This is a genomic window from Rhodococcus sp. MS16, assembly GCF_013277795.1.
In the GTDB taxonomy this organism is placed as follows: domain Bacteria; phylum Actinomycetota; class Actinomycetes; order Mycobacteriales; family Mycobacteriaceae; genus Rhodococcus_F; species Rhodococcus_F globerula.
In genome coordinates, this window is record NZ_VBTM01000001.1 from 343,723 (window position 1) to 457,122 (window position 113,400).

At 61.4% G+C, this 113,400-nt stretch carries 116 protein-coding genes and 1 pseudogene (1 of these 117 only partly in view); 75 read left to right on the plus strand and 42 right to left on the minus strand.

The features are described from left to right. Window positions 1–22: 22 nt before the first annotated feature. Genes pdxS through FEZ60_RS01620 form a run of 3 tightly spaced genes read left to right on the plus strand, consistent with a single transcriptional unit; the run spans window position 23 to window position 1,911 of the window. A complete protein-coding gene (gene pdxS, locus FEZ60_RS01610; protein ID WP_033234706.1) occupies window positions 23–931 on the plus strand; it encodes a pyridoxal 5'-phosphate synthase lyase subunit PdxS in 909 nt (302 codons plus the stop codon). Window positions 932–958: 27 nt separating this feature from the next. Then, window positions 959–1,606, plus strand: coding sequence for an AzlC family ABC transporter permease (locus tag FEZ60_RS01615; RefSeq protein ID WP_346343314.1), 648 nt, complete (start codon window positions 959–961; stop codon window positions 1,604–1,606). Continuing rightward, entirely contained in the window at window positions 1,603–1,911 is a 309-nt protein-coding gene (locus FEZ60_RS01620; RefSeq protein WP_141485916.1) for an AzlD domain-containing protein, read from the plus strand. Before FEZ60_RS01615 ends, FEZ60_RS01620 begins: the two co-directional genes overlap by 4 nt. Before the next feature lie 36 nt (window positions 1,912–1,947). Here FEZ60_RS01620 and FEZ60_RS01625 read toward each other — a convergent pair whose 3' ends face one another. The 3 genes from FEZ60_RS01625 to FEZ60_RS01635 all read right to left on the minus strand — a co-directional run bounded on the left by FEZ60_RS01625 (window position 1,948) and on the right by FEZ60_RS01635 (window position 2,731). Continuing rightward, a complete protein-coding gene (locus tag FEZ60_RS01625) occupies window positions 1,948–2,136 on the minus strand; it encodes a hypothetical protein (RefSeq protein ID WP_045067969.1) in 189 nt (62 codons plus the stop codon). 124 nt (window positions 2,137–2,260) lie between these two features. Then, on the minus strand, window positions 2,261–2,401 hold the full coding sequence (locus FEZ60_RS01630; RefSeq protein ID WP_172935384.1) for a hypothetical protein: 141 nt from the start codon (window positions 2,399–2,401) through the stop codon (window positions 2,261–2,263). 60 nt (window positions 2,402–2,461) lie between these two features. Then, window positions 2,462–2,731 (minus strand): Rho termination factor N-terminal domain-containing protein, encoded by a 270-nt coding sequence (locus tag FEZ60_RS01635; RefSeq protein ID WP_045067483.1) that lies wholly within the window; start codon window positions 2,729–2,731, stop codon window positions 2,462–2,464. 307 nt (window positions 2,732–3,038) lie between these two features. Here FEZ60_RS01635 and FEZ60_RS32315 point away from each other — a divergent pair, with 307 nt between their 5' ends. Then, window positions 3,039–3,341 (plus strand): uracil-DNA glycosylase family protein, encoded by a 303-nt coding sequence (locus tag FEZ60_RS32315; RefSeq protein WP_242484406.1) that lies wholly within the window; start codon window positions 3,039–3,041, stop codon window positions 3,339–3,341. Window positions 3,342–3,349: 8 nt separating this feature from the next. Here the strand turns inward: FEZ60_RS32315 and FEZ60_RS01645 are convergent, their stop codons facing one another. Then, the gene (locus FEZ60_RS01645) at window positions 3,350–4,288 is read right to left on the minus strand and encodes a LysR family transcriptional regulator (RefSeq protein WP_172935386.1); all 939 of its coding nucleotides are present in this window, start codon (window positions 4,286–4,288) and stop codon (window positions 3,350–3,352) included. Window positions 4,289–4,407: 119 nt separating this feature from the next. Here FEZ60_RS01645 and FEZ60_RS01650 point away from each other — a divergent pair, with 119 nt between their 5' ends. The 5 genes from FEZ60_RS01650 (at window position 4,408) to FEZ60_RS01670 (ending at window position 9,730) form a co-directional block, all read left to right on the plus strand. Further along, the gene (locus tag FEZ60_RS01650; protein WP_172935387.1) at window positions 4,408–5,655 is read left to right on the plus strand and encodes an MFS transporter; all 1,248 of its coding nucleotides are present in this window, start codon (window positions 4,408–4,410) and stop codon (window positions 5,653–5,655) included. 250 nt (window positions 5,656–5,905) lie between these two features. Then, entirely contained in the window at window positions 5,906–6,772 is an 867-nt protein-coding gene (locus tag FEZ60_RS01655; RefSeq protein ID WP_172935388.1) for an amidohydrolase family protein, read from the plus strand. Window positions 6,773–6,821: 49 nt separating this feature from the next. Continuing rightward, entirely contained in the window at window positions 6,822–7,406 is a 585-nt protein-coding gene (locus FEZ60_RS01660; RefSeq protein ID WP_172935616.1) for a TetR family transcriptional regulator, read from the plus strand. A gap of 323 nt (window positions 7,407–7,729) precedes the next feature. Then, window positions 7,730–8,578: an SDR family oxidoreductase gene (locus FEZ60_RS01665; protein ID WP_172935389.1), complete on the plus strand. Its 849-nt coding sequence runs from the start codon at window positions 7,730–7,732 to the stop codon at window positions 8,576–8,578. 63 nt (window positions 8,579–8,641) lie between these two features. Beyond that, on the plus strand, window positions 8,642–9,730 hold the full coding sequence (locus tag FEZ60_RS01670; protein ID WP_242484361.1) for an alpha/beta hydrolase: 1,089 nt from the start codon (window positions 8,642–8,644) through the stop codon (window positions 9,728–9,730). A 38-nt stretch (window positions 9,731–9,768) separates the two neighbouring features. Here the strand turns inward: FEZ60_RS01670 and FEZ60_RS01675 are convergent, their stop codons facing one another. Further along, entirely contained in the window at window positions 9,769–11,391 is a 1,623-nt protein-coding gene (locus FEZ60_RS01675; protein ID WP_172935390.1) for an NAD(P)/FAD-dependent oxidoreductase, read from the minus strand. 113 nt (window positions 11,392–11,504) lie between these two features. Here FEZ60_RS01675 and FEZ60_RS01680 point away from each other — a divergent pair, with 113 nt between their 5' ends. From FEZ60_RS01680 to FEZ60_RS01730, 11 genes are all read left to right on the plus strand, one after another. Next, entirely contained in the window at window positions 11,505–12,122 is a 618-nt protein-coding gene (locus FEZ60_RS01680) for a TetR family transcriptional regulator (protein WP_172935391.1), read from the plus strand. Between the two features lie 100 nt (window positions 12,123–12,222). Continuing rightward, window positions 12,223–13,200, plus strand: coding sequence for an alpha/beta hydrolase (locus FEZ60_RS01685; protein WP_202025576.1), 978 nt, complete (start codon window positions 12,223–12,225; stop codon window positions 13,198–13,200). After that, window positions 13,193–14,926, plus strand: coding sequence for an amidohydrolase family protein (locus FEZ60_RS01690; RefSeq protein ID WP_172935392.1), 1,734 nt, complete (start codon window positions 13,193–13,195; stop codon window positions 14,924–14,926). The genes FEZ60_RS01685 and FEZ60_RS01690 overlap by 8 nt, the downstream gene beginning before the upstream one ends. Before the next feature lie 40 nt (window positions 14,927–14,966). Further along, entirely contained in the window at window positions 14,967–16,580 is a 1,614-nt protein-coding gene (locus FEZ60_RS01695; protein WP_172935393.1) for an ABC transporter substrate-binding protein, read from the plus strand. Between the two features lie 112 nt (window positions 16,581–16,692). Then, a complete protein-coding gene (locus FEZ60_RS01700) occupies window positions 16,693–17,676 on the plus strand; it encodes a DUF2332 family protein (protein ID WP_172935394.1) in 984 nt (327 codons plus the stop codon). Window positions 17,677–17,744: 68 nt separating this feature from the next. Then, the gene (locus FEZ60_RS01705) at window positions 17,745–18,986 is read left to right on the plus strand and encodes an MFS transporter (protein WP_172935395.1); all 1,242 of its coding nucleotides are present in this window, start codon (window positions 17,745–17,747) and stop codon (window positions 18,984–18,986) included. Beyond that, window positions 18,983–20,194 carry an LLM class flavin-dependent oxidoreductase gene (locus FEZ60_RS01710; protein ID WP_172935396.1) on the plus strand — a complete coding sequence of 404 codons (1,212 nt, stop codon included), beginning with the start codon at window positions 18,983–18,985 and terminating at the stop codon, window positions 20,192–20,194. Before FEZ60_RS01705 ends, FEZ60_RS01710 begins: the two co-directional genes overlap by 4 nt. Continuing rightward, window positions 20,191–20,571 carry a MerR family transcriptional regulator gene (locus FEZ60_RS01715; RefSeq protein ID WP_095886150.1) on the plus strand — a complete coding sequence of 127 codons (381 nt, stop codon included), beginning with the start codon at window positions 20,191–20,193 and terminating at the stop codon, window positions 20,569–20,571. The genes FEZ60_RS01710 and FEZ60_RS01715 overlap by 4 nt, the downstream gene beginning before the upstream one ends. A gap of 87 nt (window positions 20,572–20,658) precedes the next feature. Continuing rightward, window positions 20,659–21,084, plus strand: coding sequence for a hypothetical protein (locus FEZ60_RS01720; protein ID WP_033234969.1), 426 nt, complete (start codon window positions 20,659–20,661; stop codon window positions 21,082–21,084). A 134-nt stretch (window positions 21,085–21,218) separates the two neighbouring features. Further along, a complete protein-coding gene (locus FEZ60_RS01725; RefSeq protein WP_172935397.1) occupies window positions 21,219–22,424 on the plus strand; it encodes a DUF2254 family protein in 1,206 nt (401 codons plus the stop codon). Window positions 22,425–22,766: 342 nt separating this feature from the next. Then, a complete protein-coding gene (locus FEZ60_RS01730; protein ID WP_172935398.1) occupies window positions 22,767–24,137 on the plus strand; it encodes a cytochrome P450 in 1,371 nt (456 codons plus the stop codon). 6 nt (window positions 24,138–24,143) lie between these two features. Here the strand turns inward: FEZ60_RS01730 and adhP are convergent, their stop codons facing one another. After that, window positions 24,144–25,184, minus strand: a complete 1,041-nt coding sequence (adhP, locus tag FEZ60_RS01735) for an alcohol dehydrogenase AdhP (protein WP_172935399.1) — start codon at window positions 25,182–25,184, stop codon at window positions 24,144–24,146. Window positions 25,185–25,513: 329 nt separating this feature from the next. On the opposite strand from adhP, the gene FEZ60_RS01740 reads away from it, so the two are divergent. The 7 genes from FEZ60_RS01740 to FEZ60_RS01770 all read left to right on the plus strand — a co-directional run bounded on the left by FEZ60_RS01740 (window position 25,514) and on the right by FEZ60_RS01770 (window position 32,688). Continuing rightward, window positions 25,514–26,308, plus strand: a complete 795-nt coding sequence (locus FEZ60_RS01740) for an SDR family NAD(P)-dependent oxidoreductase (protein ID WP_172935400.1) — start codon at window positions 25,514–25,516, stop codon at window positions 26,306–26,308. A gap of 52 nt (window positions 26,309–26,360) precedes the next feature. After that, window positions 26,361–27,278 (plus strand): tyrosine-protein phosphatase, encoded by a 918-nt coding sequence (locus tag FEZ60_RS01745; protein ID WP_172935401.1) that lies wholly within the window; start codon window positions 26,361–26,363, stop codon window positions 27,276–27,278. A gap of 146 nt (window positions 27,279–27,424) precedes the next feature. Beyond that, entirely contained in the window at window positions 27,425–28,009 is a 585-nt protein-coding gene (locus FEZ60_RS01750) for a biotin transporter BioY (protein ID WP_172935402.1), read from the plus strand. Then, window positions 28,006–29,112: a synthetase gene (locus FEZ60_RS33040; protein WP_172935403.1), complete on the plus strand. Its 1,107-nt coding sequence runs from the start codon at window positions 28,006–28,008 to the stop codon at window positions 29,110–29,112. The genes FEZ60_RS01750 and FEZ60_RS33040 overlap by 4 nt, the downstream gene beginning before the upstream one ends. Next, the gene (locus FEZ60_RS01760; RefSeq protein ID WP_172935404.1) at window positions 29,109–30,236 is read left to right on the plus strand and encodes a thiolase family protein; all 1,128 of its coding nucleotides are present in this window, start codon (window positions 29,109–29,111) and stop codon (window positions 30,234–30,236) included. Before FEZ60_RS33040 ends, FEZ60_RS01760 begins: the two co-directional genes overlap by 4 nt. 10 nt (window positions 30,237–30,246) lie before the next feature. Further along, window positions 30,247–31,629, plus strand: coding sequence for an AMP-binding protein (locus tag FEZ60_RS01765; protein ID WP_172935405.1), 1,383 nt, complete (start codon window positions 30,247–30,249; stop codon window positions 31,627–31,629). A 237-nt stretch (window positions 31,630–31,866) separates the two neighbouring features. Then, window positions 31,867–32,688, plus strand: a complete 822-nt coding sequence (locus FEZ60_RS01770) for an alpha/beta hydrolase (RefSeq protein WP_172935406.1) — start codon at window positions 31,867–31,869, stop codon at window positions 32,686–32,688. Between the two features lie 121 nt (window positions 32,689–32,809). On the opposite strand, the gene FEZ60_RS01775 is transcribed toward FEZ60_RS01770, so the two are convergent. Beyond that, window positions 32,810–34,396, minus strand: a complete 1,587-nt coding sequence (locus tag FEZ60_RS01775) for a lipid II flippase MurJ (RefSeq protein WP_172935407.1) — start codon at window positions 34,394–34,396, stop codon at window positions 32,810–32,812. Between the two features lie 82 nt (window positions 34,397–34,478). On the opposite strand from FEZ60_RS01775, the gene FEZ60_RS01780 reads away from it, so the two are divergent. After that, complete coding sequence (locus FEZ60_RS01780; RefSeq protein WP_239654721.1) at window positions 34,479–34,850, plus strand: hypothetical protein; 372 nt, start codon at window positions 34,479–34,481, stop codon at window positions 34,848–34,850. Window positions 34,851–34,943: 93 nt separating this feature from the next. Here FEZ60_RS01780 and FEZ60_RS01785 read toward each other — a convergent pair whose 3' ends face one another. From FEZ60_RS01785 to FEZ60_RS01795, 3 genes are read right to left on the minus strand one after another with little or no spacing between them, the layout of a single operon-like run. After that, entirely contained in the window at window positions 34,944–35,633 is a 690-nt protein-coding gene (locus tag FEZ60_RS01785; RefSeq protein ID WP_202025579.1) for a TetR/AcrR family transcriptional regulator, read from the minus strand. Continuing rightward, on the minus strand, window positions 35,633–36,451 hold the full coding sequence (locus tag FEZ60_RS01790; RefSeq protein ID WP_172935409.1) for a Fic family protein: 819 nt from the start codon (window positions 36,449–36,451) through the stop codon (window positions 35,633–35,635). The genes FEZ60_RS01785 and FEZ60_RS01790 overlap by 1 nt, the downstream gene beginning before the upstream one ends. Then, window positions 36,448–37,842 carry a putative nucleotidyltransferase substrate binding domain-containing protein gene (locus tag FEZ60_RS01795; protein ID WP_242484362.1) on the minus strand — a complete coding sequence of 465 codons (1,395 nt, stop codon included), beginning with the start codon at window positions 37,840–37,842 and terminating at the stop codon, window positions 36,448–36,450. Before FEZ60_RS01795 ends, FEZ60_RS01790 begins: the two co-directional genes overlap by 4 nt. A gap of 198 nt (window positions 37,843–38,040) precedes the next feature. Between FEZ60_RS01795 and FEZ60_RS01800 the strand changes: the two genes are divergently transcribed. Genes FEZ60_RS01800 through atzF form a run of 5 tightly spaced genes read left to right on the plus strand, consistent with a single transcriptional unit; the run spans window position 38,041 to window position 44,798 of the window. Further along, entirely contained in the window at window positions 38,041–39,564 is a 1,524-nt protein-coding gene (locus tag FEZ60_RS01800; protein ID WP_172935410.1) for an amino acid permease, read from the plus strand. Continuing rightward, window positions 39,561–40,466 carry an urea amidolyase associated protein UAAP1 gene (locus FEZ60_RS01805; RefSeq protein WP_346343315.1) on the plus strand — a complete coding sequence of 302 codons (906 nt, stop codon included), beginning with the start codon at window positions 39,561–39,563 and terminating at the stop codon, window positions 40,464–40,466. Before FEZ60_RS01800 ends, FEZ60_RS01805 begins: the two co-directional genes overlap by 4 nt. Beyond that, window positions 40,463–41,116, plus strand: coding sequence for an urea amidolyase associated protein UAAP2 (locus FEZ60_RS01810; RefSeq protein ID WP_172935412.1), 654 nt, complete (start codon window positions 40,463–40,465; stop codon window positions 41,114–41,116). The genes FEZ60_RS01805 and FEZ60_RS01810 overlap by 4 nt, the downstream gene beginning before the upstream one ends. Continuing rightward, window positions 41,113–43,125, plus strand: coding sequence for a 5-oxoprolinase/urea amidolyase family protein (locus tag FEZ60_RS01815; RefSeq protein ID WP_172935413.1), 2,013 nt, complete (start codon window positions 41,113–41,115; stop codon window positions 43,123–43,125). The genes FEZ60_RS01810 and FEZ60_RS01815 overlap by 4 nt, the downstream gene beginning before the upstream one ends. Then, window positions 43,122–44,798 carry an allophanate hydrolase gene (atzF, locus tag FEZ60_RS01820; protein ID WP_172935414.1) on the plus strand — a complete coding sequence of 559 codons (1,677 nt, stop codon included), beginning with the start codon at window positions 43,122–43,124 and terminating at the stop codon, window positions 44,796–44,798. Before FEZ60_RS01815 ends, atzF begins: the two co-directional genes overlap by 4 nt. A 28-nt stretch (window positions 44,799–44,826) precedes the next feature. On the opposite strand, the gene FEZ60_RS01825 is transcribed toward atzF, so the two are convergent. After that, on the minus strand, window positions 44,827–45,255 hold the full coding sequence (locus FEZ60_RS01825; RefSeq protein ID WP_172935415.1) for a pyridoxamine 5'-phosphate oxidase family protein: 429 nt from the start codon (window positions 45,253–45,255) through the stop codon (window positions 44,827–44,829). A gap of 57 nt (window positions 45,256–45,312) precedes the next feature. Beyond that, a complete protein-coding gene (locus FEZ60_RS01830; protein WP_172935416.1) occupies window positions 45,313–46,611 on the minus strand; it encodes a serine hydrolase domain-containing protein in 1,299 nt (432 codons plus the stop codon). Window positions 46,612–46,786: 175 nt separating this feature from the next. On the opposite strand from FEZ60_RS01830, the gene FEZ60_RS01835 reads away from it, so the two are divergent. After that, window positions 46,787–47,608, plus strand: coding sequence for an acyl-CoA thioesterase II (locus tag FEZ60_RS01835; RefSeq protein WP_033234679.1), 822 nt, complete (start codon window positions 46,787–46,789; stop codon window positions 47,606–47,608). Here the strand turns inward: FEZ60_RS01835 and FEZ60_RS01840 are convergent. Continuing rightward, window positions 47,602–48,213: a hypothetical protein gene (locus tag FEZ60_RS01840; RefSeq protein WP_346343316.1), complete on the minus strand. Its 612-nt coding sequence runs from the start codon at window positions 48,211–48,213 to the stop codon at window positions 47,602–47,604. The two genes, FEZ60_RS01835 and FEZ60_RS01840, sit on opposite strands and share 7 nt — an antisense overlap. A gap of 89 nt (window positions 48,214–48,302) precedes the next feature. Between FEZ60_RS01840 and FEZ60_RS01845 the strand changes: the two genes are divergently transcribed. Then, window positions 48,303–49,175, plus strand: a complete 873-nt coding sequence (locus FEZ60_RS01845; protein ID WP_033234959.1) for an acyl-CoA thioesterase II — start codon at window positions 48,303–48,305, stop codon at window positions 49,173–49,175. Next, a complete protein-coding gene (gene pdxT / locus FEZ60_RS01850) occupies window positions 49,172–49,777 on the plus strand; it encodes a pyridoxal 5'-phosphate synthase glutaminase subunit PdxT (protein WP_033234677.1) in 606 nt (201 codons plus the stop codon). Before FEZ60_RS01845 ends, pdxT begins: the two co-directional genes overlap by 4 nt. Here pdxT and FEZ60_RS01855 read toward each other — a convergent pair. Next, a complete protein-coding gene (locus FEZ60_RS01855) occupies window positions 49,774–50,709 on the minus strand; it encodes a hypothetical protein (protein ID WP_172935417.1) in 936 nt (311 codons plus the stop codon). The two genes, pdxT and FEZ60_RS01855, sit on opposite strands and share 4 nt — an antisense overlap. Further along, entirely contained in the window at window positions 50,706–51,062 is a 357-nt protein-coding gene (locus tag FEZ60_RS01860) for a GntR family transcriptional regulator (RefSeq protein ID WP_033234675.1), read from the minus strand. The genes FEZ60_RS01855 and FEZ60_RS01860 overlap by 4 nt, the downstream gene beginning before the upstream one ends. A gap of 146 nt (window positions 51,063–51,208) precedes the next feature. Here FEZ60_RS01860 and FEZ60_RS01865 point away from each other — a divergent pair, with 146 nt between their 5' ends. The 10 genes from FEZ60_RS01865 (at window position 51,209) to FEZ60_RS01910 (ending at window position 62,766) form a co-directional block, all read left to right on the plus strand. After that, window positions 51,209–51,964, plus strand: a complete 756-nt coding sequence (locus FEZ60_RS01865) for a YebC/PmpR family DNA-binding transcriptional regulator (RefSeq protein WP_045067518.1) — start codon at window positions 51,209–51,211, stop codon at window positions 51,962–51,964. Between the two features lie 146 nt (window positions 51,965–52,110). Continuing rightward, window positions 52,111–52,683 carry a crossover junction endodeoxyribonuclease RuvC gene (gene ruvC / locus FEZ60_RS01870; protein WP_033234673.1) on the plus strand — a complete coding sequence of 191 codons (573 nt, stop codon included), beginning with the start codon at window positions 52,111–52,113 and terminating at the stop codon, window positions 52,681–52,683. After that, entirely contained in the window at window positions 52,680–53,276 is a 597-nt protein-coding gene (ruvA, locus tag FEZ60_RS01875) for a Holliday junction branch migration protein RuvA (RefSeq protein WP_033234672.1), read from the plus strand. The genes ruvC and ruvA overlap by 4 nt, the downstream gene beginning before the upstream one ends. Continuing rightward, entirely contained in the window at window positions 53,273–54,370 is a 1,098-nt protein-coding gene (gene ruvB, locus FEZ60_RS01880; protein WP_033234671.1) for a Holliday junction branch migration DNA helicase RuvB, read from the plus strand. The genes ruvA and ruvB overlap by 4 nt, the downstream gene beginning before the upstream one ends. Before the next feature lie 138 nt (window positions 54,371–54,508). Further along, entirely contained in the window at window positions 54,509–54,856 is a 348-nt protein-coding gene (gene yajC, locus FEZ60_RS01885; RefSeq protein ID WP_045067521.1) for a preprotein translocase subunit YajC, read from the plus strand. A gap of 128 nt (window positions 54,857–54,984) precedes the next feature. Beyond that, window positions 54,985–56,715, plus strand: a complete 1,731-nt coding sequence (gene secD / locus FEZ60_RS01890; protein ID WP_045067522.1) for a protein translocase subunit SecD — start codon at window positions 54,985–54,987, stop codon at window positions 56,713–56,715. Next, entirely contained in the window at window positions 56,712–57,932 is a 1,221-nt protein-coding gene (gene secF / locus FEZ60_RS01895; protein WP_045067523.1) for a protein translocase subunit SecF, read from the plus strand. The genes secD and secF overlap by 4 nt, the downstream gene beginning before the upstream one ends. 2 nt (window positions 57,933–57,934) lie before the next feature. Next, window positions 57,935–59,668: an ABC transporter substrate-binding protein gene (locus FEZ60_RS01900; RefSeq protein ID WP_172935418.1), complete on the plus strand. Its 1,734-nt coding sequence runs from the start codon at window positions 57,935–57,937 to the stop codon at window positions 59,666–59,668. Window positions 59,669–59,703: 35 nt separating this feature from the next. Further along, a complete protein-coding gene (locus FEZ60_RS01905) occupies window positions 59,704–60,255 on the plus strand; it encodes an adenine phosphoribosyltransferase (RefSeq protein ID WP_045067526.1) in 552 nt (183 codons plus the stop codon). Window positions 60,256–60,351: 96 nt separating this feature from the next. Continuing rightward, window positions 60,352–62,766 (plus strand): RelA/SpoT family protein, encoded by a 2,415-nt coding sequence (locus FEZ60_RS01910; protein ID WP_033234665.1) that lies wholly within the window; start codon window positions 60,352–60,354, stop codon window positions 62,764–62,766. A gap of 52 nt (window positions 62,767–62,818) precedes the next feature. Here FEZ60_RS01910 and FEZ60_RS01915 read toward each other — a convergent pair whose 3' ends face one another. The 4 genes from FEZ60_RS01915 to FEZ60_RS01930 form a co-directional block, all read right to left on the minus strand. Beyond that, window positions 62,819–63,394, minus strand: coding sequence for a hypothetical protein (locus FEZ60_RS01915; RefSeq protein WP_172935419.1), 576 nt, complete (start codon window positions 63,392–63,394; stop codon window positions 62,819–62,821). A gap of 16 nt (window positions 63,395–63,410) precedes the next feature. Further along, window positions 63,411–63,914, minus strand: a complete 504-nt coding sequence (locus FEZ60_RS01920) for a flavodoxin domain-containing protein (RefSeq protein WP_172935420.1) — start codon at window positions 63,912–63,914, stop codon at window positions 63,411–63,413. A 90-nt stretch (window positions 63,915–64,004) separates the two neighbouring features. Next, window positions 64,005–64,805, minus strand: coding sequence for a peptidylprolyl isomerase (locus tag FEZ60_RS01925; RefSeq protein ID WP_045067528.1), 801 nt, complete (start codon window positions 64,803–64,805; stop codon window positions 64,005–64,007). Further along, window positions 64,805–65,677, minus strand: coding sequence for a peptidylprolyl isomerase (locus tag FEZ60_RS01930; RefSeq protein ID WP_045067529.1), 873 nt, complete (start codon window positions 65,675–65,677; stop codon window positions 64,805–64,807). The genes FEZ60_RS01925 and FEZ60_RS01930 overlap by 1 nt, the downstream gene beginning before the upstream one ends. A gap of 166 nt (window positions 65,678–65,843) precedes the next feature. On the opposite strand from FEZ60_RS01930, the gene FEZ60_RS01935 reads away from it, so the two are divergent. From FEZ60_RS01935 to FEZ60_RS01965, 7 genes are all read left to right on the plus strand, one after another. Beyond that, window positions 65,844–66,524: an MBL fold metallo-hydrolase gene (locus FEZ60_RS01935; RefSeq protein WP_045067530.1), complete on the plus strand. Its 681-nt coding sequence runs from the start codon at window positions 65,844–65,846 to the stop codon at window positions 66,522–66,524. A 16-nt stretch (window positions 66,525–66,540) separates the two neighbouring features. After that, window positions 66,541–67,812, plus strand: a complete 1,272-nt coding sequence (hisS, locus tag FEZ60_RS01940) for a histidine--tRNA ligase (RefSeq protein WP_095886170.1) — start codon at window positions 66,541–66,543, stop codon at window positions 67,810–67,812. Continuing rightward, complete coding sequence (locus tag FEZ60_RS01945) at window positions 67,802–68,431, plus strand: hypothetical protein (protein ID WP_045067991.1); 630 nt, start codon at window positions 67,802–67,804, stop codon at window positions 68,429–68,431. The genes hisS and FEZ60_RS01945 overlap by 11 nt, the downstream gene beginning before the upstream one ends. 53 nt (window positions 68,432–68,484) lie before the next feature. After that, window positions 68,485–69,474, plus strand: coding sequence for a malate dehydrogenase (locus FEZ60_RS01950; RefSeq protein ID WP_172935421.1), 990 nt, complete (start codon window positions 68,485–68,487; stop codon window positions 69,472–69,474). 230 nt (window positions 69,475–69,704) lie between these two features. After that, window positions 69,705–70,409, plus strand: a complete 705-nt coding sequence (locus FEZ60_RS01955) for a TetR/AcrR family transcriptional regulator C-terminal domain-containing protein (protein WP_172935422.1) — start codon at window positions 69,705–69,707, stop codon at window positions 70,407–70,409. 25 nt (window positions 70,410–70,434) lie between these two features. After that, window positions 70,435–71,601, plus strand: a complete 1,167-nt coding sequence (locus FEZ60_RS01960) for an NAD(P)/FAD-dependent oxidoreductase (RefSeq protein WP_172935423.1) — start codon at window positions 70,435–70,437, stop codon at window positions 71,599–71,601. Window positions 71,602–71,783: 182 nt separating this feature from the next. Continuing rightward, a complete protein-coding gene (locus FEZ60_RS01965; protein ID WP_172935424.1) occupies window positions 71,784–73,154 on the plus strand; it encodes an HNH endonuclease signature motif containing protein in 1,371 nt (456 codons plus the stop codon). Window positions 73,155–73,242: 88 nt separating this feature from the next. Here FEZ60_RS01965 and FEZ60_RS01970 read toward each other — a convergent pair whose 3' ends face one another. The 3 genes from FEZ60_RS01970 to FEZ60_RS01980 all read right to left on the minus strand — a co-directional run bounded on the left by FEZ60_RS01970 (window position 73,243) and on the right by FEZ60_RS01980 (window position 76,574). Beyond that, the gene (locus FEZ60_RS01970) at window positions 73,243–74,706 is read right to left on the minus strand and encodes an amino acid permease (protein WP_346343317.1); all 1,464 of its coding nucleotides are present in this window, start codon (window positions 74,704–74,706) and stop codon (window positions 73,243–73,245) included. 173 nt (window positions 74,707–74,879) lie between these two features. Then, window positions 74,880–75,893, minus strand: a complete 1,014-nt coding sequence (locus tag FEZ60_RS01975) for a HEAT repeat domain-containing protein (RefSeq protein ID WP_172935425.1) — start codon at window positions 75,891–75,893, stop codon at window positions 74,880–74,882. 15 nt (window positions 75,894–75,908) lie between these two features. Beyond that, window positions 75,909–76,574 (minus strand): HEAT repeat domain-containing protein, encoded by a 666-nt coding sequence (locus FEZ60_RS01980; protein WP_172935426.1) that lies wholly within the window; start codon window positions 76,572–76,574, stop codon window positions 75,909–75,911. Window positions 76,575–76,887: 313 nt separating this feature from the next. Between FEZ60_RS01980 and FEZ60_RS32820 the strand changes: the two genes are divergently transcribed. Together FEZ60_RS32820 and FEZ60_RS01985 are read left to right on the plus strand one after the other, a co-directional pair. Beyond that, complete coding sequence (locus FEZ60_RS32820; RefSeq protein ID WP_255285222.1) at window positions 76,888–77,016, plus strand: hypothetical protein; 129 nt, start codon at window positions 76,888–76,890, stop codon at window positions 77,014–77,016. Between the two features lie 680 nt (window positions 77,017–77,696). Beyond that, complete coding sequence (locus tag FEZ60_RS01985) at window positions 77,697–78,008, plus strand: MerR family transcriptional regulator (RefSeq protein WP_033234653.1); 312 nt, start codon at window positions 77,697–77,699, stop codon at window positions 78,006–78,008. Between the two features lie 328 nt (window positions 78,009–78,336). On the opposite strand, the gene FEZ60_RS01990 is transcribed toward FEZ60_RS01985, so the two are convergent. From FEZ60_RS01990 to FEZ60_RS02010, 5 genes are all read right to left on the minus strand, one after another. Continuing rightward, window positions 78,337–79,524, minus strand: coding sequence for an alcohol dehydrogenase catalytic domain-containing protein (locus FEZ60_RS01990; RefSeq protein ID WP_172935427.1), 1,188 nt, complete (start codon window positions 79,522–79,524; stop codon window positions 78,337–78,339). A gap of 263 nt (window positions 79,525–79,787) precedes the next feature. Next, window positions 79,788–81,923 (minus strand): catalase, encoded by a 2,136-nt coding sequence (locus FEZ60_RS01995; protein ID WP_172935621.1) that lies wholly within the window; start codon window positions 81,921–81,923, stop codon window positions 79,788–79,790. A gap of 362 nt (window positions 81,924–82,285) precedes the next feature. After that, window positions 82,286–82,468, minus strand: coding sequence for a hypothetical protein (locus FEZ60_RS02000; protein ID WP_172935281.1), 183 nt, complete (start codon window positions 82,466–82,468; stop codon window positions 82,286–82,288). Between the two features lie 138 nt (window positions 82,469–82,606). Continuing rightward, window positions 82,607–82,876: a DUF4235 domain-containing protein gene (locus FEZ60_RS02005; protein ID WP_033236141.1), complete on the minus strand. Its 270-nt coding sequence runs from the start codon at window positions 82,874–82,876 to the stop codon at window positions 82,607–82,609. A gap of 437 nt (window positions 82,877–83,313) precedes the next feature. Beyond that, a complete protein-coding gene (locus FEZ60_RS02010; protein ID WP_172935428.1) occupies window positions 83,314–83,457 on the minus strand; it encodes a hypothetical protein in 144 nt (47 codons plus the stop codon). Between the two features lie 969 nt (window positions 83,458–84,426). On the opposite strand from FEZ60_RS02010, the gene FEZ60_RS02015 reads away from it, so the two are divergent. Then, a complete protein-coding gene (locus FEZ60_RS02015; protein WP_172935429.1) occupies window positions 84,427–85,161 on the plus strand; it encodes a GAF and ANTAR domain-containing protein in 735 nt (244 codons plus the stop codon). Window positions 85,162–85,504: 343 nt separating this feature from the next. On the opposite strand, the gene FEZ60_RS02020 is transcribed toward FEZ60_RS02015, so the two are convergent. Further along, the gene (locus tag FEZ60_RS02020; protein WP_033236145.1) at window positions 85,505–85,795 is read right to left on the minus strand and encodes a MerR family transcriptional regulator; all 291 of its coding nucleotides are present in this window, start codon (window positions 85,793–85,795) and stop codon (window positions 85,505–85,507) included. A gap of 291 nt (window positions 85,796–86,086) precedes the next feature. On the opposite strand from FEZ60_RS02020, the gene FEZ60_RS02025 reads away from it, so the two are divergent. Further along, entirely contained in the window at window positions 86,087–86,233 is a 147-nt protein-coding gene (locus FEZ60_RS02025; RefSeq protein ID WP_155276695.1) for a hypothetical protein, read from the plus strand. Between the two features lie 451 nt (window positions 86,234–86,684). Here the strand turns inward: FEZ60_RS02025 and FEZ60_RS02030 are convergent, their stop codons facing one another. Next, window positions 86,685–87,125 (minus strand): hypothetical protein, encoded by a 441-nt coding sequence (locus FEZ60_RS02030; RefSeq protein WP_242484363.1) that lies wholly within the window; start codon window positions 87,123–87,125, stop codon window positions 86,685–86,687. A gap of 245 nt (window positions 87,126–87,370) precedes the next feature. Here FEZ60_RS02030 and FEZ60_RS02035 point away from each other — a divergent pair, with 245 nt between their 5' ends. After that, window positions 87,371–87,595: a hypothetical protein gene (locus tag FEZ60_RS02035; protein ID WP_172935430.1), complete on the plus strand. Its 225-nt coding sequence runs from the start codon at window positions 87,371–87,373 to the stop codon at window positions 87,593–87,595. Between the two features lie 196 nt (window positions 87,596–87,791). Here FEZ60_RS02035 and FEZ60_RS02040 read toward each other — a convergent pair whose 3' ends face one another. Further along, on the minus strand, window positions 87,792–88,211 hold the full coding sequence (locus FEZ60_RS02040) for a hypothetical protein (RefSeq protein WP_172935431.1): 420 nt from the start codon (window positions 88,209–88,211) through the stop codon (window positions 87,792–87,794). A 247-nt stretch (window positions 88,212–88,458) separates the two neighbouring features. Between FEZ60_RS02040 and FEZ60_RS02045 the strand changes: the two genes are divergently transcribed. Further along, on the plus strand, window positions 88,459–88,674 hold the full coding sequence (locus FEZ60_RS02045) for a hypothetical protein (RefSeq protein WP_172935432.1): 216 nt from the start codon (window positions 88,459–88,461) through the stop codon (window positions 88,672–88,674). Between the two features lie 53 nt (window positions 88,675–88,727). Here FEZ60_RS02045 and FEZ60_RS02050 read toward each other — a convergent pair whose 3' ends face one another. The 4 genes from FEZ60_RS02050 to FEZ60_RS02060 form a co-directional block, all read right to left on the minus strand. Then, window positions 88,728–89,468: a thioesterase family protein gene (locus tag FEZ60_RS02050; protein WP_172935433.1), complete on the minus strand. Its 741-nt coding sequence runs from the start codon at window positions 89,466–89,468 to the stop codon at window positions 88,728–88,730. A gap of 524 nt (window positions 89,469–89,992) precedes the next feature. Next, window positions 89,993–90,127: a hypothetical protein gene (locus FEZ60_RS32825; protein ID WP_255285223.1), complete on the minus strand. Its 135-nt coding sequence runs from the start codon at window positions 90,125–90,127 to the stop codon at window positions 89,993–89,995. 158 nt (window positions 90,128–90,285) lie between these two features. Next, window positions 90,286–91,632 carry a hypothetical protein gene (locus FEZ60_RS02055; protein WP_202025581.1) on the minus strand — a complete coding sequence of 449 codons (1,347 nt, stop codon included), beginning with the start codon at window positions 91,630–91,632 and terminating at the stop codon, window positions 90,286–90,288. Beyond that, entirely contained in the window at window positions 91,629–91,958 is a 330-nt protein-coding gene (locus tag FEZ60_RS02060) for a type VII secretion target (RefSeq protein WP_051730690.1), read from the minus strand. Before FEZ60_RS02060 ends, FEZ60_RS02055 begins: the two co-directional genes overlap by 4 nt. A gap of 100 nt (window positions 91,959–92,058) precedes the next feature. Between FEZ60_RS02060 and otsB the strand changes: the two genes are divergently transcribed. Next, window positions 92,059–92,853, plus strand: coding sequence for a trehalose-phosphatase (otsB, locus tag FEZ60_RS02065; protein WP_172935434.1), 795 nt, complete (start codon window positions 92,059–92,061; stop codon window positions 92,851–92,853). Window positions 92,854–93,224: 371 nt separating this feature from the next. Then, window positions 93,225–93,776 (plus strand): transglycosylase family protein, encoded by a 552-nt coding sequence (locus tag FEZ60_RS02070; protein WP_033236152.1) that lies wholly within the window; start codon window positions 93,225–93,227, stop codon window positions 93,774–93,776. 84 nt (window positions 93,777–93,860) lie between these two features. Here FEZ60_RS02070 and FEZ60_RS02075 read toward each other — a convergent pair whose 3' ends face one another. The 3 genes from FEZ60_RS02075 to FEZ60_RS02085 form a co-directional block, all read right to left on the minus strand. After that, complete coding sequence (locus tag FEZ60_RS02075; protein WP_242484364.1) at window positions 93,861–95,294, minus strand: putative nucleotidyltransferase substrate binding domain-containing protein; 1,434 nt, start codon at window positions 95,292–95,294, stop codon at window positions 93,861–93,863. Between the two features lie 50 nt (window positions 95,295–95,344). Next, on the minus strand, window positions 95,345–96,238 hold the full coding sequence (locus tag FEZ60_RS02080; protein WP_172935435.1) for a DUF5995 family protein: 894 nt from the start codon (window positions 96,236–96,238) through the stop codon (window positions 95,345–95,347). 61 nt (window positions 96,239–96,299) lie between these two features. Continuing rightward, window positions 96,300–96,665 (minus strand): RidA family protein, encoded by a 366-nt coding sequence (locus tag FEZ60_RS02085; protein ID WP_033236255.1) that lies wholly within the window; start codon window positions 96,663–96,665, stop codon window positions 96,300–96,302. A 99-nt stretch (window positions 96,666–96,764) separates the two neighbouring features. Here FEZ60_RS02085 and FEZ60_RS02090 point away from each other — a divergent pair, with 99 nt between their 5' ends. From FEZ60_RS02090 to FEZ60_RS02145, 13 genes and pseudogenes are all read left to right on the plus strand, one after another. Further along, window positions 96,765–97,787 (plus strand): Rv2578c family radical SAM protein, encoded by a 1,023-nt coding sequence (locus tag FEZ60_RS02090; RefSeq protein ID WP_172935436.1) that lies wholly within the window; start codon window positions 96,765–96,767, stop codon window positions 97,785–97,787. Between the two features lie 24 nt (window positions 97,788–97,811). Further along, a complete protein-coding gene (locus tag FEZ60_RS02095; RefSeq protein WP_172935437.1) occupies window positions 97,812–98,429 on the plus strand; it encodes a hypothetical protein in 618 nt (205 codons plus the stop codon). A 90-nt stretch (window positions 98,430–98,519) separates the two neighbouring features. Then, the gene (locus tag FEZ60_RS02100) at window positions 98,520–99,005 is read left to right on the plus strand and encodes an FBP domain-containing protein (RefSeq protein WP_045067557.1); all 486 of its coding nucleotides are present in this window, start codon (window positions 98,520–98,522) and stop codon (window positions 99,003–99,005) included. 142 nt (window positions 99,006–99,147) lie between these two features. Continuing rightward, on the plus strand, window positions 99,148–99,591 hold the full coding sequence (locus FEZ60_RS02105) for a helix-turn-helix domain-containing protein (RefSeq protein WP_172935438.1): 444 nt from the start codon (window positions 99,148–99,150) through the stop codon (window positions 99,589–99,591). Between the two features lie 10 nt (window positions 99,592–99,601). Then, window positions 99,602–100,012, plus strand: coding sequence for a VOC family protein (locus FEZ60_RS02110; protein WP_033236256.1), 411 nt, complete (start codon window positions 99,602–99,604; stop codon window positions 100,010–100,012). Window positions 100,013–100,089: 77 nt separating this feature from the next. Continuing rightward, the gene (locus FEZ60_RS02115) at window positions 100,090–102,471 is read left to right on the plus strand and encodes an excinuclease ABC subunit UvrA (RefSeq protein ID WP_202025582.1); all 2,382 of its coding nucleotides are present in this window, start codon (window positions 100,090–100,092) and stop codon (window positions 102,469–102,471) included. Between the two features lie 118 nt (window positions 102,472–102,589). Continuing rightward, window positions 102,590–103,864, plus strand: a complete 1,275-nt coding sequence (locus FEZ60_RS02120; RefSeq protein WP_242484365.1) for a M23 family metallopeptidase — start codon at window positions 102,590–102,592, stop codon at window positions 103,862–103,864. Between the two features lie 59 nt (window positions 103,865–103,923). Then, a complete protein-coding gene (locus tag FEZ60_RS02125; protein WP_045068008.1) occupies window positions 103,924–104,376 on the plus strand; it encodes a hypothetical protein in 453 nt (150 codons plus the stop codon). Window positions 104,377–104,444: 68 nt separating this feature from the next. Next, on the plus strand, window positions 104,445–104,990 hold the full coding sequence (locus FEZ60_RS02130; protein ID WP_172935440.1) for a hypothetical protein: 546 nt from the start codon (window positions 104,445–104,447) through the stop codon (window positions 104,988–104,990). A 434-nt stretch (window positions 104,991–105,424) separates the two neighbouring features. Beyond that, on the plus strand, window positions 105,425–105,913 hold the full coding sequence (locus FEZ60_RS02135; protein WP_172935441.1) for a DinB family protein: 489 nt from the start codon (window positions 105,425–105,427) through the stop codon (window positions 105,911–105,913). A 246-nt stretch (window positions 105,914–106,159) separates the two neighbouring features. Continuing rightward, a pseudogene (locus FEZ60_RS32325) lies at window positions 106,160–106,429 on the plus strand (hypothetical protein); the annotation flags it as partial. Window positions 106,430–106,544: 115 nt separating this feature from the next. Continuing rightward, window positions 106,545–107,354 carry a hypothetical protein gene (locus tag FEZ60_RS02140; RefSeq protein WP_172935442.1) on the plus strand — a complete coding sequence of 270 codons (810 nt, stop codon included), beginning with the start codon at window positions 106,545–106,547 and terminating at the stop codon, window positions 107,352–107,354. Continuing rightward, window positions 107,351–108,412 (plus strand): ABC transporter substrate-binding protein, encoded by a 1,062-nt coding sequence (locus tag FEZ60_RS02145; RefSeq protein WP_116104387.1) that lies wholly within the window; start codon window positions 107,351–107,353, stop codon window positions 108,410–108,412. The genes FEZ60_RS02140 and FEZ60_RS02145 overlap by 4 nt, the downstream gene beginning before the upstream one ends. A 334-nt stretch (window positions 108,413–108,746) precedes the next feature. On the opposite strand, the gene FEZ60_RS02150 is transcribed toward FEZ60_RS02145, so the two are convergent. Genes FEZ60_RS02150 through FEZ60_RS02160 form a run of 3 tightly spaced genes read right to left on the minus strand, consistent with a single transcriptional unit; the run spans window position 108,747 to window position 111,595 of the window. Then, window positions 108,747–109,343 (minus strand): CHAP domain-containing protein, encoded by a 597-nt coding sequence (locus FEZ60_RS02150; RefSeq protein WP_106939785.1) that lies wholly within the window; start codon window positions 109,341–109,343, stop codon window positions 108,747–108,749. 27 nt (window positions 109,344–109,370) lie between these two features. Then, the gene (locus tag FEZ60_RS02155; protein ID WP_033236163.1) at window positions 109,371–110,930 is read right to left on the minus strand and encodes an MDR family MFS transporter; all 1,560 of its coding nucleotides are present in this window, start codon (window positions 110,928–110,930) and stop codon (window positions 109,371–109,373) included. 32 nt (window positions 110,931–110,962) lie between these two features. Then, window positions 110,963–111,595, minus strand: a complete 633-nt coding sequence (locus FEZ60_RS02160; RefSeq protein WP_033236164.1) for a TetR/AcrR family transcriptional regulator — start codon at window positions 111,593–111,595, stop codon at window positions 110,963–110,965. Between the two features lie 111 nt (window positions 111,596–111,706). On the opposite strand from FEZ60_RS02160, the gene FEZ60_RS02165 reads away from it, so the two are divergent. Beyond that, window positions 111,707–112,051 (plus strand): zinc ribbon domain-containing protein YjdM, encoded by a 345-nt coding sequence (locus tag FEZ60_RS02165; RefSeq protein WP_045067564.1) that lies wholly within the window; start codon window positions 111,707–111,709, stop codon window positions 112,049–112,051. Between the two features lie 9 nt (window positions 112,052–112,060). Here the strand turns inward: FEZ60_RS02165 and FEZ60_RS02170 are convergent, their stop codons facing one another. Together FEZ60_RS02170 and FEZ60_RS02175 are read right to left on the minus strand one after the other, a co-directional pair. Then, window positions 112,061–112,306, minus strand: a complete 246-nt coding sequence (locus FEZ60_RS02170) for a hypothetical protein (protein WP_045067565.1) — start codon at window positions 112,304–112,306, stop codon at window positions 112,061–112,063. Between the two features lie 17 nt (window positions 112,307–112,323). Beyond that, window positions 112,324–113,400 carry the 3' portion of a SulP family inorganic anion transporter gene (locus tag FEZ60_RS02175; protein WP_045067567.1) on the minus strand. 639 nt of this gene lie beyond the right edge of the window, so only the last 1,077 of its 1,716 coding nucleotides appear in the window; its start codon lies beyond the right edge, outside the window; its stop codon occupies window positions 112,324–112,326.

The following is a 113,400-nucleotide window of genomic DNA, read 5'->3' on the forward strand; positions in this document are numbered from 1 at the left end:
GCCACTATTGCAGGAGTTTGCTGTGAGCACCCCCGATTCCGCCCCCACCACTGCCGTTGGCACCGCACGCGTCAAGCGCGGTATGGCCGAGATGCTCAAGGGTGGTGTGATCATGGACGTGGTCACCGCCGAGCAGGCCAAGATCGCCGAAGACGCCGGCGCTGTAGCTGTCATGGCACTCGAGCGCGTCCCCGCAGACATTCGCGCCCAGGGCGGCGTCTCGCGTATGAGCGATCCGGACATGATCGACAGCATCATCTCCACCGTCAGCATCCCCGTCATGGCGAAGGCGCGTATCGGCCACTTCGTCGAAGCGCAGATCCTGCAGAGCCTCGGCGTCGACTACATCGACGAGTCCGAAGTTCTCACCCCGGCCGACTACGCCAACCACATCGACAAGTGGAAGTTCACGGCTCCTTTCGTTTGTGGTGCTACCAACCTCGGTGAAGCACTGCGTCGTATCAACGAAGGTGCGGCCATGATCCGCTCCAAGGGTGAAGCCGGCACCGGAGACGTCTCCAACGCCACCACCCACATGCGCACCATCCGCGCGGAGATCCGTCGTCTCACCTCGCTCAGCGAGGACGAGCTGTACGTCGCGGCAAAGGAATTGCAGGCTCCGTACGAGCTCGTCGTCGAGGTTGCCAAGGCCGGCAAGCTTCCCGTCACCATGTTCACCGCCGGTGGCATCGCCACGCCGGCCGACGCCGCGATGATGATGCAGCTCGGCGCCGAGGGCGTGTTTGTCGGATCGGGCATCTTCAAGTCCGGTAACCCGCAGCAGCGTGCCGAGGCCATCGTCAAGGCCACGACGTTCTTCGACGACCCGGACGTGCTGGCCAAGGTTTCTCGCGGTCTGGGCGAAGCAATGGTCGGCATCAACGTCGACGACCTGCCCGTCGGACATCGTCTCGCCGAGCGCGGTTGGTGATTTTTTCCAGGGCGGTAATCTGACTTGGTGCCTGATCGTCAATCCCTTGCGGCTCTACTCCCGTTGGGATTGGCGATGGCGTTGGTCGGTGCCTCGTTCGGAGCGGTTGCGGTAGCGGCGGGGGTGTCGTTGCCGCAGGTTATTGCTCTGTCGGGCATCGTCTACGCGGGCGGAGCTCAGTTTCTCGTGGTGGCGGCGGTGGTTGCAGGTGCAGCCCCCGCCGCTGTCGTTTTTGGTGGGCTGCTTCTCAACGCGCGTCACCTGCCGTACGGATTGGTGCTTGCCGACGTTCTGCGGGGGAATTGGCGCTCACGCATCTTCGGCGCGCACGCCACGGCTTTCACCACAGCGGAGCTTGCGTCGCACGGTGACGTGGCTCGTGCCCGCAAGACGTTCTTCGCTGCGGGAATCACGCTGTTTCTTGCGTGGAATATCGGTACCGCGATAGGCGCAGTCGGCGGCAATCTTCTGGGCGATCCCAACGCGCTCGGTATCGACGCGGCATTTCCGGCAGCACTGCTGGCGCTCACCGCCGGAGCGTGGCGAGACCGGCTCGACCGCCGGGTTGCGTTGCTGGGGGCGGCCATTGCGGTGGTTCTGACGCCTGTGTTGCCTGCCGGTCTCGGCGTCATCGCCGGCTTGCTCGGTTTGATCGCTGCGGGCCGTAACCGATGAGTTGGTGGATCATCGGCCTGATTGCCTTGGGAACCTTTGGCTTTCGTATTTCCGGGCCAGTGTTGCGGGATCGAATTCATCTCAGTCCGCGGGCGGTACGCATGCTCGGGTTGGGCGCAACCGCACTGTTGGTATCGCTGGCCGCTACGCAGACCGTGTACTCCGGTGACGGTTTTGCCGGGTGGGCGCGGGTGCTCGGTGTTGCTGTCGCAGGCGTACTGATTTGGCGCCGTGCACCATTCGTGGTGATTGTGGTGGGCGCAGCTGCGACGACGGCGGTGCTGAGGGTAGTGGGGGTGGCCTGAATCAGAGGTCGGCTGTCGGGCTATTTTCAGGCCGGCTTACTCGGACGCTGAATCGGAGTCGTCGGTGTCCGAGGTAGAGATGGTCTCCTCGTGATCGAACGATCCTTCCGGCCGGTCGACGGGTCCGCCGCCAGGCTCGTTCGAACCGGTATCGCGAGAGCCAGGTTCGCCTCGCTCGGATTGAGGTTCCTCGGAGAGATGCTCACCGGGTGCATTATTTGTCATGACCGTCCTCTCGACTTCGTGATCGAACTCCGGAACGATCACATCGGAGTGCATATAAGGCGACAAGTCCTCGCTATCCAGTCAACGCGGGCACAATATCGAAGTCAACGCCTCGAAGTCTGGATCACTGCAGGACCTTCTCGCGAAGTTCATCGTCGAGAGATGCCCGGATCAACGCTGCTGCGAGGCGTGCGGTCTCGTTGTTGCCGACTAGAGAGGCAAGTTTGTCGGCGCCGACCGGTCCGATGCCACTGAATTTTTCCAACAGCGATTTGGGACTCCCGCGATGTCGTAGTTGCCATGGGATTGGGTACCGTTCGCACTGTCAGTGGTTGCGGAGCGAATCGATCAGTTCGCTCTTCTTCATCGAGGAGTAGCCGGACAGCCCGATTTCCTTGGCGCGCTTTTTCAGTTCCGTCACCGTGCGGTCCTCGTAGTTCTCTGCCTCACCGCCCTTTCTGCCGACGTTTCCACGCCCGCGACTGGCAGCGGCGTTCGATATTCGTGCGGCTTTCTCCTTGGATTCGCCCTTGTCGCGCAGGTCCTCGTACAGTTCCTGGTCTTTGAGATGGGGATCGGATCCCTTGCGAGGCATGGCGGTGCTCCTCCTACCGAGTTGGGATGTGTTCGCTTTCGGTGTACCCGTCGCCAGGTGTGAAAAACCACCGATTGGTGCCATTACGACACGCTTTCGGAGTGATGATTGTTGTTGCTGTTCAGGGGAATACGAAACCATGGTCGCCGACAATCGAGCACCGAGAGCAATCGGGGCACAGGAGTTTGTACCGGACAGTCGTAGTATTTTCTACGCTGAGAGCGGCGTCAGCCGACTGTCGTGGGTGTCAGTTTTCCATGCGGCGCAGCAGACTGTCCTCGGACAAGGAAGGCGTTCTGCGACGGTCATGCTGGTCGGTGAACAGCCCGGGGGCCAGGAGGACCGTGCGGGCAAGCCCTTTGTCGGTGCGGCAGGCAAAATCTTGCACCAGGCGCTCGATTCCGCGCAGATCGAGATGGATACGGTCTACATCACCAAACCCGCACATCGCCAGGAGGAACTGCATCTTGGTGATGACATTCCGGTTTCGTGCGACCCGACCGTGTTTGCGACGATTCATCCCTCCGCGATACTTCGTGGACCGCCGGAGCAACGTCGCAGTGTTTTCGACGCCTTCGTGCGTGACTGCGAGGTAGCCGTGGCGCCCTAGGATCGCAGTCATTGCGGCGCCGACGTTGCCCAGGATGGACGCCATACCGCTTCCGGGAGCGGTGTCAGGTTTCCGAAGTGCTTGATGATTGCCGCTAGTGAAGGGTGTGGATTCGCGGTGCGGAGAATGAGCGAAAGCGGATATGCGAGAGTTGGATTCACGATCGGTATGCGGCGCAGGTCGTAGTTAGTCGGCCAGATGTAGCGGTCGCGCGCACCGACGAGAGTGGCCACGTCCGCGGAGTCCGCGAGGGTCTCGAGAAGGACTTCGTCGCCGAAGTGCGGGCCGGTGGCGTCGATGCGTAAGTCGAATTCGGTGGCGAGCTGATCGTAGAACTCTCCCCATTCGGTGCGGGGCGCGATACCCGGTACCCAGATCCGATGCCTGCGCAGCTGAGGTGGCGTCAGTGTTCGCGAGGAGGCAAGTGGATGTCGTGGTCCGACAAGGAGTTCCAATGGGGAATCGAAAGCGTGAATCGTGCGCACGTCGCGCGGCAACATCGTCGGATCTGTCACGGTGCGAAACGTGGCGTCGATTTCGCCCGCTTCGACGGCGGCGACGGCTACGCGCGGGTCGTTGACTCTGAGAGTCACTACGTCGAGATTGATTTCGGGATGTGACCGCCAATAGTCGTGCAGAATAACGGCCTGCGCGCTACGCAGGCCGAGAACGTCGATTCGAAGTGCCCGCGAACCTGGTCGGACTGCAGTGATGGCGCGCTCGACTCCAGTGACGATGTCCCGCGCATGCGGGAGAAATGCTTGACCATCAAGCGTCAGCTCGACTCCGCGGGCGGTACGGGTGAACAACCGAACTTCCAGCTCGCGCTCCAGCGCGGCGACACGCTTCGAGACGGCTTGTTGTGTCACACCCAGCTCGTTGGCTGCATGTTGCAGCTGTCCGAGCTCTGCCGCCCGTACGAATGATCGCACTGCTTCGGTATCCATCAGCCCAGCCTATTCACGCACAACTGATCGTTGGGGCTCGCCGAGTGTCGGTTGTTTGATCGTGCGTCGGTACAGCTGGTGTGATTCATGCCGACGTCGGCGTTGCAAAGGGGAGTTGTATGCGGGTGGACTTGGGGCGCAGTTTCGGCTGGCTGTGGACGGCCTACGCCATCAGCACCTACGGCACGTGGCTTGCCTTCGGAGCGTTCGCCCTCATTGCTGTGCAAGTGCTGCACTCATCGGCATTTGCAGTCGCGCTCCTGGGATCGGCGGGACTTGCCGTTGCCGCGATCGTTGCGTTCCCGCTCGGGCCGTGGGTCGAGCGCAGGGCAAAACGGCCGGTGATGATCGCGACGGACCTGGCCCGATTCTTCGCAATGGCGAGTATTCCGATCGCGTATTTCTTCGACATCCTGACCTATGGGCAACTGCTGGTTGTCTCGGTTGTCTCCGGAACCGCAGGTATCGTCTTCTCTGCCGCTTCCGGCGCATATCTGAAACATGTCGTCCGCAGCGATCACCTCCTTGTCGCAAACGGAAGATTTGAAAGCACGAGTTGGGTGGCAACCGCGGCGGGTCCGCCCCTTGGCGGCGCGCTCATCGGACTGCTCGGTCCAGTCGTCACAGTCGCGGCCGACGCCTTCAGCTTTCTGCTGTCCGCTCTCGGGGTTCTCCGCATTCGTGGCGACGACGTCGAGGCGCCTGGAGGCGCGCCCACCAGTGTGCGCGCCACTGACCTGTTGAACGGCTGGCGGCACATTCACGCCGACCGCGTCCTACAACGTCTGTTTCTCAATTCCGTGATAGTCAGTGGCCTGATCATGGCAACCAGCCCCCTCCTGGCCGTCCTCCTTCTCGGTCAATACCATTTCACCGCTTGGCAATACGGTCTTGCGTTCAGCATCCCAGCACTCGGGGGTTTCGCGGGTGCCCGCCTTTCCGCGCCACTCGTCGCTCGGTACGGGCGCTACCGCGTTATGATCGTCTCCGGTTGGCTGCGCTCGATCTTCCCGCTCGGCCTCGCGTTCACCCAACCCGGCGTCGCCGGACTTATCACGGTGATTATCGTTGAGGGCCTGTTGATCACGTGTATGGGCATCTTCAATCCCATTAATGCGACCGAACGCTTGCAGCGCACTTCTGCCGATCACGCCGCGCAGGTCCTCACCACATGGAGCGTCAGCAGCAAACTCGCCCAGGCGACGCTCATGTTGGTGTGGGGCGTGCTCGCGACACTCACCAGTCCGCTGGCCGGGATCACGACGGCAGGCCTTCTCCTACTTGCCACCCCGCTCCTGTTGCCTCAACGGGCGCATATGACCGCGCCCGAGGCTGGTGTGTCGGGTAAAGGCGTCCGGGCAGGATGACTCACTCAGACGTGGCGTCCATGATCTAGAACAATATTTCAGGTCTATGCAAATGCGCGATGCGCTGGTCGGTCAGAACATGATTTATCACGGGCATCCGAATCAGCATATTATCTGTATATTTCGTGATCCGGCGGCGATGGACATCTACGCGACCAAGCTCTACTCTGAGGCTTACCAATAAATAGAACACAGTTTCATTTCTGGAATTCGATTCGGTAGGTGAACCGACGGCGGAGGAGTCGCAGGTATGGCGTCGTACGAGGACATTCCGATCATCGACACTCTCATTGGCTTCCGTGAAGCCGGTGGGCACGAGTACGACTTCATCACTGAGCAGACCAAGGACCGGGAAAGTCGGGAGTCGTTCGAGTTTCCGGCCGAGTACATGTTCAAAGGTGTGCCCAAGGAATTGCCCACCGACGACCCGGTGTCGGTGACGTTGCGTGAGATGGACAAGCACGGTATCGAGATCGGTATGGTTACCGTGGCGACAGAGTCGGGTAGGACTGCAGTGCAACGGTTCCCCGACCGTTTTGTGCCACAAGGCTCCGCTGTGGACCCCAACGACATCATGGGCACCCTGTCGACAATGACGCGTGAGTACGAGGAATTCGGCATCAGATCGGTGAGTTCGTTTGCCGCGGGCACCTTTCCGCAGGTGGCTCTCAACGCGCCCCAGATGTACCCCATCTACGCGAAGTGCGTCGAACTCGATATCCCGATCTTTGCGTGCGCCGGTATCGCGGGGCCGCGATTGAAATCTGCTGTGCAGCACGTGGAACTCATCGACGACGTGATGTTCGATTTCCCCGATCTTGTGTTTGTCACCAGGCACGGCTGTGAACCGTGGGAGGAATTGGCTGTCAAGCTGATGCTGAAGTGGCCGAACTTGTACTATTCGACGTCGGCTTTCGCGCCGAAGCACTACCCCAAGGCGATAGTTGATTACGCAAATTCGCGTGGCGCCGACAAGATCATCTATGCGGGCTACTTTCCGGCCGGATTGACGTTGGACCGCATCTTCACGGACATGCCGCACGTGCCGTTCAACGAGGACGTGTGGCCGAAGTTCCTGCATGTGAACGCCCGCAAGGTTCTGAAGTTGAAGGAGTGATCGCGCAGTGACCGATGCATCTGTCGCCTTTCCGCTGAACCCAGACGACATGACGGCATCCCAGCTCGAACGTCGTAAGGCACTCACCGACACTGTCATCGAGATGCTCGCCGATATGAGCCCGGACAAGGTCCAGATGCGCGAGGTTTCCGAACGGTCGGGCGTCGCGCTCGGAACGGTGTACCGCTATTTCCCGGCCAAACAGCAACTCATGGCGGCGTCGATAGTTGCGTGGAACGACATCCTCGCCGATCGGCTTGCACGTGAACAAGCGAGTGGACGTGCGCGGTATGGCGGCCACGACTCAGTCCTTGATCGAGTCCTCGACCTGTATCGCCGCCAGATGAAGGCATTCCACCGCAGGCCCCACTTTGCGCGGCTCGAGGTCGACATGCAGACGTCGGACGACCCTTACGTTCGGGACACGATGGACGAGCGAGCCGCCGCCAACCGCTCGGTGATTTTCGGACTGATGGACGGAGTCCCGGCTGAGTTGGCTCGTCTGGCGTCGCTTTCCATTGGCAGTGTGATGCTTAATTCGTTGATCTTGTGGACCACTGGTCGCATCGGCTATCCAGAGGCGCTGCGCAATGTGGAGGAGATCTGTCGACTGGTCTTGCGCGATTACTCCTAGAGATGCGTCGTTTACGGGATCTGGGGAATCGGGTCCGGTGGATAGGGGTTGGGCGGCGTTGGAGTCGGGGGTACCGGCGGTGGCGTCGGCGGTACGGGTTCCGGCGCTGGCGGGATTGGTTCAGGCACGGGGTTCGGCGGAACCGGATCGGGCCCGGTACCCGACGGGGTGTTGTACGCCAACGCAAAAGGATCGATCATGCCGGTCGTGTTCCCCAATACTCCGTTCGCCAACCCTGAGGTGGGTTTCGGGTTTCAGTGTTGGACTCGCCGGGTAGCTGATCGCTGGCAGCGCGAACAGCGGCACAACGAGAGGGGCTTGTGATGAGTGAGCATCCGCGCGAGCGAATCGAATACCCCGGGCACACCGGCGACATGAGTGAAAAACCCCGCGACGAGATGAACGGTTATGTCGGGCGGGGCCTGCTCGACGGCAAGCGTGCGTTGATCACAGGTGGCGATTCCGGTATCGGAAGGGCTGTGGCTGTTGCATTTGCCAAGGAAGGAGCCGATGTCGCGATTGCCTATCTCGAGGAAGACGCCGACGCCCATCACACCGCCGCACTTGTTGCGCATAAAGGCAGAAAGTGTCATCTGATGCGGGGCGACCTCGCGGATCCGTACCACTGCAATGATGTGGTCGGGCAGACGGTGGACGTGCTGGGAGGCTTGAATATCCTCGTCAACAATGTTGCCTACCAACAACCTGTCGATGACTTCGTCGAGCTGTCGGACGAGCAGTGGCGTCGGACCTTCGCGGTGAACATCGACAGCTATTTCCACGTCAGCAAGGCAGCGGTTCCCCATCTGAGAGGCGGTGGGTCGATCATCAACACGGCGTCGATCAACGGCCTGCGCGGAAATAAGAGCTTGATCGACTACTCGGCGACCAAGGGGGCCGTCATTGCGCTGACGTACTCACTGTCCCAGTCGTTGCGTGAGCGATCGATTCGCGTCAATTGTGTTGCCCCTGGCCCGGTATGGACGCCGCTGATACCGGCGACATTGGACAAGGACAAGGTGGAGTCTTTTGGTCAACAGGCACCGTACGGGCGGGCAGCCCAGCCGGACGAGATCGCACCCTCGTACGTGTTCTTTGCCTCGGAAACTATGTCGTCTTATTACTCCGGGGAGGTGCTTGCGCCGATCGGCGGAGAAACGCTGCCCGGTTGACGGCAAATTCCGACAATTGCCTTCTGCCTGATCTCCAGAAGCGGCGTCGGCTAGGTTAGTCGTGTGGGGGACACCAGGGGAACTGATCCAATTGTCGTCGAGCCGCAATCGCAGGAGCAGGTCGGTGATTCGACGGGCCGTAAGCCGCGGCGGCGATTCCTTCGCGTGGTGCGATGGATCTGCGTCTCCGTGCTCGCGATAGTTGTTGGTGCTGTTGCGATCTCGACCATCAATCATCGGTGGCAAACTCCACGGGACAAGCAAGCCATCGAGGCGCTGATCGGTCCCTCGCACCGTTACGTCGAGGTGGACGGACATCGGATGAGCGTTGCGATTCAAGGCTCCGGCCCACGTACCATCGTCCTCATGCCAGGTTTGGGTACACCTGAGCCGATCCTCGATTTTGCGCCCCTCGCGCGACGCCTCGCTGAGGCGAACACGGTGGTTACCGTCGAAAACTTCGGGTTGGGACTCAGTGACGGCACAGACGCACCGCGAACCAGCGAAGCAATCGTCGACGAGACCCGTTCTGCGCTGAGTGCCCTGGGGTTGAACGGACCCTATGTTCTTATGCCGCATTCCCTTTCCGGTCTGTACGCGATGTGGTGGGTTACCAACCATCCTGACGAGGTGGCCGCGGTAGTAGGAGTCGACGACGAGCGATATACGTCCGAACTTGCCGAAGGTGCGCCGGAGTGGCCGGGCTGGATGTCTACGGTCACGGCGCTCGGCGGGGTACGGGACTTGATCTACTTGGATATGAATACCGATTACCTGGGGCTCGCGGCCGACTACCGTGAAAGTCTCGGCGACGCCGCCGAATATACCCCTGATCAGCAAGAACTATATTTGCGTTCCTACTCGTGGGTATTGAATTCAACGATGCTCGCCGAGACCGCGCACGAAGCTGAGAATGTACGAGGCGTCGAGGGCGCTACCTTGCCTCCGACTATGCCGGCCATGTCTATTCTCGCGTCGTCGTCACTCACAGCCGACCCGGAATGGGAGTCGTCGCACCGCGCGGCAATTACCAACCCGTCGATTCAGCGGGTCGAAATATTGGACGGCCACCACTACCTGTTTCACGCGAACGCGTCCGAGATTGCCGACATGACCCAGCAGTTTCTGGACGAACACGTCCAGCCTCGGTGAGCAAGCAATTCAGGACGTAGCGCCGTCGCTATACACAGCTACGCGAGTTCGGGGGTGGTTGTGAACCCGCGGTAATTGTCGGCGGCGATTTGAGTACAGAGGTTTCGATAGTTTCCGACGCCGCCGAGATAGGGCATGAAAATTCTCGGTTTGCCGGGAACATTGGCGCCGAGATACCACGAATCCGCTTGCATATAGAGACTATCCGCGGCAATGGAGGTCACGTGGTCTACCCACTGCTCTTGAGCGGCATGGGTAGCTTCGGCGAACTGCGTGCCGACGCGGCGCATGTGGTCGATGTAGTCCACTACCCACTCGACGTGCTGTTCGATCGAGACCACGACGTTGGACAAGACCGAGGGGCTGCCTGGTCCGGTGAGGACAAACATGTTGGGGAAGCCCGCAACCGCAACGCCGAGATACGTGCGTGGCCCAGCCGCCCAGGCCTCGCGTAGTGCTATGCCATCTCGCCCGCGGATGTCGATGGCGTTCAACGCGCCGGTCATGGCGTCGAATCCGGTGGCGTAGACGATCATGTCGAGTTCGTGCAGTCCCGCTGAGGTCTGGATTCCCTCGGGCACAATGTGCTCGATCGGTGCGGCGCGGAGGTCCGCTAGCGTGACGTTGTCGCGGTTGAAAGTCTCGTAGTAGTCGGTTCCGATGCACAACCGCTTCGAACCCAATGGATACCCCTTGGGGCACAGTGCCTCTGCCGTAGTGGGATCTTCGACTGTATCGCGGATCTTCGACCGTACGAATTCAGCGGCGGTCTCGTTGGCGTCGACGCTGATCATGATGTCGCCGAAGGTGTTCTGGAAGGCGATTCCGCCGCCGGCCCAGCGGCTCTCGTATTCCTTGTCACGGACTTCCGGCGCGGTTTCGAGTGCCAGTCCGACGGGCGGCGGGAGAATCCAGCCACCGTGGGATTCACGCAGGTTCTGGCGGCGGGTGGGGTAGTCGGCCTTGATCTCGTCGAGTTCGTCCTGTCCGAGTGGCCGGTTGCGCGCTGGGATGACAAATCCCGGGGTCCGCTGGAACACGGTGAGGTGTTCGGCCTGCTCGGCGATGAGCGGGATCGCCTGTACCCCGGACGATCCGGTACCGATGACGCCCACGCGCTTACCCGTGAACTCGACGCCCTGAGACGGCCAGTGTCCGGTGTGATGGACCTCGCCGCGGAAATCCTGCTGGCCGGCTAATTCTGGCATTCGCGCGGATGAGAGTGCACCGGTTGCCATGACGACCCACCGACCGGTGACGGAATCTCCGTCGTCGGTCGTGATCGTCCACAATCCCGCCGTTTCGTCGAAATCGGCTGATGTCACACGAGTTCCGAATGTGATCTCCTTGCGCAGGTCGAATCGCTCGGCGACGTGCTCGAGATACGAGAGAATCTCAGGCTGCGCGGGGAAGCGTTCTGTCCAGATCCATTCCTGCTGAAGGTCGTCGTCAAATGAATACGAGTAGTCGGCGCTGTCGACATCGCACCGGGCGCCGGGGTAGCGGTTCCAGAACCAGGTTCCGCCGACGCTGCTACCTGCTTCGAACCCTCGAACGGAGAGGCCTCGTTGCCGAAGGCTGTGCAGCGCATAGAGGCCGGCGAATCCGGCGCCCACGACAATTGCGTCGCAATCTGGAGTCTGCGGAGGGTTGTTCAGCATGGGGACTGCCTCGATTCACGGTGAGGGGCGGGGACGACGGGATGTGCCAGTAGCATCAGTGCAGGCTGTGAGTACGCCGCACGCTGTTCGGATGTAACGGGAGGAATGCAAACGTGGACGCAGGGCCCAACGACAGGCCGGCGCAATTGGATCCCGCGTCGTTGCCCAAAGGTCAACAGGCGCGGCGCCAACACATCATCGATGTCGCCGGCGAGTTGTTGGTTGCGGACGAGTTCGAGCGCATCCAAATCCGTGATGTTGCAGAGGGTTCCGGCGTTGCGCTCGGAACTGTATATCGGTATTTCACGTCCAAGGAGCACCTGTATGCGGCGGTGTTGCGAGACTGGTCGGCGATGGATCCGATCAAGCATGGAAACCCGGTTGATACGTCGCGCTCGCCCGCCGAGCGGATACGGGTGCGCTTGCACCACTCGGTCCGTCGGTTCGAGGAGTATCCGAGTTTTCTTCGTTTGCAAAGCACACTCAGGCAGTCGACGGATCCGATTGTGTCCGAGATCTTTGCCGAATTCTCCGACCAGGTGCTGATCTCGTATCGCGCGCAACTTGCCGATCTGCCCGCGGGCGACGCTGCGGACATCGTGTCGATTGTGACCGCTGTGTTGACTCATCAGTTGGTACTTTTCGGATTGGGACGTCAGGAAGCCGCCGAGGTTCATCGACTGCTCGATCGCACTGTCGACATGATCTTTTCGTTGAACGGCACGGTCTGAGCGAAGGCGGCGTTCGACGCTCGTAAACACAGCCGCACGCCGACTCGCGATTTTGATGTGACCGTTGTCATATTCACAGACTAGAGTTAGATTCTAGTTCATGACAAGTGGTGTGCAGGAGCGAAGTGCGTTGGATCCGGCATTTCAGGCCGTCGCGGACGCGGCGTCGGGGGCAGGGCTTCCGCCGATGGTTGAGCTGTCTCCAGCGGATGCGCGTGAGCGGATACGAGGTGCGCTGCAGGCCTGCGCACCTGGGCCCGAGGTGGCGTCGATCGAAACGCATGCAGTAGGTGACGGGGTTTCGGTGCGGATCTACCGGCCGGTGGACGAGACACACGCCGGTACCGTCGTGCATTTCCATGGCGGCGGTTGGGTCACCGGGGATTTCGATTACGCGGACCCGATGTGCCGGCTGCTCGCCGAGACTGCTGGCGTCCCGGTAGTGAGCGTGGATTACCGGCTGGCACCGGAACACCCGTTCCCGGCCGCCGTGGATGATGCGTTGACGGTGCTGCGCTGGGTCGCTTCAGAATCCGAAGGGCTGGATCCACGGATTGTCGTCACGGGTGACAGCGCCGGCGGCAATCTCGCAGCGGTGAGCGCGCAATTGATGCGGTCCGATGACGCCGTCAACCTTTTGGGGCAGGTGCTCATCTATCCGGTGGTGGACGCCGATCTGACGCGGGATTCCTACGTCGCCAACTCAGGAGTGTTCCTCGGTGCACGGGAGATGGGATGGTTTCTCGATCATTACTGCGCCGACGTGGACGCCCGGACCTCTCCCGATCTTGCACCGATTCGCGCTGCGGACCTGTCCGGGCTGCCGCCGGCCGTCGTAGTTGTCGGTGGACACGATCCGTTGCTGGACGAGGGCCTCGAATATGCCGAGCGGCTGCGCGGTTCCGGGGTGCCCGTCGAGGTGCAGCACCTCCCAAGCCTGCCGCACGGATTTCTCCAGTTCACGGCTGTATCGGCGGCTGCGGCAGCGGCCGCTGCCGCAGTCGCAGCAGCAACAGCGCGTTTGTTCGAAGGCGTTGCCCAGCAGTCCGATTCGACGGAGGCAGTAGACCATGCATGATCTGGTGATTCGCGGTGGGACCGTTGTGGACGGAACGGGCAGCGTGCCGCGGCGGGCAGACGTGGCTGTCGACGGCGGCACGATCACCGTCGTCGGTGTGGTACCCGAGGCAGGGCGTCGTGAGATCGACGCGTCCGGAAAGCTTGTCGCCCCCGGTTTTGTCGACATCCACACGCATTACGACGGACAGGTCACGTGGGACACGTTGTTGACACCGTCGTCGTTGCATGGCGTCACCACCGTGGTGATGGGTAACTGTGGAGTTGGCTTTGCACCCGTCAAACCCGAGCAGCGCGACTGGCTGATCAGCTTGATGGAAGGCGTCGAGGACATTCCCGGAAGTGTTCTCGCTGAAGGGATGAGCTGGAACTGGGAGTCTTTTCCCGACTATCTCGACGCGATCGATACGCCGCATGCCATCGACTTTGCCGCGCAACTGCCACACGGCGCACTTCGCACGTATGTAATGGGGGAGCGCGGAGGTGACCATCTGGCCCGGCCGACCGACGCTGAAATGGACCGGATGCGTGACCTTGTTGCCGAGGCAGTCGAGGCTGGTGCGCTCGGTTGGTCGACGTCGCGGTCTGCGGTGCACAAGACGTCTGCCGGCGAGCCGACGCCCAGTCTGACGGCCTCTCGGGAGGAGTTGACCGGGCTGGCACATGGTCTGGCGAAGGCAGGGGCCGGTGTCATCGATTTCATCTCCGATTTCATGGACGAACCTGAGGAGATGGAGTTTGTCAGCGCCATAGTCGAGGCAGCGCAGCGGCCGATGTCCGTGTCCATCGTCCAGAGCGACCGGGCGCCGGACAAGTGGCGGTCACTACTGGATGGGCTGGCGGAAGTCTCTGCGCAACAGAATATTCCGATCACCGGCCAGGTGGCGCCAAGAGCTGTCGGAGTCATGCTCGGCTGGGAGCTGAGCTGGCATCCGTTCATGGCGTATCCCAGCTATGCGGCACTCGCGGATCTTCCTCGCGAGGAGAGAGTGGTGCAGCTGTCCCGCCCCGAGGTCAAAGCGGCCCTTCTGGCGGAGAATCCGGTATCGGACAGTGAGTTCGTGCAGAGACTCTCGACCAAGTTCGAGAGCGTCTACCTTCTTGGCGACCCGCCCAACTACGAACCGGGACCGAATGATTCGGTCGCTGCGCTTGCTGAGCGTTCCGGTGTGTCGCCGGTCGAGGTTGCCTACGATGCGATGATGGCGCAAGACGGGCGTGGTCTGCTGTATTTCCCGATGCTCAACTACGCGGGTGGGAATCTGGATGCCGTCCGCGAGATGCTCGCTCGGCCGGATACCGTGCCGGCGCTCGGTGACGGTGGTGCGCATTGCGGCGCTATCTGCGACGCAAGCTTTCCGACAACACTGCTCACGCACTGGGGTCGTGACCACCGGAACCCCGAATTATTGTTTCCCATCGAGTGGTTGATCAAGCGGCACACCGTGGACACAGCCGCGGTGGTTGGTCTACTTGACCGCGGGCAGGTACTGCCGGGGTACCGGGCGGACCTGAACGTGATCGATTTCGACCGTTTGCAGGCCGATCACCCGGAAGTGCTGTACGACTTGCCAACCGGTGGTCGTCGGCTGATGCAGACTGCCACCGGCTATGTCGCAACTGTTGTCGCGGGTGAAGTTGTCTTCGAGGAGGGCGAGCACACCGGCGCCCTACCAGGACGACTGGTGCGTGGCTCTCGGCCGATTCCCGAATCAATCACGCGCTGAACGGTATATCCTCCCGAACACCCTAGGAAAGAAGGTCTACATGCGTCGTAGTTCATTCGCTCGTGCCGCGACCACGTTCACTGCTCTGGCGGCGGCGACTGTGCTTGTTGCAGGCTGCGCCGGGGGCGGATCGGGTTCGGAGACCGATACGTCGGACGTGACGACCGGACTGGTCGGCGATCAGGGGGACGGAGGTGAACCGACGTCTGGTGGAACGCTGTCCTTTGCGACGTACAACGGCGTCAGCAGCCTCGATCCAGCCGACCGGCAGGATGGCGGTGCGACCGGCGGCAACGAAATGGCCGCGATCTACGACCTCCTCGTGCGGTACGACCCCGAAACGAAGGCGTTCGAACCGCAACTCGCACAATCGCTCGAAGCCAACGGAGACAACAGCGTCTGGACGTTGACGCTTCGCGACGGAGCGAAATTCAGTGACGGGACACCGGTGGACGGCGCCGCGGTGTTGTGGAGTATCAACCACTATCTGGAGAAGAAGGGGACTCACACCCAGGTGTGGAAGGCAACGGTTGCCGACGTACAGTCGCCCGATCCGGCTACCGTCGTCTTCACGTTGAAGCAGCCGTGGAACGAGTTCCCGATCATGTTCACCACCGGTCCCGGGATGATCGTGGCACCGTCGTCGATGACAACAGGAGCATTCGCGCCGATCGGAGCGGGCCCCTTCGTCGTCGAGAAGTTCGCCTCTCAGGATGAATTGGTGCTCGCGGCCAACTCCGCGTACTGGAACGGCAAGCCGAATCTCGACACATTGCGCTTCCCGGCGATCGTCAGTGAGCAGGCCAAACTCGACGCCCTGCACACCGGCGGTGTCCAGGCCGCATACCTACGAGGCGCGGAGGTTGTTCATAACGCTCTGAGCGCGGGAGACGTGGGATACGTCTACACCGTGAATATGGGCGGTGTCGGCAACATCAATCAGCGTGAGGGACGAGCGGCGTCCGACGTCCGGGTTCGTAAGGCGATCGTGGCGGCATTCAACCCCGATACGTTCAACGAGCGGGTCGAAGCCGGCTACGGAATGCCCGGCAGCGATATGTTCCAGTCGTGGTCGCGGTGGCACGGATCCGTCGCCGGAAACGGGTACGACCCCGAGGCTGCAAAGAAGTTCCTGGGCGAAGCAAAGGCGGACGGATACGACGGCAAGCTCACCTATGTGGGCTTGAACGACCCGGCCACCCAGCGCAGTGCGCTGGCGTTCCAGGCAATGCTGCAGGCCGTCGGATTCACGGTCGAGATCGTGTACACGACCAGCATCAACGACCTCGTGAAAACCATGTACGCCCAACATGATTACGACATCGGGTATGCAGGCTTCAACGTGCTCGACGAATCGCCGTTCGTCCGGATGTACGGCAACCTGTACAGCGAATCGTCGTCGAATGTGATCGGGTACAAGAACGCGACCATGGATTCCCTTCTGATCGAGATGCAATCGGCGCCGACCGACGAAGATCGCACGAAAGTGATCGAGAAAATCCAGACTCTTGTCAACGAGACGGCTCCCATGCTGGTCGTCAACACGGGGAAGTACTTCATTCCGTGGAGCAAGAACGTCTACGGAATCACGCCGAGCGCCGACGGCATCATGCTGTTCGGAAACGCTTGGATCACACCTGATTCGACGTCGTAGGAAAGCGAGATGCGGGGCCGCTCAGTGGGGAATCCACTCGGCGGCCCCGTCGTTCTTGTTCAGCGTGATCGAAAACCTTCCCGAACCCCAGCACGTTCGGTAGACATCGATGGTGGACACTTCGCTCTGGTACCGATCATTCGCGGAAGTGGAAGCGCGAGGAAATTCGGCGATCTACGAGGAGTGGGGTTTCGGGGTCTCACAGGACTCAGCGGTCCTCGCCCTCATCGATCGACTTCCAGAACCCCGACGGCAACCGAACCTGGTCTTCGGCGCCAGCCGTCATCTCGGTGCCCCGATAGCTCCGTACGAGTCGTTTCGTCGGTGGGTGAGTGCGCACTGGTTCGAGGTCGAACAACTCGCACGCACCCGGACTACCCAGACCAACGAAGCGGGTCGCGACGCCGTGCTGCTTCCCGTCCTCGGACTGTTGAAGGGTCCGTTCGCCCTGATAGAGGTCGGCGCGTCCGCTGGCCTGTGTCTGTATCCGGACCGGTACAGCTACCTCTACGACGGCAACCGGTATCTGCATCCGGTAGACGGTCCGTCCACGGTGCTGCTCGAATGTGCGACGACCGGAAATCCGCCGATTCCGCAAAAGGCCCCAGAAGTGGTGTACCGGGCGGGTATCGACCTCAATCCACTCGATGTGACCAACGCCGACGACATGAGTTGGTTGGCGAGTCTTGTGTGGCCCGAGCAGGAGCATCGCAGACAGCGATTGCGAGACGCTGCCGCCCTCGCTCGAGAGGATCCGCCACATCTGATTCGCGGTGATCTCAATTCCACCATTGCAGACCTCGTCGAGCAGACACCTCGAGGCACAACTGTGGTGGTCTTTCACAGTGCTGTTCTCAGCTACCTCGCCCCGTCGGATCGAGCGGCGTTCGTGGACACTGTGGGTTCGCTTCCATGTCACTGGATTGCCAATGAAGGGGTCGGAGTCCTTCCGGCCATCGACAACCGGTTGACGACGTCAACGCAGACGCGTCGCGGTAAGTTTGTCGTCTCTCTCGACGGTGTACCTCATGGGTTAGCCGGTGCCCATGGCCAGTTTCTCGACTGGACGAACGAAACTCACACGGCATCACAATGATTGACTCGCGATCCGATACGCGTGGAATGCTTGACCCTCACATTGATGTGAGGGTTGACAATCGGTCCATGGCAGATGACATCGCTTCACAGCAACAAGTTCTCGGCACCAACCAACGTCTTCCGGACAAGCTTCCGAGAGTCCCGCTACTGGCCTTGTTCGCGTGCGTCTTCATCACCAGCCTGACGGAGACTCTCCCGGCTGGAGTGCTACCCGCAATCAGTGACAGTCTCGATGTCAGTGAATCCGCTGCCGGGCAGACGATCATGGTCTACGCGCTGGGAACGGCGCTGACGACGGTTCCCTTGGTTGCAGCGACGGCGTCGTGGTCCCGGAAAGTGTTACTGCTGAGCGCGATTCTCGGGTTTGCGGTCGCCAACACCGTCACCGCATTTTCTTCCGACTATGTTCTGACGATGACCGCTCGCTTTGCCGCGGGAGTTGCTGCGGGGATTGCGTGGGCGTTGCTTGCCGGGTACGCCAGAAGTCTTGCCCCGAAACATCTCGAGGGCCGCGCCATCGCGGTGGCTATGGCAGGAATTCCGCTGGCTCTGGCGTTCGGCGTTCCGTTCGGAACATTCTTGGGAAACGCCGCCGGGTGGCGTGCGCCGTTCTATCTCATGTCGGGTCTGGCTGTTGCGTTACTCGTTGCGATCGGGTTGACAGTTCCGGATCGTCCTGGCCGGCCGCGAAACCGGAAACAGCGGAGCATGTTCGGGGCCGCACGAATCCCCGGTGTCGACGCGGTTCTGATCGTGACCTTCACTGTGGTGTTGGGGCACACGATCATGTACGCGTACATTGCCCCGTTCCTCGAGGCGATCGGTATGGGAGGCGATACCGACCTCATTCTATTGGCGTTCGGAGTGGCATGCCTGATCAGCATTGTTGTTGTAGGTCAACATATTCACACGAAGCTTCGGACCTTCTCCGTGGTCGGTGCCGTCTCGATTGCAGTTGCCGCAACCGTTCTGGCCGTCACTACCGAGGATTCACTGCTCGTCTATGTCGCTGCCGCAATATGGGGCCTGGGGTGGGGAGGAATTCCGACTCTGCTGCAAACGTCGGCAGCGGTTGCCGCAGGCTCGCATGCAGACGACGCTCAGGCACTTCTTGCAACGCTGTGGAATGGTGCTATGGCTGCAGGAGCGGTGTTGGGCGGAGTTCTACTGACCCTCAACGGCGCTCGATCTCTGCCGTTGTGGACGGTGACACTCGCCCTACTCTCCGTGGTGATCATGTTGACCGCTGGCGGTGGCGGGTTCCGATCTCCCGCACACATCCATCAGGAAGATCAGGTTCACATATGAACGCACTACAGTCCCACTGCTTACCCATAATCGGCATCGGTTTGGAACCCGCCGGATGGCATCCAGCGGCGTGGCGACTACAGGGTCACACGCCGACCGAACTGTTCACTGCTCCGTATTGGTTGGCGTTGTTGCGTGACATCGATGCATCCGTCGTAGATTTCGTGACCTTCGAGGAATCGATCGGGCTTCAGTCGTCGGACTTCCGGGCAATGGACGGCAAGGAGGACCAGGTGCGCGGTCGACTGTCGCCGGTCGCGCTGACCGCGCTGGCCGTATTCGGAACACAACAACTTGGTGTGATCGCCGCGAGAAACCTCACCCACAGCGAGCCGTACAGTATCGCCACCGAAATAGCATCGCTCAACGTCCTGAGCGGAGGCAGAGTCGGGCTTCGCGCCCAGATCACTTCGCGAAGCATCGACACACATCATTTCGTCCACCCGCAGCCCGTTCCGGACCTGAAAGAGTCCGACATTTACTTTCCCGAGAAGATCGGAACCCGACTGGCGCCAGTTTTCTCGAAAGCTACCGAGTCGATTGAGATACTCCGAGCACTGTGGTCGACGTGGACGGAAGACGCACTCTTGGACGGGACGGACGGACGATTCGTCGATGTCAACAAGATCTCGGCCCAGCCAATCACGACCGCGACCTACGACGTCGCAGGCCCACTCGGCGTCCCGGTCACCACGGCTATGCAACCCGTCGTTCTCGCGTTGGCACATCACGCCCACGTGCCCTACAAGTTGGCGACTGCGGCAGCCGACGTGATTCTGGTGACGCCGACTCCGAGCACGAACGGGGTCTCCATCGGCGACGTATTGAACGCTGTGGAAACTGAATGCACTGCAGTGCAACGAGACTTGATCGCTAGACCGCTGACTACTCTGGTGGATCTTGTCGTCTTCCTCGGTGCGACTCGCCACGAGGCAGTGACCATGAAGAGGGCACTCGACGAACTGTCAGGCGCACCGTATTCGTCGGACACCGAAATATTTGTCGGTTCGGTGGGTGAACTCGTCCGTCGGATCGAAGAGCTTGTGGCAGCTGGTGCAGACGGTGTGCGACTACGGCCGGCGGTGAACGGCTCGGATATCCCACTCGTCCTTCAGCAACTCGGCTTAGTGTTCGGATCGAATCGCCTGACCGGCACGCTGCGTGAGCGCCTGCACCTCGGTTCGCTCGAAACATCCTCAACTACATGAAGATAGGCGAGCTTTCCACCGCGACACGGGTATCTCGGCGGCTGTTGCGCTACTACGAGGAACAAAGCCTGATCGCTCCGAGACGATCCGAAAACAGCTACCGGGACTACGACGAACGTATGGTCGATCGGGTTTTCCAGATACGAGGGTTGTTGGAGATGGGATTTCCGACGCGAGTGATTCGGCAGATCCTTCCGTGTCTGGATCAAGAACGCGTCATTCATATGAATGATGTAACACCGGAGATGCTGGCGATGCTCGAGGCTGAAGCGTCCGGGTTGGACGAGAAAATTCGCTTTCTGGTCAAGAATCGGGACGCCATCCGTGAGTACATTACGGAAGTACAGCAGCGGCATACCGTTCCAACCAATACATGAGTGCGGGTTCACCCGTTCGGGGTGATGTTCGCCCTACTGAATCTCGGGAAACTGTTCACACGCTATTCTGCCGATGAAGGGGACGTCATGACTGCTCCGAACCAAGCTCCCGCGAACCATCCTGTCCGACAGGGCTTTGCGATTGGTACTACGGTAGCGGCGGCTGCCCTGCTGTTTGTCGCAGGTGTCGTTGCTCTCCTGCAAGGTATCGCTGCTCTCGCCGACAACAATATCGTAGTGGTCGGAACCAACTACGCGTTCAAATTCGACGTCACGACGTGGGGTTGGATACATATCATCCTCGGAATCATCGGCATTGCGGTGTCGTTGGGGCTGTTCGTGGGACAGACATGGGCCCGCGGGATGGCCTTTGTCATCGCAGCGCTCTCGATCGTGGCGAATTTCCTGTGGCTGCCGTACTACCCACTGTGGTCGATCGTGATCATCGCGCTCGATGTCGTGGTCATCTGGGCAGTTGCGACCTGGCGGCCCGACGCTACAAAAACGATCTGATCAGCTCACCGGTGTACCCCAGATCCGCCTCATCGGCTCGTCGGGCATCTCGAGGGTTGCGGTATCACGCCAACAGCACCAGGGGGCGGGCAATGCTCGAGAGTGAGCTTCGATGACTTCGAGCGGATAGGGCGATGAGCAAGCCGGTCGAGCATGGATTTCTTCGCGGACGCCGTCGGTGGCGAGCGGGGTTGAGCCAGCTTGTTTCGATCTTTGCCGGTGTGAGTTTGGGTCTTTTGATGCCACTCGTCGAATTCGGGCCAACAGTCCCAGCCCGCCAGGTGACCGATATGTTGGTTGCGGTAGGGCTGGGATTGCTGGGTTCCATCGCGGTTATATTCTCGTTGCTGTTTCTTGTTGTACAGTGGGCAGCAACAACTTTCACACCCCGGCTGACGCTGTTCCGCGACGATCCGATCGTGTGGCGAACCTTCGCTTTCGCGGTGGGGCAGGCCGTATTCTCCATCACCGCAGCACTCGCCATCGGCAACCGCGCCCGAGTTTCCGTGGTCGTTCCCATTATCGCGGTACTACTCCTGCTCGCCATGCTGGCATTTCTGCGAGCGCTTCAGATTCACTCTTTTGCCGCTATCCAGCTGGCACCGGTTCTGAAATCGATAGGCAGTCGGGGCCGCGCAGTCCTTGGCGCGTACTACAGCACGAGGGGTTCGGAATCACCGTCACCGCCATTGGCGCTGCCTGCCGATCACACAACCATCGTATGGCCCAACCCGCCAGCCGTGCTGCATGAGATCATCATCGACGATTTGCTCGAGGCAGCGACAGTTGCTCAGGTAGTCGTCGTTCTTCAGGTCGTGCAAGGCGATACACTGCTGTACGGTGCGTCCGTTGCCGACGTACATCGTGGGTCACTCTCGGCACCAACATTTCTCGATGCTCTGGTCACTCGCCACGAACGCACATTCGACGGCGACCCGTTGCTCGCGCTCCGGCTCTTGGCAGACATCGCTCTGAGAGCCCTGTCTCCGGCCGTCAACGATCCGGCCACCGCGGTGCAAGCTCTAGACGAAATCGAAGATCTGCTTACCCGCGTGGCGTCTGTCGACACCGCGCCGACATACATCACCGACTCTTCCGGGCACGTCCGAGTAGTGCTGTCTCGCCCCACTCTGGACGACTATGTCCAGATCGGGCTCGATGACGTGATCGCCAGCGCCACTACGTCACCCATGACCGTCGATCGGCTCCGCGCACTGTTGATGCGGCTTACGACCCACTGCCGACCCGAACATGCCGCGATGCTCGAAGCCCGACTCAACCGGATCAACGGTCTTGACGGTCCTCTGTCGCCCTTCGATACCGTCGGAAAATCTCAGTGAGGTCGGTCGAACGGTGGATACGTGAATTCGACGTAGTGCGATGCAGGGGATTGAGGGGTTCGCGATGATCGCAGGTGGTTGGATCTGGTTCCTTCCGTTGCCATGGGAATGGCGAATTGCGCTGTCGAAAGCCATCCCATGCGAACTCGGTGGTACACAGTGCTATTGATGCACTGAAATGTCGATACCTGACTGACTCTTCGCACGAGAGGGCCGTCGGCACCCGACGGAATCCAGCGGCTTCATGATGGCGGTAGCAGTCTTGGGTCTCGCGAAGTGGGTGTCACCGAGCTGCCCCGTAGACTTCCGGCGGATGTCAGTGCCAACAGCCAGGAGTCGTCAGTGAGCATCGAAGTTCCGCCCCACCCTCCGCGGCGAGTGCCGATTCTCGGCGACATCATCGGGCTGGACCCAGTCAAGCCGATGCAGAACACGGCACGGATTCTGGCGTCGCTCGGTCCGATCTACCAGCGTCGAATTCTGACAATGCGATTGAGCTTCATCGGCGGGGTCGACCTGGCCGAGGATGTGAATGACGAAAAGCGCTGGCAAAAGAACCTTGCCCGGCCGCTACGTCAGCTGCGGCCGATTTCGGGTGACGGATTGTTCACAGCCGAAAATGACGAACCGAACTGGTCCAAAGCTCACGCGATCTTGATGCCCGGCTTCACACAAGCGGCGATGCGCAGTTATCACGACACCATGCTCGATGTCGTCAGGGAGATGGTCGGGGCCTGGGACCATGCCGATGCTCCCGTCGACGTGTCCGAGGAGATGAGCAAACTGACCCTCGAGACAATTGGCAGAGCAGGATTCGGCTATCGATTCAATTCCTACGATCGCGAGGATATCGATCCGTTTGTGACGGCGATGCTCGGAGCTCTGGAATACATTCAGCAGAAGGGCCTCCCGATTCCGGGCAGGGCATTATTCGACCGCCGACGCCGTCGCCGCCACACCGCGGACGTCGAATATCTGAACGCGGTGGTCGATCGAGTTGTCGAAGATCGGCAAGTGAACAGTGCCGATCGACCTGACCTCCTGACCTTGATGCTGGAGTCGGTCGACCCGGCCACCGGGGAAAGGCTTGATCCGGTCAACATCCGCTACCAGATCTTGACCTTCCTGGTTGCCGGCCACGAGACCTCGGCCGGCGCTTTGTCTTTTGCCCTGTGGCTGTTGTCCCAGCATCCCGAGGAAGCCGTAAAGGCTCGGGCGGAGGTTGACGCGTTGTGGCCGTCCCGGGAGATTCCGGCGGTCGAGTTCGATCAGGTGGGAAAGTTGCGCGCGGTACGGCGAGTGCTCGACGAAACACTTCGGCTGTGGCCGACGGCTCCGGGATATTTCCGCGAAGCCAAGGAAGACACTCTCCTCGGTGGGAAATACGCCTTCAAGAAGGGCGACTGGGTCATGGTTGTCCTGCAGCGCGTCCACTGCGACAAAGCCGTGTGGGGCGCGGACGCAGACGAATTCCGCCCGGATCGCTTTCTTCCCGAACAAGTCAGGGCGCGGTCCGGTGCCGCATACAAACCATTCGGCACCGGACCACGTGCATGCATCGGACGCCAGTTCGCGTATCACGAAATGCTCATGGCACTCGCAGTGATCCTGCATCGTTACGACTTCACAGCGGACCCGTCCTACGAACTCGAGGTTCAGGAGCAACTCACGATGCGTCCGCGAGGCTTTGCACTGACGGTTACTCGTCGCTAGTTCAGTTCAGGACTTGCCTGCGGTGTAATCGAGGACGATACGGCCGTCGATCTGACCGGCCTCCATGTCGGTGAAAATGCTGTTGATGTCCTCGAGCTTCCGAAGAGAATAAGTGGGTTTAATCAGCCCCCTGGCGAAAAAGTCCACAGCTTCGGTCATGTCCTTACGGGTTCCGACAATCGACCCACGCACAGTCAATCCCAAGAGCACTGTGGTGAAGATGTCGAGGGGGAATTTCTCGGGTGGGAGTCCGACCAGCGAGACGGTGCCGCCGCGGCGCAAACTGCCGACAGCTTGGGGGAAAGCGTGTGCGTTGACGGCTGTGACCAGTGCTCCGTGAACTCCGCCGCCGGTGAGGGCGCTGATGGTTGCGGCAGGATCATCCACTGTGCTTGCGTTGACGGTGTGTTCGGCGCCGTGTTTGGTGGCGAGTTCCAGTTTGGCGTCGTCGACATCAACGGCAACCACGCGGAGCCCCATCGCGACGGCATACTGCACCGCGATGTGTCCGAGGCCACCGATTCCGGAGATCAGTACCCATTGCCCTGGTCGCGTGTCGGTGACCTTCAGTCCTTTGTAGACCGTGACGCCGGCGCACAGGATGGGGCCTACTGCGGACAGATCGACGCCGGCGGGAATGATCGGCGCGTAGCGGGAGTCGACGAGCATGTACTCGCCGAATGATCCGTCAACCGAGTAGCCACCGTTCTTCTGGTTGGGGCACAAGGTTTCCCACCCGGTTTCGCAGTACTCACATTCTCCGCACGCACTCCACAGCCAGGCGTTTCCGACAGTGTCTCCGACGCTGATCCGGGTGACCGACTCGCCAACCGAGATGACCGTCCCGACGCCTTCGTGGCCAGGAACAAACGGTGGCGACGGCTTGACCGGCCAATCGCCGTGCGCTGCATGTAAATCGGTGTGGCAGACACCGGAATACTCGACGCGAACCAAAGCTTCGAAGGGCCCTGGTTCCGGGACTTCGATATCGTCGATCGTCAACGGTTCGGTGAACGAATGTACAACCGCAGCTTTCATGGTGCCCATTTCTGCACTACTCCTCGCATCAGTCGACTACTTCACGGGACGCAGAGTTATGGCTGGCGTGCGTCCGTCTTCATCATGGTCCCTTTCGCTCTGATGCGCGAAGGTTCGGGGAGAATCCCTGTGCGCCACGGTGTGGAGTGCCTACGAAACGCGCCTGCTTGGCCCGTTGGCGGTGTACGGCTATGCCTTACAACAGTTTCAAGTATCGCTGGGGGATCAGTTGCCGGCAAACGTCGTTCCGTCCCGGTCAGCGGGCTGGGCGCTCTCGCTCCCCGAGCGGGCTCTGCACTATGACAGGCAGCCATTACACATGATGAGGTAGGAGAGCAATGGACATCGCGAAGTACGGGCCGTGGGCAGTAATTGCAGGTGGATCGGAAGGCGTGGGAGCGGAATTCGCCACCCAGTTGGCCGATCAAGGTTTCAACCTGGTGCTGTTGGCGCGCAAGGAAGGGCCACTCGAGGAAATAGCTGATGCCGGCCGCGCTCGAGGCGTCGAGGTTCGCACGCTGTCGGTCGATCTCTTGGCCCCGGATGCGCTTGATCGCATTCGGCAGATAACAGACGACATCGACGTCGGCTTGTTCATCTACAACGCGGGAGCCAACACCTACGGTCACGAATTTGCCACCGGCGATCTCACTCGGTTTCAGTCCGTCATCGATCTGAACATCACCAGTCAGCTGCTGCTCGTCCACCACTTCGGAGGTCGGCTGAGGGAACGCGGACGTGGCGGGATCTTGTTGGTGGGCTCGCTGAGCGGATATCTGGGCTCGGCCCAGATCAGCGTCTATTCGGCGGTGAAATCTTTCTGCAGAACTTTCGCCGAAGGGCTGTGGCTCGAGATGCAAGACCATGGCGTGGATGTGCTCGAATTGGTTCTCGGCCTCACTCGAACCCCGGCTATGGCCCGCGCAGGTTTGAACATGGACACGCCGGGCCTTCGCATTTCGGACCCTCGCGATGTTGCCGCCCAAGGGCTTGCGAATATCGCCAACGGTCCCGTCGTGGTGGTGAAAGAGCACGAAACGGCGGCAATCAGAAATAGCGGCCACAATCGGGCCGAGTTGCTTCTGGCATCCCAGGCTGCGGCACGAAAGCTGCTTCCCCCGCCGACGGTCTAACCGCGGTTCATATCCGAAACTTCTTGTGCTCCTTGTGGAAAGGATTGATCAGATGTCATATCGCCCCACGAGCTTGCGTCGAGCGGCCCGAACGTGTGTTGCGCTCGCATCAGCTGGTTCGTTCGTGCTAGCCGGCGCAAGCGCTGCTACCGCGACGCCGATTGATCTACCGTTCTCAGGATCGTCGGAACTCGGCTCGAGTGCGCCGGCTGCCGTCGTAGCACCCCGACTTGCATCGGTGGACAATTTTCGCGATGTGGCAGGTCGGGAAGCCGGTTACATCGGAACCGGCGGCCTGCATGTGCGCCAGGGAGTGTTCTACCGCGCCAACGCGATAACCCCGAGCGCCGAGGACCTCGCGACACTCGAGTCGCTCCATCTGACCGCGGTGTATGACCTGCGGACCGAGGCCGAGATCGCGGCGAACCCGAACACTCTGCCCAGCGGGGTTCGTTACGAGAAAATTCAGGTCCTTGCGGCTGATCCGAGCGGCGACGTCGCCTCCATTGCCACAAAAGAGCAAGCGCTGGCGTATGTCCAGTCCGGCTACCGGTCGACCGTCAGTGATTCCGTCTCCCGTGCCGGATTCGGTGAGCTGTTGACCCAGCTCGCAGATACCCCCGGTGCGCAGATTTTCCACTGCACCGCAGGCAAGGATCGCACCGGCTGGGCATCGGCGCTGCTACTGAGCATTGCAGGTGTATCTCGAGAGACGATCATGGAGGACTATCTGCTCACCAACGAGTACTCCGCGGCGTCGATCGACGCAAAGGTGGCTCGTATTGCCGCCGCAAAGGGTCAGGAGTACGCCGAGGTTTATCGGTTGCTCCTCGGGGTCGATGCCAGTTATCTGCAGGCGGCATTCGACGAACTGGACAACAACTACGAATCCTTCGACAGCTATCTCGTCGACGGACTCGGCTTGGACGTGGAAACGATCATCAAGCTGAAACTCAAGCTTCTGGTCTGAGTTCGCGTGAGAGGAAATGAAACCGCTGGGCGCGTGACCGATGTGATTGGTCACGCGTCCAGCAGTTTTATGTCGAATGCCGGGACTACTGGTGTAGTCGCAGACCTGCTATCTTGAACGTCGTTCAAGTATCTGAAGGAGTGGGCATGTCAAGTCTCGAGGGCGCGCAGGCGTCGCCGGTCGGCATTCAAGCAAGGGAAATGGCTCAGATCGCGGTGTTCGCGGCGCTGATCGCTGCATTGGGTCTTCCCGGCGCTATCTCGATCGGTATCAGCGGCGTGCCTATCACGCTGCAGACGCTCGGAGTTATTCTCGCCGGTGCGATCCTCGGTGCACGGAAAGGTGTTGCGGCAGTTGCCGTCTTCATGGCACTGACACTGATGGGATTGCCACTGCTGTCAGGCGGACGCACCGGACTCACTGCCCTCGCTGGGCCTAGCGCCGGCTACCTGATCGGCTGGATTCCCGCGGTACTGTGCATCGGCTGGCTCACTGCCAGGATCTTGCCGAAGTATCCGCTTGTGCTGGGTATTTTGATCAACGCGTTTGGCGGAATTGTTGTCGTGTATCTGTTCGGCACGGCAGGGCTCATCCTGCGGACCGACATGGGTATCGGTGCGGCACTGAGTACCAACGTGGCATTTATCCCCGGCGATGCGTTGAAGGTGGTTGTCGCGAGTGTTGTCGCCAAGGGGGTACACCGAGCATATCCAGGACTGATTCGTCGGTGATCGGAGCACTCGGGGGACACGGCGACCAGCGGGCGCTCGATCTCGGCGGCACAGTTCTCACCTATGCAGAACTGGACGCCGCCATCGAGCGATCGCCGCAGGCTGCCGTGTGTGACGCGTCGGCGCTGCCGGTGCTGGAAGCGCTGATCTGCATCTTTGCTGCCGCGCGGCGTGGAACCGCGGTGATCGTGGAGGATCCGGCGACGCGACCCGAGCGCGGCGAAATCGATCCGTCGTCGTTCCTGCTTGTTGCCACGTCGGGTTCCAGTGGCCGGCCACGTCCGCTGGCCAGGACAGCGGCGTCGTGGTTCGACAGCTTCCCCGAGTTCACCACCATCACCGGCATCGAGGCACATGATCGAGTGCTGATCACCGGGCCGCTCCACGCAACGATGCACCTGTTCGGCGCTGTTCACGCATTGTGGCGAGGCGCGTGTGTCACCGACGACCCAACGGATGCGACGGTTGTACACGCGGTTCCCGCCGTGTTGCGACGCGTTGTGCTCGAGGCGCCGCGGTTGCGGACTGCCGTTGTTGCCGGGACCATGCTGGACGACGGTGCCCGGGCCGCAGCGTCGGGGATCGAGATAGTCGAATACTACGGCGCTGCAGAGCTTTCCATTGTCGCTGCCCGGCGGGTGCCTGAGCCGATGCGTTTACTCGACAGCGTCGACGCCGAGATTCGCGACGGACTCTTGTTTGTCCGTTCGCCGTATCGAGTGCTGGGTGCGGCGGAGTGGTTCGGTGTGGGGGACAGAGCGATCCTCGGCTCGAACGGGGAGTTGACGATTCTCGGCCGCGGGGAGTTTGCGATCAACGTCGGCGGAACCACGGTCATGGCCGAGGACGTCGAGCGAACCCTGGAGTCAATGGACGGCGTCAGAGGCGCCGCCGTAATCGGTTCGCCGCATTCGGTTCTCGGAGAGACGATCACAGCTGTGATCGAGCACGACGACGCCGTCACTCTCCAGGCAATTCGTGCGCAGGCGCGGGCGTTGTTGGCACGAGAAGCCATGCCGAGTCGCTGGATCACCGTCGACGAACTGCCACGTACCGGTAGTGGCAAAGTCGCTCGAGGGTTCGTGAAAGAGTTGCACTCATGAATTCCGCTCCTGTTCTGGTGGCCGCACGGCGAAGCCCGATCGGTAATGCAGGCCATGGATTTGCAGACCTCACAGCGACGGATCTCGCCGCCCCGGTACTCGGCGAAGTAGATGCTGTGCTGCGTCGATCCGGCATCGAGGCCGACGTGGACGACGTTATTCTCGGAAACTGCGTGGGCCCCGGCGGCAATCCTGCTCGTATCGCAGCGCTTGCGGCCGGGCTGGGATTCTCTATCCCGGGCGTCACCGTTGACCGACAATGCGGTTCGGGCCTCGATGCGGTCATGCAGGCCGCGCTGCGCGTACGCAGTGGAAACGACACGCTGATCCTGGCGGGTGGCGTCGAATCCGCCAGTACTGCTCCGTGGCGATACTGGCCGCCCACTTCGGGCGGTGAACTGACGCGATACACCCGGGCGCCGTTTGCTCCGCAGGGCTTTGCCGATCCCGATATGGGTTGTGCGGCAGATGATCTCGCGCGATTGCGTGGCATCAGCCGCGAGCGCCAGGATGCGTATGCAACGCGTTCGCACACGCTCGCGGCAGCGTCGGATTTCTCGTCCGAAATTGTGCCGATCGGCGCCGTCGCCGCTGACCAGCGGATTCGTCGCGGCATGACCGAAGCACGGTTGGCGAGGCTTCGTCCAAGTTTTGGGGTCGACGGCACCGCAACGGCCGGGAACTCGTGTGGCATCTCGGACGGCAGCGCAGTGCTCGCTGTGACGACGGCGTCACTCGCGCAGGGAATGCCGGCGCTCCGAATTCTCGGCACAGCTGTTGCCGGGTCCGATCCGGCATTGCCGGGACTCGGGCCGGTTCCCGCCATTCGCTCGCTGTTCGCAAAAACCGGAATCGGTGCGTCCGACCTGGGTATTGTCGAAATCACCGAGGCGTTTGCCTCCGTAGTCCTGGCAGTATCGGACGAACTCGGACTCGACGAATCCATCATCTGCCCGCAAGGCGGGGCAATTGCGATGGGCCATCCGTGGGGCGCTTCGGGAGCTGTTCTGTTGGTGCGCTTGGCAAGTCAGATGCTCGCCGACGGCGGCCCGGAACTGGGGCTTGCAGCGTGCGCAATCGGCGGCGGTCAGGGCATTGCAATGCTGGTCGAGCGTGTTTCGTGAGGCTGCAACGATGAGCGAACTTCTGGCGGAACGAATTGCTCGACGAGTTCGCATCAATCCGTCGACGGTCGCAATTGTCTCGTCGCGCGACGAGATCAGCTACGCCGATTTCTGGGCGCGGGTGTGCCGGGTCGCCGCGGGACTGGCGTCGATGAACCGAGTTGCGGTACTGCCGACCTCGGACGTCGAATCATTGGTGGTTGTCGCGGCTGCGATGCGGACGGGTACCAGTGTGGTCCTACTTCATCGCCATCTGCTCGGGCCGCAGTTGGAGCGGGTGCTCGAGCTGTCTGTTCCCGGAGCCGTTGTCGCGGAATCGAAGCAGCACAGGCGGTTGCGTAGGCTGGGGTTCTCGGGTGAACTTGTCACCGCGGTTGATCTCGAAAGTGACGGGGCGTCGAATCAGGCGTCGGCCGACTCCGAACTGTTGATCGGTGTCACGTCGGGCACTACCGGCGAGCCGAAGCTCTTCGTCCGAAATCAGTTGTCCTGGGCGCGAACTCTTGATCGATCGGATGCCGTGTTCGACGTCGGTGTCGGAGATCGAGTGTCCGTACCGGGCGTCCTCGATCACACCCACTTTCTGTACGGAGCGCTCCATGCGCTCACCCGCGGTGCCACTGTCGATTTGCGTGGCGCGGAAACAGCGGTGAAAACGGGTGCAACCCATCTGTATTCGGTTCCCACGATCGCCTGGGACCTCGTGCGATCAGGCATCGGCCCGGTCGACTGTGTCCGTGAAGTGATCTCGTCGGCCGCTCGGTGGCCGCGTGCCGGGCGTCACGCGCTGCAGGCGATATTGCCGAATGCTTCGTTGGTGCACTTCTACGGCGCATCGGAATTGAGTTTCGTGTCCTTCGATCGAGGGCTCGGTGACCTCGACGAGTTTTCGGCCGGCGAGCTGTTCGACGGCGTCGACGCCGAGATTCGCGACGGACTTGTGCATGTGAAGAGCGACATGTTGTTCGACGGCTATCTCACCGAAACCGGGGTGGTAAACGGCCCGGTCGACGGGTGGATGACTGTCGGCGACAGAGGGCATGTGGAGGCCAGGCGTCTGCAATTGCTCGGTCGTGAGAGCGAGATGCTGATCCGTGCGGGCCTCAAAGTGGAACCAGCGGCCGTCGAAGCGGCATTGACCTCACTGCCTGGGATTGCCGAGGCCGCGTGCATCGGTGTTCCTGACGCACGCATGGGGGAGGCCCCGGCGGTCGCGATTGTTGTCAGCGATCAAGGTTTGCACACCGACACGATCTGGCGGCATTTGAGAACAACTCTTCCCAGTCCGAGTATGCCGGTGCGAATTCTCCGAGTCGATCAGTTGCCGCGCACTCCGCGGGGAAAGCTCGATCGCTCCGCTCTTGCGATTACTCTCACGGAGTCAGAACGGTAGATCACACCGGGCTTCGGCGGTTTCGCGTGGCTGTGGATTGGGATGTGGCAGACAATTTAGTCGTGCACATGAAGACCGGACGCTTGTAGATCACGTGGCGTTCGACATTTGTAGGAAAAGTTGTCGAAATTTGTCTCTAGTGTCGCCGGTGTGGGCATCCGTAGCGTCAGGGAGGTCGGTTAGCCGGCACGTGCACGCTGTCAGATCTCCTTCCATCACACGAGAAAAGAGCCAAGGATGCCGTACATCACCACCTCTGACGGAACCGAGATCTACTACACGGAGCATGGCACCGGCCAACCCGTACTGCTGAGTCACGGGTGGCCACTGAGTTCCGACGCGTGGCAAGTCGAGCTCAAGTTGTTCGCGGATGCCGGGTACCGGGCTATTGCGCATGATCGTCGTGGCCACGGCCGCTCGTCGAAGACCTACACCGGCAACGACATGGACACGTACGCTCGCGACCTCGCTGAGCTCGTTGAAACCTTGGACCTGAAAGAGCTTGTAGTCGTGGGTCATTCGACGGGTGGCGGTGAAGTGGTACGGTACGCGGCGCAGCATGGAAAGGGCCGTGTGACAAAGGTGATCACCGCCGGCGCGGTCCCACCGATCATGGTCAAATCGGACGAGAATCCCGAAGGCACGCCCATCGAGGCGTTCGACGGAATCCGCGCTGGTGTGCTGAAAGACCGGTCGCAGTTCTACAAGGATCTGAGCGAGTCGTTCTACGGCGCGAATCGTGACGGCGCTGAGGTCTCGCAGGGCGCGAAGGACGACTTCTGGCGACAGGGAATGTTGGTGAACCTCGCAGCGGCCTATGACTGTGTCAAGGCATTCTCGGAGACGGATCAGACGGCGGACCTCCAGGCGATCGACGTTCCGATGTTGATCGCGCACGGCGACGACGATCAGATCGTTCCCATCGCCGCTGCTGCCGAAAAGTCCGTCAAGCTCGTCAAGAACGGCACCCTCAAGGTGTATCCGGGAGCCCCGCACGGCATTTACGGCGCATATCAGGATGCCCTCGACCAGGACATTCTCGCGTTCGTCAAGGGCTAGCGTCGTGCATTGGTGGCCCCGCACAGTCAGACCGGAGCGGGACCACCATTGCGCTACCGGCCGGAATGCCCGGCGGGTAGCGCCGTACCACGTCAGTTCGGTGGGTGCGGTGCCTGCTTTCTCAACGATTGAGCAGGGCCTTGGCGGTGCGGACTTCGGGGATGCCGATCTTTGTGGCTGTGACGAGGAATGTCGGTGCTCCGAGGACGAGTACGGCGACCAGTGATGCTGCTGCGGCCGTGCGAGGGTTGTCGATCAGTTGGTGTGAGGCCCAGACTGTCATGACGCAGACCCCGCCGGCGGCTATCGACGCCCATAGCACCTTCGAGAATGTTGCAAGCACTGTGTGGAAGCCGAGCAAGCCGTAGCGGTGGCGCAACACGAAGTGCCCGCTGATGGCACCGACGACGTAGGACAGTGAACTTGCGACCGGCAGCATCACCACGATCACCTGGTTTGGTAGACATGCGAGAGCGAGTGTAACGACGGAGACCTTTGTGACCACCATTGCGGCGTTGATCAAGGCTGGCGTGCGCATGTCATTGCCGGCGTAGAAGACCCGCAGTTGCAGCATGACCAACGCGAACGGCGGAAGCCCGAATGCCGACAGTGCCAGCGCCACACCGATAGTGCGAGCGGCATCGACATCGACGCGTCCGACGAACATTACCGTGGTCAGTATCGGCCCGAGAAGGGTCATCGCGACTGCGGCGGGGACGAGCGCAACAACCGAGTACCGGGCAGCGCGGCCCATGTCGGTGACCAGAGCGTCACGGTCCCCGAGCGCCACCGCGCGGGAGATGCGCGGCATGAGCACGGTCAGCAGGGACACCCCGAGGATGCCGTACGGCACCTGGAACAGCAGGTCGGCGTACGTATAGGTCGAGACTCCGCCCTGGCTGAATGCAACTCTGAGCACGAACGTGACGCCTGCCTGACTGATCGCGACATACAGCAGCACCCAGCCGAGCAGCCTTGCCCCGACGCGGACCGGGCGCCACGTGTACGGCACCGGGCGTACCCGCCAACTCCACCGGAATCCGGTACGACGCAACGCGGTCACCGTCCACACAGCCTGTCCCACGATGCCGATCGTTGTCCCGATGCCTAAGACGAGAACCTGTGCGGTGGTCATCGTCGACGGCAGCAACGTCACAGGTCCCGGTATCGCAGCGAACACCACGACCATCGCGAGCACGATCACGTTGTTGACCACCGACGCCCAGGCCGCCGGCGCATAGCTTTCGCGGATATTCAGCACGGCTGTCGCGGTCGCTGCGATCGCGTAGAAGAAGATCTCGGGCAACAGCAAGTACGCCAGCGCGGTTGTCAGCTGTGTCTGTTCGGTATCCGACACCAAGGCGGCGACGAGGAACGGGGCGCACGCCACCGCTATGGCGGTGATGACAGCGGCGCCGAGAATCGTCGCCAGCAGCAGGCGTTGGGTGAAAACCCGCGAATAGGTTCTCCCGCGGAGTCGTGCCCTTGCCAGAACAGGGATCAGGACGCTGCTCATCACGCCGCCGAGGAGCAGTTCGTACACCATGTTCGGCATGCTGTTTGCGCCGTTGTAGGCGTCACCGACCACAGCAGTGCCTAGCACCGCGGCCAAGGCAAGGGTGCGGATAAAGCCGGTTGCGCGACTTGCTGCGGTCGCCACCGCGACCGCACCGGTTGTACGCGCGAATCCGTTTTGAGAAACCGCCATTCGACCATCGTGCCCTAACGTCGCTCATCGAGGAGGCTGTGCAAGCGCGGCACTGTCGACGAGCCGTAGGTAGGGTGTGCCGGTGATCATCGCCGTCGAAGGGCCTAGTGCCGCAGGTAAGACCACGTGGTGCCGAGCCAGTCGCAGGCGGTTCGTCGCTGAATACAGCCCGACGGGTCAGGAACCGGACGGATCCGACGCTATGGAACAGGCGGCATACTGGGCGCGGGTGAATGCACACCGTTGGATGCAAGCGTTAGCGCTCGAGGATGCGAGTAGTGACGCGATATGCGACAGCGATCCGCTGAAACTGCACTACAGCTGGTGTCTGGCCGCTGTAGGGGTGGAACCGATTACCCGATTCGAGCACGAGTTCGCCGCAGTTCGGCAGATGTTTGCACAGCGTCGACTCGGATTCGCAGATTGGCCGGGTCATTCACGGTTTCCCCACTGAGGGTGACATCGCCACGCCGGCACAACCGCGCCCGAATCGTTACGACCTGAACTTGCTCGACAGATTGCTCGACGAACTTCCCACACTGGCGCACTAACGTTGTCCGCCGGAGTACTCGTCAAGAAGTGCCGTTGTACGAGAAGCAAGTTCAGTGGTCGATCCTGTCCACCCCAGGATCCGGATCGAGGCATCAGCGATCACCTCCGGCGAAGGTGAGGCACTGGAACCTTCCGCTTCAGCGTCCGACCTTGTGTTGATCACGGTCTCGACGAGCCGGAACGGTAGTTGCGCGATCTGGAGATCGACTTCGCGGTCAGGATTGATCTGGACCAGCGCGTCACGGGCGAATTCCGTGTAAAGATCCATGAGTGTTCCGCGTTGCGCTCGGAACGGTTCGAATCGTTCGGTCCGTAGCTCCGGTAGCAGGTAGAGGGCACCAAGATTCCATCGCGAGTTTGCGAGTTGCTGCGCGTCGAACCAGGTCAGGGCGTACATACGCACTGCGGCGGGTTCCGGACTCTCGCGCATGTCTTCCGCAAAAGCCAAGGGGGAGGTGACTGTCCCGACAAGCAGCGCGGTCAGCAGGTCGTCCTTGTTTGCGAAGTGGTGGTAAAGCGACGCCTGCCGGATGCCCACTGCGTCGGCGATCATTCGAGTTGACGTGCTGGTGAAGCCGCCGGTAGTGAACAACTCGGCCGCTGCGTCGAGAATCTCGTCGCGTGCCGTTGCCCCGGGACGCTTGCGTGTCGACAGCCGTGGGCGGCCGGCTCCGGTTGTGGTCATCACACCATCCTTCCATCACTGTGGTCTACGAGTGCGCGCCGCAACACGGGAATCATGGGGCGCGGCGACGGTGCGCCGGTGCGGCGAAAAGGAGCCGAATCACGAGAGGCGGCAACCCATTCCGCCGCATCGATACCCGACAGGTCGAGGAGGAACCCGGTCGAGCTTACGAGTTGGTGCAGGAGCAGGGTGCCGGTACGGCCGTTTCCTTCGCGAAACGGGTGCGCGTGGTTGTAGGTGACATAAACAGTGGCCAGTGCGTAGGCCAGGCGTCCGCGGTCCGCGCGGTGCCAGTCCGTCGCGGCAACCGCGATCTCGACTTCACGCAGATAACGGCCGATCGTCCCGACCGGCGCGAAACCGTCCCCGTTCTTGGTGATGTCGACGATGCGTTGCTGCCCCGCCCATCCGAACACGTCACCGAACACACGCCCGTGCAACCCGAAGATGTACTCGGCGTCCACCTGGCGCGGAGTCGGCGCTTGTTGCAGATGCGCTTGGAGCAGGCGGGCTGCGGTCGCGGCGTACTCGACGTCCCGAAGCTGGGTCTGGTCTCTGAATCCGAAGTTGTTGCGCAGCACAGAAGTTCCGGTGACGAGGTACGGACGAGGTAGCGCCAGTCGCAGCCGCCGGCGTGGGACCGCGCGCGTGGACGCGGCACTACGGTGGCGTTCGATGTAGTCCTCGTACGTGAACATGCCGACGGCCAGCGCGTCCAGATCGGTGAGGTCGTCGCCAGTGGGCTGCCATCCCTCGAGTCGCTCGGCCGCCACGGTCTGAAGGACCGCGTGACGCTGAGCGGCGGTCAATTCCGTCATGCCGGCGGCCCCGTGTATGCGAGTTTCCGTTGTATCCCTGCGATCTCGCGGACGGCGCTCGCGAGCAGACTCCGGTAGAGGGGCGTCAGCGAGTCCAGTGCCAGGACGTCGGTCGGGGCCTCGCCTCGCTCGATCTGCTCGCACTGATGCCGTAGCCGGATCTGAGCCAGCACGTCGAACGACTCGGCGAGCATCGTCGCGTCGTCGTCGGGCAGGATTCCCGAGTTCGCTGCCGTTCGCAGTCGCACGATGGTTGACGGGTCCGCGCAGCCTGCGGCGAGCCCAGCCCACCGCGCGATGTTCACGATCGGCATCACGCCTTGCGCCTTGATGTCGACGGAATCGGTGCGGCGGGTGAGACGCTCGCGCAGTGAATGCATCCGCGCCTTACCTTCGACTGCTTCCTTGAGCAGCAGTCGAAGCGCGTCGGGATCGAGTCGCTCGGATACGACGGGGGACAGAGCAAGTTGGTGGTCGCCGAGCGCGACGCGACTGTCGGCGAGCAGTGACACCATGACGATGCCCTGATCGGCGTAAGGATCGGCGAGCCAGCCGTCGAGCCCACGCAGCCAGTCGGATTCGGAACGCGCGAACCGCGGGCTCGACGCTACCGCCCCGTTGGCGTCCGAGGGGAGTCCGCAGCGCTCCAGTAATCCGTGCACCCGCTTTCCGTACGCGGTTTCGCGGACCTGCTGTTCGGGACTGTCGTCGTTCGCCCAGATCAGGGCACTGTCCACGTCGGAGCTTGGCATGGTCTCGCGGCGGGCGATGCTGCCGAGTGAGAGCCAGGTCGAACCGGGATGGCCTTCGGCGAGCAAGCTCGCGGCTCGGGTGACGGCGGCATCCATGAGTACCGACGCGATGGCGCTGACGTCGAGCGCCGCCACACGCGCCCGCCAGAGTCCCACCGCAAGCCCCGGGATCCGTGCTGTCGCAGCCACGAGTTCGTCGGCGTCGGCGGCCTGAGAAATTGTGCTGCGCACCAGAAATCCGCTCCGAGTTGCGGTGGCGAACAGATCCGCGTCCTCGACCACACCAAGAACGTCGCCGCGAGCGGACAGTACCGGCAGGTGCCGCACGCCGCGTTCGAGCATATCGAGCAGCACGTCCGCGCCGAGCCGGTCAGCGTTGGCCGTGTGTACGGGAGTGGTCATCACCTCGGAAACGGGGGTGGTGGTGTCCAGTCCGGCCGCGACAATCCTCCGACGGAGGTCTCCGTCGGTGAAGATGCCCAGCGCATTCTCACGCAGGGGGATGAGTACGTATCGTCGGCCGGCTGCAGTCATGGCGCGGGCAGCGTCGGCGGCGGTTGTCTCAGGCGTGCAGGTCAATGCAGGACCACGCAACAACTCGCGTACCGGGAGCATCGATGGATCGCGGACGACGTTCATGGCCTTTATCTAATGCTGTGCCGCGCTGTCGGGTATCACCGACTACCCGCGTGAGGGTTCGGAAACGTTTCGGTAACCGATGTCATCGACTCGCAACGCAATCGCTACACAGCGAAACATGAGAGACACCAGTAGGGAACGGGAGCGCAGAAAACTGTCAACTGACAGGAATACAGCCCCCAGGCCCCAGGAGAATCAATGACGATCGCGGCACCTAAGCCCAGCGACGACAACGACCTCGCCGAGTTCGGCTACGAGCAGCAACTGCACCGCTCGCTCGGCAAGTTCGCCTCGTTCGCGGCCGGCTTCTCGTTCGTCTCCATCCTGACCACGATCTTCCAGTTGTTCGGACTCGGCTTCAGCTTTGCCGGACCGGCATTCTTCTGGACGTGGCCCTGTGTGTTCCTGGGCCAGTTCATGGTGGCGCTGAGCTTCGCCGAACTTGCTGCGCGGTATCCGATCTCAGGGGCTATCTACCAGTGGTCCCGGCGGATGGGCGGCGAGATCATCGGGTGGTTTGCCGGATGGTTCATGATCATCGCGCAGATCGTTACCGCCTCTGCGGCGGCGATCGCCCTGCAGGTGGTGTTGCCAAACGTGTGGAGCGGATTTCAGATCGTCGGCGAGGACAGCTCGCTGACATCGTCGAGTGGCGCGACCAACGCGGTACTGCTCGGTTCGGTGCTGTTGGTGCTCACGACAACGATCAACTGTATTGGTGTCAACTGGATGTCGCGCATCAACAATATCGGTGTGACCTGCGAGATCATCGGCGTCATCGCGGTGATCGGCATGTTCTTCACCCACGCTCAGCGTGGCCCGCAGGTGGTATTCGACACCGGCGCCGCAGGCAGCGAGCCCGGCTACATCTGGGCCTGGATTGTCTCGGGATTGATGGCCGCGTACGTCATGGTCGGCTTCGGCTCGGCAGGCGAACTCGCCGAGGAGACCCGCAATCCGCGTCGCGTCGCACCGCGCACCATTCGGTTGGCACTGTCGGTGTCTGCTCTTGGTGGTGGCCTGATGATCGTCGGCGCGCTGATGGCAGCGCCGAGCCTCACCGACGGTCGGCTCGCAACCGAAGGCCTGCCGTACGTGCTCGGCGCAATCCTGAGCTCCCCGTGGGGCACCCTGCTGCTGATCGACGTCGCTATCGCGGTATTCGTCTGTACCCTCGCGATTCAGACCGCTGCGTCCCGGTTGATGTTCTCCATGGCCCGCGACGGCCGCCTGCCCGCATCGAAGACCCTCTCGAAGGTCAACGCCCGCACCGGAACTCCCATCGCGCCGTCCGTCCTGATCGGTATCGCTTGCATCCTGGTGCTCGCGGTCAACGTCGGGAACTCGGCAATCTTCACGACACTGTCGAGTGTGTGCATCGTGCTGATCTACCTTGCCTACCTGATGGTGACCGTTCCGCTGCTGCGTCGACGGTTGCAAGGCTGGCCGCACGGAGATGTCCAGTACGACTCCGAAGGCCGAAAGCTGTTCTCACTGGGCGTCTTCGGCGTCCCGGTCAACATCGCGGCGGTGCTGTACGGAGCCGCAATGGTGATCAACCTGTCCTGGCCGCGCGCCGAAATCTTCAACCCGTCCGGTGACATGCCGATCCTGCAATGGGCCGCCCCGATCACCGTGATTGCCGTCGTCCTGGTGGGCGCTCTCTGCTACCCGCGCGGCAAAACCGTTCCGAACCCCGTCACGATTGGAGCTACGAAGTGACCACGACCGACACTGCCACCGACACCACAGCAGCCGCCCGCGAACACGCCCGCTCGCAGGCCGGTGCGATCACCGACTCGATGCCCGTCCTTCCCGCCTACGATTGGCCCACGCCTCCGGCCGGTATCGACGCTGACCGGCTCACCTGGGCGGAGACTGTGCCCGGCGGCCGCTACACCTCGAAGGTGCTGGCCCGCGGCACGCGGCTCCGATTGCGCGACATCGCCGGCAGTGCCTGCGCGAACCTGCTGCTGTACCGGGCCGACGCTCCGCACGAGCGGCTCAACATCGCCGATACCGTCAAGGTGCCGTGGCAGGCGTACCTGAGGGTGGGGCATCCGCTGCTCTCCGACCAGGGACGGGTGCTGGCCACCGTTGTGGCCGATACCTCCGGTCACCACGACGCGTTCTGCGGAACCACTTCACTGGCTACGAACACAGCCAAGTACGGCGAAGGATCCGTCCATTCGGGTGCGCCCGCGGGCCGGGAACTGCTGACACTGGCTGCGGCCAAACATGGTCTGACCGCGCGTGACCTGCCGCCGGTGCTGACACTGTTTCACGGAGTGCGCGTCGAGTCCGACGGCGGACTCACCAGCACCGGAAATGCCGGCGCCGGAACGGAGCTGGAGCTGCTGATCCATCTCCCGGTGATCGTGCTGATCGCCAATACCGCACACCCGCTTGACCCGGCCACCACGTTCGGCACCACCTCCCTCGAGGTAGTGGCATGGACGGCACCCGAGGATCTGGAGGCTCTGCCGAACAACGATCCCGAGTACCGCCGCGCAGTCCTCAACACCGAGGACGCCTGGAACGCCGCCAAGCCCGTCAATGAAGCACAGCCCGTCAATGAAGCACAGCCAGTCAATGATGCACAGCTCGGAAGGGACGCCAAATGACCACCGCCGTAGACACTCCCGCTCTTGTCCCCGGAGCCGTGATCCTTGATGACACTGTCGGCGCCCGTGGACCCTGGTCCGCGATCGTTCGGGCCGGCGACGTCCTGACCATCGTCGACCTGCACGGCAATCAAGCCGTCGACTCCCTCTTCTATGCTGCCGATGATCATGGTGTTCGGTATTCAGCTGCCGCAACCGTTGCAGCTCAGCGCAATCTGTTTCTCACGACGGGGTCCGTGCTTCGCGCCGACGACGGAACAGCTCTGATGACGCTTGTCGGTGACGAGGTCGGCAACCATGACACCGTCGGTGGCGCGTGCTCGCAGGAGTCGAACACCCTGCGCTACGGCCACCACACCAAGCATCAGCACGCGTGTGTCGAGAACTTCCTGATCGAGGGAGCCAAGTGGGGCCTTGGTAAACGAGACTTGGTCTCCAACATCAATTTCTTCATGAATGTTCCGGTCGACGCGGACGGCACACTCGGCATTGTCGACGGGCTCTCCGCGCCGGGTAAGCGCCTCGCCCTGCGCGCTGAGATCGACACGCTTGTACTCGTATCGAACTGCCCGCAGATCAACAACCCCTGCAACGGTTTCGACCCCACAGAGGTACGGATGATCGTGACCCGTCCGGAGGAAGAGCGATGACCGAGATCGCCGTTCAGCGCCCCGGTATGTTGAGCACCGTCCAGGACTGGCCAGGTCGCGTCGGCTACTGGCAGATCGGCGTGCCCCCGTCAGGCCCGATGGACGACCTGTCTTTCAGGCTCGGCAACGAAGCACTCGGGAACGAACCGGGAGCCGCCGGGCTCGAATGCACGATGGCCGGACCAGCACTGCGATTCGCCGAGGCCACCGTCGTGTGTGTCACGGGCGCACCTGCCATTGTCCGAGTGAACGGACTGCAGGTCCGGGCCTGGGCGCCGGTGCAGGTTCCCGCCGGCGGTGTCCTCGACGTCGGGGCGACAACAGGTCCGGGACTACGGATCTACGTGCTGGTCCGCGGCGGGATCGACGTGCCCGACTACCTGGGCAGCGGAGCGACGTTCACGCTCGGCAAGTTCGGCGGTCACGAGGGGCGGACGCTACGCGAGGGTGACGTGTTGAGCTGCGGAGCGGGGCCATGCAACCCCGATGCCGCCCAACCAGTTCCGATGGAACACGTACCGGTGATCGGTGGCCGCTGGGAGATCGCCGTTACCGAGGGTCCACACGGCGCACCGGAGTTCTTCACCCGCAACGATATCGACACGCTGTACGCCACCGACTACGAGGTGCACTTCAACTCCGATCGAACGGGCGTCCGGTTGATCGGTCCGCAGCCTGATTGGGCGCGCAACGACGGCGGCGAGGCCGGACTGCACCCCTCCAACATTCACGACAACGCCTATTCGGTTGGCGCACTGGACTTCACCGGTGACACCCCCATCCTGCTCGGGCCGGACGGTCCGAGTCTGGGTGGATTTGTCTGCCCGGTCACCGTCGTATCCGCGGAACGGTGGAAGCTCGGCCAACTGAGCCCCGGCGATACGGTTCGATTTGTGCCGATCCGCGCCGATCGTGCCGCATCGAAAGGTCAACTGGGCCTGAGTCGGCGCGCGAGCCTGCCGGCAGTGTTCAGCGACGGCGGCGACGGGGACGACGGAGTGATCGCCCGCCGCGACGGCAAGACTGCGGTGACGTATCGCCGCTCGGGCGACGACAACGTTCTTGTCGAATACGGGGACATGACGCTCGACCTCGCGCTCCGGGCGCGGGCGCACGCGCTGCATCAGCGTCTCGAGGCAGAGAAGCCGGCTGGGCTACTCGATCTCACCCCCGGCATCCGGTCGCTGCAGGTGCGCGTCGACCCTGATGTGCTTCCGGTGTCGAAGCTGATGGGTTTGCTCGCCGAAGCTGAGGAACAGATCCCGGATTCGTCCGAACTCGTGGTCCCCAGCCGATCGGTGCGGATGCCCTTGTCCTGGGACGACCCGTCCACCCGCGAGGCGATCAAGCGCTACATGCACGGTGTTCGTGCCGATGCGCCGTGGTGCCCGTGGAACATCGAGTTCATTCGGCGCATGAACGGGCTGGATTCGGTCGCTGACGTCTTCGACACGGTCTTCGACGCCGAGTACCTCGTCCTTGGACTCGGCGACGTCTATCTCGGTGCGCCGGTTGCCACTCCGCTCGACCCGCGACACAGGTTGGTCACCACCAAGTACAACCCGGCACGTACCTGGACGCCGGAGAACGCGGTCGGTATCGGCGGAGCGTACCTGTGCATTTACGGCATGGAGGGGCCAGGTGGCTACCAGTTCGTGGGACGCACCACCCAGGTGTGGAATCACCGTTATCCCGAGAAGTCCGGACCGTTCGAGGACGGTACGCCCTGGTTGCTACGGTTCTTCGACCGGATCTCCTGGTATCCCGTCGAGCCGGACGAGTTGCTCGAACTGCGCGCCGAGACGGCGGCAGGTGGGCCCGGCGGCGTGCAGATCACCGACGGCAGTTTCTCCCTCGCCGAACACGAGCAGTTCCTGACCGACAATGCGGACTCCATTGCGGAATTCCGTGCAACCCAGGCAGTCGCGTTCGGCGCCGAGCGGGACGCCTGGTCAGCTGCGGGTGAGTTTGCCCGCACCACAACAACAGTCAAGGAGGTAGCCGCGTGAGCGCGACCGAGCGGGTATCGGCGGCATATCGGTCGATCGAGCGCGTCGACCGGCCGGAGATCTGGATACACCTGCGCCCCGAGGTCGACGCGATGGCCGAGGCCGCGCGCGTCGATGCCTCCACCGCTGACCTGCCGCTACGAGGTCTGGTGCTCGCAGTCAAGGACAACGTCGACGTGGCCGGCTTACCCACCACCGCCGGATGTCCCGAGTTCGCCTACACACCCGCGGTCGACGCGGCCGCCGTTGCGGCTCTGCGGGCGGCGGGCGCAGTAGTGCTGGGTAAGACGAATCTCGACCAGTTCGCGACCGGACTGGTCGGCACACGCAGCCCGCACGGCGCGGTACGCGACTCGCGTCGGCCGGAGTACATCTCGGGTGGCTCGAGTTCTGGATCCGCGGTAGCTGTTGCGCTCGGGCTGGTCGACATCGCGATCGGTACCGACACCGCAGGGTCCGGCCGTGTTCCAGCAGGTCTGCAGGGCATTGTCGGCATCAAGCCGACCGTCGGGGTCGTCTCGACCGAGGGAGTGGTCCCGGCGTGCAGTTCCTACGATTGCGTGACCATTTTCGCCGCGGATCTGGCCGGCGCCGAGTCTGCGATGGCCGTGATGGCATCAGGCGCACCGGGCCGCCAGTGGCCGAGCGACGTCCGGTTGGCCGCGCCGCCGCGGCCACGCGTCGCAGTTCCAGCTGTGTTGCCCGGACTCGACGAGCAGTGGGCGGCAGCGTTCGGAGCAGCTGTCGAACAGCTGCGGGCTGCGGGTGCCGAGGTAGTCGAGATTGACCTGACGCTTTTCCTCGACGCCGCGAAGCTGCTGTACGACGGTGCGCTTGTCGCTGAAAGATATGCGGCGGTAGGCGAATTCGTCGACGCGCACGCCGATGCGGTGGACCCGACGGTACGTTCGATCATTGCGCCGGCCGGAGTCATACCGGCACATCGACTACTCGCGGACCGGGAATTGTTGGCGCAGTTGCGGAACCGGGCGATGAAGGAGCTCGACGGACTCGATGCCCTCATGGTGCCGACGGCCCCGGAACATCCGACGATCGCCGAGGTTGCGGCTGATCCGATCGGCGTGAACTCCCGTATGGGCACGTACACCAACTTCTGCAATCTCTTCGACCTGTCAGCTGTCGCGGTTCCTGCCGGTAGGGCAGGCAATGCGCAGTTCGGGGTGACGGTGCTGGGCCGTGCGTTCGAGGACGGCGTCGCTGCTGACATCGCGGCGATGGTGAATGGCGACCAGGCAACCGGATGGACTTCAGCGCCCGCGGACACGGTCGAGCTGGCAGTATTCGGCGCTCACCTGCGCGGTCAGCCGCTCGAGCATCAGCTGGCCGGACTCGGTGCCCGCTGGTGTGGGCCGGTAGCCACCGCTCCGCGCTACCGACTCAGTGCGCTGGACACCGCGCCACCTAAACCAGGATTGATCCGGGTGAGCGAGGGCGGCGTGTCGATTGTGGGGGAGCGCTGGCAACTCACTCCCGCCGCGCTCGGCACATTTCTCGCGGCACTGCCGACGCCGATGATGCTCGGATCGGTCGAATTCGACGACGGCAGTTGGGGAACCGGGTTCGGCTGTGACCAGGAGGCGGCGTCCACGGGCAAAGACATCAGCGAGTACGGAGGCTGGCAGGCTGCGCTGTCGGCCGGGGCGGTGGGCTGACCTGGCTAGTGGTGCGTTTCGATTGCGCTCAGCTCTGGTTGTGATCGAATTTCACGGCGCGGCCGGTAATTTCGGATGCGGTGATCTCGACAACGTTGTACTTGGGCGTCGGAATCCAGGACCGCAACCCCAATTCGTCGATTTTGGCGGTTTCGGTGAACGACGTGATGACCCGCGCGGTTCCGCGTACTACGACGCTCCATCCCTGTTCTGGGCCAACGTGATCGGCTTCGAACAGAACGCGATCGTTGATGGTCAGTTCGACGAGTTTGGCTCCCTCCGCGGTGCGGAAGTAGATGTGGTTGTCATCGACCACGTAATTGACCGGAAAAATGTCCACGTGTCCGGAAGCTCCGACCACAATCCGGCCCAATGTGGCTTGGCTCAGCAGCTTCCAGCTTTCTTCGGCTGCGAGTACGGCGACTGGTGAGTTCGAGGAGAGATCGTTGGCGGTCATGTCTTATTTTCTCACGCGAGAGGGGACTAATCGGGCGAGTTGGACGAAGATCACTAGTCAGCGGGTCGGTGTTGGCGCCGCGGGTACCGCCGCGGGGTCACCGCCGGGTACGCCGCCCCCGCCGTAGAAGGTGGGAATGATGCCCTTGGCCAGAACCAGCGCCGATCCCTCACCGCTCGGTACCGTCGCCAGGTTGGTGGCGATCACAATGGTGAGGTCGGTGTTCGGGTCGTGGGCCATGAATGACATGAATCCGGGAATCTGGCCGTCGTGGCCGATCAGGGCAGGTCCGAAGCGTGCGATGCCCAAACCGTAGCCGGCGGCCGAGGGATTGCTCGGATCAGTGGGTTGAATGCTGTCGAGGCGAATCTTCTGCATGTCGTCATTCAGCAACCCGCCGCCGACAAGGGCTTTGACGTAGGTAGCCAGATCTCCGACCGTCGAAATTGCGCCGCCCGCCGTCCACGTCCAGGACGGGTTGGCATCGGTCTCGTTGTTCGGCTTCAAGGTGCCGGCCAGCGCTGCGCTCAGTTCTGGTTCAGGGAGGGCGAAGGTGTCGATCGTGGAGACATTGGTGCCGAAGGAATAGCCCTGTGGATGGGGGTCGGGGATCGAGGAATCGGTTGCGTCCGGCAAGGAGGTGTGTGTCAACCCGAGGGGTTCGTAGATGCGCTCCTGGAATGCTTGTGCCGCAGTCATATCGGTGAGTTTTTCGATGAGCAGGCCGAGCAACACGATGTTGGTATTGCTGTACTCGAACTTCTCGCCCGGAGCAAAATCGACGGGGTGGGAGAACGCGATGGCCAGCAATTCCTCCGGTGTCCACGCCTTCTGCGGGTCGTTGTCGAGCGTCGCGTTGAATTGTGGGTCGAAGGAATAGCTGTACAGCCCGCTGTGCATGTCGGATAGCTGCGCAATGGTGATCGTGTCGCCGTTGGGCACCCCGTCGATGTACTTGCCGATGGGATCGTCCAGGCTGAGTTTTCCTTCCTGCACCAACTGGAGAATGACCGTCGACGTCATGGTCTTGGTATTGCTTCCGACGCGGAAATAGTCGTTCAGTGACATCGGTTTGTCCTCGCCGATGACCTGTGTGCCGAATGTCGCGGTCCAGTCGCCTTGTGTCGGCGACGAGATCAGCACCACTGCGCCGGGAATGACGTTGTCTTTCATCAGTTTCTCGATGGTCGGCTGCAAGGTTGCCGCATATGCCGGAGCTGCGCCATTGCTGGTTGACGTGACCTCAGTCTGCGACACGTCGGAGGAATCCGTCACCTCCGACGAGGTGCCGCACCCGGTCAGGGCGACGAGGCTCATCGTCAAAGCGACGGCTGCTGTTGTGCTGTGACGGCGCATGGGTTCTCCCGGTCTGCGATCGCGAATTCAGCTGTAACTTGAATCGTAAAGAACGACCGTGTCCGTTTTAGGTGTTTCGCGTGTCTGCGCTGGTTGAATTCGCTGAATTTGTCCACCATCAGGCATTGTGTGACTGTCGGTGAGAATTCGGCGGATGCGGAGAACGGGAGTAGCGATGGCGACGATCGAAGAAATTCTGGAACTGGAACGCCTCGAACGCGACATTTTCCGAGGGATAATTGCGGAGACCACGCTGCCCCGAACATTCGGTGGGCAAGTGGCAGGTCAGGCACTTGTCTCGGCCGTGCGTACCGTTGATCCGGAATTCTTGGTTCATTCCCTGCACGGATATTTTCTCCGACCCGGAAACCCGAAGGAGCCCACTGTCTTTCTGGTCGACCGCGTGCGCGATGGCCGATCTTTTGCCACACGACGGGTGACAGGAATCCAAGACGGGCAGGCGATCTTCACGATGTCGGCGTCGTTCCACGTTCAAGACGAGGGCATCGAGCACCAGGACGAGATGCCGCCTGTGCCCGACCCTGAGACGCTGGGCCTGGCCACCGACTCCGACGACGGCGAGACCGCGTGGCTGGCTCGCGAATGGGCAGACTGGGACCTACGGCTCGTCCCACAAGCTGATATCAGCAAGCGTCCAGGCGCCGCGGCTCAGCAGCAAGTGTGGTTCCGCTCGCGGGAGGCACTACCGGATGACCCGGTCTTCCACGTGTGTGCCCTCGCGTACATGAGCGACATGACCTTGCTGGGATCCTCTCGTATCCCGCACAAGGACACACCAATGCAGGCCGCATCGCTCGATCACGCAATGTGGTTCCTGCGCCCGTTTCGGGCGGACGAGTGGTTGTTGTACGACCAGACCTCGCCGTCGGCCGGGTTCGGTCGCGCGCTGACTCAGGGACGGATTTTCGACCGGCGCGGAAACATGGTCGCCGCGGTGGTTCAGGAAGGTTTGACGCGTCACCTTCGTACTCAGTAGACGCGAACGGCAGGTCGAGCGGGGTGGTCGTAACGCACGTCCAGATCGATCCGGTCGGTCACGCCACCCTGATGCTCGAGTAGCGGGTCGACGGTCCACAGCTGTGCAGGCGGTGTGTGCCGCCGGATCGCCGCCTCGGACATGTTCAATCGGACGGTGACGTCGAAGTCGAGACCGCGGCCAAGCAGCATCGGTCCGGCGACAATGATCACCGTTCGCTCGTGAACGGTTCGGCGGGATGAGCGTGCCGACCGGTCTGCTGTCTCGTCCCACAGTTGGGGAAGCCACGTACGACGCGCCCGCGCCGCCGTCACGACTTCACGGTCCAGAGCGTCGTAGTCGAACCACATCGTTCGATAGCTCAGCGGATCTTCGTGCCCGAACTCGAGCCGCAACGACGCCGGCCGCACGTAGTCGTGAAGAGAGACAACAGCACTCGGACGTTGCCGCGACTGCGCGGCAACACCGATCAACTCGGCTAGTTCGACCGGCCGAGCGCAATCAGCACCGTCCAGCGCCACCACCGCAACTGTCGGGTGTGATTCACAGAGCGATACAACCTGTTCGGCCAGGGCCTGCGGGGTCGAGGGGATGAAGGCGTTCACGCCACCATGGTGCCGTGTGCGGGCGGTGAACCGATAATGTGAACCCGTTGCCCGCCGGCGCTGTCGGCCTCTACTCTGCCGGAGGACACATGATTGGTATCGAGGAGATCCTCGAGCTCGAAACGCTGGAAAAGGATATTTTCAGAGGGGCAGTTCACCCCACTGTCATGCAGCGCACCTTCGGTGGACAGGTAGCCGGCCAGTCTCTGGTATCCGCAGTCAGCACCGTTGACGAGCGCTTCCACGTGCATTCGTTGCACGGATATTTTCTGCGGCCGGGTAATCCCAAGATTCCCACGGTGTATCTCGTGGACCGGATCCGTGACGGGCGCTCGTTCTGCACACGCCGGGTGAACGCCGTCCAGGACGGGAAGACGATCTTCTCGATGTCGGCGTCGTTCCACGTCGAAGACCAGGGCATCGAGCATCAGGACCGGATGCCGAATGTCCCGATGCCGGAGGAACTGCCGGACCCGTTGACCATTCCCGATTTTGCCGGAACACCGCTTCACGAGGAGTGGCGGAACTGGGATCTGCGAATCGTGCCTGCAGACGTTGCGAACTCGGCACCGGATATGCCTGCGCAGCAGCGGGTTTGGATCCGTTACCGCAACACCTTGCCGGATCGCCCACTTCTGCACATCTGTACCTTGGCCTATCTGAGTGACATGACGCTGCTCAACACCTCGAATGTGCCGCACAAGGACGTCAAGACGCAGAATGCCTCACTCGATCATGCGATGTGGTTCCTGCGTCCGTTCCGGGCCGACGAATGGTTGATGTACGACCAGACGTCGCCGTCGGCCGGGTTCGGGCGAGCGCTGACGCAGGGGCGCATTTACGATCGAAGCGGCAATATGGTGGCAGCGGTAGTCCAGGAAGGCCTATCGCGGATAGAACGCGAGCCCTCGGTTAGTGAAGACCCCTCGGGTAGTGAAGACAAGGTAGGAACACAGGCATGACTCGTCCGTTGATCGGTGTACTCGCACTCCAGGGTGACGTGCGGGAGCACCTTGCCGCCTTGGCGGATTCGGGGGCGGATGCCGTGGGTGTGCGCCGTCCCGAGGAGCTCGACAAGGTTGACGGCATCGTGATTCCCGGCGGTGAATCGACAACGATGAGCCGGCTTCTGCAGGTTTTCGAATTGCTCGAACCGCTTCGCGAACGGCTTCGCGGTGGACTGCCTGCCTACGGATCGTGCGCCGGCATGATCTTGCTGGCCAGCGAGGTGCTCGACACCCGGCCCGATGCCGAGCACCTCAATGCCATTGATATGACCGTGCGCCGCAACGCTTTCGGACGTCAGGTCGATTCGTTCGAATCGGATCTCGAATTCGAGGGCATTGTCGGAGATCCCGTCCGGGCCGTGTTCATTCGCGCGCCGTGGGTGGAACGGGTAGGCCCGGGCGTCGAGGTTCTTGCCCAGGTGCCGGCGGCAGCAGGCGAAGCTGCCGGCCGGATCGTGGCTGTTCGGCAAGGTTCGGTGATTGCGACGTCGTTCCATCCGGAGGTGACGGGGGACCGTCGTGTGCACGAGCTCTTCGTCGACCTGGTTCGGGGCTAGATTTCGCGAGCGCCAGCCTGTTGGACGAGTGAATTGAGGAGTCGGACACCATCTTCCGGGTGGTCGACGGTGACGGCGAAAACGCGCCCGGTCTCGAGCGTGAGCACGATTGCCTCGCCGGAGCGCAGTGTCACCGCCGTGCCGCGTGGAGTGATGCGATAGCCGTATCCACCCCACTCAACGGGCCGGATGGCGTCGGCCGACGCGGACTTCACTCTCGAGATGGCAATCTTCTTCCACCGGATGCCCCACGAGCTGATGCTCACTCCGGAATTATCCACGCGGACCGTGACGGACGCGAAAGCTGCTGTCATGACGGTGGCGGCGAGCAGGATGACAGCTACCCACCAGTCGGAATATGCGGCGGTGCCGACCGTGAGTGCTGTCAGACCGGCGGAGAGGACCCACGGCCAGACGCTGTGTGCGCGGCCGATCCACGCTGCGCGTTCGGTGGCAGTGAGCGGTGTGTCCAGCGTCGGGGTGGGGAGCAGCGGTTCGGCATTGGCTCCGCCCCGTGAGGTGAGCGCCCAAGCGGCGATTCCCGTCATTGCCGCAGCGATGGGAAGAGCTATCCACCACCCGATACGTGCGTTCTCCGGGGCGCCGGCGTCGAGGGTCAAGGCAACGCTGAGGATCCAGATCGTCGCTGACGTCGCGGCTGCGGTGGCTGTGACGGACAACAGCAGGGGAGCGGAGTCGCCCGCACGAAGCGCCGTGACCGCGGCAACGACGGAGGCGATCAACGACACCACCAGTGTGATGGCGAAGAACGTTGTGGTTGTGGCGAATCCGTCCGGCGTCGATCCGGACCAGTGACTGGCGACAGTGTGCGGAAGCTGATCGCCCCACAGTAGGCGTGCCACGATCAACACCGCCGTGGGGATGAAGGTCAACGAGGCTGCGGTCCAGAGCCGGAGCTTGCTGGTCGTCATTGTGTGCTGGTCTCCTTGATGAGGTCGAGCATGTGGGCTGTGTCGAGACCCAGATTGCGGGCCTGGCGGACAAACTCTCGTGCTGATTCGTGGAGAGCTGTTGCGCCGGAATCGAACTCGGCGCGGATGACGGCGCCGCGCCCGCGTCGTAGATCGATGAGGCCCTCGTCGCGCAGCGCCGCGTACGCACGCAGAACGGTGTGCAGATTGACGTCAACCGACTCGGCGAGTGCGCGAGCGGACGGAAGTCGATCACCGGGGCCGACCTCGCCGCGGATGACGGCCCCGCGCACTCCGGCCGCAATCTGATCGGCGAGTGGCGTCGCCGAGGCGTGATCGATGCGAATCAACATGTTTGCATTCTATGCAAACAATCTCGTGTTTGACGAATTAGTGTGCGGGGGATGCAGCACGTGGCGACGTGGGACGGGTAACATCGTCAGAGCTGAAAGAAGCGCATTCGGCGTGCGCAACACAGCAGGAAAGGGGCTTGAATCGCATGAGCGGCCACTCAAAATGGGCCACCACCAAGCACAAGAAGGCTGTGATCGACGCACGTCGTGGCAAATCCTTCGCGAAGCTGATCAAGAACATCGAGGTGGCGGCACGAACCGGCGGTGGCGATCCCACGGGCAACCCCACGTTGTTCGATGCCATTCAGAAGGCTAAGAAGACGTCTGTCCCCAACGACAACATCGAGCGTGCGCGCAAGCGCGGCGCAGGTGAAGAAGCTGGCGGCGCGGACTGGCAGACCATCATGTACGAGGGCTACGGGCCCAACGGTGTTGCTGTGCTGATCGAGTGCCTGACCGACAACCGCAACCGTGCAGCTGGTGAAGTTCGTACCGCGATGACGCGCAACGGCGGCAACCTTGCCGATCCGGGTTCGGTCTCATACCTGTTCGCTCGCAAGGGCGTCGTGACGCTCGAGAAGAACGGGCAGTCCGAGGACGACGTGTTGATGGCAGTACTCGATGCCGGCGCAGAAGAGGTCACCGATCTCGGCGAGACCTTCGAAATCGTCTGTGAGCCACAGGATCTTGTCGCGGTTCGCAGCGCTCTGCAGGAAGCCGAGATCGACTACGACTCCGCCGAGGCCGATTTCCGTGCATCCGTAGAGGTTCCGCTGGACGTCGACGGCGCCCGCAAGATCTTCAAGCTCGTCGACGCGCTCGAGGATTCCGACGACGTGCAGAACGTCTACACGAATATCGATCTGTCCGACGAGGTGCTTGCAGCACTCGACGCCGACTAGGTCGACGCTGAACTAGTTCGACGCAGCCATGCTCAACCCGGCCGTGACGGTAATCGTCGCGGCCGGGTTGCGTGTTGATGTCGGCAGTTCGCCCGTACACCGCTAAGCTATCGAACAGCTGTTCGGTGTGGAGAGGTGTGACAAAAGTGCGCGTGCTCGGAGTGGACCCTGGCTTGACCCGTTGCGGGTTGGGTGTGGTCGATGGGAGTAACGGCAGAGTTGTGCGTCCCATTGCCGTCGACGTGGTGCGTACGCCTGCTGACATGGACCTCGGACCTCGCTTGCTCCGAATCTCGGATGCGGCGGAACTGTGGATCGAGCAGTACAAACCTGACGTCGTTGCCATCGAGCGGGTATTCGCGCAACACAACGTCAGTACGGCAATGGGGACGGCGCAAGCCGGTGGTGTCGTTGCGGTTGCGGCCACGCGCCGTGGCATTCCCGTGTTCTTTCACACGCCCAGCGAGGTGAAAGCGGCTGTCACCGGGAGCGGAACCGCAGACAAGGCGCAGGTCACCGCGATGGTGACTCGAATCCTCAATCTCAAAACCGCTCCGAAACCCGCCGACGCGGCGGACGCACTCGCGCTGGCGATCTGCCACTGTTGGCGGGCACCCATGATCGAACGAATGGCGCGCGCCGAGGCAATGGCTGCGGAGCAGATGCGTAAGTATCAGGCAAAATTGGCCGAGACCACGAAGAAGGCAGGTTCACGATGATCGCGTCGGTTCGCGGCGAGGTACTCGACATAGCTCTCGATCATGCGGTTATCGAGGCTGCGGGTGTCGGTTACCGCGTCAACGCAACGCCGGTGACGCTGGGTGCGTTGCACCGGGGGAGTGAGGCGAGGCTTTTCACGACGATGATCGTGCGTGAGGATTCGATGACGCTCTACGGTTTCTCCGATCTCGAGTCCAAGGATCTGTTCAGCCTTCTCCAGACGGTGTCGGGCGTCGGCCCTCGCCTGGCGATGGCCACGCTTGCGGTACTCGAGCCGGATGCGCTGCGGCGAGCGCTCTCGGAGGGCAATCTCACCGCGTTGACGAGAGTGCCTGGCATCGGAAAACGTGGTGCCGAACGCATGGTTGTGGAACTGCGAGACAAGGTCGACGCAGTACCGACGACCGCCGGGGTGTCGGGGGCAGTCGCAGCAAATGCGATCCGTGATCAGATTGTCGAGGCCTTGGAAGGGCTCGGGTTCCCGCTCAAGCAAGCCGAACAAGCCACGGATTCCGTGCTCGCGGAAACACCCGCCGCAACTACGTCCGTCGCACTTCGATCCGCTCTCTCCCTGCTCGGTAAAACTCGATGAATTTCGACCCGATCGACGACTTCGACGACGAATCCCAGGTCAGCGCCGAATTGGTGGCGGGGGACGGTGAGGTCGAGGCAAGTCTCCGGCCCAAGAGCCTGGACGATTTCATCGGTCAACCGCGCGTGCGCGAGCAATTGCAACTGGTACTCACCGGGGCAAAGATGCGCGGCGGAACACCCGACCACATTCTGATGTCCGGACCGCCCGGACTCGGCAAGACGTCGATGGCGATGATCATCGCGGGTGAGCTGGGTTCTTCACTGCGGTTGACGTCAGGTCCGGCTCTCGAGCGGGCCGGTGATCTTGCGGCGATGTTGAGCAATCTGGTGGAGGGTGACGTTCTCTTCATCGACGAGATTCATCGGATCGCCCGTCCCGCCGAGGAAATGCTGTACCTCGCGATGGAGGACTTCCGAGTCGACGTCGTGGTCGGCAAGGGTCCAGGTGCTACTTCGATTCCGCTGGAAGTTGCGCCGTTCACCCTTGTAGGGGCGACCACCCGATCCGGCGCCCTTACCGGTCCGCTGCGAGATCGGTTCGGGTTCACCGCGCACATGGATTTCTACGAACCCGATGAGCTGCAACAGATTCTGATGCGATCGGCGGGCATCCTCGGCGTGAATCTCGAAGTTGATGCCAGTGCCGAAATTGCTCGACGCTCGCGAGGGACTCCGCGTATCGCCAACCGGTTGCTGCGGCGAGTGCGAGATTTTGCCGAAGTGAGGGCAGATGGGATCGTGACGATGGAGGTCGCCCGCGCCGCTCTCGCCGTTTACGACGTCGACCAACTCGGACTGGATCGTCTCGACAGATCTGTGTTGAGTGCGCTCGTGCGTTCATTCGGCGGCGGCCCGGTGGGAGTGTCCACCTTGGCGGTTGCGGTCGGTGAGGAACCGTCGACTGTCGAAGAGGTGTGCGAGCCGTTCCTGGTTCGCGCCGGCATGATCGCCAGGACCCCGCGCGGTCGTGTTGCCACTGCTGCAGCCTGGAAACAGCTCGGCATGACGCCGCCACCGGACGCCGCTGCAGGTGGTATCGAGGTTCGCGCCAGGGAGCCACAAGCATCGTTGTTCGACCCGGACGCGGAGTGATTTCGCGTTGTCGGAGCCTCCCGTTAGTGGCGAACTGTCGGGTTTCCTAAGGAACTAGTGGCACACTGGTGTCTTGCGTAGGTCCATCCGGGGCCCGCGTGGCGAAAAACATGCTACAAAACCGAGGTTGATCAACACATGTCGAGTTTGCTTTTCCCCCTCCTGATCCTCGCACTGCTGGTGCCGATGTTCCTGGGCATGCGCAAGCAGAAGAAGGCCATGGCCGCGACTTCCGAGATGCAGGATTCGTTGCAGGTGGGCGACCGTGTGCAGACCACGGCCGGCCTGTACGCGACCATCACGTCGTTGGACGACGACACCGTGGAACTGGAGATTGCGCCCGGCGTCGTCACCACCTGGTCGCGTCTGGTTATCCGCGAGCGTGTCAGTGATGTCGTCGAGGATTACAGTGACGACGAAGACGCGTCTTCCGAGTTCGAAGAATCGGCGACTGACACCGAAATCCGACTCACCAAGGATTCCTGAACGCAGTCACGTCGTGACCCTGCTCTAGAGTTACTGTGTAGTTAACGCATCGCCGCACGTTCGAACGGCGCAACTCGAGCGGTCGTGGACCGCTCACGTCCGGCACCTAATGAGGAGACTTAAAGATCGTGGCACCTTCCACCGGAACGGTGCATCCAGCCCGCTACCTAGCCCTGTTCGGGGTCCTGGTCGTGGCGCTGTATGCACTGGTGTTCTTTACTGGCGATAAATCGGCCACACCGAAGCTCGGTATCGACTTGCAGGGTGGAACGCGTGTCACGCTGACTGCGCGCACGCCGGACGGCAGCGCGCCCAGTCAGGACAGTCTGAAGCAGGCTAAGGAAATCATCGAGACCCGCGTCAACGGGCTCGGCGTGTCCGGATCCGAGGTACTCATCGACGGTGACAACCTCGTCATCACGGTGCCAGGCGACGACAGTGCACAGGCGCGGTCGTTGGGTCAGACGGCTCGCCTGTACATCCGTCCGGTGACCGGATCGATCGATGTCGCCACTCGCGACGCCAACCGCACGACGGTCGCTCCCGGCACCGAAACGCCGGCGGCAGAAACACCGGCAGCAGAGGCGCCCGCAACGGAGGCACCGGCCACACAGGCTCCGCAGAACCGCCCGTTCCCAGCACAAGAACCGGCAACCAGCGAACCCGCTCCCACATCGGAAGCAGCGCCAACAACAGAGCCGCCGGCACCGGCCGCTCCGAGTGACTCCGCCGACGCCAGTGACGCCGCCGCAGCCGAGATCGCTGCTGCGCGCGCGCTGCGTCAGAGCACCGATCCCACGGTTCAAGAGCAGGCCGTCGCGAATCTCGACTGTTCGGTAGCCGATCCGCTGCGTGGCAACGACGACCCGACCCTTCCGCTCGTCGCATGCTCCCAGGACGGTGCGTACATCTACCTCCTCGGCCCCTCGATCATCGACGGCCAGGAAATCTCCGACGCGTCGTCGATATTCAACTCCCAGCAGTCTCGCCACGAGATCAGCCTGTCGTTCAAGACCACGGGCAGCAACACCTGGGCACAGTTCACCGCGGCAAACATCGGCAAGCAGGCAGCCTTTGTCCTCGACTCGAAGGTCGTCAGCGCGCCCACGATTCAAGGCGCAACGCCCGCTGGTAGCGCCACCTCGATCACCGGCAGCTTCACCGCGGAAAGCGCGGAGGAACTGGCGAACACACTGAAGTACGGTTCGCTGCCGCTCTCGTTCGCGGCTTCGGAAGCCGAGACAGTATCGGCGACGCTCGGACTGGCGTCTCTGCAAGCAGCGTTGATCGCGGGCGCAGTCGGCCTTGTTCTCGTGCTCGTGTACTGCCTCGTCTACTACCGAATGCTTGGCGTGCTGACCGCGCTGTCGCTCGTCCTCTCGGGAATCATGGTGTACGCCATCATGGTGCTGCTCGGCCGGTATATCGGGTTTACCCTCGACCTCGCCGGCATGGCAGGTCTGATCATCGGTATCGGTATGACAGCCGACTCGTTTGTCGTATTCTTCGAACGCATCAAGGACGAGATGCGAGAGGGCCGCAGCTTCCGTTCCGCAGTACCCCGTGGTTGGGCCCGTGCCCGCCGCACCATCCTCTCGGGCAACGCCGTGAGCTTCATCGCGGCCGCCGTTCTGTACCTACTGGCGGTGGGCCAGGTGCGCGGATTTGCGTTCACCCTCGGCCTGACCACCATCCTCGACGTCGTAGTTGTCTTCCTCGTGACGTGGCCTCTGGTTCATCTGGCTTCCCGTTCGGCGTTCTGGTCCAAGCCCAGCGTCAACGGATTGGGAGCAGTCCAAGAGGTAGCCCGCGAACGTAAGGTTGCCGCCGCTGCGTCGGCTAAGGAGACACGAGCATGAGTGAGTCCAACAACAACTCTGCCGAAAATTCCTCGGCGGACCGCGAAGCACGTTCCGTAACAGCAGATTCCGGGGTCGACCAGGCCTCGATGCCGAAACATAGTCTGCTGTCGCGTCTGTACACCGGCACCGGCGCATTCGAGGTAGTCGGCAAGCGTCGGTTCTACTACGGCCTGACCGGCGCGTTGGTAGCGATCGCACTGCTGGCAATGCTGATCCGCGGTTTCACGTTCGGTATCGATTTCGAGGGCGGATCGCGCATCCAGTTCCCGGCCGGAGACGGCGTCGAGACATCGCAGGTCGAAACTGTGTACTCCGAAGCACTCGGTTTCGAACCGGTCAGCGTGCAGACGGTGGGTTCGGGTTCGAGTGCTACCGTGCAGATTCGCTCGGAAACGCTCGATGCGCAGCAGATCGTGACGCTCCAGAATGCACTCTTCGACGAATTCCAGCCCGAGGACAGAAACGGTAATCCGTCCCGCGATGCCATCAGCTTTGCCGATGTGAGCGAGACGTGGGGTGGCCAGATCACCAAGAAGGCTCTGCTCGCGCTGATCGTCTTCCTGGTCATCGTGAGTATCTATATCGCGATTCGTTTCGAGAGAGACATGGCGGTAGCCGCGATCATCGCGCTGTTCTTCGACATCATCGTGACCGCGGGTATCTACGCGCTCGTCGGATTCGAAGTCACACCTGCGACGGTGATCGGTCTGCTCACCATTCTCGGTTTCTCGCTGTACGACACCGTCGTCGTGTTCGACAAGGTGGAGGAGAACACGAGAGGCATCCTGCATCTGACGCGTCGCACGTACGGTGAACAGGCGAACCTCGCCGTCAACCAGACGCTCATGCGCTCGATCAACACAACGGTCATCAGTGTGTTGCCCGTGATTGCCCTGATGGTGGTCGCGGTGTGGATGCTCGGCGTCGGAACGCTCAAGGACCTGGCCCTCGTCCAGTTGGTCGGCATCGTCGTTGGCGCCTACTCGTCGATCTTCTTCGCGACCCCGCTCCTCGTGTCGATGAAGGAACGATGGGGACCTGTGGCCGTTCACACCCGCAAGGTTCTCGCTCGCCGGGCTACGCTTGCCGAAAAGGGTCTCGGTGCCAAGACCGCAGAGTCTGTCGGTGCCGGAGCATCGGTAACGCAACGTGCCGCAGTTGCTCCCGCGCCTGGCGCTCGGCCGACCGGAAAGCGGAAAAAGAAGGCTCACTGATCATGCTCCAAGCGAGGCGAGCAGTAGTTCGCTCACTGTCGTTTGTTGCTGCCACCGCGGTGGTCACAGGTTCGTTGGCGGCCTGCTCGGAGGACGACACCGAGCAGGCTCCGTCCATCGGATACGCAATCGACAACACGATCACCACGTACAACGGCAACACGACGGCCGGGGCCGTCTCGGGAACGATGGCGGCGCTCAGTCGGGTGCTGCCTGGCTTCACCTTCACCGGGCCGGTCGGCGCTCCGGTATCGGACACAGACATCGGTACCGCGGCGCAGTTGCCTGGTGAGGCTCTGACCGTGTCGTACACGCTCAATCCCTCGTCCGTGTACTCCGATGGTGTTCCGCTGACCTGCGACGACCTGGTTCTCACATGGGCCGCGTCGAGTGGCCGATTCACGAAAACCGTCGACGGCGCGGACGTGCCGATGTTCGATGTAGCCAACACGTTGGGGTACTCCGATATCGACCGGGTGCAGTGCCAGCCCGGTGCAAAAGACGCGACCGTCGTGTTCAAACCCGGCCGCGCGTTCACCGAGTGGCGTTCCCTGTTCGGGGCGACGGCACTGATGCCGTCGCACATCGCGATGCAACGCGCCGGCGTGCCAGACCTGGTGTCGGCCGTGAATTCGGATGACACCGAGGCACTGACGAAGATCGCCGATTTCTGGAACACCGGGTGGAACATGACGCCCGGTCAGTTGGATACGTCGGTATTGCCGTCCTCGGGCCCGTACCGAGTCGAGGACTACACCGAAGACGGTGGGCTGGTGCTGGTCGCCAACGAGCGGTGGTGGGGCAATGCACCGGCCACTGACCGCATCGTGGTCTGGCCCCGTGGAGTGGACCTCACCAAGGATGCTGTCGACCAATCGATCGAAGTGATCGACGTCGGTTCCGGTTCGGCCGGGGACCTCAGCGCGCTCTCCGGTTTCACCAGCGAGCAAATCCCGTCGAGGTCCATCGAGCAATTCATCTTGTCGACGTCGGGGGTTCTGGGCGACGAAGCAGCCCGGCGGGCATTCGGGCATTGTGTGCCTCGGTCGACGCTGTTCGATCAGTACGGAAGCACGCCAGACGCGCCGGCGGTCGGCGTCGGATCCGGAACGGTGGATTCGCGTCTCGTAGTCCCCGATTCGTTGGTGTACAGCGATGCCGCGGCGACCGACGGTAATCGATACAGCGCAGCGGACGTCGCAGCCACCAAGGTCTCGTTGTCCGAGGCCGGATTGGATGCGTTGACCGTGCGTGTCGGGTACCTGGCTCCGGATCCGGTGCGGTCCCAGATCGTGGCCGACGTGAAGGCGGCGTGCGAACCTGCCGGAGTCACGATCGAGGACGTCAGCTCCCCGGATTTCACACCGGACGCACTGCGCACGGGTGGCGTCGACGCGGTCCTGGCCGGCACCGCCGGTCAAGCGGGTGCGGCGGGCATGGCGGACATGATCGACGCGCGCGGAGCACTGCGGTCGGGTAACTCCTCGAATTTCGGTGAATACGGAAATGTGCGGGTCGATCAGATTATCGACCAGTTGGACACCGATCCTGCAATAGCTGCGCAATTGGGACTGTCGGTGGAGGCGGAGAACATCCTCTGGACGCAGGTGCCTACTATTCCTCTGTTCAATCAGGTGCGAACTGTTGCCGTCGCTCAAGGAATGAGTGCCGTGGTGGCCAATCCGACTCGATCGGCCAGCGGCTGGAACATGGACAGATGGGTATTGCGTAGATGACGATTTCGAATGAAATCAGTGTGGGTGGGACAAGGATGACGTCAGACGAATTGAAGGCAGTGCATCTGGCCGCGTCGGATGCCGTAGTCCGGTTGACACGGTGGGCCGACAATTTCCCAGGTCCGGGTGTGCGTTTTGCAGACCTGACGCCGGTGTTCGCGGACGCCGAAGGTTTCAGTGCTGTTCTCGACGGTTTGATTGCATGTGCGCCCGATGTGGACACGATTGCGGCCGTCGACGCGCGTGGTTTCCTGCTCGGAGCCGGTGCTGCCGCTCGAATGGGCGCCGGTGTGGTTGCGGTGCGCAAGGTGGGCAAACTGCCGCCACCTGTTCTCTCACGTTCGTACAGCCTCGAATACGGGTCGTCGACGCTCGAGATTCCGGCAAACGGGTTCGATCTCACCGGACGGAATGTTCTGGTCATCGACGACGTTCTGGCTACCGGAGGGACATTGGAAGCAGCCGTGCAGTTGGTGGAACTGGCCGGCGCCACCGTCGTCGCGGTGGCCGTGGTGCTCGAGATCGAGGAACTCAGGGGCCGTGATCGGTTCGTAAAGTACCCGCTGACGTCCCTGGTCAAGGTCTGAGTACTAAAGTTGGCTCCTGGGGGTCTGGTAGACCTCCAGGGCAATTTCCCGTTGCAGGGCGGTTGCCTAACCAACTCGGTGGTAGGAGGTGGCGACATGACGTCGAATCTTGATCGATCACAGAACTCGGGTGCAGTGTCGCAGGAATCGGGTACCAACCCGGCTCCGGATACGACACCATCGAAGTCAGGTGCTCCGGACGACAGTTCCGCTTCGTCGCAAACAGCAGGCAATCGGATCGGTCAGAGTGCAGCCGTACCGGCGTCGGCGTCTCGCCGCGTTCGCGCTCGCCTTGCTCGGCGCATCACGGGGCAGCGTAATGCCACTATCCGCCCGGTTCTCGAGCCGCTGGTCAGTTTGCATCGTGAGCTGTACCCGAAGGCCGATCTGGCGCTTCTCCAGCGCGCGTACGACGTCGCGGAGGAACGACACTCCAGTCAGCGTCGTAAGTCCGGCGATCCCTACATCACGCACCCGCTGGCTGTCGCGAGCATCCTCGCCGAGTTGGGGATGGACACCACCACACTGGTGGCCGCATTGCTTCACGACACCGTTGAGGACACCGGTTACTCGCTCGAAGAATTGACGCGCGATTTCGGCGACGAAGTTGCGCACTTGGTCGACGGCGTCACCAAACTCGACAAGGTGGTCCTGGGCACCGCCGCCGAGGGCGAGACCATCCGCAAGATGATCATCGCGATGGCGCGTGATCCTCGGGTGCTGGTCATCAAGGTTGCCGACCGCCTGCACAACATGCGGACCATGCGCTTCCTGCCGCCGGAGAAGCAGGCACGCAAGGCTCGCGAAACTCTCGAAGTTATTGCACCCCTTGCTCATCGGCTTGGAATGGCGACAGTCAAGTGGGAACTCGAAGACTTGTCGTTCGCGATCCTGCACCCCAAGAAGTACGACGAGATCGTGCGTCTGGTTGCCGATCGCGCGCCGTCGCGGGACACCTACCTGGCGAAGGTGCGGGCCGAGATCAACTCCACTCTGTCCGCGTCGCGGATCAATGCGGTGGTTGAAGGACGGCCAAAGCACTACTGGTCGATCTATCAGAAGATGATCGTTAAGGGCCGCGACTTCGACGACATCCATGACCTGGTCGGCGTCCGCATTCTGTGTGACGAGGTCCGTGACTGTTACGCGGCAGTCGGTGTTGTGCATTCACTGTGGCAGCCGATGGCGGGGCGGTTCAAGGACTACATCGCACAGCCGCGGTACGGCGTGTATCAGTCGCTGCACACCACGGTCGTGGGTCCGGAGGGCAAGCCCCTCGAGGTCCAGATCCGTACGCAGGACATGCACCGGACGGCTGAGTTCGGTATCGCCGCGCACTGGCGGTACAAGGAGACCAAGGGCAAGCACGCCGGCGACATCGCCGAGGTCGACGACATGGCGTGGATGCGCCAGCTACTCGACTGGCAGCGTGAAGCGGCCGACCCGGGGGAGTTCCTCGAGTCGCTGCGCTACGACCTTGCCGTCAAGGAGATCTTCGTCTTCACCCCCAAGGGTGACGTGGTGACCTTGCCTGCAGGTTCGACGCCGGTCGACTTTGCGTACGCCGTGCACACCGAGGTGGGCCACCGCTGTATCGGTGCCCGCGTCAATGGACGTCTGGTCGCCCTCGAGCGCAAGCTCGACAACGGCGAGGTGGTGGAAGTCTTCACGTCGAAGGCGGCCACCGCAGGCCCCAGCCGTGACTGGCAGTCGTTTGTCGTCTCCCCGCGGGCCAAGGCAAAGATTCGTCAGTGGTTCGCGAAGGAACGACGCGAGGAAGCTCTCGAATCCGGTAAGGATCAAATCGCCAAGGAAGTACGACGCGTCGGACTTCCGTTGCAGCGCTTGATGAATGCCGAGTCGATGAGCACGATCGCGAACGAGCTTCGGTACCCGGACGTCTCGGCGTTGTACACGGCGGTCGGTGAGAGTCAGGTCAGTGCGCACCACGTCGTACAGCGTCTGGTGGCTCATCTCGGCGGCGTCGGCGCAGTCGAGGAGGAACTGGCCGAACGGTCGACACCGTCGAACATGCCGGTGCGTACTCGCAGTACCGGCGACTCCGGCATCCTGGTTCCCGGTGCTCCGGGCACGGTGGCAAAGCTTGCCAAGTGCTGCACACCGGTGCCTGGCGATTCCATTCTGGGCTTCGTCACGCGCGGCGGCGCGGTCAGTGTTCACCGCACGGATTGCACCAACGCCAATTCGCTGCACGACCAGTCCGAACGGATCATCGACGTCGAGTGGGCACCGTCCGCGTCGTCGGTGTTCCTGGTCGCGATCCAGATCGAGGCGCTCGATCGTCACCGCTTGCTTTCCGATGTGACCAAGGCGTTGGCAGACGAGAAGGTGAACATCTTGTCTGCGTCGGTCAACACGTCCGGTGATCGAGTTGCCATCAGCAAGTTCACCTTCGAGATGGGTGACCCGAAGCATCTCGGCCACGTTCTCAACGTGGTCCGCAATGTGGAAGGCGTGTACGACGTGTATCGAGTGACGTCAGCGTCGTAGTTCTCTCACACCGACTGGCGCCGAGCAGATTCCCTGTTCCGGCGCCAGTCGCTTACGTGCGCCTGGAAGGTCTTGCCGCTGCAGCGATTCCGGCGTGCCAGCCGGGAGCCCGCCCGCCGCGCGGTGGCTCGATTCCGGAAAGGTCGACGCCGCATCGGGTCAAGACCCAGGCCACAACGGAATTCGAGTTCCACATGTCACCTACGCCGACGGCATCCCGTCCCCAGACGAAGGTGGGAACCGTTCGAATCTCGTCGAGGATCTGCTCGGCAACTGCCGAATCCGCCGATAGACGCAGCGGACTCTCGACGGCTTCCTCGATATCGTCGACCGGTCCGTTCCGCCAACAGTGCACTTCGTACCGGAAGTACTTCGATCTACCGGCCCAGTGCGCGCCGACCGGACCTTCCGCGACAACACCGCGATCGGGTTCCTTGTGCTGCCACACCGGAGTCATCTCGATCGAATAGACGTTGGGCGGCACTGTGATTCGCAGCGCGCAATGGTAAAGTGGCACCGGTGTTCGATGAGCGAACCAGGCGCTCAACCGTTCGTAGACAATGCCGTTGAAGCGCACCACATGTCCGCCAGCGCCGAGCGGAAGCCAGTACAGATCTACGGCGGTCACGTGAGTCCTTCGACCTTCACCGATCCGGGTGGGCGGCGAGGGTCGAGCAGATGCTGTCGGCCCAAGCGGCGATGTCGTCCGGCGATCGGAAATCGCCCTCGGTCGCTTTTGCCGCTCTGGTCGCAATGCGCTCGGTGAACGAGAGCACCGACGGATCGAGTTTGCCGCCGAACATGTGGTGCTCAACAGCCCACGGTGTGTTGATCCACTTGAGATTGTCGGCATTGTCACCAGGGGTGATGGGTCCGCTCGAGAACAACCACACCGGGCGCTTCTGCAGGGCATCGAGATCGCGGTCCACCAGACGGGTCGCGTCCTTGAGCCATTTCCCGAGGTAGATCGCGCTGCCGAGAACGACTGCGTCATAGCCGTCGACCGAGTGGACGTCGTGGGCTTTCTTGACATCGACCTGAGGCTCGATATTCCGTGCCCGTAACCCTGAAGTAATCGCGCGGCCTAACTGCTCACCGATTTCGGCAGTCGATCCGTGCTTACTCGCTGTTGCGATCAGAATCCTCATGCAGTGATGATCCCGCTTTGTCGGTCATACAAAACGGAAAAGGGCGATACGAGAGGAATCTCTCGTATCGCCCCTTTTTGTGCTGTCAGATCAGGCGACTACTGCTGTTTCGATGGTGATCGGGGTGTTCGGGGCACCGCCGCCGGTGGCTCCCATGCTTCCGTCGTCACCGTCGGCGGCGATCTTCTCGATGGTTGCAAGACCGGCCTCGTCGATGGTCCCGAAAACGGTGTAGTCGGGCGGGAGGAGTGAATCGTCGTATACGAGGAAGAACTGGCTACCGTTGCTGTCCGGCTGTGATGAATGAGCCATGGCCAGAGTGCCGCGCGGGTAGACGACCGGCAACGACAGCGCCGGATCGTTCTCGGCGTACACGGTGGTCGGGTACTCGTTGGCAAAGCCGAATCCCGGTCCGCCCGTGCCCTGGCCCGAAGGATCTCCGCACTGGAGGATCTGCAGGCCCGGGCTGGTGACGAGGCGATGGCACGGGGTGTCGTCGAAGTACTTCTGCTCGACCAGGCTGACCATGCTGTTGACGGTGCACGGGGCGGCGGTGCGGTTGAGTTCCATACCGATCGGTCCGGCGGTGGTGGTCAACTGGACGTTTACGGTGCCCTCGGCGGGGACGCCGGTGGAAGTCGGCGTGTCAACCGTCTTGGCTGCACCCGCCGCCGGGGCATAGGTGCAGTCGACCGTGGCACCAGCAGGCGCCGGAACGGCGGGCAACTGCTCGAACTGCGACATGTCCAGGGGCGCTGACTTCGTGGTCGACTTCGCGCTCGCCTGAGTGCTCGACGACGCCGAATCGGTCGTGGAGTCGTTACTGGAACATCCGGCGAGAACGAGGGCGGTGGCGCCGACGGCCGCGATCAGAAGGGACGTGCGTTTCATCAGTCGATCCTTACAGTCTTGATATCGGTGGTGAGGTTCGGCGTGCCGTCGCCCTCGGGTGTGCTGCCACCCGCTGCGATCTTGTCGAGCGTCGCAAGCCCGGTCTCGTCGATCGTGCCGAATACGGTGTAGTCAGGCGGGAGCTGTGAATCGCCGTAGACGAGGAAGAACTGGCTGCCGTTTGTGCCGGCTCCGGCGTTGGCCATCGCGATCGTTCCGCGGCTGTACGTCACCGGCATCTGAGCGGCCGGGTCTGCGGCGTCGAACGCAGTGGTCGGGTACTCGTTGTCGAAGCGGTAACCGGGTCCGCCGCTACCGGTGCCCGACGGATCGCCGCATTGCAAAACCTGCAATGAGGGGCTCGTCGTCAGGCGATGGCATGTCGTGGCGTCGAAGTAGTTCTGACCCGCGAGGCTCACAAAGTTGTTGACCGTGCACGGCGACTTCGTTCCGTCGAGGACGAGGCCGATATTTCCCTGCGACGTTTCCATGCTGATGCTCGGCGTCGCGTCCGGCGCCGTAGTGGGGATGCCGTCCGCGCGCGGCGGGTTGTTCGGCTTGGATGCCGGCGCAGCGTCAGTCGGGTAAGCGCACGAGACGGTCTCTGCCAAGGGCGTGAGCAAACCGGCAGGCATGGCGCCGGCCGTCTGCTCAGACGTCGATGTGGCGTCGTCAGCGGTGTTCTCGGTGCTGCTGTCGTCACCTCGGGTGAGCAGGACGATCCCGGCGACGACGGCAACAGCCACGACGACACCAGCAGCCGTGTAGACGATTGTCATTTGCTTGCGCTTGCGCGCCCGCTCGGCGCGGCGTTCGAGCTGGCGCTCGAGCTTGCGTTTTGCCGCCTGGCGGCGCTGCTCGTTACTCGGCACTGCTGGAGTCCTCCATATTCACGGGTGGAACTGCGTCTGGTCGGTATAACTTCAGTTGTCGGAAAGTCTCCCACTGCAACCTGAGAACTTACTGGCGGGGCAGCAGCTTTAGGCTGTACGTGACACCGTGTTGCCTGATTCGCCCTTCGAAGAGGAGTTACCTCAAGTGCTCGTGACTGGTTTTCCGGCCGGGATGTTCCAGACCAACTGCTACATACTCGCTCAGGACGATGCCTGCGAGTGTGTGGTGATCGATCCGGGTCAGGACGCTGCTGAGCCGCTGTTCGAGTTTCTCGACTCCAAGGACATGTCGGTGACGGCCGTGCTGCTGACGCACGGGCATCTCGATCACATGTGGTCTGCGCGTGAGGTCTGCGAGCGGTACTCGGCGCCGGCCTACATTCACCCGGATGATCGCTACATGCTCACCGACCCTGCCCGGGGAATCGGTCCGACGATGAAGGACTTCATCAAGGAAATGTCCTTCGTCGAACCGGACGAGGTCATCGAACTATCCGACGGGGACTCGTTCGAGCTCGCCGGAATGTCCTTTGCGGTCGATCACACGCCGGGCCATACACAGGGCTCTGTTGTCTTCCGCACCCAGGCGGGTACTGCAGAAGGTCCAGTCGATCTGGCTTTCACAGGCGACACCCTGTTCCAGGGCTCGATCGGGCGAAGCGACCTTCCCGGTGGCAACCATGAACAATTGCTCGATTCCGTCGCGAAGAAACTTCTGATTCTCGACGACGCGACAGTCATCCTTCCCGGGCACGGCGACAACAGTTCGATCGGCGCCGAAAGAAGCTCCAATCCGTTTCTCGTTGGACTCAGCGGACAGAAATAAGGAAAAGTAACCACTCGTGAGTAAAGCCAGCACCTTCTCTGCACCCAAGGGCGTCCCGGATTACGTTCCGCCGCAATCCGCCGAATTTGTCGCCGTCCGTGACGGATTGACGCGCGCCGCACGTCTGGCCGGATACGGCCACATCGAATTGCCGATCTTCGAGGACACCGCACTGTTCGCCCGCGGCGTTGGCGAGTCGACCGACGTCGTCAGCAAAGAGATGTACACGTTCGCCGATCGCGGCGATCGTTCCGTGACTCTGCGCCCCGAGGGCACGGCCGGAGTCATGCGCGCCGTGATCGAGCACAACCTCGACCGTGGCACGCTTCCCGTCAAGGTCAGCTACGCGGGCCCGTTCTTCCGCTACGAGCGTCCGCAGGCGGGTCGGTACCGTCAGCTGCAGCAGGTGGGCGTCGAGGCCATCGGTATCGACGATCCGGCGCTCGACGCCGAGGTCATCGCCATTGCCGACGCCGGGTTCCGTTCGTTGGGACTCGACGGCTTCCGTCTCGAGATCACCTCGCTCGGCGACGACACCTGCCGTCCGCAGTACCGTGAACTGCTGCAGAAGTTCCTCTTTGCGCTGCCTCTCGACGAAGAGACCCGTCGCCGCGCCGAGATCAATCCGCTGCGCGTCCTCGATGACAAGCGCCCCGATGTCCGGGCAATGACGGCAGATGCGCCGCTCATGCTCGATCACTTGTCGGACAGCTGCAAGGCGCACTTCGACGAGGTCCTGAGCCACCTCGACGCGTTGGGCGTTCCGTACGTCGTCAATCCGCGCATGGTCCGTGGCCTCGACTACTACACGAAGACGACGTTCGAGTTCGTCCACGACGGTCTGGGCGCGCAGTCCGGTATCGGCGGCGGCGGTCGATACGACGGTCTGATGGAGCAGTTGGGTGGACAGCCGTTGTCCGGCATCGGTTTTGGTATCGGTGTCGACCGCACGGTGCTGGCACTCGAAGCTGAGGGCAAGTCCGTCGCTCCGCCGGCGCGCGTCGATGTGTTCGGCGTGCCGATGGGATCCGAAGCGAAGGGTAAGTTGGTTGCCATTGCACATCAGTTGCGTGGCAATGGCATTCGTGTCGATCTGGCCTACGGAAACCGTGGCGTCAAGGGGTCGATGAAGGCTGCCGACAAGTCCGGTGCGGCCTTTGCGCTTGTCCTGGGTGAGCGTGAACTCGAAGAAGGTGTTGTTGTCCTCAAGCACCTCGCGACGGGTGAGCAGGAGTCGGTTGCGCTCGATGAAATCGTCGACAGGCTCGGGACTCTCGTTGTCTCGTGACGTAGAACCGGTTTCGCTTGATCTTGTCCCGATCGCGCTGATTGCGCCGAGACTCAAGCGGATTGCCGTCGCGGTGATTGTGCTCGGTGTTGTGGTCGGCCTTGTCGTGAGCGTCTTTGCCTCGACGACGGTGGCGCTGCTGGTCGGCTTCATCATCGCCGTTCCGACGTCGCTTGCGATCTTGATGACCTTGCGTCGACACATCACGTTGTACGGCAAGAAGATTCGGGCGCAGGCGGGTTTCCGCACCGGTGAGGTCGACGCGGCGGAGGTGGTCACCGCCGAGCTCATGGTGCGCACGGGGCGGATCAGCGAAGTCAGTATGAAGTTGACCGACGCGCGATCCAGCGTGCGAATTCCCCTTGCTCTCTACACCGCAGGGGGAGGGCGCGAGCTGGAAATCCTTGCGCTCCGCAAGCTGGCCGACGCCTTGGCATCGAGCGAGTTGGTGCCGGCAGCAGCCTTGTCGTCGGTACTGATCGAGCAACTGCGCGCGGAAGCGCGCGGTGCCGGTTTGGCGGAGCGGCCACTGTACCGGGCAGTGGAGCTGGTGAGCGCAACGGGAAGAGTGCCGAGAACCACACTCACGGACCACGAAGTGGCGGGTTTGCTGGACTAGCGTGGAAGTCGTTCGCAGAAGTGAAAGCAGAACGGCAAGTGGAGGAGTCGGCAATGAGTGTTTCGCCAGTAACCGTCACGGTGACCGGAGCGTCGGGTCAGATCGCCTACGGATTACTTTTCCGGATCGCTGCAGGTGACATGCTCGGACCCGATGTTCCGGTTCGCTTGCGACTGCTCGAAATTCCTTCTGCCGTGTCCTCTGCCGAGGGGGTGGCGATGGAACTCGAAGACGGCGCATTCCCGTTGCTGGACTCCATCGACATCACCGACAATCCCGACGTTGCGTTCTCCGGCGCAAACGTCGGGATGTTGGTGGGCGCTCGACCGCGCAGCAAGGGCATGGAGCGCGCCGATCTGCTCAGTGCCAACGGCGCGATCTTCACTGCACACGGCAAAGCGATCAACAACAATGCGGCCTCCGACGTGAAGCTGCTGGTGGTGGGCAACCCCGCCAACACCAATGCGCTGATCGCGATGAACAACGCTCCCGATGTTCCGAACGTACGCTTCACAGCTTTGACCAGGCTCGATCACAATCGCGCCATTGCGCAGGTGGTCAAGAAGACCGGTGCGGCGGCAGCGTCGGTTGTTAGGTTATCGATCTGGGGTAATCACTCCGCGAGCCAGTACCCGGACCTGTCTCACGCGACGGTCGCGGGCAAGCCGGCGCTCGACGTGATCAATGACCGCGAGTGGGTGGAGAACGATTTCATCCCGACGGTCCAGGTGCGGGGCACGGCGATTATCGCGGCTCGTGGATCGTCGTCAGCGGCGAGTGCGGCAAGTGCGTCGATCGATCACGTCCGCGACTGGGTCGGCGGAACGGCCGAGGGGGACTGGGTGTCGATGGCGGTTCCGTCGGATGGTTCGTACGGCGTTCCCGAGGGCTTGATCTCGTCGTTCCCCGTCACGTGTGCCGGTGGCGAGTACAGCATCGTTCAGGGGCTGTCGATCGACGAATTCTCGCGCGCTCGCATCGATATTTCGGTGAACGAGCTGGAACAAGAACGAAACGCGGTGCGCGAACTCGGGTTTGCCTGAACCGGACTCGGGCCCAAATTTGCGGAGCCGTTTGCTGTCGCAGCGCTCGGTGTGGTTCCGCCGCCCCGCGCACTGATTGTGCCCCCGCGCGCCTGATCAATGCTGCGGGGGCTCATTTGTGCTGCGGGAGTGAACTGGTTCGTCCTGCGTGGTGGAGAAACTGCCACGCTTTCCAAAAAAGAGATATGACGAACATGTTCGTAACGAACATGTTCGTGTAGAGTTTCGGTATGTCAACTCCCAACCGCAGTCGCCGTGAACGGCCGGCAAAACCCGCGCTTTCTCGCGAGGGGATCATCGCCGCAACTATCGAGATCGTGCGCGCCGAGGGGCTCGAGAAGGCAACCATGCGTCGTGTCGCGCAAGCGCTCGACACAGGTCCTTCCGCGTTGTATGTCTATGTCGCGAACACTGCCGAACTGCATGGCGGGGTCCTCGACGAACTCGTTCGAACGCTGGAAGTGGCACCGGACGGAGACTGGCAAGATCGGCTGGTGACGCTACTGCGCGACTACGCGGACGTTCTGTTCGCATTTCCTGGTTTGGCGAGATCGGCACTCGTGCTTCGTCCGTCTGGCCCGAATTCGCTCCGGATATTCGATCGGGTGCTCGGGCTGTTGATCGACGGCGGGGCTGATCCTGCGCGTGCGGCCTGGGGTGCTGATCTTCTTCTCCAGAATGCCACCGCGGCCGCCGCCGAGCACAGCACTCCCAGTCCGAGCGACATCGACGCATCCGTTGATGACGAGGCCGCGTGGGAAGGCCTTGTGCGCGCGGTTCGAACTGCCGACCCCAAGGAACTTCCCAGCATCGCCGAGCACGCCGATGCGATTCTCGCCGGCGCGCCCACCGAGCGCATGACGTGGTCGATACGAGCGCTCATTGCCGGTATCGCGGCCACTCCGACATCGCTCACACACCACGAATTGCCCTGACTGAAACTACTTTTCGAGGAGAACCATGACTACTCACTACCCCATTGCGATCATCGGTGGGGGACTCGGTGGCCTCGTCGCTGCCCGCGTCCTCCATGTTCACGGCATCACGTCGGCTGTGTTCGAACTCGAGCCCAGCCGCAGCGCCCGAGTGCAAGGCGGCATGCTCGATATCCACGACCACAACGGCCAGAAGGCCATACGCGCCGCCGGTTTGTGGGAACCCTTCTGCGCGTTGATTCACCCTGGTGGCGAAGCAATGCGCATACTCGATCACGCCGGAACAATCCTTCGGGAAGAGGCTGATGGCGGCACTCTCTCGCGACCCGAGGTAGACCGCGGCCACCTCCGCGACATGCTCATAGATTCGCTACCCGACGAGGCTATTCATTGGGGTCACAAAGTCACCCGAATCAGTCAGGTCGAGGGCGTTGCCGGTCGCCACGAGGTTTCCTTTGCGGACGGTGGGAGCATCACCACCGACCTCCTCATCGGTGCCGACGGCGCCTGGTCGAAAGTCCGGCCGCTCGTCTCCGACGCCTGGCCGACGTACAGCGGGATCTCCTTCATCGAAGCGGACCTGCTCGACGCCGATGAACGTCACCCCTCGGCGGCTGCGGTCATGGGCGGCGGCATGCTTTTTGCATTCCGCGGAAACATCGGAATCCTGGGCCACCGCGAAAGTGATGGGAGTCTGCACAGCTACTTGGGTGTCCGTGCCGATGAGAACTGGATTGACACTATCGATTTCACTGATGTTCCCGCGGCGACGAGTGCGATTCTCCGATTGCTCGACGGATGGGACAACTCCCTTCGTGACTTGATTGCGCGTGCCGACACCGGCTTGACTCCGCGCCGCATCTTCGCCCTCCCTATAGATCATTCCTGGAAGCGCGTCCCTGGCGTCACGCTCCTTGGTGACGCCGCGCACGTGATGTCCCCATTTGCAGGAGAAGGCGCGAATCTTGCGATGTACGACGGTGCGTTGCTCGCCCTGGCAGTCAGCGAACACTCCGGTGACGTCGAATCTGCGCTCGCTGCCTATGAAGCAGAGCTATTTCCGCGAGCAGCCAAGGCTGCTGCCGAATCTGCCGAGAGCCTCGAAATTCTCTTCAGTGAGAATTCGCCGCAGGGGCTGGTAGACATGTTCGCCGGCTTCGACGAGCAGGATGCTGCGGCGGCGACAACGTGACAGAATCTCGATTGCTTTCGGTCATTTCGGGGTAACGAGCCAAGTCGCAGTAGCAGCCTCCTTGTCGAATATTGCTGTGCATCAATGACTCTCGAGTGAATCTATTTTGGAACCTGTCCGAAATGCCTCTTGAATCGAATGGTTGTTCGAGTATAATTGGGGTCACGGGTGGGGAGGCCTTGATGACTACGGTTTGTGATTCAACTGCAGTGGGGGATGTTGTAGCCGGTTCGGCAGTAGGTGTGCGTGGCAGGTTGTGGCGATTGCGTCCGGCTGAGGTTCGGGACGTTGCAGTCTGTGTATCGGCGGAAATTCTTCGGTTGGAAGCGATTCGGGTTGCCGCAGTGGATGAGTTGGCGCTCAACCCGGACGAGCAGGTGCTGTGTTATCGAGGTGTGGGTCGGTGGTTGGCGGCGAATACGATGCTGCAGAACGCGGCCGGCAACAAGATCGCTGCCCTCGGTGCCGCGCTGCGGGTGTTCCCGGATATTGCTGCGCAGTTCGAGGCCGGTGACCTTTCGCTCGATCATGCGGCGATAATCGTGGCATTCTGCGAATCACCACCAAAAGGTATGCCTGAGAACGCGTTACCGTCCTGCATGGCAACCCTTCTCGCTGCCGCGTCGGGTGTCGAGGCGACCACCATCAAACTGCGGTATGCGATTGCAGTTCTGGAGCGGATATTCGAATCCGACGATGTCCCACCCGGTGAGGACGACGATCTCAATGTCTTGCGGATTTCGCCGACGTTGAACGGTCGGGTCGTGATCAAGGGCGATTTCGATGCGTTGACCGGTGAAATGTTGTTGTCGGCTCTGTCGGGTTTGTCGATGCCGAAACCGGCCGCGGACGGAACCCCGGATCAGCGGTCGGCTGCCAAACGCACCGCGGATGCCTTCACGGAACTGATTCGCCGGTATCTCGACAATGCCATGACCGGTGTTGATGGTGGTCAGCGTCCGCATGTGAATGTGCATATCACCGCGAAAGATCTTGCCGAGCATCGGGAATGCGCGACCATGCGCAGCAATACCGCATCGGATGATGGCGAGTTCTACGGCAGTGCGTTCGATGACGATGAGCCTGATGTCGAGGATCTTGATGTCGGGTACATGCCGTGGATGGGGCCACTGAGTGTGAGCCTGACCCGGATGCTTGCGTGCGATTGCATGCTCTCGACAGTGTTGATGGACGGCGACGGCGCACCGTTGGATGCGACACCGCACAAACGCCTCGTCACACCTGAACAACGCACCGCGTTGATTGCCCGGGACAAAGGCTGCGCCTTCCCCAACTGCGATGCCGTACCCGCTTGGTGCGACGCGCACCATATAAAACCGTGGTCAGTGGGCGGTCTGACGGTGATGGACAACCTCACCCTCCTCTGCCGTAGCCACCACCGGTTGATCCACAGCACCAGCGGGTTCCGCGGCATCTGGGAAATCAAGATGGGCGATGATCACAAACCTTGGTTCATCCCACCAGCTGCGATCGACCCGAAACAACGACGCCGACGCTCCACAACCCGCCAAGGCCCAGTGCATCGAGACTGAAAACGGTTCCACCGGAACTGAATACCGTGTGCAAGCTTCGCATCACCGACAAAGACGATGCGAAGCCCACACGCATGCGCCGGTTCAACTAGATTTCGAAAGCATCCTCGAGTCCAGGCTCGTTGTTCAGTGTCTCGGGTTTCAATTTGAGTAGATAGCAGAAGTACATCGCTCCTACTGTGATCAAGCCGGTCACCACCAATACCGGGGTCAAGGTTCCCGACGCAATCAGTACGAATAAGCTGAACAGAATCCACACGAGCGCGGCAATCGCGATCGGCAACTCGAAGCGGCCGAGGTCGAACGCGCCCGGCTTGTGATCGAGTCGCCTGCGTACGGCCAGATAGAGGACGATCGTCATGCCGTAGAGGAGGAACGGAATGATCGTTGATGCCAGGATCAATTCGAGCAATGCGGCACCTGGTAGTGCGATCATCAAGACGACGCCGATGACAAGAACCAGTATGGTCGCCGGGATCGGTGTCTTGGTACGAGGGTTGACTCGCCGCATCAGTCGGTGCGCAGGGAAGCGTGCATCGCGTGACATCGCAAAAATTATTCGTGACACTCCAGTCATCACGACCAGTCCGGCGGCAAAGAACGCTAATGATATCGCTACCAACAATATTCGCTCCACCACGGGACCAAGTTGATCTCGCATGATCGCGGCAACCGGTGAGCCGCTTTCGGTTATCTGGGGGATGTCGTCGATGGCGACGGTCAGGGCGATCAGGAAGAACATTCCCAGAATCCCGGCTGCCACTACCGATCCGACGATTGCGCGGGGGACACTCCGAAACGGGTCTCTGGCCTCTTCAGCCATGTTCGCTGCGGCGTCGAATCCCTGGAGCGTGGCAAAACCCAGAATCATCGCAGCCATCACCCCGCCGCCGACGGCAAAGTAATCGGGAGCGCCTTCGGTGATACCACGCGATGTGAGGTTGTCGGTTGTGCCGTTTCCCGTCACCACCACAGCAACGATCAGCGCAATGCCGAGCACCACAACAATCGCCAATTCGACACCTACAGCGGCTGAGTTAACCAGTGCGACAATCCGTGTCGAGGCAATGGCGAGCACAGTCTGAATCAGCAGAATGACTACGGTGATTACTCGTGCCGTGTCCTCGTTCGGTTCCATGTTGAGCAGGGGCATGAGGCACTGACTGGCAAGCGCATTGTCGATTGCGCTCACACCGATCGCCAACGCCCAGACTGCCAGCCAGCCGAATACCCAGCCCACTTTGGGGTTCGCCAGCCGCGACGCCCATTGGTAGGAAGACCCGCTGAGCGGAATGCGGGCTGCGAATTGCGCGTAAACCAAGGCCACCAGGATTTGCCCGCATACTGCCACGACCCACAACCAGATTCCGACTGGTCCTGCGTTGGCAAGGACGGAATCGAAGGTTCCGAAGATGCCGATTACCACGGAGATGAACGCAAACGAGATCGCGAACATCTGGAATGAGTTCAGAGTTCGCTTCAGTTCGGGTTCGATGTCGGCGCGTCGTGAGACATTGTCCGCGGTTGGGTCATCTGCCAGCGACTTTGTCACCGTGGTGACCTCGTATCTCTGAAGAGGTGTCTCGAAGACGTTCTTCGCAATCCCACGCTAACGCAGGTGGCGCGCGGGAGCCGGCCGCTTCCCCGGAATAACCTGGATAAACGTGCTTTGGGCCAGGAATATGTTGTGGGGCTTTGTTTTCACCGCATCTCGGCAACTAGCGGTTAACGCTGTCTATGCCTGCGCTCGTGGGTGGATAAAATGGCAGCCGCAGTGGCCGCGATCGTTCGATCGTTGTCCTGGGTCAGCCGGGCGAGAGCTCCGAGTGCCGATGGACCGGGAATCTCCGCAAGCGCCTGAGTAATTCGCAACCGCGTCGGTGCATCGGCGATGCTGTCGAGCGTGGTCTGCATCTGATCGACGATGGTCTCGGGTGATGGCGAGACGTCCGTCAAGATGCCTAGAACTTCGGCAGCCTCGACGTCGAGCTGGCCTGTCAAGACCATTTCGAGGAGGGCAGGGATCGCGTCGACGCTTCCCCGAGCGCCGAGAGCGAGAGCCGCGCGTGAGCGGACGGTGGTGTCGGAATCCTCGAGTGCTTGTCTCAGATGTGTGGTTGCCTCCGAGGTGTGTACGGCTGCAATTGCGGCAACGGCGCGGCGTCGGACGTCGACCTCCTGAGACCGGAGGCCGACGGCGAGATTTGTGACTCCCTGACCGGCGGCCCTGGCCAACGACCACTGGAGCGCGCCGGCGACATTGAGGTCGTCTTCCGTCAATGCAGCCTCGACCAATGCGTCGATGGGCAACGACGCATTGCCCTCCTGATTCAGGATTGCTTGTTGACGGCGGGCAGCAAACTCCGACTCGAGCGCACGCAACAGGGTGACCATTCGTAAAACGTCCTCCCACTCCGACGGTGCCGTAGCGTCGACGCGTTCGAGTTTCGTGAGCAGTTCCTGTTCGGCAGCGATGCGCTGACGCGTGTGTTTGATGAGATCACCCACCAGATCGGCGGGAGCAAAATCGGGCTCGTCCAGGGCGCGTCTGGTTTCGTCCAACGAGAGACCGAGCGTCCTCAGGCTCTCGACATGGAAGAGCCGGCGGATGTCGTCGGCTGAGTACTCGCGGTAGCCGCCGGACGTGCGGCCGGTGGGCTCCACCAGGCCCAAGGCGTCGTAGTGACGCAACATTCGCGTACTGACACCGGACTGCCGCGAGACTTCGCCGATCAACATCTTTACTCCTGTTCTCTACGTGCGCGGCCCGACGATCGCTACACGCTGCGCCAATTCCACTGCGAGGGTGAAGCCACTGTCGGGATCCAAGTAAAGCCGCTTAGTTGCAACTGCATGTGCGCGAGCCTTTGGATCAGGACTCGTCGCAGCCGCGTCGAGGATCGGTAGGACGGAATCTCCGAGACTCACCAGCGCCCGGCTGAGGCTGAGGTGCATGTCCGTGTCGCCTCGTCCGAGTTCAGTGGCCAGATCAGCCGCAAGCGCGGCCTCGTCGCCTGGTCGTACGAGTGCCACAGCCGCCCGCCAGGCGCTGCGCGCGACCTCGTCGTGGTCGTCATGCAGCAGTGCTATCACGGCAGGCCAGGACACAGGGTCCCCGATCTTGGACAGGGTGTGCAGCGCCTGGCTGCGAGCCTGGACGGAGTCGGATTCGAGCTCGCCGGTCAGTCTCGGCACTGTCACTTCGGCGGGGAATCGGCACAATGCCCAGGTAAGCATGTCGCGGACAAAGAAATCCGGTTCAACAGCGCACCGATCGACAAGGGCTTCCATCAAGCCCGGATCACCCCGGGTACCTAGAGCGAGTGCAGCCCGAAGCCGGTCCGACGAATCTGATGCAGCCAGCGCGTCGACGAGATGGGTATTCGACCCACCGTTATTGGTTGTGTTCACGACAACCACCTCCTTCGTCGACCATTTGAGTGCTTGTCACTGTGTCAAGGTCAAGCCCGTTGTCGGTAGTCGTTGATGACCGTGGTGGAAAACCTGTACGACGGTCATCTGGCTCCAGATTCGAGTTGTTCGACGGCCGGCATTCTCGGCGCGAAATGCGTGCAGAGGTCGCGTACGCACTTGAGGCAATGAATGCACCCACGTAGTCCTGCAACGGAGCGATGGAAAACTGCGCGAGCCGGTAGTGATAGTTATCGAAGCGCCGAACAGCCAATCTGCATTGATTGTCTCTCATGTGGTGGACCACAGCAGGAGCGAAGAATTGGTTGCCACGGACCAGGCGGTGCTGGTGGATCTCTTGGCGGACGGAGACGCAGACGAACTCGAGTTCACAATCGTTGGATGCTCTGTTTTTGCCGCGACGGCAATCGAGCACTACAGCGCGGGTTGACTACTGACGCTGATGGCCTCGTGCCTGGCACTCTCAACTTCGCGTGGACATTGGGGGGTATTGTCGCGAGATGGTCGCGCGGTCGCCGGTTCGCGTCGAGCACCTCGTCGACCGACGACATAGACGCTCGGAGTTCCGCTTCGAGGCAGGTTTTGGCTTTGGTCGAGGTTCGAGATGATCCTTGCGTGTCTGCCGCGCCGCTCGGTCAGTTGGGTCGATCGTTTAGTTGGGTGATTGCCGGCAAGGGGTTGCGGAGTCTAGGTTCTGCTGTCTCACTACTGAAAATTTCAGCGGTACTCGACTTGTGAGTTGCCCCGAACTTACAGTTAATCATTAGCTCCGGCCGCGGAATTTGATTTGTGACGGAAATTGAGCGGAGCTTCTGCACTGTCTGAGCGTCCAGGGCGAATCACCGATCAGAGACAGTCTCTTGCAGTGCAAATTGCCCTGATCTGTTGGGAAATGAGAGGTGCGTCCATCAACAATGGCGTGATGTCGGTTACGATTTCTCGATGTTAGTTCTCCCTCTGGTTGCCGAATCTGCTTGCCGAGGTGGATAAGGCGGAAGCGTGGATGATTTGTCTCTCTGGCTGCAAGGAATCTGTATCTGCTGGTCGAGATTCTTTAATGTCGGATGCTAAAATCGGCGTAGTGCCCAGGTATCCGTGAGGAGGTGTGCAGTGGCGTTGGAGTCTCAGTCGCATTCACTGCGCGGTGTTTACGGGATCTCGGTGATGTCGGAGCTATCCGGAGTCGGGCCTCAGACGTTGCGTTTGTACGAGCGGCGGGGATTGTTGACGCCTACTCGCACTGGTGGTGGAACGCGTCGGTACAGCGAGTCAGATTTGGAGACTTTGCGTCGTATTACCGGGTTGGTCGATGACGGGGTCAATTTGGTTGGTGTGCGGTTGATTCTTTCGCTCGAGGCGGAGAATTCGGTGCTTGCGGCGCGGATTGCTCAGTTGAGTGAATCTGCCGACAGCCTTGCTTGATTAAACACGCGATTTGCTGGAAGTCTGCGTCTGCAACGATCTTGTTTCCCTCGGACACAAGGATTTTCGTCGTTATGTCGACCGCGTCCGTGAGCGGTGGTTGTGCGGTTCGGTGAGAAGCTCCGTCGATACGCGGTCGGTGCGGGATTGAGAGAACCGCGGACCGCCCGTGTTCGGGTGAAATTCTGGCGTCGGATGCCGGTGGGGGAGCTTTTGATCGGTTGTGGCCGGAAACGCCCCACCGCGTGAGTCTGCGAGGTGGGGCGTTTCCAGACTGTGCGACCACCTACTGCGTGACATGCGAAGCCGAGCAGGTGCTCGCAGGTTGCTACAGGTGAGGCTTCAGTTGAATCTTGACTGCTCCATCCTGCTTTTTCTGAAAGATCTCGTACGCGTGCGGTGCCTGTTCCAATGGCAGTTGGTGGGTTGCGAAGGTGTCGACTCCGAGGGGGTCGTCGTCCGTCAGGAGCGGAATGATGTCGTTGACCCACTTCTTGACGTTGGCTTGGCCCATTCGCAGTTGAATCTGCTTGTCGAACAAAGTCATCAGAGGAAGTGGGTCGATCTTTCCGCCGTACACGCCGATCACCGAGATCGTTCCGCCGCGTCGGACGATGTCAATTGCCGAATACAACGCGCCTAAACGGTCGAGACCGGCGGTGCGCATCGCCGGTGCGGCAATCGCGTCGGGAAGTAGTCCGATGAATTGCTGCGCCAGCTTCGCGATTGGCGACCCGTGAGCCTCCATGCCGACAGCGTCGATCACGGAATCCGTTCCGCGGCCGTCGGTGAGAGCGCGGACGGCGTCGCCGATCTTGTCGCCGTAGTCGTCGAGGTTGAGTGTTTCAACGCCGCGCTTTTCCAGGCGTTCGAGGCGTTCGGGTACCCGGTCGATGCCGATGACTCGAAACCCTTTGTGTTGAGCAATGCGAGCGGCCATATCTCCGATCGGTCCGAGGCCGAGGATCGTCACGGAACCACCCGGTGGCACTGCGGCGTACTCAACCGATTGCCAGGCCGTCGGCAGCACGTCGGAAAGGTAGACGAAGCGTGAATCGTCAGGTCCTTCAGGTACTTTGATATGAGTGAACTGCGCTTGTGGGACCCGCAAGTACTCAGCTTGTCCGCCTGGTACCGAGCCGTAAAGTTCGGAGAATCCGAACAATGCCGCGCCGGTGCCTTGGTCACGGACCTGCGTCGTTTCGCACTGCGTGTACAAGCTGGAGTTGCACATGAAGCAGTTGCCGCATGAAATTTGGAAGGGGATGACGACACGGTCACCGACTTCGAGATCAGTGATGTCGGATCCGATCTCCTCGACAATCCCGATGGGCTCGTGACCGAGGATGTCCCCCGGGTTCATGAACGCGCCCAAGGTCTCGTACAGGTGTAGGTCGGATCCACAGATGTTTGTGGTGGTGACTTTGATGATGGCGTCGGTGGGTTCGACGATGGTGGGATCGGGAACTGTTTCGACGCTGATCTTCCGCTTACCTTGCCATGTAACTGCGCGCACGTTGATCGACCTCTTCTCGCTGGAATGTTGTCGCCGTTCGCCTGCCCTAAACGACTGAAGTGCAAACAAAATCGGCCGGGCCATCAGTGGCTCGTCACGTGCCCTGGAGTCTCCAGGGCTATGGGTTTACGTGGGGAACCATCCCCATGTACGAAGAAGAACGACAGAGAATGACTCCTCTGCAGTTACAGAACTGATCTTCCTCGGCGGTGCAGCGTGACTGCCGATTTCGGCCGCACCGGGAGCCGCTCACTGACAACTTGTCAGAGTCGGCTCCATACTCGATGCGACTTGAGCAGTGTGACCACTTGTTCAAGTACCGATACGCTGTCCTCGCCGGTCACGACGCCGTCCGCCGCAGTGAGTTCTGCGGTTTCGAGAAGTTCCGTCGCGTCATTCCATGCGCCGATGGCCTTGCCATGGCGGAACATTTCCGAGAGGAGAATGTCCAGGCGCGGGTCCGCCGGTACCCCTGCGAGTAGAAGCGCGTCGAATTCGATCGATCGTGCAGTGTCGAAGGTACGCGAGACGGGGACAACGACCGAGTCCGAGAACAATTCACCGCCGTGGGGGCCGATCACCAATGGCACCATTGCGTCGGCTGCTATAGCTGACACCGCTGCGGTGACTGCGGCGAGATCGGAGTTCTCATCGGCCACGATGCCGATCACCCGGCCGGCAACCGGCCATTGCGCGCCGACCTGCGATAGAGCAGGGCTAGGTGTCGGTGCGTCGTCGAACGGGACGGACGGCTGCGGGGCCGGGAGGCCAAGGCCGGCGGCGACCTTCGCGCACAGGTCGGGATCGATGTTGGCGATCACACCGAGGGCTCGTTCCTTAATCGTTTGTTCGTAGCACTTTCCTAGTTCAAAGGTGTATGCCTGTGCGACATGGTCTTGTTCGATGACAGTGAGACTGCTGTAAAACAGACGCGCCTGCGAGTAATGGTCGTCGAATGTGGCTGGCGCGCCGCGACGTTTCGTACCGGCCTCGAGCGCTACCGGTACTTCGACGAACGCCCCGGACTCTGCGCCGGCCATGAAGGGACAACCCCCGTCCAGTGAGTTCGGCTTGTAGGGGGCGACACCGGAATGTACTGCGCTTTGGTGCATTCCGTCGCGGAACGTGTCGTTGACCGGTGCGTGTGGGCGGTTGATCGGGATCTGACCGAAGTTGGGTCCACCCAGCCGGCTGATCTGGGTGTCCAGGTAAGAGAACAGGCGGGCCTGCAGTAGCGGGTCGTCGGTGACGTCGATACCGGGCACGAGGTGCCCTGGGTGGAAGGCGATCTGTTCGGTTTCGGCGAAGAAATTGGTCGGGTTCGCGTTGAGCGTCATCACCCCGATCGGTTGAACCGGGGCCAGTTCCTCGGGAACGAATTTGGTGGGATCGAGGAGGTCGATGCCCTCGAACATCTGCTCGGGGGTGTCGGGGAAGATTTGGATGCCCAGTTCCCATTCCGGGTACGCACCGGCTTCGATGGCGTCGGCGAGATCGCGGCGGTGGAAGTCGGGATCGAATCCGTTGATCAGTTGTGCTTCTTCCCATACCACCGAGTGCACGCCCAGGCGGGGCTTCCAGTGGAACTTCACGAGCGAGGTTTCTCCGTCGTCGTTGAGAAGTCGGAAGGTGTGAACGCCGAATCCTTCCATCATTCGATACGACCGGGGGATACCGCGGTCGGACATGTTCCAGAGGGTGTGCGCGGTGGCTTCGGTGTGGAGGGAGACGAAATCCCAGAACGTGTCGTGTGCGCTCTGGGCTTGCGGGATCTCGCGGTCGGGATGTGGTTTCGCGGCATGGATGATGTCGGGGAATTTGATTCCGTCTTGGATGAAGAAGACCGGGATGTTGTTGCCGACCAGGTCGAATGTTCCTTCGGCTGTGTAGAACTTGGTGGCGAAGCCGCGGGTGTCTCGGACTGCGTCTGCGGAGCCGCGTGAGCCGAGCACTGTGGAGAAACGGACGAATACGGGGGTTTCGACTCCTCTGCGGAGGAAGCCTGCTTTAGTCACTTTTTCAGCGGCGCCGAAGGCGCGGAACACTCCGTGGGCGCCGGCGCCGCGGGCGTGGACGACGCGCTCGGGGATCCGCTCGTGATCGAAGTGGGTGATCTTTTCCCGTAAGTGGTGGTCCTGGAGCAGAGTTGGGCCGCGTTCTCCGGCTTTGAGAGAGTGGTCTGTGTCGTAAAGGCGGGCGCCCTGTGCGGTGGTCAGATATTCGCCCTGCTGCGAGCGCGCCGACGGTGGTCCTTCGACAGCTGCGGCTGTTGCAGTGCGAAGTTGTGGGGCGCGTTGATCGTCTTTCGGGGGCAACGGAATGCGTGGCTTGACCGGTTCCTCCAGCGGCGGAGTCGCCTGGCCGGGCGCTCCGGAGATCGGAGGGCTCTTTTTAGAGATCTTTTTGGACACGATGACTCCTCGATTCTCTGTCAGAAACTTGTCAGAAATATGTGTCGTGGAGAGAGCGCGGGAGCGCACTTTGCGGTAGGGCTTTTTCCGTTCCCGATGAAGTGTCGGTACGGGGTGAACCTCGACGAATGGATCAATCGCGGAAATTTTGGCTCGCCCGCATTTCACTCCGTCAGCGATGCGTGTTGCTGTTCAGCCCAGTGGTACGGGCCAGTGATGTTTTGTGGATCAGCGAATATCGTTGGAATCCCCGAACGCTGCCTATTTCTGATCATCTCGCACGTCGGGTACGGTGCGGTAGCTTGTCCAAGAAAACCTTCCTGCGGTGCGGGTATCGCCTCTGGTCCGCTCTATCGCGAGTGTGGATCGGTTGCAGGTCCTTGTGTGGTGGCGCCGCCCTCGTCGGACCAGGTTTCGCCGCCGGAAGGATCCGATTGCACGTCCCCCGCTGCGTTTTCGCTGCTGGGATCTGTGTGGACAGTCTTGATGTCGTCGGGTGGACCCTCGCCTGTACGTGCTTGCTTGTCGGTCAAAGTACCTCCGGGGTTCATCTCGGCTCGTCGGCCGAGGGGAATCGACTATCGTTGCTGCCGTCCATGTTTCGCGCCTGGCATTCAGTTATTCGAGATGCGACGATGCTCGACGTGTCTCATGCGCGAAGTGGCTGAAGTTCACATCGGGTCCTCGTGAGTGAGAGCCCGGTAGCTTTTTGCGCCAGCTCGGTCCACTGCTGCTTTCACGACGGCGAAAACTGCTCCCTGGAGCGCCGCCGCGATCAGGACTTCTTTGCTCGATCTGTTGAGATCTTGCGGGTCGGGGGCTTTTTCGTCATGCCCGACGCGCTTCCAGATCTGTTGAAACACCGCTCCAGCGGCGATTCCACCAATCACGCTCGTTGCGAGGGAAAGCGGTTTGTACATTGCTTTGGTTATTGCGCTCATTGTGTGAATTCCTCCATTGATGTCGTTCTGTTAGAAGGAAGCGATCGCTGCGGCGCCGAGCGATGTTCTGCCATGATCGAACCCGGCAATAAGCGTTGCTGCCGTTGGAAGATGCGATGTTCGCGTTGCGTCACGGTTCCGGAGTTCTCCTCACTTATCGCCGGTAGCTATCCGGCTGAACGCCGTACAACGGCGGGTTCAGTCTTGGCGCGCTTTGTCGGCTGACTCTTGGCTGATGAGTAAGTCTTCGGTGAGGTGTGGATGGTTGTATGCGCTCAGCCGTTTCTGCAGCACTGCAGCCACGTTCGCGCCGTCGTCAGTGCTCAGTCCCGGTATCGTGAATCGGACATACGTGTTCCTCTCTTGAGATGTCGAACTGTTCGCGCGAATGTGTGCGTGCAGTTGCGGCATCATCGCCAAAGATCGTCTCTGTCTGTTCAGCCGATGCTTGCGGCCAATTCCTTCGTCACGGGGTCCCCGAACATCGGGGCGATCCGGAACTCGAGCTCCCGGTGTTCACGGTTGAACTTCCGGTGTTTGATCCCGCCGGGCCGAGCGGACTGGATGTCGATCGCTGTCATCGTCCTCCTGAAGCCAAGTGTGCAGTAGCGGCAGTATGTGCAGTTTCAGGCGCTCTAAATCTATACCAGGAGAAGTAGATAATTGGCAAGCCTGGACGGGCGAAACTGGAGGCGAAAACATGGTTTGCATCACCAGTTTTTGGGCCGTTGCCAGATGAAATGCTTGTTTATGTCGCATTTGGGGGGCGAAACCTCCCCTCCCCCTTCCGTGAAATCTGTGTCTTACGGGATAGATTTATTGCTGTCGATTGATGAGCTCCGGGTCGCAGATTGTGCCTGAAACGTCTGCAGTGACATTGGAGCGGTGCTGCTTGATGCCCTGCCGGTCGTGCAGTGCACATCGAGATTGGGGCGAGAAACGTGTTGCGCAATGGATTATCCGACAGTTTCACTGAGTAGTAAGAGTCTGCTGCGGAGCTGGCGGTGGACCCCAATCTCCACGGCGGGTTAGATGTTTCCGGCTCACCGATACAGCCGAACGTTATCTGGTGAAAAACACTCGCAATTGGGAACGTAGTCGCTGCGTAATCGCTTGCGCAGTCATAGGTTCGGCACTGATTGTCGGCGGTAGCCGAATGTCGACGCCACTCGCTGTAGTTGACACATCGACTGTGAGAGGTGAGCGGTGCCAGAGGCCGGGATTCTCCTCTGTGGCGAGTTAGTGCAGTCGGATGTGCGGTCCTTCGGAGTCGATATGGGCGATCGACAAGGCTGCGGGATCCGGCGCGGCCGCTACTGGGTGAGACGCTCGACTGTGCGGTAAGACTCGCGGCGGTTTGTTCTCGGGTGCCCGGCACCGGTGGCATTCGTCGATCGCCATATGTGGCGGGCTCACTATGTGCCGGCAGTTCGTCGGCCCGGATGATGGAGTGGGCTGGGAGTTCGAGTATTCTTCGATCCCGGTCGGGAGTCGGCGCTCCGACCTGCGCGTAGATGATTTTTATGGTGACACTGCGGGTGGAAGGAAGAATGGCAGTGGAGACATCGGAGAAGTCGGTTCTGGATGTTTATGGGCGGATTTCGCAGGTGGCGCGGACGGTGCACGGAACGCTTACCGGTGGTGTTATGTCACCGTCGGAGGTGCTCGAGGAGGTCGCCGAGGCTGCGGTGAAACTGCTCCATGGTGTCGATCATGCGGGGATCACCTTGGTGCGCCGCCATCGTCCTGAGCATTTCGAGTCGGCTGCAGCGACCGGTAGAGTGCCGACGCGGTTCGACGAATTGCAGCACGAGCACGGTGAGGGGCCGTGTTTCGATGCGATTTGGTCTCGTCAGACGGTGCGGATAGTCGACGTGATTTCGGATCCGCGGTGGCCCGCGTTTATGACTGCGGTGCGGGAGCAGACTCCGGTTCGGTCTGTGTTGTCGATCCAGCTCTATACCGATGGCGACGAACTCGGCGCGTTGAACCTGTTCTCGGACAATGTCGGCGGGTTCGACGCCGAAACGGAGGAGCAGGCGATCAATCTGGCTACCCATGCGGCCATTGCGCTTTCGAGTGCACGTCGCGGTGAGCAGTTTCGCAGTGCGCTGGCCTCACGTGATCTGATCGGCCAAGCCAAGGGCATGCTCATGGAACGTTTCGACGTCGATGCCATAGCGGCGTTTCAGATGCTTCGAACGCTCTCGCAGGAGATGAACGTGTCCGTGCTCGAGTTGGCGGAAAGGGTGGTCCTCCGCGAGGTTCCGGTTGGTAACGAGTAACGCCGAATATGGGAAGTGTTTCGCTGGGAAATGTTGTGGCAGAGCAGTTTCGCTGCTCTCTGCCTGATGGATGCGTGGCCGGCGCCCCATCAGGCAGGGAGTGCGCCTAGTTCGGCCCCGTTGGTTCGATTCTTTCAGGCCGAAATCGACGGCGTATCGGATCAACGTCTCGCCGAAGCGACACACCAAAGGCTCGTCGACGCTTTCGATTCTGCCCTCCATCACCTTGAGGCTCTCGGCAACAAGTTGTTGCCGATGTTGACTTCGGGAGTATCAGCAGCCCCGCGACGTCACTCCCAGCTGATGTCGCCGGTCTCGACAATCAAAGCTGAGCGTCGGCTGATTAGTGCATCTGATTGATCCGCGTCGCAAGAGCTGCGTTCTCGGCCTCGAGTGAGAGGATCAATCCGATTCCGACTAAGTTCACTCCGTTGGCGATCAATTCGCTAATGCGACGTAGCGTGGTCAGATCCGCTTCGCTGTAGCGGCGGGTTCCGCCATCGGTGCGCGTCGGGGTCAACAACCCTCTTCGGTCGTAGAGCCTTAAGGTCTGCGGTCCGATGCCGGACAACTCCGACATCACCGAGATCCCGTACACGCCGCGCAGTGAGGGCGGTTGACGTTCGAAAGTCACGGTGAACCTCCTCATCGTAATCGGCTGATCGTAATGGGTTGTCACGCGACCTTAACATCTGTGACCATAAAATCTATATCTATGGGTGTAGATTTGGCCCAGTCGGCACTGGCTGACCTCCAGAGTTTCCTGCATTTCAGCTGTTCAGGGCGCGCATCAGTCTTTTCGGGAAATGTCTCGCCTAAGTTGTTGCTCTTTCGGGCATGCGAATTATCTGTGTTGGCCGATGTAGATTTAAAGAACGTGGATGCCTAGACGGGCGCTCGTACATCCCTTCACCTCGCGAACGCGATGACGGCGATCGACATCCCGTTCGCTCATAGCGGCGACATTGCCTCGGGCAGTTCCACCGTGAACACGCCGGAACCCGCGCTAGGAATCGCCGCCAAGATATTCGGGCATCCCGTATCAGAAGAGTTGACCGTGGATATCGGCTGAGCGGGTGGCCGAAACAACACGCTGGCCGGTTTTTGCGGCTAACGCCATATCTCGCTGATCCTAGGCCGGGTTCGCAGGTCCAAATCTTCGCAGGTCCAAATCTCTGAGGGGTTATCGCTCGAACGTTGTTCGATGGCTTCGAGAGCGGATCGACCGTCGGGGTCTCCATAGCGTGTCCGGGCGGGTGTGTTTCCCGATTTCGCCCGACCGGACGGCAGTCTCACGGAGAAGTGCCCGTTGAATGGCAAGTGCCCGTTGAATGGCAAAGTGCCGCCTATCGGTTCAGTCCTGCCCAATGCTCCTCCGCAACAGAAGTTTTGGAACCATGAAGGCAACTCGATGCCCACACCGACATGGGCCCAGCACTGAGGTGATCGACGACGGAATCACGCTCGTTGGAATCGAACGATTACTTGCTGGAAGCCGAGAATTCGATTCTGGCCGCGATCTCTCAGCTGAGCGACACGACTGACGACCCGGCTTGAGCTGGTGCCATGACATCGGTTGATGCGGTTGATGCGGTTGCATCAGGCCGTGCCATGTCACCGAAGTCTGCGTCCGCGACAATCTTGTTACCGTCGGCTTCGAGGCGGGTGAGTGCGGAATCGAACGCGTCTACGAGCCATGGGTCTGCAGCCTCGCCGAGCAGTGTGTCCGGTATCGACTCGATGTTGGTTTGAAAGACACGAACCGTCCAGGATCCACTTGTATCGGGCTCGTCCGAGAGGCCCCGGCCGGTGTTGGTGGCCAGGACGTAGCGGTTGTATTCGAGGTCGACGCGGATGGCGTAGTCACCGGCAAGGTTGACCACGTTGGCGGGGCGATGGGTAGCGGTGGCCAAGGCGATCAGTGCGTCGTTGTACTTTTCCGAGAATTTCTTCGTAAGGGGCATGGCTGTCCTACCTGTCTAGGCGTGGCCGTTGCAATATTGCAATGGCTGATGAAGACAGTTCGTTGCCGCGGCTTGACGAGGAACTATGAGTGATCCTATCTCAGGTACACCGGATACACCCATGCTGCCAATCTTTGGGTGGTCAGAGATGCAGGTGTTCAGAGATGCGCTGTGGCGCTCAACCATGCATTCGGCTACGCCCGTGGCGACGAGTTCCTCTCTGTTGCCTGTGCATTGTGGACACCATGACCACACCGTTTACCGTCACCTACGTCGAGCATCCCGGCCCGACCGCTGACAGCGGCTTGTGGAACCACGCGAACTTCGAGCGGGAACTGTTCAAGACGCTCATGGAAAGGCCTGGCGATCCGGCCGGTCTCGCACGACGTGGAATAGACGCGGTCTGCGCCCGGCTCGGACGACAAGCAACGGGCCCGCAAAGCGCCCGAGTCCGTCCATCGGTCCTGTGAATTGCGATAACGATCTGAATTGAAGAGTTTGCCGAGCAGACTAGCGTCCAGCGCTCGAAAAGCGCTGGACCGCAACCCGCGGGGGACATCACTATTTCAGGCCGCGAGACCCGTCTGCGGAATCGTTGAGGTGCATGGCTGTAAATCTGCGCCCGTTGGATATCGGGGGTCCGGCGGCTCAGAGTGTGGCGATCACTTACGGAACGAAAAAGGTTGCGACGCCAGGGGTAATCGTTCCGGCCGCAGATAGAACCGCGACTGCGATTTGCCCGGTGCCGGTCTGCAGGGTCGCCTCGGCCGGGTATCCGTGCAGTCCGTCAGACAGTCGGGCGGTTCCGGACGTCCCGGTCGACAAGTTCAACCAGCGCACTTCCGACGAGAGCAGGCACCCCCACCGGCCTTCTTTACCTCCGGTGATCCTCAGCGTGCCCGCTTGCTCGCCGACCACGGCCACACAGCGGACCGCGGGTGCATCGAAGCTGCCATTCGGGTTCCCGTACGGCGCCGGATCGATCTGGAACGGAACGGTGACTGCAGCGGAGGCCGCGGCTACCGGCGCCAGAGCCGAACCGATCACTACGGACGAGTAGATGGCCAGTCGGCGAACGAGATTCATTACGGTGCCCTCCAGCAGGCGGGAAATTAGGTGTCGCGCCCATCCTTCACCCGGACTGCAGTCGTGGCAAGGCGAGTCCGAGCTCTCGGATTGGAGAAGTTGGGTCGCTGGGTTACTGATCTGCCAGGCTCCCGAATTGGTTTCCATCGCTTCCGAGTGTCGCGTAGGTTAGGTGATTTCCGTTGTTTACCCAGCACTACACCTTTCGTGACGAGACCCTCACCGATACGTCGTTCCAGTGGGCGCCGTGGTTGCAATGTTTGTTCTGCTCGGCCCGTACTTCGCATGGTGGCCTTTCCGTACCTGGCGCACGACACGAATCGTTGTTGTCGCCGCACCGGATTTGTTGGTTATCGTCGCGGCCAAGCTGGGATGGCTGGTGAAGCTACCCGGTGGCACGCGAGTTTTCCTCTCGCTCATCAATGTAGGCGGCCCGTGGTACCAGTTCGAGGACGGCTCGTAGCAAAACCAGGTCAATCAGAGCAGTGTTGCGCCGAAGTCGGTCAGGTCCGGCTCTCAGTTCAGTATCCGACGCAGCTGTCTCGCCTGGGCCGCGAGTTCGCCTGTTGCTGTGAATAATTCGGTCTCGTCGACGCACAGCGTGTCTGTTGCCCACACGGTGCGATGGCGCAGGCGGTGCCACGGTGAATCCGACGGTGTGGTGGGAGCAAAATGTGCGCTGAACTCGACGGTGGGAATTGCAACAGGCATCGTCAGGGTCGCAAAAAGCCCGGGCGGCAATGCGTCGAGTAGGACTGCAGAGCGCTCTGCCCCCGTGAAATCGAGATTGTCGAGCAAACGAATCCAGACATCGAACTCGGGGGAGTCGCCACCTGCAAACGGTCGGGCGGCGTTGATCGGGCGAATGTCGAGATGCTGTGAGAACGGTACGAAGTCGATCGGTATCTCGAGGCGTGGCAGAGTCGACGGGTCGTCAGAGGCCGGTGCGACTGATGAGGTCGTCCGGACTGTGTGGCTGATATCGCGCGCGAGACGAACGAGCGCGGTAGCGGAATCGGCAAGTGCGACCCGGCAACTGACGGTACGGCCGCCATGCACGTCATCGACTGTCAGGGCGGCTACGCCGGGTGGGACCGGCCGATCGAGGTGCGAGCTGACCGCGGCCGGCGAGGCGCCGGTGGCGTCGACTGCTGCTCGGATCATGCTCGCGACGACGAGGCCACCATGGATTCCGTCGAAACTCTTCCAGCTCGCCTCGAAAGTGGCGCTGTGCGATGTCGTGGTGGTGACAGTCATATCGAGGGCTCCCGTAGTTCGGCTGACATCTGACTTGTGCTTTCTATAGTCAGAACCCTAAGGTCTGACTATGGTAATTACAAGCCAGGCCCAGGTGGATATGAACCTACTGATCCACGGATCGGCGCGCTCTCGAGGATGTGATCGGTCTCGTTGATACTGATACTGACGGATATTGCTGATGGCGCAGTATCTTCGCTTTCGCGTTGGCTTCGTATGTGTCGGTCGACGCACCGCGACCTCGGCTCGGCGTCGGCAGTTGCAGATTCGAAGCAGACACTTCGCTTTACATATCTCGCGACTGTCCTGCCGATGGGCCTTGTGCTCAACAGCCTGTTCGGCTGGTCCTAGACCCGATTGCGGCGTTGGTGATCGACGTCTTCGCTGCGAAGGAATGCGTCAGGGGGAGGTCTATCAGTCGAGTACGTCGAAGGCTGACTGATACAAGGCTGACCGTGTGGACCTCGACCCCCGACGCTCGTGACCCAAAATTTCTCACAGCGACGATCAACTGCCAGGTACGCCTAGATCACGGCTCCGCCGCTCAGTACGCTGACCAGTCCGATCGCGATGAACGCCACTACGTAAAGCGGACCCCTGATGGGGTCTCCGGCACTTGCTCCCTCGTGAAGCCAATTGAGAATGTCGATGGAACCCATATGCGCACTCCTGCTCTCGTTTGGACGACCATTCACGGATTCAATCGCCCACACCATCGCCAGTGTTACTCATATCGGACAAAATCGACTCCAGTCACCCGCTGGCTCAACGTCTCTCGAACGTAGTGTGCACGTACCCGTCGAGTGTGTGGGTTGTCTCAGAGCCCGGTGAACAATGCCTGGTCGGGATCTTCTGATCCGATCACCGCGGGAGTGACCATGGGGAGATCCCCGATGACAGCGTTGTTGTCCGATACCTCGATCAGGTAACCCGGTGTGGTCCTCGAACTGTCCTGTTGCCCCCGGGCACCACCCATCGCGCCTGCTCCACCACCCATCATGGCGCCTCCTGGGCTCGTGCCGGTCACTGCACCACCAGCAGTTCCCGACGGCGCAAAGGGGGTAGGGGATTGGCTGGTCGACGAAAGGGGTTGTAGCGCTGCAATTCCTGAAGGTCCGACGATGCCACCGCCACCTGAGGAGGCTCCGAACGTTCCGCTGCCCGCGCGCGTGGTGGCTGCGGGCCCGATTGCACCACCCGCACTTCCGAGTTGGTGTGACACGCCTGCGCCCGAAGCGGCGAACGGATTTCCAGTGCCCCAGAGTTTGTCGACGCCCGAGTTCAATGCCGCTGCGGCGTGCGCTGCGCTGTTCTGCGCCGGTCCGGATGGCGTGGCGCCGGGTGCTGAACCACCGGTGGCGGACTGTAATTGTGTAGCTCCAGCGGTAGCGCCTTCAAGCAGCTGTGACGCTTGTTGGGCGAGCGGTCCAGCTGCAGCGAGTGCATCGCTGACTGGTGGTGCCGGAACCGGGATCGAACCGGCAAGGGAGTTCATCGTGGCAGTGTGTGCGAGCATTTCCGAGCGGGTCGTATTTACTGCTGCGATGGCCGCCTGCATGTGTTCTGCCGCTGCCGCGAGCAGCATGGCCTGCCCGGGCGGGGTCAACGCTATCGGCGCTGCCGCTACCACTGCCGAGGCAAATGATTGTGCGATGGTCGCCAATTGAGCGTTGCCACGCTGCACGGATTCTGCCGCTGCAGCAGTGGTTTGGGAGATTGCATTCCCACGATCGCTGAGCTCTGATCCGCTGCGTTGAGCTACCTCGTTGATCTGTGTAGCGGCCTGGTTACCTGCGCCGCTCCATGTTTGGCTCACTGAGGAAAGCCCCTGTGTGGACAGTCCGGCTGCCTTGTCGATGAGTGCACTGGCCGAACTGAGGACGTTGACCGGATCAACACCACTGAAGACCCCCGAACCGAGGCTCTGCGCAAGCTGGATCAGCGGTGTGAACAGTTGGTCCACACCGGGCAGGGACGGCAGTGAAATTCCTTGCATGATCAGATCGGCGGCGCCCTGCGGGAGTTCCGGCGTGGGCGGCGCCATGAGGAAATCAGGAATCGCCGAGTTCTCGACGGGCTCGGGCAGTTCCAGGCCGAGAACGGGTGCAAGCGCACTGCCCTGGAGAAACTCGAGAACCGTCGTAGGGTCGTCCGGAGTGCTCATGCAAGGTCCCCGTTGGTGGCAGCGGTACGTCGGAGGTCGGCGGCGCCCGCCTGGTCGGTGCCGTCGTATGTGCTCGCGGCCGCACCGGCCGTCGCAGCAGTGCCGGCATAGTACGCGGCAAGTGCCGCAACGTCTTTGGTGTGCGTCGCCTGTGCACGTGCGAAGGCTTCGAGGAACTCGAGTCCGACGGGCCCGACTGCCGGTGCTACGGCTGCGAGGTTGGCGTTCAGATCCATTACCGCGGCGTGGGCAACCTGACCGGCAGATTCTGCTGCTGTAGTGCCGTACGTGCGGATGTCGTCGGTGACGACAGAAAGCTCGCTCATCATTACCCCCGTAGTTGGTAAGCGTCTTCGCAGGACTCTAACGGAATGAATTGGTCGAGTGCATGTTCGTGTGTGCCGACACCTTTGAGAGACTGAACCCATGAAAACTGCTTCGGACGTTATTGCCCGACTTGCGTCCGATCCCACCCGTTCCGGATTGGTGATGGACTTCGACGGGGTTCTCGCTCCGATAGTCGACGATCCGGCCGCGAGCGCTCTCTTGCCGGGCGCCGCCGAGGTACTCGACGCGCTGTCACGTCATCTCGCAATGGTGGGCTTGCTTTCCGGTCGTCCCGTCTCTTTCCTTCGTGAGCGGGTGCCCGGCGAGAATTCTGTCCTCATGGGCTCGTACGGAGTCGAGACGTGGGTTGACGGGGAAATTCGAGTGTTGCCGGCCGTAGCGCAGTGGCAGCCGGCGGTTGCGGAGGCAGAGGCCGAATTGCGGCGAATGATTGATGCCGCAGGCGTCCCAGGGATTCACGTCGAGGGAAAGGGGCTTGCCGTCGCTGTGCATTGGCGGCAGGCACGCGAGAGAGTTGCCGCTGCGGCGTTCGTGGAGCATGTGGTGCGTGAGGTCGCAGCGAAGACCGGGCTGCGCCGCGAGCCGGGCAAGCTCGTCGAGGAGTTGCGCGCTCCTGTAGACGAGGACAAGGGGACGGGATTGCAGCGGGCGATCCGGGCCGCTGGCGTCGATGCGGTGGCATACGCGGGTGACGACCGGGGTGACTTGCCGGCATTTGCGGCCGTGTTGGCGCTCGGCGGCGACGCATTGGTAGTCGGCGGCGTCGACATCGCGCCGGAAGTTGCCGCAGTCGACGGGGTTGCGTTCAGTGATCCGGAAGAGTTCTTGGTGTGGATGAAGGACCTGGCGACGGTTCTCGATGCACAAATTTGATAACAAGGCCGTGATTTCCGTGCGGCGAGTCACAAAAAGTCTGTGATGGTCGTCACGTAACGGACGGATAACGATCGGTATGGTTGAAGCTCGAATCAAACCTCCGACCTGCAATTTTCTGCCGATTTCGGGCGGGCTAATGATACGGGCGTGCCAAAAAATTGCCCCGTGACCTTTCCGTGACCATCGCCTAGCGTCGTTGGCAGTCCGAAACAGCCGGACAAACACCGGCCCGCAACTGCGTGCTTCTGCCCCGCGGGTCCGGTACTCCCCAAACCTTCGCGGGGCAGGAGTGAAACAGGCGAGTCGTTCGATACGGCACACATGTGCCAGGTCCGATGTCGTCCGCGGTAGCGGAGAGGATTTACCTGATGACCAGCATTACTTTCAAGCGCGCCCTCGGCGCAGTTGCAACAGCCGGCGCAGTAGTAGCCATCCCGCTCGCGATGAGCACCGGCACCGCCTCCGCAGCCGGCCACGACTGGTCCGGAGTCGCGAACTGTGAGTCCTCCGGAAACTGGGCAGCCAACACCGGAAACGGCTTCTACGGCGGCCTGCAGTTCACGCAGAGCACGTGGGAGGCATACGGCGGATCGGGCAACGCTGCCAACGCAAGCCAGTCCGAGCAGGTCCGCGTCGCCGAGAACGTTCTCGAAGGCCAGGGCGTCGGCGCATGGCCCGTGTGCGGCCAGTACCTGACCGGCGGAACCACCGCAGCCACCTACCAGGAGGCTTCTGCACCCGTCACGGCTGAGGCCAGCGTCGAATCCGCTCCTGTTGCCACTACCGGCGGCAACTACGTGATCCAGGTCGGCGACACCTTGTCTTCGATCGCTTCAGCTCACGGCATCTCGCTCGACGCTCTTGCAGGTCAGGTCGCAAACATCAACCTGATCTTCCCCGGACAGAGCCTGTCCGTCTAACCACCCTTGTGGTTGAACACTTCTGAATGTGTCCGGAGCGATTGCGCTCCGGACACATTCGGCGTTTGTGCAGTTCGGATGTATCTAGGGTTCGATATCCGGTAGCGCGGATGCTGATGCCTCGTACTCGAGTCGGCGTTGCACCCCGGCTACTTCTCTCACCGCATTGCCGAGCAGGCTGCGCGAGAGCGGAGTGAGGTCCGCGACCACGATCTCGTCGGTGGGCATCATGCCGGCGGCAAACTGATCCGTCTGGTGACGGACTCGGATCTGCTGGAGAACCTCGAAAGACTCGATGAGCACCCGCGTGTCGTCGGCGGGGAGGAAACCGGTGTCGGAAGCAACCTTCAGGCGTTCGACGGTGGTGCTCGTACGTGCGCCTACGGACGTGCCGGCCCAGCGTGCGATATTCACGATCGGTTGCACAGCTGTGGATTTCAGGTTGACAGTACCGGTACGGCGTGTCACCACGTCCCGCAACGAATGTAGTTTTGCCTTCTCGCCCACGGCTTCTCGAAGTAGTAGTCGCATGACGGCCGGGTTGAGGCGTAACTGATCCAAGGCTTCGGGCCTCGGATCGAGGGCAGGATCTCCGGCAACAACGCGGGCGTCTGCCAGCATCGACAGCATGACGAGTGCCTGGTCCTGGTAGGGATTGGCTACCCACTTGCGTAAGGCGCGGCGCCACTGCGGGAGCGTACGTGCGAATCGTGCCTGAGTTGCGACCGCGTTCTGCGCGTCGCGAGGGAATCCACACCGGTCGAGAATCTCGTGGATCCGCTGCGCCGCATCCGCACCTTCGCGGTGCGACTCTCCGCCCCACACCAACGCGCTGTCGATGTCCGACGACGGCAGAGCCTCGCGCCGGGCCGCGCTGCCGAGTGACAGCCAGGCAAAGTCCGGGCGTTCGTCGCCGCCCACCACCAGTTCGATTGCGCGCCGAACCGTCACGTCGATCAAGACCGACAGTGTGCCGCTGATGTCGATGGGTGAGACCCGTGCGTCGACCAGGCCGGTGACCAGCTCAGGTACAGCTCGGGCCGTGGCAATAAGTTCGACGTCGGTCTTGGCAGTCGCAAGGGCGGCGCGAAGTTCGAAGCCCTGATTTGTTGCCGACGTCAGAAGGTCGCTCAGTTCGAGCACACCGAGAAGTTCGCCGGACGCCGTGACGACGGGAAGGTGGCGTAATCCGTGTTCGAGCATGTCTGTGACAGCGTCGGCTCCGAGTCGATCAGGATCCACCGTCACGGCAGACGGCGTCATCACCGTGGAGACCGGGCGAGCGCTGTCGATTCCTCCGACAACAACTCGGCTGCGCAGATCGCCCTCCGTGAAGATTCCGTAAGTGCTTGCATCTGTGGGAATTACGACGGCTCGACGCCCGGCTTCGGTCATCAGTGCAGCGGCATCGCGGATGGAGGATTCCCCGGAACACACAATTGCCGGTCCCCGCAACAGATCTCGTACCGCACGCATGGCTGGGTTCGGTACCGAGATTCGCGCGGTGTAGCCCGTCATGGCTCCATTGTCGCAGGCATGTCCGATTGATCGTCATGTCGGTCGCGGCGTCACAGGCCGCCAAGGCGTGCGAGCGCGTCGAGCGCGACGTCGGTAGTGCGCCACAGTGCGTCGATCTCCTGTTCGGTGCCGGCCTTCGTATACGGGTTCTGTAGTGCAAAACCGTTGGTCAACGTGATCGTGTTGTATCCACTGTCGGCGGCCCTGAGCAGAAGCTGGGACGGTTCGGAGTTTCCGGTCAGCCGATCGAGCCCCTCACCGACGAAGTAGAACCGCCATAGTGGGCCCAAGTCGGCGCCGTATTCGGCTTTGGTGTCGGAAACTATCGAACCGCCTTTTGTCGCGATGGAATCGACGATCTTGTAGAAATCGGGGATATCGACGGGCTGGGTGGTAGCGGTGGCCACGGTGTAGGCGAGATCGACTGTGAGGTGTGCGTTGTAGCCTGCCATGGCGACGCGCGCGGGACTGATGTCGCATTGGCGCGTCAACAAGTAATAGTTGCTCCATGCGGGATCGGTAGGAGCGCCGGTGAATTCGGCGTGGATATTGGTCAGATAGCGGCGTAATAGTTCGTAACTGACCGAATGTGCCCAGGATCTGTTGGTGAATGCGGCCGGATCGCGCTGCAGGGGCATGACTGCCTCATGCTCGACGGCATCGAGCCCGATCGAGAAGAGCCCGCGCCAATCATGATGCGATACAAGGATTGTGGTGATCTGGCGATGCCGGTCGACTGCGGACTCCAAGCGTTCGAGGCCTTCTTCGTGCAGCGTCGATACGTCGCTGAGGTACGTAATTCTTTTGACCTCGCCGGCAGTCAGTGGAGTTCCGCAGGCTATGGATAGATTCTTGCCCGGATCCGCAGCTACGGATCCGGGCAAGAGTAGAGCGAATGTGAAACTCAGTGCGATCGCTGTGGTCACGATTCGGCTCGATTTCATCGGCTCACAGTAGTTGAACCGATTCATGATTGCCGGGTTGGCAATCAGCTCAGAACTGCAGTCAGCTCAGAACTGCGTCGGCTTCGATCTCGATAAGTAGAGCGGGGTCGATCAACGAGCTGACCTCGAGGATTGTCGTAGCCGGGCGGATGTCGCCGAATACTTCACCGTGAGCGAGTGCGGCCTGCTCCCACTGCGACATGTCGCGCAGGTACATGCGGGTGCGGATGACATCGCCGAGCGAAGCGCCGGCTTCTTCGAGTGCGGCCTTGATGGTGTCGAGGGCGGCACGGGTCTGATCGTTCAGGGTTTCGCCGGGGGCGGTGGTGCCTGAAACCGCAACCTGATTGCCGATGCGGACGGCGCGGGAGTAACCGATCTTCGGTTCCCATTCGGAACCGGACGAGATGTTGATTCTGTTGGACATGGCGTTGATTCTGCCAACAACTGATCGACCGTGGTGAAGCACGGGTCGCTTCCACGGTTCATCTTGACATAGCATAGAACAAGTGTTCGACTTGGGGTTATGAGGTGGTCGGGTCAGGCATTGGATGCAGACGACGGAGCGTTGCCCGGGCTCGAGCGAGCCGGGTTGGTCCGCTCGGTGCAGACGCCTGAGTTCGAGGGCATCACGTTCCATGAAGTGCTCTGTAAGAGTGCGCTCAACAAGATGCCGGAAGCATCGACGTTGCCATTCAACTACACGGTCAATGCGTTTCGCGGTTGTTCCCATGCGTGCCGGTACTGCTTCGCGCGGCCGAGCCATGAGTACCTCGACCTCGACGCCGGCCGGGACTTTGATTCGCAAGTTGTCGTGAAGACCAACGTTGCGGCGGTTCTGCGCAAGGAATTAGCGCGAAAGTCATGGAAGCGTGAACCCGTAGCGCTGGGCACCAACACCGATCCGTATCAGCGGGCCGAAGGCCGATACCGATTGATGCCCGGCATCATTCGAGCGATGACAGAATCCGGTACGCCCTTTTCGATCCTGACGAAAGGGACTTTGCTGCGCCGAGATCTGCCGTTGCTCAAAATGGCTGCCACCCAGGTCGATGTCGGCATCGGAGTGTCGCTGGCGATCAACGATCCCGTCTTACAGAAGCAGATCGAACCTGGCACACCATCGCCGCGCGCTCGACTGGAGATGATCCGGGCAATCACCGACGCCGGATTCTCGTGCAACGTGATGGTCGCGCCGGTCATCCCGTTCCTCACAGATTCGAGCCAGCACCTCGACGAACTGTTTGCCGCACTCGCCGACGCCGGTGCCACCGGCGTGACGGTCTTTCCGATGCACCTTCGCGGCAGTACGCGCGGATGGTTCCTGAACTGGCTGGCCGAAGAGCATCCTGCGTTGATCCGCCGGTATCGCGAACTTTACGGACGCGGTGCCTACGTCACGCCGGAGTACAAGAGTTGGCTCAAGAAGCGCGTCGAACCGCTGGTGGAGCGTCATGGATTGGCGGGACCGTCGCAGCATCGTGAGCTCGAGGGTCCACGGGTTGAACGCGAATTGGTCGGTGCCGGAGCGGCATTGACGCTTTTCTGAGAACGCTGCTTGGTACGGTCAGGCATGAACACTCCGGTGGTGATCGACTGGTTACGGTTTCGGTGGTTTGTGCCGCCGAGGCTGGGAGAAACCATCCGTTGGGGATTGTCGTGGAACCCTGACAGTCCGCGGAGGTGGGCTGCGTTGGAGCCGACCTGGTCGTGTGTCGCGGAGGTTCGCCGAAGTTCGAATCCGATGGTGCGGCGGTTGACTGCAGACCCGGATATTGATGTGGTACAACAACCTTCGATCGGCGGTGCGGGCAATCTACAGTTCACGTTTAACGCTGATCTACCGATTCCGTCGCAGATCGAGGTATCCGGTGCGCTGCATCTACGTGCGGGCACGATGCGGAAGAATTCGAATGCGTCGCAGGCCTGGCAGGATTTCGACGCGGACGCCGTTGCTACAGGAGTTGTTCGTGGACTTCGACTCGTGTCCATCGTTTCGGATATGCAGCCTGATCCGCGGCAACCGCACGGTTCGCGCTGGGGGTGGGCATCGATGCAGTTCGTTTCCGGGACCGAACAGTTCTACGAGTTGGCGCACCCGCCGCAGGGACTGCGTTCCTATCAACTAACAGACCGGGAGTGGGGGCCACGCCGGGAGGATTTCTTGGTGGTCGACCTCGAGACGGATTAGATCGCGTAGCCCGGAAAATACGTTGCGCGAGGTAACGATCGTGAGTAGCGTCGGTTCAGCTTGATTCAACTGTCGAAATGGAGTTCCACCGTGCTGCCGCTCACCGAACGCGAAATTCGCGCGTCGTTCGTGAATTGTTCGAAAGGCGACGCAAAACGATTGCCGGTGCCACGGGATCTCGAGAAGCGCCCATGGGAAGACCTGGATTTCTTCGGTTGGAACGATCCGACCATGCCCGGGCGGGGATATCTGGTGATCCCGCAGGGCGACGAGTTAGTCGGCATCGCCCTCCGATACCAAACCGGCAAATCAGGTCGCGCGCAAATGTGCACCATTTGCCTTACGACGCATGGCAGCGGGGGAGTGTCACTGCTGACCGCCGCCAAGATCGGTGAGGCCGGCCGACGCGGCGACACCATTGGCACCTATATGTGTACTGACCTGGCCTGTCCGCTGTATGCGCGCAACAAGCGTCGGCCGTCGGCAGGGAACCGGTACCAGGAAAATCTCACCGAGCAGGAGAAGGCTGACCGCGTGGTTACGAACATCGCGGCGTTTGTGGCCATGTTGCGGTAGTAGATGCGTCGGAGCTAACACGGCTTGCAAACAGTGAGCACACATTTCAGCGTGCTGGAAGCCGTGTCAGCTTGACGAAACCACTGTCAGCTTCCCCGCGGAAATCGGCGAGAACGGGCGCGGACGTGGCACGATCAAACCTGTGACAAGTAGACCCGCGACCACGCAACAACTGCGCGACCTCGCGCTTCTTCGGCGTGTTCGTGACCGGATCGACCGGGAGTACGCGCAACCCCTGGACGTGGAGGCGCTTGCCCGCGGAGTGAACATGTCGGCCGGGCACCTCAGTCGCCAGTTCAGGCTGGCGTACGGCGAGCCGCCGTATTCCTATCTGATGACACGACGCATCGAGCGCGCCATGGCGCTGCTGCGTCGCGGTGATCTCAGTGTCACCGAGGTGTGTTTTGCCGTTGGCTGTTCATCGCTCGGTACCTTCAGCACTCGTTTCACCGAGTTGGTCGGCGTTCCACCGAGCGTCTATCGAGACGAGGCTGCCGGCGTGACCGAGGGCATGCCGTCCTGCGTGTCGAAACAGGTGACAAGACCGATCAGGAATCGAGAAGCGCCGGCCTCCAGCCGCAGATAGCGTGACACTCATGGACATCACCATTGCATCGAGTTTCCTTCCGCAGGACGACCCGGAGGCCGCCCTTTCCTTCTACCGCGACTTGCTCGGTTTCGAGGTCCGCCTCGACGTCGGCTACGACGGGATGCGCTGGATAACCGTCGGCCCGCCCGACCAGCCCAACACGTCGATCGTGTTGCATCCCCCGGCCGTCGATCCGGGTATCACCGACGAGGAGCGTCGCACCATCGTCGAAATGATGGCCAAGGGCACCTATGCCGGTATTCTGTTGGCCACCAAGGATCTCGACGGTACTTTCGAGCGGCTGCAGGCCGGCGACATCGACGTCGTCCAGGAGCCGACCGAGCAACCGTACGGTGTTCGGGACTGCGCCGTCCGCGACCCAGCAGGCAACTTGATCCGCATCCAAGAGCTCCGCTGAGTCAACTGAAGAGAACCGCGGCCACCCACACAGGGCGACACTGTGTGGGTGGCCCTCACCTGAGAGATGGAGACATGATGAGCACGGCTGAAATGGCGGAGCGAGAGCTACATGTTGCGGACACCCACGACCTGATCCGCGTGCAGGGCGCGCGCGTGAACAACCTCCAGGACATCAGCGTCGAAATCCCCAAGCGCAGGCTGACGGTCTTCACCGGTGTCTCGGGTTCGGGCAAGAGCTCATTGGTGTTCAGCACCATCGCCGCGGAGTCGCAGCGGATGATCAACGAGACGTACAGCGCCTTCGTTCAGGGGTTCATGCCGACTCTGGCGCGGCCGGACGTCGACGTGCTCGACGGCTTGACCACGGCGATCATCGTCGATCAGCAACGGATGGGCGTCGACCCTCGCTCGACGGTAGGTACTGCCACCGACGCCAACGCGATGCTTCGCATTCTCTTCAGTCGTCTCGGTAAGCCGCATATCGGTTCGCCCCAGGCATTTTCGTTCAATGTCGCGTCGGCCTCCGGTGCGGGTGCGCTCACCGTGGAGCGCGGTGGCCGTCAGACGAAGGAACGGCGGACCTTCAGCATCACCGGTGGAATGTGTCCGCGTTGTGAGGGGCGCGGCTCGGTCAACGATTTCGACCTGACGGCGCTGTACGACGACACCAAGTCGCTCAACGATAGTGCGATCACTGTTCCCGGCTACAGCGTGGACGGTTGGTACGGCCGGATTTATCGGGGATGCGGCTATTTCGATCCCGACAAGCCGATCAAGAAGTACACCAAGAAGGAACTGAACGACCTGCTCTACAAGGAACCGACGAAGATCAAGGTCGAAGGAATCAACCTGACGTACACAGGACTGATTCCGCAGATCCAGAAGTCGTTCCTGTCCAAGGATGTCGACGCGATGCAGCCGCACATTCGGGCGTTCGTTGAGCGGGCAATCACGTTCACCACATGCCCCGAGTGCGATGGCACACGGCTGAGTGAGGGTGCGCGATCGTCGAAGATCAAAGGCATCAACATCGCTGATGCGTGTGCGATGCAGATCAGCGATCTCGCGGAGTGGGTCGGCGGTTTGAAAGAACCGTCAGTGGCGCCCTTGTTGACGACGCTCGGTGAAACGCTCGACTCGTTCGTGGAGATCGGACTGGGCTATCTGAGCCTGGACCGGCCGTCCGGGACACTGTCCGGTGGTGAAGCTCAGCGCACCAAGATGATTCGCCATCTAGGGTCCTCGCTCACCGACATCACGTACGTGTTCGACGAACCCACGACGGGCCTTCATCCCCACGACATCGCGCGGATGAACGACCTTCTGCTGCAGTTGCGCGACAAGGGAAATACGGTGCTTGTCGTCGAGCACAAGCCGGAGACGATCGTTATCGGCGATCACATCGTCGATCTCGGCCCCGGCGCCGGCGCCGCGGGCGGAACTGTCTGCTTCGAGGGCACCGTTGACGGCTTGCGGGCCAGTGACACGGTCACGGGACGTCATTTCGACGACCGAGCTGCACTCAAAGCGAGCGTGCGAAAGTCAACGGGCGCAATGGAAATCCGTGGCGCAACCTCCCATAACTTGCAGAACGTCGACGTCGATGTGCCACTCGGTGTGCTGGTTGTGGTGACGGGCGTCGCCGGGTCCGGGAAGAGTTCGTTGATCCATGGCTCGCTCGCGAAGCGGGAGGGAGTGGTGTCGATCGATCAGGGCGCGATCCGCGGTTCGCGTCGGAGCAACCCCGCAACGTACACCGGTCTGCTCGACCCCATCCGCAAGGCGTTTGCGAAGGCCAACGGTGTGAAGCCGGCGCTGTTCAGTGCCAACTCCGAGGGTGCCTGCCCCACATGCAACGGCAACGGCGTCATCTACAGCGATCTGGCGATGATGGCCGGCGTTGCGACGGTGTGTGAGGAGTGCGAGGGGAAGCGGTTCCAGGCCGATGTCCTGGAGTACAAATTCGGAGGGAAGGACATCAGCGAGGTTCTAGCGATGTCGGCCGCCGAGGCTGAAGAGTTCTTCGGTGACGGTGAGGCTAAAACCTTGGCCGCACACAAGATTCTGGTGCGACTCGTGGATGTGGGGCTCGGCTACCTCACCATCGGCCAGCCCCTCACGACGCTGTCGGGCGGTGAACGTCAGCGCATCAAGCTTGCTACGCACCTGGCCGAAAAGGGCGGCGTGTACGTCCTCGACGAGCCGACCACAGGCCTTCACTTGGCTGACGTCGAGCAGTTGCTCGGCCTACTGGATCGACTCGTCGACTCCGGGAAGTCGGTCATCGTCATCGAGCATCACCAGGCGGTCATGGCACACGCAGACTGGATTATCGATCTTGGTCCCGGTGCCGGTCACGACGGTGGACGGATCGTGTTCGAGGGCACGCCGACCGATCTTGTCGCCGATCGCTCAACCCTGACCGGCCAGCATCTCGCGTCGTACGTAGGCGCCTGATCACGAGGAATTGACCTCTTTGTCCTGATCCACAAAATCAGGACAAAGAGGGTCTTCCGTGCCTAGGCTCGAAACAACTGGGCCGACGCACTGGGCAGGGGCCTGCTCTGGAGTTCGCATGACGACTTCACACAGCCCTTGGGCAGGGTGGGCAATCGCCGCCGCAGTAATGACGCTCGTCATCGCCGGGTGTTCATCGTCGATCGACACCACCGGACCGACCGTGCTCACGACGTCGACCATCGACAGTCGAGGGGGGATCCCGCGCGGCTATCCGACCGAAACCGACGTCACGTCGCCGTTGGTGATCTCGGCGCTCGGGCCGAATCCGATCCCTGTCACCGGGACTGACGGAATGCTGCACGTGGCCTACGAGATCGAAGTGCTGAACTTCTCACCGCGGCCCGCGACCATCACAAAGATCGAAACGCTGGCCGGGGGACCGGACGGGACCGTCGTATCGACCCTCGATCAGGGCCAAGTATCTGCGCGTTCGATTCTGGTAGGGAACTTTTCCTGGACGCCGTTCACCGAGATCCCGGTGGGGCGCACTGTGCTGATGGTGCTCGACGACGAGTACGAGAGCCCTGACGATGTTCCATCCGTAGTGACCCATCGACTGACTGCGACGTTCGGCCAAGCAACGCAGGAGGACGCTGCCAGTGCTGCGCGATATCCCGATAACGTCACGCAGTTCGGTGGAACAGTGATGACCAGCACAGACTTGCCGGTGGTTATCGGTCCTCCATTAGCCGGCGACAGTTGGGTGGTCGGGGACGGTTGCTGCGGGCTCTCGCAACATCGCGCGGGGATGATGGCGGTCGGTGGCAGGATCAACGGCACCGAGCGATTTGCCGTCGACTGGCTGAGGATGGACCCGGATGCAGTCCCGCTCAGCAGGTCTCGTGGTGACGGATCGAAAAATGAGGACTACTTCGCCTACGGCGCGCCTCTGCTGGCGGTGGCCGACGGCACCGTCGTGGCTGTCGTCTCGGGCGAGCAGGATCAAATGCCGCAACAAGTTCCGAAGGACATGCCGTTCGATCAATTGGGTGGCAACTACGTCATCATCGACATCGGCAACGGAAACTATGCGTTCTATGCCCACCTGAAACCGATGTCGGCGACTGTGAATGTAGGGGATCTGGTGACCACGGGTCAGGTGATCGGGAACCTCGGCAACTCGGGCAACACCTCAGAAGCGCATCTGCACTTCCATGTGTCACGGGCGGCGGTGCCGCTGTCCGGCGACAATGTGCCCTACGAGATCGACAGCTTCACGTTTGTCGGATCGGCAGATACCGGCGCTCTCGTCAAGGGACCGAACGAGGGTGACCGCACCGACCAGTTGCCGCTCGACGGGGCAGTCGTTAATTTTCCGCCTGTGCCCTGATTTTCAGACTTTCTCGGACATCAACCTTCCATCCGCTCGTGTCGGTCTACTGTGAGTCCATGGGGCGAAGGGGCCGACACGCTGCAGTATTGCTGTCAATCGGGACGTTTGCGCTGACCGGTTGTGTGTCCAATACAGATGATCCGAAGACCTTTGCTGCCGTGGTGACCGTCATCGGGGACGCTGAACGAGTCGATCCGGATTCCGGACAGTGCATCGTCGGAACAATCGCGGTCGCGCCGAACGACACGATATTCGTTGATGGAGGAAGCGGCGCCGCATCGACAAGGTCTGTGCTGGAAGTCGACTCCGTGGAACAGAATCCCGATGGCACCGGTACCTGCACGTATGTGGCGCGCTTCGATGCCATCCCCGCGAATCAACGCAATTACTCACTCACGGTGAGCAGTTCAGCGCCCTACGCGGGGAGTTTCACGTCACCGGAGTTCACCACGGACGAACTCGAGAAGGGCGCGACATTCCAACTTCATGCGTCGGCTCCTGAACCATGATCAGACCCGCGAGTCGGTGGCACCCGTGATGTCAGTCTGGCCACTGCCGCGGTGGGATACTGCGGATCATGAATTGGAAGAGTCCCACCGAGACAGGATGGTCTGTGCGTATCGCGGCGGACCTCTCGTCCGTCGCGATATTCGACCCTGCCGGAATAGTGCGCGCCGAACTCTTTCCAGCGCAAGGCGACGAGTTCAACGCGCATTTCGGCAGGTTGAAGCGGGAGACAATCGCCGAACGGATTGATCGCTTCGGTCCCGCACTGATCAAGGGCAAGCCAGCTACCTTGCGATTCCCGGACGGCACGGCTGTGAGTGTCTCGGACGAGAAGCGTCATGGGATGCGGCGCAGGAACAAACTCTGCGAAGTTGCGGTCGCTGGGCGCCACTACCGGTTCGAACATTCCTCAGGTCGTAAGGCAGCAGCGCGGCGCGACGGAATCGAGCTGGCTCGGTACGTGCGTGCGCGTGGACTTCGTGCAATTGAGGTGTCGCGCAAGAGTTTGTCCGCGACGGACGACATCGACGAGTGCGTGCTGACGCTGTTTCAGAAGGTCATCTTGCCGGGGCGTGAAGGTGCATTCGGCGAGATCATGTCCGCCCTCAGTATCTGAACATCTGGCGCATCGTCGGACAGTTGAGACAACTCGACGAAGCGCTTGCCTGTCCAGGCTCCGAATCCCTTCCCTGCGATAGATTTTCGGCAGCCCCGCCAGTGCTACCTTCGCTGCACCTGTTCGAGGTTGTTTCACGGAACAGGCTGTCAAGACATCCTTAGCCTAGGTGGGTGCGCACACGGAAGGCGTCCGATCAGATCCCGGCAGCGTTCGGGTCAATTTCCTTTCCCGAATCGCACCTGTGCGATAAGCTGCGCTTTGGCAGCAGTTCACAAGCATCCTGGGCTGCGGTACTGGCGCTGGCCATTCTGGCGGAACTCTCGAGCGCGTACTCCCTGACAGCGAGCGGATCGCTGCGTTCCATTACTCACTTTGACTGGCACAGGGTGTCTTGGCTTGACCAACCCTACAACAGAATCGAGTGAAATCTTATGTCCATCAACACAAGTACTATCGGCACGGAGCGTTCGATCATCGAGAACATGCTCGACCAAAGCCGTGAGGCATTGATCGAGGCCGTACGAGGCCTGTCTGAAGCTGACTCCCGCCGACGGCTCGTCGCCTCGCTGACGACACCGATCTCGTTGATCAAGCATGCCGCTGCCGCGGAACGGATCTGGTTTCAACGGATTTGGGCAGGACTCGATGAATCCGAATGTGATGTATACTCGCGTCGCGACGAGGGCACCTTCGCTGTCGCCGACGACGAGTCGCTGGCAGATGTCATTGCGGAATTCGAGCGCGCCAGCCAACGATCACGGGTGATCGTGTCCCGTTTCGACCTTGACGACAACGTGGACAACCCGCGCGAGGGAAAAGTCAGCATGCGATGGACACTGCTTGCCATGACCCAAGAGTTCGCCCGGCACGCAGGTCACGCCGATATCCTTCGTGAACAGATCGAAAAACCCATTCAGTGACAGCCGAATTCGTGATTGAGTACCGCTGCGCAACTTGCGCAGTCATCGGAGCTACTGACGGAAGTTCCGTTCTTCGCCAACCGTGCGAAGTCTGCGGCCTTACGCGCTGCAGACATACGCGTCGAGCGGTCGAAGTTCGTTATCCGAGTGTTCGTTCGAACAATGTGACGCTCAACGAGTCTGCGTCGAAATCGCGTCGACCAACCTCGCGGAACCCGCACCGCCCGTAGTAGTTACGCAGCGCGAGATTTCGCTAATCAGCAGGGATCGGCCGGCGCTGACGTCGCGGGATACACAACCTCGGGTTGGGGTCACATCCACACCATCTACCGAGACCCCACCAATGACTATGCCAACAGTGTTACGCAGCAGGATGCTTCCGGCATGGGCGGCGGGGGAGCGCCGGCCAGGTCGTTGGGCACCTCGCCGAGGCGGCTGACTCTGGGAATTGAGCGTTCGCAGGGGATCGCTCAACCCCTCGCTTCCCGGGCCTGTGTACCGCCGACCGTTATGTGAGTGTTAGCCTACGCTAACCTAAATCCTGACGTGATGGTGAGAACCCACTCACCACGCAACGGCCTCAACGAATTGGGCCATCAGGAAGACCCGAGCGCCTAACGGAGACGACGCGATGAGCATTCAGACGGACTACGACCTCGATGAGTCGAGAGACGAGGACGTCGGTCGCCATCCACAAACCGCCGCGCCGCGCCGCGGAGTTCATTGGCCGACAGTCGCGGTGTCCACGTGTGCGGCAATGGTTGTGGGGATTGCGATCCCCGGACTCGTTCTGTTTGGTATGAACCTCGGCGACCAGGAACGTCAAGTGGTCGTGACCATGGCTTCTCCGGCGGGGGCCGGCACCGCGGGCTCGACCGCCGCTGCGGCCAACGACGGCGTCACGGTGCTCGAACCTCAGGTTCCGGCTCCGGCGGCCGCCCCCGCACCTGCAGCGTCGGCCGCGGTCAGCGCCCCGGCAGCGGGCGCAGCACCTGCCTCGCCCAGCGCTCCGGCGGCGAGTGCCGCGCCGGCGGTTGCATCGGCACCCGAGGAGCCGTCGACGCCGGACGTTGCCGAACTGAACAGTCAACTCCAGCGCGGACTCAACTCGGCGACAAGTGACGCGGAGGTCGCTTCCGCGCTCGAAGGCGGCGCAGCCGGCGTACCCACCGTGCGCGCTGTGGGAAGCGCCCTGAACATCGCGGCCGGAATCTATCGCTGGGATCTCACGGACCCGGTCACGGTGACCGACGAGGTGGCGCGCGCCCAGCTCGTGACGTCGTTGCCCGGCTCTGCGCCGGGACAAGCGACCCTCAAATGGTATTGGATAGACGGGCAGTGGAAATTGAGTAACGACAGTCTTTGTTTCTTGGCGCATCGCGCTATGGCCACGTGCACCGTCCCGGGTAATCCCGGCGGACCGAATGGACACCCGCTGTGAAGCGCGCACTCTCCGCCGCATTTGTTGCCCTCGCACTTCTCCTGACCTCGTGCGGCGGGAACTCCCTCGACACTGCCGAGGGGGAAACAGTCACCGTCACCGGCAAATTCGGTGAAGCCCAGGTACCACTCGGCGCCGAGCGGGTGCTCCCGTTGTCGCCGCAGGACGCGGACATGGTGATCTCGATGGGTGTCTCACCCATTGCACTGCCCACCGATACGAACATTCTCGTCTCGACAAACGGCGTCGGGGCGTGGCCTTGGCAGGTCGATGCATTGGCCGACATGGGGTATCAGGTGTTGCCGCCGAACCCGGGCGGTGGCGTCGACGCGCTGTTGTCCGCCGGTGACAAGGAGATTCCGACACTGCTGTTCGAGGGTGACCCGCAGTCGTACGTCGAACAGATTGTGGCCCTTGATCCTGACGTCATCGTTGCCACGGGGCAATGGAGTCTCAATGAGCGTGCCTATGAGCAGCTTTCGAGCATTGCCCCGGTCGTGCATTTCGACGAACAGGCAAACGTGGAACCGTGGCAGGACTCGACGCGCAAGATCGGCAAGGCGCTCGGTAGGGAGGACGAAGCGCAGGCCGCCGTCGGATCGGCCGAAGCCGACCTGGCTGCCGTCCGCGCAGCGCACCCAGAATTCGAGGGCGTGAATTTCAACGCGGTGATCGGAGATCTGAACGGGCAGCTGTACATCCTCGCCGGTGAGGATCGCGGTATCGGAATGCTCATGAATGACTTGGGTTTCCAACTGACCGACTGGGCGCAGACAGTGCCGACCGATGCTGACGGGCGAGGAGTGATCAGCTACGAGTATGTCGCCCAACTCGACACCGACATCGCGGTTGTCATCTCACCAGCGGGGGACATCGACTACATGCGCGACAACGAGCAGTGGCGCAATCTGTCTGCAGTCCAGCGCGGTTCGGTTGTGTCGATTGCCCGCAACTCCGGAGTGCCGAATGCCCTTGGATTTCCGTCCCCGATTTCGCTGCCGTGGGGAGCGGACCGAATCACCAACGCGCTGAGTACCGCAGTATCACGCACTTCGTGAGCTGAGCGGACGTGAATCTCCAGGTGTAGACAGCGCGTCGTAGCCCCGAGTCAGGGGAGTCGTCTCGCTTGCAGTCACATCGTCGGAAGGGTTGGCAGAGCATCTGCCAGCCCTTCCGTTTTGTGGGAAGAGCGGCCAGGTTCAGCTAGATCAGATTGGCGAATTCCCTTTGGCGGAACGTTTCATTCGCAAAGTCAAATAGTCAGTGGGCGACGGAAACACATAATTTACCGAATATATTTCCGAAGTTCGATCGACCCAACGCACACCAGAAACCGACCACGTCACCAACCGTTCACTCACCTGGCAACATCTACGAGAAGGGGGTTGGTCGTCAGAACGACCCGAACCCCACGATGCCGGCGACATCATCAGGGTTGAACCGGTGAAGCATCACCGAATTGTTCTCGTTGCCGCCGACGGTGGTGACAATGCCGGCGTCATTGCGGAGCACGATGTTGACGTGCTGCCCGAAGGGGCTGGAATCGTCGTACAGAATCGTGTCGCCGGTCTTCAGTCGATAGTCCTGACCGAGCGGCACAAATGTTCCGACGGATTCGTAGTACTCCTGCAGTGTGTAGACGCCGGGGATTCGCCACGAACCGGAATTGGGGTTCGAATACGGCATGCCGATTTTGTTCATATTCCAACTGACGAAGTCAGCGCACCAGGATTCTTCGACACCTTCGGCATACGTGGTGCCGGGTGCACCGGATTCCCATTCCTTCTCGAGTGTCGCCAGTAGTTCACTCTGTGACTGACTTAGTGTGCTGCGGTCGAGGGTGGGGAAGGCGTCGAGTGTCTCGCCGGCAAGCGCGTCGTTGCTGCGCGTGACCCACCAGAATCCGCCGGCGATGACAATTGCCAGCACAGCGCAGAATCCGACCAGAACCACAAACGTGGATCTGGTCGGATTCTTGTCTGCTGACATCACGCCACAATAGCGAACAATCGGTTTCTACTCGATCGGCGCTGCCGAGCGGTCGATAGTGGTGGCCAGCGGCTTCTCCTTGACGAAGAGCAAGAGGATCACCGCTGCGACTACCAGCGGAACGAGGTACATGAAGATCGGGGCGAGCGCGTCGTTGTAGGCGCCTACGATGATTTCGCGGATTTGATCCGGCAATTTCCAGAGGATTCCCGGAGTCAACGAGTTCTCTTCACCGCCGACACCGCCGCCGCCGGCTGGCAACCGCTCCGCGAGCAGATTCGACAACCGCGATGCGAAGAGGCTGCCGACGATCGCGCTACCCAATGAGGCGCCGATCTGGCGGAAGAAGTTGTTCGACGCTGTTGCGGTGCCGACTTCGGCTGCGGGGAAGGTGTTTTGAACGATCAGGATCAGGATTTGCATGACCAGACCGAGACCGACACCCATGATCGCGATATAGATTCCGAACACGACAAGTGAGGTCGACGGAGTCAGCCTGGAAAGTAAGACCAAAGAGACGGCGACGATGGACGTGCCGACGATCGGAAAGGCTTTGTAGCGCCCGGTCTTGCTGACGATCTGCCCGGAACCGATCGAGGACACCAGCAGTCCCGCCATCATCGGAATCATCATCAGGCCGGCTTCGGTGGCGTTCTTGCCGGTCACCATCTGAATGTAGGTAGGAAGGTAGGCGAGAGCGCCGAACATTGCGATGCCGATGATCAGTCCGGCGGTGGTGGTCAGTACGAAGTTGCGCTCCGAGAACAGGTGCATGGGAATGACAGGTTCGGTTGCTCGTCGCTCGACCATGACAAAGGCAATTGCGCTGACGATGCTGCCGATGATCAGCCCGATGATGACGGCCGAATCCCAGTCGTAAGTGTTGCCGCCCCACGTCGTGAACAGGATCAAGCAGGTTGCCGAGGTTGCAACCAGGATCATGCCGGGGTAGTCGATGGACGGCTTGCCAAGCTTGGGCTTGGGTAGATGCAGGAAGGCCGACGCACTGGCTATCGCGAGCAGACCCAACGGGACGTTGATCCAGAACGCCCACCGCCAACCGATGCCTTCGGTGAACCAACCGCCCAGGAGTGGGCCCGCGACCGACGCGAGGGCAAAAACGCCGCCCATCGCGCCCATGTAGCGGCCGCGCTGCCGGGCCGGAACAACGTCGGCGATGATGGCCTGCGACAGCAGAATAAGACCGCCGCCGCCGAGTCCCTGAACTGCCCGGCCGGCGATGAGCGTGGTCATGTCGTGGGACAAACCGCCGATTACAGAACCGACGATGAAAATGCTGATCGCACCGATGAACAGCCCTTTGCGGCCGATCAGATCGCCCATTTTTCCGTAGACCGGCATCATGATCGTCGACGCCAGGATGTATGCCGTTGTCACCCACACCATGTGGTTGACGCCGTTCAGTTCGCCGACGATGGTGGGCAACGCCGTGCTGAAGATCATCTGGTCGAGGGATGCCAGAAGCATCGTGATCATCAGGCCGACGAACACCAGGATGATGGATCTTTTGTCCGACGTGGTGTCGGGTTCGTCTGCGCTTGTGGGTGCAGCTTCTCGAGTGGACATAGGGCTCCTTGGTGACGAGAGCGGTAGACGAGCTAGTGGGCGGACCGCAGGATGTGGGCCATCAACGTCAATGCGGGATCCACGAGTTCGGCTCGCGGACGATCTCTTTCGCTTTTCTGCCAGGCACGAAACACGTATCGCATCGAGGCTCCGGCGATGATCACGGTGGCGGTGGCCTCATCGGCCGCCGCCATATCGGCGGGTAGTCGACCATGGGTTGGTCGTTCGAGTAGTTCCTCCGTGAGCATCCGGGTGAGCGTGTCCTCGAGTTCGTGGAACGTGGCCAGATGCTGTTGGAGCAAGGTCGGGTGTCGCTCGAACAATTGGCGTCGGTGGACGAGGAGATCGGGTCGTTCGTCCATGATCTTCATCGCTTCGGCGAAGACGGCCAGCGCTCCGTGGAGGGGGTCGTTCGGGTGGGCGTCGAGTAGTTCCGAGATCACCTCTGTGGGCGGGACGACTATCGCGATTCCGCCGATCGCTGCGTCCTTGGTAGGGAAGTAGTTGAAGAATGTGCGCGTGGACAGATCGCAGGCTTCGCAGATTCGTTCCACAGTCACTTCGTCGTAACCCAGTTCCAGCACGAGTTCGACGGCGGTGCGTTCGATCAGTTCGCGTGTCGCAATTCGCTTACGTTCTCGAAGGCCTAGTGTTTCGCTACCCATGCCTTCAATAATTGCACAGAGTGCAAACTTTCATCGAGTGCAAAATATTTCCCAATCGCTGGTTATGAAGTGCAAAAGTCGGACAGACGGGGCGGCGGATAGGCTGATCGCGTGGAAGACACCTTGCCGCCGTGCCCTGAATGTTCCAGTGAGTTCACCTACGAGATGGGTGCGCTCATGGTGTGCCCCGAATGTGCACACGAGTGGTCGACGGAAGACTCGGCCGCCGAAGAAGATGGCGTCATCAAGGACGCCGTCGGAAACGTACTCACCGACGGTGACACCGTGACGGTCATCAAGACACTCAAGGTCAAGGGCAGCCCCACCGGAATCAAATCCGGCACGAAGGTGCGAAACATCCGTCTGGTCAAGGGGATCGGTGATCACGACATCGACTGCAAGGTCGACGGTATCGGCCCGATGCAGCTGAAGTCGAGCGTCGTCAAGAAGGTCTGACGAACCCCGTCAACTCCGGGGTGCTCCGCTCGCGATTCGGGATCGCTCGGCCATGCCGTCACTTTTCACGATCACGTACACCAGTCCCGACACAAAGGGGACGAGGAGTAGGAAACACACCCAGAGTGCGCGCATCCACCCCGATGTCTGACGGTCACGGAACAGATCGGCGCTGATCTCGAACAGCAGTACCAGGTAAGACAGCAGCGCGAGAGAGATGACGCTGAGCCAGAAGACCGTCCAGAAAGAATCCATGTCTCGCGCTCCCGGGATCAGTGGTCGGTCGAGTGGTTGGAGTTCCCACTTCGGCTGCGGAATTCGTTGACGGCAGCTTCGATGGTCGGGAAGAAATGCGTCGCGTCGAATCGGTCGCCGACGCCGAATCTGATGAGTTTGTCTTTGATCGGCCCCTTCATCTCGGCAAACGCCAGCCGGATCCCTTTGCCTTCGAGGTAGGTGTCGAGGTCGACCAACTCGTCGACTGCGGTGGTATCGAGGCCGGTAATCGGCTCTGCTGCAATGACTACCCATTCGACGGGCGCCGGCGCATCGGCGACTACGGAGCGTACGTACTCGTCGAAGATCTCACCGTTTGCGAAGAAGAGGGGAGCGTCGAAGCGCACCAGCACCAGGCCGGGAATGCGCTGTCCATCTGGATGTCGTTCGACGTCGTGAAATCCCTGTAGGTGTGCGATCTCCACGAGTTCGGTGCGATGTGGCTGCCAGACTTGCGCTACCACCGCGACAAACGACAGGCCGATCGCCACGAGAATGCCCTGGAGTACTCCGACAAGTGCAACGCCGAGGAAGGCTGCGACAGCGAGGCCGAACTCCACGGTGCTCATGCGCCACATCCGGACCATTCCACCCACGTCGATCAGCGCGCAGGCCGCGACGATGACCACGGCTGCGAGTGTTGCATCGGGTAGGTACGCGGTGAGGCCTGGGGCGACGAGGACAAAGACCAGCACGGCGAGCGCGCCGACAACACCTGCCAATTGTGTATGGGCGCCGCTTTGTTCGGCTACAGGTGTTCGTGAGCCGCTCGCCGAGATGGGGAACCCGCCGAACAGTCCACCTGCCACATTGGCGACGCCGATTGCCTTCATTTCGGTGCTGCCGTTCACGTCTTCACCGTGCCGGGCGGCAAAGGTCCGGGAGAGAACGCCGGTGTCGGCAAATGCGATCAGAGCGATACCGGCCGCAGGTCCGATCAGGTGCCCGACGTCCTGCCAGCTGACGCCTCCTACGGAGGGCAGAGGGAGACCTTCAGGGAGAGCACCGACCATTCCGATGTCATCCGTGAGGCCGGCCGCGGCGGACAAAATGATTGCGCCGACGACGGCCAC

Excerpts from the sequence above, each read along its gene's own strand:
- ruvA (WP_033234672.1), top strand. The coding sequence starts at position 52,680 with ATGATCGCGTCGGTTCGCGGCGAGGTACTCGACATAGCTCTCGATCAT.
- FEZ60_RS02160 (WP_033236164.1), bottom strand. The coding sequence starts at position 111,595 with ATGGGTAGCGAAACACTAGGCCTTCGAGAACGTAAGCGAATTGCGACA.
- FEZ60_RS01975 (WP_172935425.1), bottom strand. The coding sequence starts at position 75,893 with ATGTTGATCGGCGAAGTCTCGCGGCAGTCCGGTGTCAGTACGCGAATG.
- FEZ60_RS02070 (WP_033236152.1), top strand. The coding sequence starts at position 93,225 with ATGACCAGCATTACTTTCAAGCGCGCCCTCGGCGCAGTTGCAACAGCC.
- FEZ60_RS02120 (WP_242484365.1), top strand. The coding sequence starts at position 102,590 with ATGACGACTTCACACAGCCCTTGGGCAGGGTGGGCAATCGCCGCCGCA.
- FEZ60_RS02050 (WP_172935433.1), bottom strand. The coding sequence starts at position 89,468 with ATGACTGTCACCACCACGACATCGCACAGCGCCACTTTCGAGGCGAGC.
- FEZ60_RS01920 (WP_172935420.1), bottom strand. The coding sequence starts at position 63,914 with ATGAGGATTCTGATCGCAACAGCGAGTAAGCACGGATCGACTGCCGAA.
- secF (WP_045067523.1), top strand. The coding sequence starts at position 56,712 with ATGAGTGAGTCCAACAACAACTCTGCCGAAAATTCCTCGGCGGACCGC.
- FEZ60_RS01660 (WP_172935616.1), top strand. The coding sequence starts at position 6,822 with ATGACGGCATCCCAGCTCGAACGTCGTAAGGCACTCACCGACACTGTC.
- FEZ60_RS02150 (WP_106939785.1), bottom strand. The coding sequence starts at position 109,343 with ATGTCAGCAGACAAGAATCCGACCAGATCCACGTTTGTGGTTCTGGTC.
- FEZ60_RS01785 (WP_202025579.1), bottom strand. The coding sequence starts at position 35,633 with ATGACCACAACCGGAGCCGGCCGCCCACGGCTGTCGACACGCAAGCGT.
- FEZ60_RS02015 (WP_172935429.1), top strand. The coding sequence starts at position 84,427 with ATGGCAGTGGAGACATCGGAGAAGTCGGTTCTGGATGTTTATGGGCGG.
- FEZ60_RS01810 (WP_172935412.1), top strand. The coding sequence starts at position 40,463 with ATGACCACCGCCGTAGACACTCCCGCTCTTGTCCCCGGAGCCGTGATC.
- FEZ60_RS02010 (WP_172935428.1), bottom strand. The coding sequence starts at position 83,457 with ATGACAGCGATCGACATCCAGTCCGCTCGGCCCGGCGGGATCAAACAC.
- adhP (WP_172935399.1), bottom strand. The coding sequence starts at position 25,184 with ATGGGCACCATGAAAGCTGCGGTTGTACATTCGTTCACCGAACCGTTG.
- FEZ60_RS01905 (WP_045067526.1), top strand. The coding sequence starts at position 59,704 with ATGACGTCAGACGAATTGAAGGCAGTGCATCTGGCCGCGTCGGATGCC.
- FEZ60_RS02135 (WP_172935441.1), top strand. The coding sequence starts at position 105,425 with ATGTCCATCAACACAAGTACTATCGGCACGGAGCGTTCGATCATCGAG.
- FEZ60_RS02095 (WP_172935437.1), top strand. The coding sequence starts at position 97,812 with ATGAACACTCCGGTGGTGATCGACTGGTTACGGTTTCGGTGGTTTGTG.
- FEZ60_RS01790 (WP_172935409.1), bottom strand. The coding sequence starts at position 36,451 with ATGACGGAATTGACCGCCGCTCAGCGTCACGCGGTCCTTCAGACCGTG.
- FEZ60_RS02110 (WP_033236256.1), top strand. The coding sequence starts at position 99,602 with ATGGACATCACCATTGCATCGAGTTTCCTTCCGCAGGACGACCCGGAG.
- FEZ60_RS01695 (WP_172935393.1), top strand. The coding sequence starts at position 14,967 with ATGCGTCGTAGTTCATTCGCTCGTGCCGCGACCACGTTCACTGCTCTG.
- FEZ60_RS01845 (WP_033234959.1), top strand. The coding sequence starts at position 48,303 with ATGATTGGTATCGAGGAGATCCTCGAGCTCGAAACGCTGGAAAAGGAT.
- FEZ60_RS01705 (WP_172935395.1), top strand. The coding sequence starts at position 17,745 with ATGGCAGATGACATCGCTTCACAGCAACAAGTTCTCGGCACCAACCAA.
- FEZ60_RS01725 (WP_172935397.1), top strand. The coding sequence starts at position 21,219 with ATGAGCAAGCCGGTCGAGCATGGATTTCTTCGCGGACGCCGTCGGTGG.
- FEZ60_RS02085 (WP_033236255.1), bottom strand. The coding sequence starts at position 96,665 with ATGTCCAACAGAATCAACATCTCGTCCGGTTCCGAATGGGAACCGAAG.
- FEZ60_RS01960 (WP_172935423.1), top strand. The coding sequence starts at position 70,435 with ATGACTACTCACTACCCCATTGCGATCATCGGTGGGGGACTCGGTGGC.
- pdxT (WP_033234677.1), top strand. The coding sequence starts at position 49,172 with ATGACTCGTCCGTTGATCGGTGTACTCGCACTCCAGGGTGACGTGCGG.
- FEZ60_RS32825 (WP_255285223.1), bottom strand. The coding sequence starts at position 90,127 with ATGGGTTCCATCGACATTCTCAATTGGCTTCACGAGGGAGCAAGTGCC.
- FEZ60_RS02030 (WP_242484363.1), bottom strand. The coding sequence starts at position 87,125 with ATGCCCCTTACGAAGAAATTCTCGGAAAAGTACAACGACGCACTGATC.
- FEZ60_RS01685 (WP_202025576.1), top strand. The coding sequence starts at position 12,223 with ATGACAAGTGGTGTGCAGGAGCGAAGTGCGTTGGATCCGGCATTTCAG.
- FEZ60_RS01860 (WP_033234675.1), bottom strand. The coding sequence starts at position 51,062 with ATGTTGATTCGCATCGATCACGCCTCGGCGACGCCACTCGCCGATCAG.
- FEZ60_RS01865 (WP_045067518.1), top strand. The coding sequence starts at position 51,209 with ATGAGCGGCCACTCAAAATGGGCCACCACCAAGCACAAGAAGGCTGTG.
- ruvB (WP_033234671.1), top strand. The coding sequence starts at position 53,273 with ATGAATTTCGACCCGATCGACGACTTCGACGACGAATCCCAGGTCAGC.
- FEZ60_RS01620 (WP_141485916.1), top strand. The coding sequence starts at position 1,603 with ATGAGTTGGTGGATCATCGGCCTGATTGCCTTGGGAACCTTTGGCTTT.
- FEZ60_RS02025 (WP_155276695.1), top strand. The coding sequence starts at position 86,087 with ATGACGGCGATCGACATCCCGTTCGCTCATAGCGGCGACATTGCCTCG.
- FEZ60_RS01910 (WP_033234665.1), top strand. The coding sequence starts at position 60,352 with ATGACGTCGAATCTTGATCGATCACAGAACTCGGGTGCAGTGTCGCAG.
- FEZ60_RS01830 (WP_172935416.1), bottom strand. The coding sequence starts at position 46,611 with ATGCGCCGTCACAGCACAACAGCAGCCGTCGCTTTGACGATGAGCCTC.
- FEZ60_RS01625 (WP_045067969.1), bottom strand. The coding sequence starts at position 2,136 with ATGACAAATAATGCACCCGGTGAGCATCTCTCCGAGGAACCTCAATCC.
- FEZ60_RS01675 (WP_172935390.1), bottom strand. The coding sequence starts at position 11,391 with ATGCTGAACAACCCTCCGCAGACTCCAGATTGCGACGCAATTGTCGTG.
- FEZ60_RS02170 (WP_045067565.1), bottom strand. The coding sequence starts at position 112,306 with ATGGATTCTTTCTGGACGGTCTTCTGGCTCAGCGTCATCTCTCTCGCG.
- FEZ60_RS01745 (WP_172935401.1), top strand. The coding sequence starts at position 26,361 with ATGTCATATCGCCCCACGAGCTTGCGTCGAGCGGCCCGAACGTGTGTT.
- FEZ60_RS01750 (WP_172935402.1), top strand. The coding sequence starts at position 27,425 with ATGTCAAGTCTCGAGGGCGCGCAGGCGTCGCCGGTCGGCATTCAAGCA.
- FEZ60_RS02055 (WP_202025581.1), bottom strand. The coding sequence starts at position 91,632 with ATGAGCACTCCGGACGACCCTACGACGGTTCTCGAGTTTCTCCAGGGC.
- FEZ60_RS01710 (WP_172935396.1), top strand. The coding sequence starts at position 18,983 with ATGAACGCACTACAGTCCCACTGCTTACCCATAATCGGCATCGGTTTG.
- FEZ60_RS01650 (WP_172935387.1), top strand. The coding sequence starts at position 4,408 with ATGCGGGTGGACTTGGGGCGCAGTTTCGGCTGGCTGTGGACGGCCTAC.
- FEZ60_RS01795 (WP_242484362.1), bottom strand. The coding sequence starts at position 37,842 with ATGAACGTCGTCCGCGATCCATCGATGCTCCCGGTACGCGAGTTGTTG.
- FEZ60_RS02075 (WP_242484364.1), bottom strand. The coding sequence starts at position 95,294 with ATGACGGGCTACACCGCGCGAATCTCGGTACCGAACCCAGCCATGCGT.
- FEZ60_RS01825 (WP_172935415.1), bottom strand. The coding sequence starts at position 45,255 with ATGACCGCCAACGATCTCTCCTCGAACTCACCAGTCGCCGTACTCGCA.
- FEZ60_RS02080 (WP_172935435.1), bottom strand. The coding sequence starts at position 96,238 with ATGAAATCGAGCCGAATCGTGACCACAGCGATCGCACTGAGTTTCACA.
- FEZ60_RS01715 (WP_095886150.1), top strand. The coding sequence starts at position 20,191 with ATGAAGATAGGCGAGCTTTCCACCGCGACACGGGTATCTCGGCGGCTG.
- FEZ60_RS01770 (WP_172935406.1), top strand. The coding sequence starts at position 31,867 with ATGCCGTACATCACCACCTCTGACGGAACCGAGATCTACTACACGGAG.
- FEZ60_RS01690 (WP_172935392.1), top strand. The coding sequence starts at position 13,193 with ATGCATGATCTGGTGATTCGCGGTGGGACCGTTGTGGACGGAACGGGC.
- FEZ60_RS02115 (WP_202025582.1), top strand. The coding sequence starts at position 100,090 with ATGAGCACGGCTGAAATGGCGGAGCGAGAGCTACATGTTGCGGACACC.
- FEZ60_RS02005 (WP_033236141.1), bottom strand. The coding sequence starts at position 82,876 with ATGAGCGCAATAACCAAAGCAATGTACAAACCGCTTTCCCTCGCAACG.
- FEZ60_RS02060 (WP_051730690.1), bottom strand. The coding sequence starts at position 91,958 with ATGAGCGAGCTTTCTGTCGTCACCGACGACATCCGCACGTACGGCACT.
- FEZ60_RS01775 (WP_172935407.1), bottom strand. The coding sequence starts at position 34,396 with ATGGCGGTTTCTCAAAACGGATTCGCGCGTACAACCGGTGCGGTCGCG.
- FEZ60_RS02130 (WP_172935440.1), top strand. The coding sequence starts at position 104,445 with ATGAATTGGAAGAGTCCCACCGAGACAGGATGGTCTGTGCGTATCGCG.
- FEZ60_RS01655 (WP_172935388.1), top strand. The coding sequence starts at position 5,906 with ATGGCGTCGTACGAGGACATTCCGATCATCGACACTCTCATTGGCTTC.
- FEZ60_RS01925 (WP_045067528.1), bottom strand. The coding sequence starts at position 64,805 with ATGAAACGCACGTCCCTTCTGATCGCGGCCGTCGGCGCCACCGCCCTC.
- FEZ60_RS01800 (WP_172935410.1), top strand. The coding sequence starts at position 38,041 with ATGACGATCGCGGCACCTAAGCCCAGCGACGACAACGACCTCGCCGAG.
- FEZ60_RS32315 (WP_242484406.1), top strand. The coding sequence starts at position 3,039 with ATGCTGGTCGGTGAACAGCCCGGGGGCCAGGAGGACCGTGCGGGCAAG.
- FEZ60_RS01955 (WP_172935422.1), top strand. The coding sequence starts at position 69,705 with ATGTCAACTCCCAACCGCAGTCGCCGTGAACGGCCGGCAAAACCCGCG.
- FEZ60_RS02035 (WP_172935430.1), top strand. The coding sequence starts at position 87,371 with ATGACCACACCGTTTACCGTCACCTACGTCGAGCATCCCGGCCCGACC.
- FEZ60_RS01900 (WP_172935418.1), top strand. The coding sequence starts at position 57,935 with ATGCTCCAAGCGAGGCGAGCAGTAGTTCGCTCACTGTCGTTTGTTGCT.
- FEZ60_RS01765 (WP_172935405.1), top strand. The coding sequence starts at position 30,247 with ATGAGCGAACTTCTGGCGGAACGAATTGCTCGACGAGTTCGCATCAAT.
- FEZ60_RS02040 (WP_172935431.1), bottom strand. The coding sequence starts at position 88,211 with ATGAATCTCGTTCGCCGACTGGCCATCTACTCGTCCGTAGTGATCGGT.
- FEZ60_RS01815 (WP_172935413.1), top strand. The coding sequence starts at position 41,113 with ATGACCGAGATCGCCGTTCAGCGCCCCGGTATGTTGAGCACCGTCCAG.
- FEZ60_RS01965 (WP_172935424.1), top strand. The coding sequence starts at position 71,784 with ATGACTACGGTTTGTGATTCAACTGCAGTGGGGGATGTTGTAGCCGGT.
- otsB (WP_172935434.1), top strand. The coding sequence starts at position 92,059 with ATGAAAACTGCTTCGGACGTTATTGCCCGACTTGCGTCCGATCCCACC.
- FEZ60_RS02155 (WP_033236163.1), bottom strand. The coding sequence starts at position 110,930 with ATGTCCACTCGAGAAGCTGCACCCACAAGCGCAGACGAACCCGACACC.
- FEZ60_RS02125 (WP_045068008.1), top strand. The coding sequence starts at position 103,924 with ATGGGGCGAAGGGGCCGACACGCTGCAGTATTGCTGTCAATCGGGACG.
- FEZ60_RS01720 (WP_033234969.1), top strand. The coding sequence starts at position 20,659 with ATGACTGCTCCGAACCAAGCTCCCGCGAACCATCCTGTCCGACAGGGC.
- FEZ60_RS01835 (WP_033234679.1), top strand. The coding sequence starts at position 46,787 with ATGGCGACGATCGAAGAAATTCTGGAACTGGAACGCCTCGAACGCGAC.
- yajC (WP_045067521.1), top strand. The coding sequence starts at position 54,509 with ATGTCGAGTTTGCTTTTCCCCCTCCTGATCCTCGCACTGCTGGTGCCG.
- FEZ60_RS02090 (WP_172935436.1), top strand. The coding sequence starts at position 96,765 with ATGAGGTGGTCGGGTCAGGCATTGGATGCAGACGACGGAGCGTTGCCC.
- FEZ60_RS01950 (WP_172935421.1), top strand. The coding sequence starts at position 68,485 with ATGAGTGTTTCGCCAGTAACCGTCACGGTGACCGGAGCGTCGGGTCAG.
- FEZ60_RS01665 (WP_172935389.1), top strand. The coding sequence starts at position 7,730 with ATGAGTGAGCATCCGCGCGAGCGAATCGAATACCCCGGGCACACCGGC.
- FEZ60_RS01760 (WP_172935404.1), top strand. The coding sequence starts at position 29,109 with ATGAATTCCGCTCCTGTTCTGGTGGCCGCACGGCGAAGCCCGATCGGT.
- FEZ60_RS01855 (WP_172935417.1), bottom strand. The coding sequence starts at position 50,709 with ATGACGACCAGCAAGCTCCGGCTCTGGACCGCAGCCTCGTTGACCTTC.
- FEZ60_RS01635 (WP_045067483.1), bottom strand. The coding sequence starts at position 2,731 with ATGCCTCGCAAGGGATCCGATCCCCATCTCAAAGACCAGGAACTGTAC.
- FEZ60_RS01740 (WP_172935400.1), top strand. The coding sequence starts at position 25,514 with ATGGACATCGCGAAGTACGGGCCGTGGGCAGTAATTGCAGGTGGATCG.
- FEZ60_RS02140 (WP_172935442.1), top strand. The coding sequence starts at position 106,545 with ATGAGCATTCAGACGGACTACGACCTCGATGAGTCGAGAGACGAGGAC.
- FEZ60_RS01645 (WP_172935386.1), bottom strand. The coding sequence starts at position 4,288 with ATGGATACCGAAGCAGTGCGATCATTCGTACGGGCGGCAGAGCTCGGA.